The organism is Gillisia xinjiangensis (assembly GCF_046298265.1).
Taxonomy (GTDB): domain Bacteria; phylum Bacteroidota; class Bacteroidia; order Flavobacteriales; family Flavobacteriaceae; genus Gillisia; species Gillisia xinjiangensis.
This window is the reverse complement of record NZ_JBKAHK010000003.1, coordinates 461,372-559,223: the sequence shown is the minus strand read 5'-3', so window position 1 is coordinate 559,223 and position 97,852 is coordinate 461,372. Positions and strand designations below refer to the sequence as shown.

Annotated in this window: 88 protein-coding genes, 2 tRNA genes and 2 pseudogenes (1 of these 92 only partly in view); 63 read left to right on the top strand and 29 right to left on the bottom strand. The window is 39.0% G+C overall.

The features are described from left to right. The first annotated feature begins 367 nt into the window (after positions 1 to 367). Complete coding sequence (locus ACKGJN_RS07565; RefSeq protein WP_409538849.1) at positions 368 to 994, top strand: DUF4403 family protein; 627 nt, start codon at positions 368 to 370, stop codon at positions 992 to 994. Positions 995 to 1,233: 239 nt separating this feature from the next. After that, the gene (locus ACKGJN_RS07560) at positions 1,234 to 5,148 is read left to right on the top strand and encodes a two-component regulator propeller domain-containing protein (protein ID WP_409538848.1); all 3,915 of its coding nucleotides are present in this window, start codon (positions 1,234 to 1,236) and stop codon (positions 5,146 to 5,148) included. On the opposite strand, the gene ACKGJN_RS07555 is transcribed toward ACKGJN_RS07560, so the two are convergent. Both ACKGJN_RS07555 and ACKGJN_RS07550 read right to left on the bottom strand, forming a co-directional pair. Next, positions 5,149 to 5,610 (bottom strand): c-type cytochrome, encoded by a 462-nt coding sequence (locus ACKGJN_RS07555; RefSeq protein ID WP_409538860.1) that lies wholly within the window; start codon positions 5,608 to 5,610, stop codon positions 5,149 to 5,151. 332 nt (positions 5,611 to 5,942) lie between these two features. Continuing rightward, complete coding sequence (locus tag ACKGJN_RS07550; RefSeq protein WP_409538847.1) at positions 5,943 to 6,398, bottom strand: OsmC family protein; 456 nt, start codon at positions 6,396 to 6,398, stop codon at positions 5,943 to 5,945. Between the two features lie 278 nt (positions 6,399 to 6,676). On the opposite strand from ACKGJN_RS07550, the gene ACKGJN_RS07545 reads away from it, so the two are divergent. Both ACKGJN_RS07545 and ACKGJN_RS07540 read left to right on the top strand, forming a co-directional pair. Then, the gene (locus ACKGJN_RS07545; RefSeq protein ID WP_409538846.1) at positions 6,677 to 8,629 is read left to right on the top strand and encodes a M1 family metallopeptidase; all 1,953 of its coding nucleotides are present in this window, start codon (positions 6,677 to 6,679) and stop codon (positions 8,627 to 8,629) included. Positions 8,630 to 8,643: 14 nt separating this feature from the next. Then, entirely contained in the window at positions 8,644 to 8,967 is a 324-nt protein-coding gene (locus ACKGJN_RS07540; protein WP_409538845.1) for a TraR/DksA family transcriptional regulator, read from the top strand. A gap of 253 nt (positions 8,968 to 9,220) precedes the next feature. On the opposite strand, the gene ACKGJN_RS07535 is transcribed toward ACKGJN_RS07540, so the two are convergent. After that, the gene (locus tag ACKGJN_RS07535) at positions 9,221 to 10,660 is read right to left on the bottom strand and encodes a TonB-dependent receptor (RefSeq protein WP_409538844.1); all 1,440 of its coding nucleotides are present in this window, start codon (positions 10,658 to 10,660) and stop codon (positions 9,221 to 9,223) included. 238 nt (positions 10,661 to 10,898) lie between these two features. On the opposite strand from ACKGJN_RS07535, the gene era reads away from it, so the two are divergent. Further along, positions 10,899 to 11,780: a GTPase Era gene (era, locus tag ACKGJN_RS07530; RefSeq protein WP_409538843.1), complete on the top strand. Its 882-nt coding sequence runs from the start codon at positions 10,899 to 10,901 to the stop codon at positions 11,778 to 11,780. A 372-nt stretch (positions 11,781 to 12,152) separates the two neighbouring features. Here era and ccsA read toward each other — a convergent pair whose 3' ends face one another. The 5 genes from ccsA to ACKGJN_RS07505 form a co-directional block, all read right to left on the bottom strand. Then, the gene (gene ccsA, locus ACKGJN_RS07525) at positions 12,153 to 15,389 is read right to left on the bottom strand and encodes a cytochrome c biogenesis protein (protein ID WP_409538842.1); all 3,237 of its coding nucleotides are present in this window, start codon (positions 15,387 to 15,389) and stop codon (positions 12,153 to 12,155) included. A 39-nt stretch (positions 15,390 to 15,428) separates the two neighbouring features. After that, complete coding sequence (locus ACKGJN_RS07520; RefSeq protein WP_409538841.1) at positions 15,429 to 16,739, bottom strand: alginate export family protein; 1,311 nt, start codon at positions 16,737 to 16,739, stop codon at positions 15,429 to 15,431. 57 nt (positions 16,740 to 16,796) lie between these two features. After that, positions 16,797 to 18,293, bottom strand: coding sequence for an ammonia-forming cytochrome c nitrite reductase (nrfA, locus tag ACKGJN_RS07515; protein WP_409538840.1), 1,497 nt, complete (start codon positions 18,291 to 18,293; stop codon positions 16,797 to 16,799). 45 nt (positions 18,294 to 18,338) lie between these two features. Continuing rightward, positions 18,339 to 18,986 (bottom strand): cytochrome c nitrite reductase small subunit, encoded by a 648-nt coding sequence (gene nrfH / locus ACKGJN_RS07510; RefSeq protein WP_409538839.1) that lies wholly within the window; start codon positions 18,984 to 18,986, stop codon positions 18,339 to 18,341. Between the two features lie 269 nt (positions 18,987 to 19,255). Then, complete coding sequence (locus ACKGJN_RS07505; protein WP_409538838.1) at positions 19,256 to 20,767, bottom strand: GH3 auxin-responsive promoter family protein; 1,512 nt, start codon at positions 20,765 to 20,767, stop codon at positions 19,256 to 19,258. A 118-nt stretch (positions 20,768 to 20,885) separates the two neighbouring features. Between ACKGJN_RS07505 and ACKGJN_RS07500 the strand changes: the two genes are divergently transcribed. Continuing rightward, entirely contained in the window at positions 20,886 to 21,680 is a 795-nt protein-coding gene (locus ACKGJN_RS07500) for a DUF2797 domain-containing protein (RefSeq protein ID WP_409538837.1), read from the top strand. Between the two features lie 100 nt (positions 21,681 to 21,780). After that, positions 21,781 to 24,243 carry a zinc-dependent metalloprotease gene (locus tag ACKGJN_RS07495; RefSeq protein WP_409538836.1) on the top strand — a complete coding sequence of 821 codons (2,463 nt, stop codon included), beginning with the start codon at positions 21,781 to 21,783 and terminating at the stop codon, positions 24,241 to 24,243. Positions 24,244 to 24,302: 59 nt separating this feature from the next. Here the strand turns inward: ACKGJN_RS07495 and ACKGJN_RS07490 are convergent, their stop codons facing one another. From ACKGJN_RS07490 to ACKGJN_RS07470, 5 genes are all read right to left on the bottom strand, one after another. Then, complete coding sequence (locus ACKGJN_RS07490) at positions 24,303 to 24,980, bottom strand: M15 family metallopeptidase (RefSeq protein ID WP_409538835.1); 678 nt, start codon at positions 24,978 to 24,980, stop codon at positions 24,303 to 24,305. 191 nt (positions 24,981 to 25,171) lie between these two features. Beyond that, positions 25,172 to 25,405: a hypothetical protein gene (locus ACKGJN_RS07485; RefSeq protein WP_409538834.1), complete on the bottom strand. Its 234-nt coding sequence runs from the start codon at positions 25,403 to 25,405 to the stop codon at positions 25,172 to 25,174. Between the two features lie 88 nt (positions 25,406 to 25,493). Beyond that, positions 25,494 to 25,730 carry a hypothetical protein gene (locus tag ACKGJN_RS07480; RefSeq protein ID WP_409538833.1) on the bottom strand — a complete coding sequence of 79 codons (237 nt, stop codon included), beginning with the start codon at positions 25,728 to 25,730 and terminating at the stop codon, positions 25,494 to 25,496. A gap of 221 nt (positions 25,731 to 25,951) precedes the next feature. Next, positions 25,952 to 28,621: an AsmA-like C-terminal region-containing protein gene (locus tag ACKGJN_RS07475; RefSeq protein ID WP_409538832.1), complete on the bottom strand. Its 2,670-nt coding sequence runs from the start codon at positions 28,619 to 28,621 to the stop codon at positions 25,952 to 25,954. 15 nt (positions 28,622 to 28,636) lie between these two features. Beyond that, complete coding sequence (locus ACKGJN_RS07470; RefSeq protein WP_409538831.1) at positions 28,637 to 29,383, bottom strand: queuosine precursor transporter; 747 nt, start codon at positions 29,381 to 29,383, stop codon at positions 28,637 to 28,639. Positions 29,384 to 29,518: 135 nt separating this feature from the next. Between ACKGJN_RS07470 and folK the strand changes: the two genes are divergently transcribed. Further along, on the top strand, positions 29,519 to 30,655 hold the full coding sequence (gene folK, locus ACKGJN_RS07465; protein ID WP_409538830.1) for a 2-amino-4-hydroxy-6-hydroxymethyldihydropteridine diphosphokinase: 1,137 nt from the start codon (positions 29,519 to 29,521) through the stop codon (positions 30,653 to 30,655). Here folK and ACKGJN_RS07460 read toward each other — a convergent pair. Beyond that, the gene (locus tag ACKGJN_RS07460) at positions 30,617 to 31,171 is read right to left on the bottom strand and encodes an RNA methyltransferase (RefSeq protein WP_409538859.1); all 555 of its coding nucleotides are present in this window, start codon (positions 31,169 to 31,171) and stop codon (positions 30,617 to 30,619) included. The genes folK and ACKGJN_RS07460 overlap by 39 nt on opposite strands. Before the next feature lie 163 nt (positions 31,172 to 31,334). Here ACKGJN_RS07460 and ACKGJN_RS07455 point away from each other — a divergent pair, with 163 nt between their 5' ends. The 10 genes from ACKGJN_RS07455 to ACKGJN_RS07410 all read left to right on the top strand — a co-directional run bounded on the left by ACKGJN_RS07455 (position 31,335) and on the right by ACKGJN_RS07410 (position 40,171). Then, positions 31,335 to 31,673, top strand: a complete 339-nt coding sequence (locus ACKGJN_RS07455; protein WP_409538829.1) for a DUF4377 domain-containing protein — start codon at positions 31,335 to 31,337, stop codon at positions 31,671 to 31,673. A gap of 93 nt (positions 31,674 to 31,766) precedes the next feature. Beyond that, a complete protein-coding gene (locus tag ACKGJN_RS07450) occupies positions 31,767 to 33,599 on the top strand; it encodes an ABC transporter ATP-binding protein (protein ID WP_409538828.1) in 1,833 nt (610 codons plus the stop codon). 303 nt (positions 33,600 to 33,902) lie between these two features. Next, the gene (locus ACKGJN_RS07445; RefSeq protein ID WP_409538827.1) at positions 33,903 to 34,319 is read left to right on the top strand and encodes a hypothetical protein; all 417 of its coding nucleotides are present in this window, start codon (positions 33,903 to 33,905) and stop codon (positions 34,317 to 34,319) included. Between the two features lie 176 nt (positions 34,320 to 34,495). Next, a complete protein-coding gene (gene mutS, locus ACKGJN_RS07440) occupies positions 34,496 to 37,084 on the top strand; it encodes a DNA mismatch repair protein MutS (protein ID WP_409538858.1) in 2,589 nt (862 codons plus the stop codon). A gap of 341 nt (positions 37,085 to 37,425) precedes the next feature. Continuing rightward, positions 37,426 to 37,498 (top strand) — tRNA-Gly (locus ACKGJN_RS07435). Positions 37,499 to 37,575: 77 nt separating this feature from the next. Further along, positions 37,576 to 37,661 (top strand) — tRNA-Leu (locus ACKGJN_RS07430). 161 nt (positions 37,662 to 37,822) lie between these two features. After that, positions 37,823 to 38,047 (top strand): hypothetical protein, encoded by a 225-nt coding sequence (locus ACKGJN_RS07425; protein WP_409538826.1) that lies wholly within the window; start codon positions 37,823 to 37,825, stop codon positions 38,045 to 38,047. Between the two features lie 421 nt (positions 38,048 to 38,468). Next, positions 38,469 to 38,780: a hypothetical protein gene (locus tag ACKGJN_RS07420; protein WP_409538825.1), complete on the top strand. Its 312-nt coding sequence runs from the start codon at positions 38,469 to 38,471 to the stop codon at positions 38,778 to 38,780. Between the two features lie 103 nt (positions 38,781 to 38,883). Next, positions 38,884 to 39,570, top strand: coding sequence for a hypothetical protein (locus tag ACKGJN_RS07415; RefSeq protein WP_409538824.1), 687 nt, complete (start codon positions 38,884 to 38,886; stop codon positions 39,568 to 39,570). Next, complete coding sequence (locus ACKGJN_RS07410) at positions 39,554 to 40,171, top strand: class I SAM-dependent methyltransferase (RefSeq protein ID WP_409538823.1); 618 nt, start codon at positions 39,554 to 39,556, stop codon at positions 40,169 to 40,171. Before ACKGJN_RS07415 ends, ACKGJN_RS07410 begins: the two co-directional genes overlap by 17 nt. A gap of 8 nt (positions 40,172 to 40,179) precedes the next feature. On the opposite strand, the gene ACKGJN_RS07405 is transcribed toward ACKGJN_RS07410, so the two are convergent. The 6 genes from ACKGJN_RS07405 to ACKGJN_RS07380 form a co-directional block, all read right to left on the bottom strand. Then, the gene (locus tag ACKGJN_RS07405) at positions 40,180 to 42,147 is read right to left on the bottom strand and encodes a DUF2779 domain-containing protein (RefSeq protein ID WP_409538822.1); all 1,968 of its coding nucleotides are present in this window, start codon (positions 42,145 to 42,147) and stop codon (positions 40,180 to 40,182) included. A gap of 184 nt (positions 42,148 to 42,331) precedes the next feature. Beyond that, positions 42,332 to 43,438, bottom strand: a complete 1,107-nt coding sequence (locus ACKGJN_RS07400) for a Fic family protein (RefSeq protein WP_409538821.1) — start codon at positions 43,436 to 43,438, stop codon at positions 42,332 to 42,334. Between the two features lie 173 nt (positions 43,439 to 43,611). Then, positions 43,612 to 44,457: a hypothetical protein gene (locus tag ACKGJN_RS07395; RefSeq protein ID WP_409538820.1), complete on the bottom strand. Its 846-nt coding sequence runs from the start codon at positions 44,455 to 44,457 to the stop codon at positions 43,612 to 43,614. A gap of 613 nt (positions 44,458 to 45,070) precedes the next feature. After that, positions 45,071 to 45,571 carry a hypothetical protein gene (locus ACKGJN_RS07390; RefSeq protein ID WP_409538819.1) on the bottom strand — a complete coding sequence of 167 codons (501 nt, stop codon included), beginning with the start codon at positions 45,569 to 45,571 and terminating at the stop codon, positions 45,071 to 45,073. Positions 45,572 to 45,598: 27 nt separating this feature from the next. Beyond that, the gene (locus ACKGJN_RS07385; RefSeq protein WP_409538817.1) at positions 45,599 to 45,841 is read right to left on the bottom strand and encodes a hypothetical protein; all 243 of its coding nucleotides are present in this window, start codon (positions 45,839 to 45,841) and stop codon (positions 45,599 to 45,601) included. Beyond that, positions 45,832 to 46,326 carry an alpha/beta fold hydrolase gene (locus ACKGJN_RS07380; RefSeq protein ID WP_409538816.1) on the bottom strand — a complete coding sequence of 165 codons (495 nt, stop codon included), beginning with the start codon at positions 46,324 to 46,326 and terminating at the stop codon, positions 45,832 to 45,834. The genes ACKGJN_RS07385 and ACKGJN_RS07380 overlap by 10 nt, the downstream gene beginning before the upstream one ends. 878 nt (positions 46,327 to 47,204) lie before the next feature. On the opposite strand from ACKGJN_RS07380, the gene ACKGJN_RS07375 reads away from it, so the two are divergent. The 16 genes from ACKGJN_RS07375 (at position 47,205) to ACKGJN_RS07300 (ending at position 59,253) form a co-directional block, all read left to right on the top strand. Next, the gene (locus tag ACKGJN_RS07375; RefSeq protein ID WP_409538815.1) at positions 47,205 to 49,013 is read left to right on the top strand and encodes a cbb3-type cytochrome c oxidase subunit I; all 1,809 of its coding nucleotides are present in this window, start codon (positions 47,205 to 47,207) and stop codon (positions 49,011 to 49,013) included. Between the two features lie 12 nt (positions 49,014 to 49,025). Further along, complete coding sequence (locus ACKGJN_RS07370; protein ID WP_409538814.1) at positions 49,026 to 50,027, top strand: cbb3-type cytochrome c oxidase subunit II; 1,002 nt, start codon at positions 49,026 to 49,028, stop codon at positions 50,025 to 50,027. A 2-nt stretch (positions 50,028 to 50,029) separates the two neighbouring features. Further along, positions 50,030 to 50,296, top strand: a complete 267-nt coding sequence (locus tag ACKGJN_RS07365; protein ID WP_409538813.1) for a hypothetical protein — start codon at positions 50,030 to 50,032, stop codon at positions 50,294 to 50,296. Then, positions 50,283 to 50,723 (top strand): cytochrome C, encoded by a 441-nt coding sequence (locus tag ACKGJN_RS07360; RefSeq protein WP_409538812.1) that lies wholly within the window; start codon positions 50,283 to 50,285, stop codon positions 50,721 to 50,723. Before ACKGJN_RS07365 ends, ACKGJN_RS07360 begins: the two co-directional genes overlap by 14 nt. A gap of 3 nt (positions 50,724 to 50,726) precedes the next feature. Further along, on the top strand, positions 50,727 to 51,116 hold the full coding sequence (locus tag ACKGJN_RS07355) for a group III truncated hemoglobin (RefSeq protein WP_409538811.1): 390 nt from the start codon (positions 50,727 to 50,729) through the stop codon (positions 51,114 to 51,116). A 64-nt stretch (positions 51,117 to 51,180) separates the two neighbouring features. Continuing rightward, complete coding sequence (gene ric, locus ACKGJN_RS07350) at positions 51,181 to 51,903, top strand: iron-sulfur cluster repair di-iron protein (protein WP_409538810.1); 723 nt, start codon at positions 51,181 to 51,183, stop codon at positions 51,901 to 51,903. Between the two features lie 95 nt (positions 51,904 to 51,998). Next, positions 51,999 to 54,308 carry a nitric-oxide reductase large subunit gene (locus ACKGJN_RS07345; RefSeq protein ID WP_409538809.1) on the top strand — a complete coding sequence of 770 codons (2,310 nt, stop codon included), beginning with the start codon at positions 51,999 to 52,001 and terminating at the stop codon, positions 54,306 to 54,308. Between the two features lie 345 nt (positions 54,309 to 54,653). After that, positions 54,654 to 55,085, top strand: a complete 432-nt coding sequence (locus tag ACKGJN_RS07340) for an RrF2 family transcriptional regulator (RefSeq protein WP_409538808.1) — start codon at positions 54,654 to 54,656, stop codon at positions 55,083 to 55,085. A 208-nt stretch (positions 55,086 to 55,293) separates the two neighbouring features. Then, positions 55,294 to 55,905 (top strand): DUF6448 family protein, encoded by a 612-nt coding sequence (locus ACKGJN_RS07335; protein WP_409538807.1) that lies wholly within the window; start codon positions 55,294 to 55,296, stop codon positions 55,903 to 55,905. 94 nt (positions 55,906 to 55,999) lie between these two features. Next, positions 56,000 to 56,452: a carboxymuconolactone decarboxylase family protein gene (locus ACKGJN_RS07330; protein WP_409538806.1), complete on the top strand. Its 453-nt coding sequence runs from the start codon at positions 56,000 to 56,002 to the stop codon at positions 56,450 to 56,452. 12 nt (positions 56,453 to 56,464) lie between these two features. Next, entirely contained in the window at positions 56,465 to 56,770 is a 306-nt protein-coding gene (locus ACKGJN_RS07325) for an FAD-dependent oxidoreductase (protein WP_409538805.1), read from the top strand. A 108-nt stretch (positions 56,771 to 56,878) separates the two neighbouring features. Then, on the top strand, positions 56,879 to 57,355 hold the full coding sequence (gene azu / locus ACKGJN_RS07320; RefSeq protein WP_409538804.1) for an azurin: 477 nt from the start codon (positions 56,879 to 56,881) through the stop codon (positions 57,353 to 57,355). Between the two features lie 98 nt (positions 57,356 to 57,453). Continuing rightward, on the top strand, positions 57,454 to 57,918 hold the full coding sequence (locus ACKGJN_RS07315) for a hemerythrin domain-containing protein (RefSeq protein ID WP_409538803.1): 465 nt from the start codon (positions 57,454 to 57,456) through the stop codon (positions 57,916 to 57,918). Further along, positions 57,875 to 58,285 (top strand): carboxymuconolactone decarboxylase family protein, encoded by a 411-nt coding sequence (locus ACKGJN_RS07310; RefSeq protein ID WP_409538802.1) that lies wholly within the window; start codon positions 57,875 to 57,877, stop codon positions 58,283 to 58,285. Before ACKGJN_RS07315 ends, ACKGJN_RS07310 begins: the two co-directional genes overlap by 44 nt. Positions 58,286 to 58,299: 14 nt before the next feature. Then, positions 58,300 to 59,001: an SDR family oxidoreductase gene (locus ACKGJN_RS07305; protein WP_409538801.1), complete on the top strand. Its 702-nt coding sequence runs from the start codon at positions 58,300 to 58,302 to the stop codon at positions 58,999 to 59,001. A gap of 102 nt (positions 59,002 to 59,103) precedes the next feature. Then, the gene (locus ACKGJN_RS07300) at positions 59,104 to 59,253 is read left to right on the top strand and encodes a hypothetical protein (protein ID WP_409538800.1); all 150 of its coding nucleotides are present in this window, start codon (positions 59,104 to 59,106) and stop codon (positions 59,251 to 59,253) included. A 184-nt stretch (positions 59,254 to 59,437) separates the two neighbouring features. Here the strand turns inward: ACKGJN_RS07300 and ACKGJN_RS07295 are convergent, their stop codons facing one another. After that, the gene (locus ACKGJN_RS07295) at positions 59,438 to 59,629 is read right to left on the bottom strand and encodes a hypothetical protein (RefSeq protein ID WP_409538799.1); all 192 of its coding nucleotides are present in this window, start codon (positions 59,627 to 59,629) and stop codon (positions 59,438 to 59,440) included. 225 nt (positions 59,630 to 59,854) lie between these two features. Between ACKGJN_RS07295 and ACKGJN_RS07290 the strand changes: the two genes are divergently transcribed. Together ACKGJN_RS07290 and ACKGJN_RS07285 are read left to right on the top strand one after the other, a co-directional pair. Further along, positions 59,855 to 60,664, top strand: a complete 810-nt coding sequence (locus tag ACKGJN_RS07290; protein ID WP_409538797.1) for a universal stress protein — start codon at positions 59,855 to 59,857, stop codon at positions 60,662 to 60,664. 169 nt (positions 60,665 to 60,833) lie between these two features. Beyond that, positions 60,834 to 61,463 carry a class I SAM-dependent methyltransferase gene (locus tag ACKGJN_RS07285; RefSeq protein ID WP_409538796.1) on the top strand — a complete coding sequence of 210 codons (630 nt, stop codon included), beginning with the start codon at positions 60,834 to 60,836 and terminating at the stop codon, positions 61,461 to 61,463. 384 nt (positions 61,464 to 61,847) lie between these two features. Here the strand turns inward: ACKGJN_RS07285 and ACKGJN_RS07280 are convergent, their stop codons facing one another. Continuing rightward, a complete protein-coding gene (locus ACKGJN_RS07280) occupies positions 61,848 to 62,813 on the bottom strand; it encodes a DUF438 domain-containing protein (protein ID WP_409538795.1) in 966 nt (321 codons plus the stop codon). A gap of 418 nt (positions 62,814 to 63,231) precedes the next feature. Between ACKGJN_RS07280 and ACKGJN_RS07275 the strand changes: the two genes are divergently transcribed. From ACKGJN_RS07275 to ACKGJN_RS07175, 21 genes and pseudogenes are all read left to right on the top strand, one after another. After that, complete coding sequence (locus ACKGJN_RS07275; protein ID WP_409538794.1) at positions 63,232 to 63,675, top strand: hypothetical protein; 444 nt, start codon at positions 63,232 to 63,234, stop codon at positions 63,673 to 63,675. A 139-nt stretch (positions 63,676 to 63,814) separates the two neighbouring features. After that, a complete protein-coding gene (locus ACKGJN_RS07270) occupies positions 63,815 to 65,308 on the top strand; it encodes an MFS transporter (protein WP_409538793.1) in 1,494 nt (497 codons plus the stop codon). 21 nt (positions 65,309 to 65,329) lie between these two features. Further along, on the top strand, positions 65,330 to 66,925 hold the full coding sequence (locus ACKGJN_RS07265; protein WP_409538792.1) for an MFS transporter: 1,596 nt from the start codon (positions 65,330 to 65,332) through the stop codon (positions 66,923 to 66,925). 639 nt (positions 66,926 to 67,564) lie between these two features. Then, a complete protein-coding gene (locus ACKGJN_RS07260) occupies positions 67,565 to 68,620 on the top strand; it encodes an MFS transporter (protein ID WP_409538791.1) in 1,056 nt (351 codons plus the stop codon). 20 nt (positions 68,621 to 68,640) lie between these two features. Continuing rightward, complete coding sequence (locus ACKGJN_RS07255) at positions 68,641 to 70,860, top strand: molybdopterin oxidoreductase family protein (protein WP_409538790.1); 2,220 nt, start codon at positions 68,641 to 68,643, stop codon at positions 70,858 to 70,860. A gap of 62 nt (positions 70,861 to 70,922) precedes the next feature. Next, positions 70,923 to 71,492 (top strand): 4Fe-4S dicluster domain-containing protein, encoded by a 570-nt coding sequence (locus ACKGJN_RS07250; protein ID WP_409538788.1) that lies wholly within the window; start codon positions 70,923 to 70,925, stop codon positions 71,490 to 71,492. A 16-nt stretch (positions 71,493 to 71,508) separates the two neighbouring features. Then, on the top strand, positions 71,509 to 72,021 hold the full coding sequence (locus ACKGJN_RS07245; protein ID WP_409538787.1) for a QcrA and Rieske domain-containing protein: 513 nt from the start codon (positions 71,509 to 71,511) through the stop codon (positions 72,019 to 72,021). A 2-nt stretch (positions 72,022 to 72,023) separates the two neighbouring features. Then, positions 72,024 to 72,308: a DUF6755 family protein gene (locus ACKGJN_RS07240; protein ID WP_409538786.1), complete on the top strand. Its 285-nt coding sequence runs from the start codon at positions 72,024 to 72,026 to the stop codon at positions 72,306 to 72,308. Then, complete coding sequence (gene moaA / locus ACKGJN_RS07235) at positions 72,289 to 73,269, top strand: GTP 3',8-cyclase MoaA (RefSeq protein WP_409538785.1); 981 nt, start codon at positions 72,289 to 72,291, stop codon at positions 73,267 to 73,269. The genes ACKGJN_RS07240 and moaA overlap by 20 nt, the downstream gene beginning before the upstream one ends. Continuing rightward, positions 73,266 to 74,447, top strand: coding sequence for a molybdopterin molybdotransferase MoeA (locus ACKGJN_RS07230; RefSeq protein ID WP_409538784.1), 1,182 nt, complete (start codon positions 73,266 to 73,268; stop codon positions 74,445 to 74,447). Before moaA ends, ACKGJN_RS07230 begins: the two co-directional genes overlap by 4 nt. A gap of 162 nt (positions 74,448 to 74,609) precedes the next feature. Beyond that, the gene (gene mobA, locus ACKGJN_RS07225; protein ID WP_409538783.1) at positions 74,610 to 75,200 is read left to right on the top strand and encodes a molybdenum cofactor guanylyltransferase; all 591 of its coding nucleotides are present in this window, start codon (positions 74,610 to 74,612) and stop codon (positions 75,198 to 75,200) included. After that, positions 75,182 to 75,418 (top strand): MoaD/ThiS family protein, encoded by a 237-nt coding sequence (locus ACKGJN_RS07220; protein WP_409538782.1) that lies wholly within the window; start codon positions 75,182 to 75,184, stop codon positions 75,416 to 75,418. Before mobA ends, ACKGJN_RS07220 begins: the two co-directional genes overlap by 19 nt. After that, the gene (locus ACKGJN_RS07215) at positions 75,415 to 76,515 is read left to right on the top strand and encodes a ThiF family adenylyltransferase (RefSeq protein WP_409538781.1); all 1,101 of its coding nucleotides are present in this window, start codon (positions 75,415 to 75,417) and stop codon (positions 76,513 to 76,515) included. The genes ACKGJN_RS07220 and ACKGJN_RS07215 overlap by 4 nt, the downstream gene beginning before the upstream one ends. Further along, on the top strand, positions 76,505 to 76,945 hold the full coding sequence (locus ACKGJN_RS07210; protein ID WP_409538780.1) for a molybdenum cofactor biosynthesis protein MoaE: 441 nt from the start codon (positions 76,505 to 76,507) through the stop codon (positions 76,943 to 76,945). Before ACKGJN_RS07215 ends, ACKGJN_RS07210 begins: the two co-directional genes overlap by 11 nt. An 18-nt stretch (positions 76,946 to 76,963) precedes the next feature. Further along, a complete protein-coding gene (gene moaCB, locus ACKGJN_RS07205; protein WP_409538779.1) occupies positions 76,964 to 77,878 on the top strand; it encodes a bifunctional molybdenum cofactor biosynthesis protein MoaC/MoaB in 915 nt (304 codons plus the stop codon). Positions 77,879 to 78,063: 185 nt separating this feature from the next. After that, on the top strand, positions 78,064 to 79,005 hold the full coding sequence (nadA, locus tag ACKGJN_RS07200; protein WP_409538778.1) for a quinolinate synthase NadA: 942 nt from the start codon (positions 78,064 to 78,066) through the stop codon (positions 79,003 to 79,005). 3 nt (positions 79,006 to 79,008) lie between these two features. Further along, positions 79,009 to 80,550 carry an L-aspartate oxidase gene (gene nadB, locus ACKGJN_RS07195; protein ID WP_409538777.1) on the top strand — a complete coding sequence of 514 codons (1,542 nt, stop codon included), beginning with the start codon at positions 79,009 to 79,011 and terminating at the stop codon, positions 80,548 to 80,550. Positions 80,551 to 80,608: 58 nt separating this feature from the next. Beyond that, positions 80,609 to 80,754, top strand: a pseudogene (locus tag ACKGJN_RS07190) (oxygen-independent coproporphyrinogen III oxidase); the annotation flags it as partial. 246 nt (positions 80,755 to 81,000) lie between these two features. After that, positions 81,001 to 82,038 (top strand): lipoate--protein ligase, encoded by a 1,038-nt coding sequence (locus ACKGJN_RS07185; protein WP_409538776.1) that lies wholly within the window; start codon positions 81,001 to 81,003, stop codon positions 82,036 to 82,038. Positions 82,039 to 82,376: 338 nt separating this feature from the next. Then, positions 82,377 to 82,601, top strand: coding sequence for a hypothetical protein (locus tag ACKGJN_RS07180; protein WP_409538775.1), 225 nt, complete (start codon positions 82,377 to 82,379; stop codon positions 82,599 to 82,601). Further along, positions 82,601 to 82,873 (top strand): type II toxin-antitoxin system YafQ family toxin, encoded by a 273-nt coding sequence (locus tag ACKGJN_RS07175; protein ID WP_409538774.1) that lies wholly within the window; start codon positions 82,601 to 82,603, stop codon positions 82,871 to 82,873. Before ACKGJN_RS07180 ends, ACKGJN_RS07175 begins: the two co-directional genes overlap by 1 nt. 659 nt (positions 82,874 to 83,532) lie before the next feature. Here the strand turns inward: ACKGJN_RS07175 and ACKGJN_RS07170 are convergent. From ACKGJN_RS07170 to ACKGJN_RS07155, 4 genes and pseudogenes are all read right to left on the bottom strand, one after another. Next, positions 83,533 to 84,531 (bottom strand): N-acetylneuraminate synthase family protein, encoded by a 999-nt coding sequence (locus ACKGJN_RS07170; protein ID WP_409538773.1) that lies wholly within the window; start codon positions 84,529 to 84,531, stop codon positions 83,533 to 83,535. A 615-nt stretch (positions 84,532 to 85,146) separates the two neighbouring features. Beyond that, positions 85,147 to 85,353, bottom strand: a pseudogene (locus tag ACKGJN_RS07165) (type II toxin-antitoxin system RelE/ParE family toxin); the annotation flags it as partial. A gap of 79 nt (positions 85,354 to 85,432) precedes the next feature. Further along, positions 85,433 to 85,657 (bottom strand): addiction module protein, encoded by a 225-nt coding sequence (locus ACKGJN_RS07160; RefSeq protein WP_409538772.1) that lies wholly within the window; start codon positions 85,655 to 85,657, stop codon positions 85,433 to 85,435. A 935-nt stretch (positions 85,658 to 86,592) separates the two neighbouring features. Further along, positions 86,593 to 86,781 carry a hypothetical protein gene (locus tag ACKGJN_RS07155; RefSeq protein WP_409538771.1) on the bottom strand — a complete coding sequence of 63 codons (189 nt, stop codon included), beginning with the start codon at positions 86,779 to 86,781 and terminating at the stop codon, positions 86,593 to 86,595. Positions 86,782 to 87,444: 663 nt separating this feature from the next. Between ACKGJN_RS07155 and ACKGJN_RS07150 the strand changes: the two genes are divergently transcribed. Continuing rightward, entirely contained in the window at positions 87,445 to 88,194 is a 750-nt protein-coding gene (locus ACKGJN_RS07150) for a hypothetical protein (protein ID WP_409538770.1), read from the top strand. Between the two features lie 1,268 nt (positions 88,195 to 89,462). Here the strand turns inward: ACKGJN_RS07150 and ACKGJN_RS07145 are convergent. Continuing rightward, positions 89,463 to 90,617 (bottom strand): glycosyltransferase family 4 protein, encoded by a 1,155-nt coding sequence (locus ACKGJN_RS07145; RefSeq protein WP_409538769.1) that lies wholly within the window; start codon positions 90,615 to 90,617, stop codon positions 89,463 to 89,465. Next, the gene (locus ACKGJN_RS07140; RefSeq protein ID WP_409538768.1) at positions 90,608 to 92,011 is read right to left on the bottom strand and encodes a UDP-glycosyltransferase; all 1,404 of its coding nucleotides are present in this window, start codon (positions 92,009 to 92,011) and stop codon (positions 90,608 to 90,610) included. The genes ACKGJN_RS07145 and ACKGJN_RS07140 overlap by 10 nt, the downstream gene beginning before the upstream one ends. A gap of 264 nt (positions 92,012 to 92,275) precedes the next feature. Between ACKGJN_RS07140 and ACKGJN_RS07135 the strand changes: the two genes are divergently transcribed. Beyond that, a complete protein-coding gene (locus ACKGJN_RS07135) occupies positions 92,276 to 93,655 on the top strand; it encodes an ArnT family glycosyltransferase (RefSeq protein ID WP_409538767.1) in 1,380 nt (459 codons plus the stop codon). Here the strand turns inward: ACKGJN_RS07135 and ACKGJN_RS07130 are convergent. Continuing rightward, positions 93,642 to 94,358 carry a glycosyltransferase family 2 protein gene (locus tag ACKGJN_RS07130; protein ID WP_409538766.1) on the bottom strand — a complete coding sequence of 239 codons (717 nt, stop codon included), beginning with the start codon at positions 94,356 to 94,358 and terminating at the stop codon, positions 93,642 to 93,644. The two genes, ACKGJN_RS07135 and ACKGJN_RS07130, sit on opposite strands and share 14 nt — an antisense overlap. A gap of 342 nt (positions 94,359 to 94,700) precedes the next feature. On the opposite strand from ACKGJN_RS07130, the gene ACKGJN_RS07125 reads away from it, so the two are divergent. The 4 genes from ACKGJN_RS07125 to ACKGJN_RS07110 all read left to right on the top strand — a co-directional run. Continuing rightward, a complete protein-coding gene (locus ACKGJN_RS07125; RefSeq protein WP_409538765.1) occupies positions 94,701 to 95,300 on the top strand; it encodes an acyltransferase in 600 nt (199 codons plus the stop codon). 16 nt (positions 95,301 to 95,316) lie between these two features. Further along, a complete protein-coding gene (locus ACKGJN_RS07120) occupies positions 95,317 to 96,141 on the top strand; it encodes a polysaccharide pyruvyl transferase family protein (RefSeq protein ID WP_409538764.1) in 825 nt (274 codons plus the stop codon). Between the two features lie 166 nt (positions 96,142 to 96,307). After that, the gene (locus tag ACKGJN_RS07115; RefSeq protein WP_409538763.1) at positions 96,308 to 97,159 is read left to right on the top strand and encodes a class I SAM-dependent methyltransferase; all 852 of its coding nucleotides are present in this window, start codon (positions 96,308 to 96,310) and stop codon (positions 97,157 to 97,159) included. A gap of 64 nt (positions 97,160 to 97,223) precedes the next feature. Beyond that, positions 97,224 to 97,852, top strand: partial view of an FkbM family methyltransferase gene (locus tag ACKGJN_RS07110; RefSeq protein ID WP_409538762.1) — the 5' portion only. Its footprint extends 103 nt past the window's final position; 629 of the gene's 732 nt are visible here — the first part of the coding sequence; it begins with the start codon at positions 97,224 to 97,226; the stop codon falls past the right edge of the window.

Genomic DNA, 97,852 nt, shown 5'->3' with positions numbered 1-97,852 from the left:
TTATAGTACTCTATAAGCACGTATCGAAAGATAGGTGCTTTTTTTATGCAATAAAGTCAAGGACTTCGATGCGGATTGCAAATCCGGGCCATCTGCGTCATAAACCCCGCTATTAAACGAAATCCCTTCTTTGTAAAATAAGATAGCTCGCATTTGTAATCCGAGCTTTCCATTAAATAATTAATTATAATTTGAATTATTTGAAATGTGTTTTTGAAATGTAATCCTTGATCAGATCTAAAAACTTTCTTAAAAAGATCCTTAAATTAACTGGAAATACCTTAATTTATCCATTATAGCCATGCGTCATCAACAAAACGTTAGCTGCATCATCATTATCATTCAAAAAGAATAAAATAAAAGAGATATGGAACAAACCGGAAATCCGTCACAAGTATTAAATTTTTTAAGACTTCCAGTCAAAATTGATTATAAAGTGATAGAAACCTATCTTCAGAAAAAATTTAAAGGCGAGTATATCTCCAAAACAGATAAGGATGGGAAGGTTTCTAATTATGCCGAAATCCAATCTATTGCTCTTGAAAAAAGCTACAAGGATGGGTATGATATAGCAGTGCAGGTGAAATTTAAAACCCTCACCACTATTTTTAAAAATAAAGAGGGCGTAATTGAATTCTATGCTGCCCTGGAATTAGATAAAGCCAAACAGCAAGTTCGGGTAATTGATTTTACATTGAATGGAACCTCAAATAACTGGCTCTTTAATAATGCTATAGAATCTATTGCAAATACCTTTATGCACGATAAAATTAAAAATAAAATGCAGTTTGATTTGAGGCCGGAAATTGAAAAAAAGCTTCCTTCAATAAATGAGAAAATGGAGCATCCAATGGAGGTTTCCAATGGTATTTATGTTTCTGGCAATTTGCGATCTTTTTTAGTAGAAAATATACAATTTATCGAGAGCCATATGTTAATTTTTGTTGATTTCGAGGGAGGGATCGGCTTAGATATCAAAAAATTAGATTTTTAAACAGTACGATTTATTCCCCATTCACTATATCCAAAACCCGAGATTTTCAATCTAAGGGCATTTGCCTTTTACGACAGGTTAGTAAGAGATCAATTATTTCATTAAAAATCACTTCAATTAATCATAAATCTTAAGAAACCTATGGTTGATAACCTTTTGATAAATCATTTTTAATTCCTTTTTATACAGCGGTTTATATCAGTAAATTGTTAATATTATTTTAATTAAATTTTAAAATTTTGAGGTATTTTAAATTAAAATTGGTCTTTTTAGTATTGCTGATAACACCGGGGTTAGGTATTGCGCAGGAAATTCCGAAAATTGAAAAGCTTTCTGAAATAAACGGGGATTTTCAGAAGATAAATGCGATACAGAGGGATAGTTTGGGGAATTTATGGATCGCTTCAGATACTCACATAGAGCGATATAATTCCTATCAATCTCAATTTTTTAATTTTTTCAAAGGCCTGCCGGAAGGTACCGGAAAAATAAATACCGTTTATTTAGATGCAAAAAATCAAATATGGGTTGGTGCTCAAAGCGGATTACTTAAATACAACAGGCTAAAAGGGTATTTTGAAGCAATACCATCTGAAAGACCATCTACACAAGCCAATGTTCAACAAATTACCGAAGACGAAACAGGAACATTGTGGCTTGGTTGCAATAATGGAATTTGGAATTATTCAGGAAAAAAACTGGCGCTTATTTCAATCTTTCCCGCGGAACAATCCGTAAATCATATTATGTATGCCAATCAAAATGTTATGTTTGGTACCTCTAAGGGGGTTTTCAGCTTAAAAAAGAATAGCATTGAATATAAAAAGATCAATTTACCAGGGAATAAAAACTGGAACATTCAAAGTCTGTTATTTACAGGAGAATTTTATTTGATTGGAACTCAGGAGGACGGTCTTTATAAAACCAATACTGATTTCTCAATCACCGAAAAGATATATAGTTTACCGTATTCCTCTCAGAAAATTCCTATTTCAGGACTTTCCAAGGACGCTTTGGGTAATTTATATATAGCTACCCAAGGTGATGGTTTACTCATCCTGGATAAAGATCTTAGATTGGTTTCCCATTTTCGACAACAGGAAAACAATTTATTTTCTCTTTCTGATAATAATTTAAATGGCTTGTTTCTGGATAAACAAAATACCCTTTGGGTTTCTACAACAACCGGACAAATCAATTCCATAAACATAAGGGAGAACAACTTTGAATTCATACGGCATGATCCCAATAAATACAGCAGCCTGGCCGATAATTTTACTACAGCCATAGAAAAAGATAAAAATGGGAAGGTTTGGTTTGGAACCAGGCAGGGACTTAGTATTTGGAATACCAAAAATAATTCCTGGCAACATTTAAAGAATTTGTCCTTTACCAAAGCCAGCAACATTCCAGATGATATTAAGGATTTACACGCAGACGATATCCATATGTGGGTGGCGACTTTTAACGATGGAGTTTTTAAGGTTAATATTAATACTTTTTTAAGGGCGCAATATTCGATAGATTCTAAAGTGAAAATTGAGCTTCAAAAAGTAAATGCCCTGTTGGTAGATTCAAATAAAAATGTTTGGGCCGGTGGGGAGGAAGGTGATCTAACTAAAATAAAACCAAATGGAGATATCAAGAGTTTTTCCCTAAAAGGTATAACTGCCATACTGGAACTGGCTTCAGGAGATATTCTTGCTGCCGGAAAAAATGGTGTTTTTAAGATTAAGAGAAATAAGAGTGAAGTTATACCTATTGAGAAACTTCAGCCAAACGCAAAAAACCTTCCTTATTTCACGATAAATTCCATAGGTGAAACCAATTCGGGAAAAATAATTCTTGCTACAGAGGGCGCCGGGATTGTGATTTATGATGCTGCCAGAGATTCCTTTAAAATAATTAATAAGATAACTGGATTACCATCAAACAGAATTCAGGGACTTATTATTTATGGGAAAAATGAAATTTGGGCCGGAACTTCCAAAGGTCTGGTCAATTTTAAACTGGAAGAAAATCCCGAAATTCGGGTTTTCAATAAAGAAGATGGTTTATTAAGTGAGGTGTTTACTCGTGGTAGTTTTGCACAATTAGATGATAGACTCGCTTTTGGAACTTTCAAGGGGGTTAGTATTTTTAATCCGGAGAAATTAAAAAATATACCTGAAACTACCCCAAATATGGTAATAGGTTCTGTGGGAATATATTCCAGCGAGCATGGATTACAGCAGCTAAATTTGGTAAATTCAGAAAAGGAATTGAGTTTAACACATGACAGGAATTCTGTCTCCTTCAATTTTTTCGCCATACAACCTGGAAATCAGGCACAACTCAATTATTCATGGAAACTGGATGGCTTTGATAAAGAATGGTCTAACCCGGCTAACCAAAATAAGGTGAATTATGCCAATTTGGCTCCCGGGAATTATGCCTTCCAGGTAAAGGCAAGAAGCTCCAATGGAAAATGGAGTCCGGTAGAGAAAATCTCCCTGAACATAAAATCGCCCTGGTGGTTCACAACAAATGCTTACATAGGTTATTCTCTGGCTCTTATACTTCTGCTTTTAATCCCATTTTTCGTTTCCCAAATTATTAAAAAGCGAAGAATAAAAGCTACCCAAAATTCAGTTTATAATAATTTGAACCAGGAAATAGGAACGCCGTTAACAATTTTGTTGGCCTCTTTAGAGCAGCTTTCCGACGATGCTTCTTCTGAAAGCAATTATCGTTTAAAAAATATCGTGTACAGGTTAAGGATGCTACTGGAGCCGGTTTTAAATTTCCATGCCTCCGGTTTTAATAAAAATAAACAGCAAGCCAGGATTACAAAAATTTCTGTTAAGGATTATATGGAGGGATTGGTGAAGGATCTCTCACCAATTCTTAGCCAAAAAAAGATGGAAATTATAGTGAACAATCAGTGGAATCAGGAATTCTTCCATTATGATTTGGATTATTTGAACAGAATTTTCTTCAATATTATGTCAAATTCAATCCGGTACTCTTTTGAAGAAGGTAAGATAATTATCAATTTAATTCCAACCAACCGTGGTGACTTAAAAGTGCAAATAGCCGATAATGGATTGGGATTGCCTGTTGAAGATCAAAAGGTAATAAATGAATATTACCAAAATTCAAAGGGCAGTATGCCGAAAACAAATTCAGGTCAGATGGATCTTTTATATGTGAAGGATTTCATCGATAAAATTGGCGGAAGTATCGTTTTTGAAAGTAGTAAGAATCAGGGCACAACATTTACAATCATTCTTAAGAATCAAAAAAAGCCTGAGATTTTCGTGGAAACTTCAGAAAAATTTAAAGATGAAAAAATTTCGGAGGTGGAAGAAACCATGCTACCGGAAATAAAAAATCCTGTTTCGATCCCTTCGGAATCAATAAAAATTTTGATTGCTGAAAACAACGATGAATTAAGAAAAATATTTCTGGAATCCTTTAAAAAGTTAGGGGAAGTTTATGGGGCTAAAAATGGAATTCAAGCCTATGAAATCGCTGCCAGGATACATCCGGATATACTTATTACCGATTTTGATATGCCGGGAATGAATGGTTTGGCTCTTAGAGAAGCCCTTAAAAATAATACGAATTTAATGGGAATGCCTGTTTATTTAATGTATTCTGAATCCAATGAAGCTCAGATGCCTCAAAACATCGAAGATAGTAGGCTAAGCCTTATTAAAAAACCGGTCAATCTGGATTCGCTTTTTCAGTTAATTGCAGCTAAATTAAAAATTCAGGTTTTCCTGCCTTTTGTAAATACAAGTTTAAGTGAACGTAACAGCAACCTCCTAAAAAGTGATTTTGATGATGTGTTTATCACCAGAATAGAGCAGTTGGTGGAAAAAAACATCTCCAACAATTCTTTTTCTGTGGAAGATTTGAGTGAAGCGATGGGAATTTCCAGCAAGGCTCTTTATTTGAAACTCAAGACCATTCAGGGAATAACCCCCTTGGACTTTATAGTTAAAACAAGGTTGATTTTTGCCAAAAACCTAATCGATCTTGGGAATTCAGATCTTTCTGAAGTTGCCCGGAACTCTGGTTTTCAAAATAAGGATATGTTCTTTTCGGCTTACAAAAAGCATTTTGGCTTCATGCCTGGAACAATGATAAATAAGAAAGGATCTGAATAACTAAAGCTCCAAATTTGATATTTCTGCAAAGGGTATTGGATTAGGTACCACATTATTTACGGGATTGGTGCTTTGTAGATAGGTGTAGATGGCCTTTAGGTCTTTATTTGTCAAATTGGCGAAATTCTGCCAAGGCATTGGAGGTAAAAGATCCCTTCCATTTTCCATTCCTTTGAATCTTCCTTTAATAAGTGCGATTTTAAATTGTTCCAGGCTCCAGTTTCCTATTCCAGTATCATCGGAAGTAATATTGGAAGCAAATGAAACGCCCCATGGACCAACGGCAGCGGTTAGATCCGGGTTCATAAGCATCCAACCATTATTGAGGTTTGACGTATCAATTTTGGAGAATTCCCGTTTTGAAGGATATCCTGATAGGTGAAGCTCAGCAATTACTTCCGGGCCTTTCTCTCCCATTTTCTTAGGAGAATGGCAATCCATGCACCCTATACTCTTTACCAGATATTCCCCGCGTTGTTGAAAGTCTTTTTCAGAAAGTTCTTTTTCTTCAGGAATTTGATCATAACCCTTGTCTTTACATCCGGTGAAAATTAAAAAAAAACAGCGATCAGAATAGTGGATATAGATATTGAGTTTTTTGAAGTGAGATTTTGTTTCATAATAGCGTTAGTTACTGACTATGAGTTTTATAGTTCACTTTTAAAAATAACACTTTTCTACATTTTCATATACTGGTGTTTTCCCCCTTTTTCATCCCTCGATGAGGGATTAAATTCTGAATTCGGATAATTCCATCAAACCCTTCCGGGGTAAATTTTTCAGCTTTTAAAATTTTATACAGACGATGTTCTTTTTTCTACAATTATTTTGGGTTCTAAAATAATATTGGATTTAATAGAATTGGAGATCAGGCAGTGCTGTTCACTTTTTTCAATGATTCGGAGTGCTCTTTCTTCGTTTGTTCCTTCGGGAATAATTAATTCCGGTTTAAGGGTGATCTCAGATACCTGAAATTTTCCATCGACTTTATCCAGAACCCCAACAGATTTACAAGAGAAACTGATAAATTCAAGTTTAGAATTTTCTGCAATGGCCAAAAATGTGGTCATTAAGCAGGTGTTTACAGCAGCTACAAATAAATGTTCCGGGGACCAGATACCAGGCATTCCTCCTGGAAAATCAACTGGAGTGGCAACTTCAATGGTGGTAGGCAATTCCGGAGAGCTTACCTCCCCTTTGCGATCGCTTTTCCACTCAAGGTTTACAGTATATTGGTGTACTTCAGACATAGGCTAATTTTATAAAAATGAATAATTCCGAAGGCGGTAATCGATTCGCCCTGAATGTTTTTGAAAAGCTAAATTTACAGGGAACGCCTTTGTTTAATTATGACTAAAATCAGTTTGTTAGGAATTCGTAAAGGAATTGTGGGAGAAATTTCTGATCATGAAATTTTTCGGTTTGTATTATTTTCAGCGGTTCAAAATAAAAACCTTATTTGATGCTGCATTTAAGACCGATGTTTTTAAGAGATTTTTTAAATTAGCGAAAACAAAATTTAAAATCGATGAATTATTTTTCAAAAGTTGCATTTGTACTCGCCTTGGCGGGTATGGGTTTATCTCAAATTCAGGCTCAGGAAGTAACCACAAATAATCAGGATGATTTTAATGAAATTACGTATCGTCAGGGATCTGTTTTTCGATCGGCAACCGGTAAACCTGGAATGGAATACTTTCAGAATCAAGCCGATTATAATATTGAAGCAACCTTAAATGATGTAGATCATACTATTACAGGAAAAATTACCGTCACCTATACCAATAATAGCCCGGAGAACCTCGATTTTATTTGGATGTATCTTGAGCAAAACAGGTTTACAGAGAATTCCCGTGGGACTTTAACAACTCCAGTTCAGGGAAACCGATATGTTGGAGACACAGATGGTGGTTATGAAATATCAAATTTGCAGGCAAAGGTTAAAAGGAGTGTTTCTACAAAACACCTTATAGATGATACCCGTATGCAGGTGTTTTTTGATGAACCTATCGCTGCAGATGGTGGAACGGCAACCGTTTCAATGAATTTTAAATATAAAATTCCAGTGGAAGGAATGGACAGAATGGGCCGGCTTGCAGTAGAGGACGGTACAATTTACGCTATGGCCCAATGGTTTCCTCAGGTTGCTGTCCTGGATGATGTGGTAGGATGGAATGTAGAGCCGTATTTAGGGGCAGGCGAATTTTACTATGATTACGGAACATTTGATTATAAAATCACAGTACCTTATAATCATATTGTAGTAGGTTCCGGGGAATTACAAAATCCCAGGGAGGTACTTTCTTCTGTGGTAAGAGAACGAATGGAGGAAGCTTCCAAAAGCGACACAAGAGTATATTTGATAAGACCAGATGAAGTAAATGATCCTTCTTTGCTCGCAAAAAAGCAGGGAACCCAAACCTGGCATTTTAAAATTGAAAATTCCAGGGATGTGGCTTTCGCTTCTTCCAAAGCATTTATATGGGATGCGGCAAAAATAGACCTGCCAAGTGGCAAAAAAGCGATGGCACAATCTGCCTATCCAAAGGAAAGCGACGGAGTAGGAGCCTGGGGAAGATCTACCGAATATTCTAAAGCCTCCATCGAACATTATTCTGAAAAATGGTATGAGTATCCCTGGCCTGTGGCCGTAAATGTTGCAGCTGAAATTGGAGGTATGGAATATCCGGGCCTTAATTTTTGTGGATGGCAAAGTAAAGGAGCTTCCCTTTGGGGAGTTACAGACCACGAATTTGGTCATAACTGGTTTCCTATGATTGTAGGAACCAATGAACGCCGGTATGCGTGGATGGATGAAGGTTTTAATACATTTATCAATCATTACAGCACTCTGGAGTTTAATGATGGAGAATATCCTTCCAGATTAAACAGAATGCGAAATATGACCGGTTGGTTTATAAATCCAAACCGCGAAGGAATCGATACCTATCCCGATGTTGCCAATCTTCAGAACCTTGGAATGATCGCATACTATAAACCTGCGATGGGCTTGTATTTATTGAGAGAATATATTTTGGGAGAAGAGCGTTTTGATAATGCTTTTAGATCCTATATAAAAACCTGGGCGTTCAAGCACCCGCAGCCAAATGATTTCTTTAATCATATGGAAAATGTTTCCGGTGAGAATCTTTCCTGGTTCTGGAAGGGCTGGTTTTATGGAACTGGGAATATTGACCTTGCCTTAAATGGGGTGCAAGCTTATCAGGGAAATTATATTATAAGCTTATCCAATAAGGGGGAAATTCCAATGCCGGTAGAATTGCTTGTAACCTTTAAGGACGGAAGCACAAAAGAAATTAAGCTTCCCGTAGAGATTTGGCAAAGGGGCGATTCCTGGAACCATCTTTTAAAAACCGATCAAGAAGTAGAAAGCGTAGAGCTCGATCCTGAAAAGATCCTTCCGGATGTTAATTTCTCCAATGACGCATGGCCGGCTAATTTCTATGAATCCAGAAATTAAATTAAAGAATTGCCATGGAAAATAATGAAGTACTTCAAAAAATTAAAGAAGAAATAAAAAAAACGGAAGCGCAAATTATTGAATATAGGGAACTCACCAAACCTATTTCTCCGGAAAATGCGATTGGCAGGGTTTCAAGAATGGATGCTATTAACAATAAAAGTATAAATGAGGCGGCTTTAAGGCAAGTGGAACAAAAACTGAAAGATTTACAACGGGTTCTGGAAAAGGCCGGCAGTAAGGACTTTGGAATTTGTTTGCGCTGTAAAAAGCCAATTCCCATAGGTAGATTAATGATTCGGCCGGAGAGCCTGTACTGTGTTCCCTGTTCACAATAATTTTCTGTCTATTTTAATTAAAAACACCATATAGAGTTGAAAGAAACCCTTATTTGGATTGCATAAAATAACTTATGATCCTGATTTATAAAAATAAAAAGAGGCTGTCCGAAAAGTCATTAAATTCGTCATCCTGAATTTATTTCAGGATATAACTTGTTGAAAATTACACCATTTTAGAGGCTGAACCAAGTTCAGCCTGACGGAAGTCAGACTTTTTAAACAGCCACTTTAGATTAAGAATCTTTAAAAGTTACTGTTTAAAAGGATTTTGAAACATATTGTTTTCTTTGATCATAATGGTAGTTTCTTCCGGCAGCATATCTTCCCACCCGGATTTTCCTTCAGAGATCATTTGAAAGACTTCCCTGGAGTAGATGTCTAAAATTTCAGGGTCATAATCGGTGATATCAATAACACGACCGTTGTCTTTAAAATATTTAAATAGTTTTTGCATTCGGGGATGAACTTTTAAGTTTTCACTTGTAGTGATCGCTCCGGTTTCACGGTCCTTTAAAGGATAGAGATAAACCTTAAGATTTTTAAAGAATAATTTACCAAATGCTTCCAAAATACCGCCGCTTAAATGCCGGTAGTATTTCTCGTCAAAAATATCCATGAAGGTATTTACACCCATGGTCAATCCCATTCTTTCCGAAGTGAATTGTGAAAAATATTCTACTACTTTATAATATTCCTGGAAATTGGAGATCATGACCGTTTGCCCCAGTGCGCAAAGCAGTTTGGCCCTATCCATAAAATCTTTTTCATCAATTTCACCTTCCGCTTTAAGGTTGGAGAGCGTGATCTCGAAAATGACTACAGTTTTATCTTTATCCACCTTTCTTTCATTTAAAAAAAGCTCCAAAGATTTTTCAAGCATACTCATATTTACCCTTGTCACCGGCCGAAAACTACCTCTTAGAGTAAGGATATTTTTTTTGTAAAGCACATTGGCCGGCAAGATATTCTGGCCTTTTGGAGAAAACATTACGGCATCTGTCATGCCGTTCTTTACAAGTTCTAAACTCATCAACCTATTATCTACTTCCTCAAATACAGGGCCTGTAAAATTGATGGTGTCAATTTCTATTTGATCCTTGTGTAAATGATCAAAAAGATATTTTAATAATTTTTTAGGTTTATCGTGCTGATAATAAGCTCCATAAATTAAGTTAACTCCCATGGTTCCCAATGTGATTTGTTGTAAAGCGGCATTGGTTTCATGAAACTGAACATGAATTATTATTTCACTATAGGCTTCCTCAGGATGTGTTTGAAAACGGATTCCCAGCCATCCATGGCCTTTATATTTCTTGGCAAAATCTATAGTGGTAACCGTATTGGCATAAGTAAAAAAAAGTTTATCAGGATATTTCTCCCGGGTAATCCTTTCCTCCATCAATTCGGTCTCATATGCCAACATTCTTTTAAGCCGGGTCTCCGTAACATATCTTCCCTGAGGTTCAACCCCATATATCGCATCGCTAAAATCCTTAGAATAGGCACTCAGGGTTTTAGCAACGGTACCGGAGGCATCCCCAACCCGAAAAAAGTTACGAACAGTTTCCTGCCCGGCACCAATTTCGGCAAAAGCTCCGTAAATGTTTTCATTAAGGTTGATTCGTAATACCTTATTTCTTATCGAATAGGTGTTATCAAGCTCTTTGTCTCCTTTTATGGTAATGGCCATAGGTCGTATTTTATCGTTGCCATAAATTTAAGAATTTTAAAGTTCATCTGGCGCCAATTTATAGGCAGGATCTTCTAAATAGTTATTTCAATAACCTGCATCTGAATGAGCCAGTAATCTTCGGTAGGTCTGAATAAATGTTTTAAATGAATTTTAAAAATGAAAATAGTTTTGATTTAAGCTGTACAGAAATGTATTGAATTTTTTTATAAGTACCTTTGTAAAAAATTTAAATATTATGGCTCATAAGGCTGGTTTTGTAAATATTATAGGAAATCCCAATGTTGGGAAATCCACATTGATGAATGCTTTTGTTGGCGAGAAATTATCTATTATCACTTCAAAGGCACAAACCACCCGGCATCGTATTTTGGGAATTGTGAATGGAGAAGATTTCCAGGTAATTTTAAGTGATACTCCCGGAATTATTAAGCCCGCGTATGATTTGCAGCAGTCCATGATGGATTTTGTGAAATCAGCCTTCGAAGATGCCGATATTTTGATCTTTATGGTCGAGATTGGGGAGCAGGCCCTTAAAGATGAAGCCTTTTTTAATAAGATCGTAAATTCTAAAATCCCTGTTTTATTACTTCTGAATAAAATTGATACCTCAAACCAGGAACAACTGGAAGAACAAGTTCAGCTTTGGACAGAAAAAGTTCCCAATGCCGAAATCTATCCTATTTCTGCCTTGCAGGGATTTAATGTGAGCGAGGTTTTTAACCGAATTGTGGAATTACTGCCGGAATCTCCTGCTTTTTATCCCAAAGATCAATTAACCGATAAACCTGAACGTTTTTTTGTAAATGAGATCATTCGTGAAAAGATCCTGATGCATTATAAAAAGGAAATTCCCTACAGCGTTGAGATCGATACCGAAGAATTTTTTGAGGAAGAAGAAATCATCAGGATGCGGAGCATTATTATGGTGGAACGCGAAACCCAAAAAGGAATTATCATTGGTCATAAAGGAGCGGCCTTAAAAAGGATAGGAGTAGAAGCACGAAAAGATCTGGAAAAATTCTTCGGAAAACAGGTGCACCTTGAACTCTATGTCAAGGTTAACAAAAACTGGCGAAATGATGCCCGGCAGTTAAGACGTTTTGGGTATAATAAATAGGGGATATTGATTGGTGATGAGTGATTAGAATTTATGGTTTAGGGTGCAGCTGATTTCGTTAATTAATTTATTACTGCCCCATTCTGCTCCATTCTGCCCCATTCTGCTCTTTCCATTATCCACTTTTTTAATCCAAAATCCACATCCCGGATTGGAAATTATAAGCCCCAAATACCAAACTTTAAAAACCGTTTTACGAATTCCGGGCCCAGAAACCTGCACTTCAAATTAGAAATGCCAAATTGCATTAACAGTTTTACGAATCCCGAATCCCGATATAAGGTTCTCGATCATATATGGTCTACCCTCTTGAAACCTCCCATTGGACTAAGAAAACTCCCCCTCGGGGGCTGGGGGCTTTCCACACCGTTATTATACCGCCAGTAAATTCTTTCGCTCTTTTTTAGATAATTTTCGGTACCGAAATATAGCGAGCAGCGTAATCACCAGCAGCGCTGCTACCAGCCAGTAGATCCAACCTGGAATAGGCACAGGGTCACCCGAAGCGTAGGAATGCAGGCCGGAGAGGTAATAGTTAACTCCGAAAGAGGTCATAATGATGGACGAAAAAGCCCATAAACTTGCAATATTGAGCACCAGGGAGTTTTTTAATTTTGGGATGAGCCTAAGGTGCAGTACAAAAGCATAAACCATAATAGAGATCAAAGCCCAGGTTTCTTTTGGATCCCATGCCCAATATCTTCCCCAGCTTTCATTTGCCCAAACCCCTCCCAAAAAGGTGCCTATGGCAAGCAGAAATAAACCAATGGTTATCGACATCTCATTAACCATACTTAATTCCTGCATACTTTTCCACCACTTTGAAGATGGGGTTACCGGTTTGAAAATAAGCAACAGCAAGCTGAGCAGTGCCAGCAATGCGGCGAGGGCGAGAGGCGCGTATCCGCTTACTATTATGGCTACGTGAATTTTCAACCAATATGAATGCAGTACCGGCATAAGGTTGGTGATCTCCGGGTTAAGCCAGTCGAGGAACGCGACGAACAACAGGGTTCCTGAGAAGATGATTCCGAGCGGTACCGTGAAATGCGATTTATTTTCGAATAATAATCCGAATAATAAGATACACCAGGCAACAAATACCAGCATTTCAAATCCATCACTCCAGGGAGCGCGGCCTGCGATATACCAGCGTAGTCCCAGATGAAAGGTAAACAGCACCAGTCCCAGCCAGGCAAAAACCAGCCCGGTATTCCAGGAGATGTTCACCCATTTGTGTTGTTTAAAAAGTTTGATAATTGCCAGTATAAGCATAATGGCACCAAGGATCCAGAAAAAGCCAAAAAGCCGGTTTCCTAAATTAAGCTCATTATAAAATAACTCTGCAGCCAATAATTTATCGTCGGGATACACCGCCGCCCCTGCCTTTTCCTGAAAAAGCCGAATATAAGAAAGTACCTCATAAGCTTCATTGTAATTGCCCGAAACAAAGCCTTTACCAAGGGCCGAGAGGTACAATGGGGTAATGTTTTTTACGAATTGGGCATCTTCTTCATTGAATTTATTATGTTGATTTGCCGCAAACCAGGTATTATTAGTGTCCTCCTTGTGGGGAAACATCTTAAGGAAATCGCCACGAAGAATGGCATAAAAAATATTGAACCGTTCATCTACCTTCAAAAGTTCCTTATGAGCTTCGTTCCTTTCCGCAGGTTTAAGTCGGTTAGCTTCTTCAACAATGTCCTGCAATAAATACCGTCCGTCAGCATCCAGCAATTCTTTAAAGCTTAGCTTATTTACTGGATCCCGTTCCAAAGTTTTGAATATCATTCCAGCTTTTTCAGGATCTACTTTTATAAGGGGCAGCGAACTGTAAGCAGCAGGATCCAGTTGCATTGCCAGAAGGAATTGTTCCGCAGTCAATTCAAAATCGCCTTCCTTTTGTATAACAGATATGGAGGACCGGCCACTAAGTTTTCTGGTGATCTCATTTGCCAGGGTGTTTAAAGGCTTCATTCTCCCATCAAGATCCTGTACCACCAGGCTGCCATAGGTTTCCGCGTGTTCCAGGGGTACCACCGTATGCCTCACATCTGGGAGTTGTTCCTGGGAATAAGCCTTTATTCCGAAGAATAAAAAAAGAACGATGAGCAATAAGGTAAAGATTGTTGTTTTAGGTATGAGAGTTCCTGATTTTCTTTTTTCTGAATCGGCCACCGGGGTTTTTTTATTTTCTGCAGCCGCCTTTAAAGGTTTTCTGGTATTTCCTTCTGACTGAGTTTTTAAACGCCTGTTTAATATGCTGAAACGACTGCCTTTGACGAAGAAGGTAAAAAACATACCAATAGTGAGAAGGGTATAGGAAAAATAGGTGATATAGGTTCCGGGCCGATCCTGGCTTACGGAAAGAATAGTACCCTTTTCATCTGTGTCATAGGAAGCCTGGTAAAAACGGTAACCTTTGTGATCCAATACATTGTTCATAAAAATCCTGTATGGGAAACTGCCATCATGGTCTATAACCTGTACCTCGCTCGCATAACTTGCAGGGCTTTCACTCCCCGGGTAACGTTCCAGCTCGAAAGCCCGTAATTGAAGTGCAAATGGCAACATTTCTTCCCGGGGCCCGTAGGAAAGAATATACTTTGATTCGTTTACGAAAAATACATGCTTTTGAGGTTCCCTGCTTACAAGAGGATTATAGGTTTTCAATAACTCCTTCCCTTCAGCATCGGTCACCTTTATTTTTATAACATCAATTTGATCCGCGCCCATCCCCCCGTGGTCATCGGCATGGTATACTATTTGTTTTCCTTCATGAATTGCTTTTATAAGGAATGCGACAGAGTCTACCTGGTAAAGGCTTCTCATTTGTAGGGGGACAGTTTGACCTGCCCTGAGCATTCCCATTCTTTGGGTGCTCATTTCCACAATCTGCATGTCTTTACTGCTTTGCACCATCCAAAGGCTATCTTCTTTAAAAATCTTAATATCTCCCTTTCCGTGCCTGGTGGTGGAGAGCGCGAGGTTCCCCATTGGCAAATCCTCTCCTCTGGTAATAAGATGGTCTTCCCTTTCTCCGCCAAATGCTAATGCCAGGTCAATAAGCGTATCCTTTCCCTGTAAATATTCTTTATGGGCTCCTTGTATGAATTCTTCAATGGAAATGTTAAAGGTTCTGTCCCCCATGTTGGCAACCACGGTCTTTGGTTCAAACTTATACGAACTCAGTTCCATTGGCTTTTCAAAACGCAGTTTTTTATCCTTACCAGCTTCGGTTATTTGAAGAAAATGACCTGCCGAAAAATAGGAATGTTTTACCTCGCCTTCTTTTATATGTATAACTCCTTCCTCTCCAAAATACCGTGTTACCCCGGCACCGATGATCATGATCACAAAGGCGATATGGAATGCACCAAGTGGCCAGCGCTTGGCGCTAAAAAGCTTATACTTTTTAATGTGTGAGAGAAAATTCACTGCAAGCCATATCAATACTACTTCAAACCACCAGGCTTCATAAACCGCCTCACGCGCCACAGCGGTGCCGAAATCATTTTCAATAAAAGTGGCGGCACCCATAGCAACGGCAAAGACCATGATAAGAAGAAAAGAAACTTTTGTAGACAACAGCAACTTCAGTAATTTCATAAAAAACTTAATTAAATATTAAATAAATTATTTTGTGCATTAGAACAGCAAACCGATGAACCTGTTTTTCAAGGTAGGCCTGTATATCACCATTAGATATCCCCAGTTTTGCCTCCCTGCCGGATTCTGTACATTCTGCAAATTTTCAAGTTGGTCACTCTGAAAGAAATGACTGTATCCCGCCTGCAGGGAAACAGATCTGTTCAAAAGATAACCCAGGGCAAGATCTGTTTCATAGCCCAGGTGTTCATCTTCATTTTCCGAATAAGGGGTAAAGCTGTTAAAGGAATGGATGTTAAGAGACAAAAACAACTTCGGGTTTATATCATATCTCATTCTTAGAAACATGTCCCTTAATCCTACAGAATTCTCGTGTCGTCCACCCACATAGAACATGTCCATATACCCATTATGAGCGTGGTTGGTTCCGTAGAGAGGAGAGAAGGAATTATTTTCAGCGGCATTATCGACCGGATCTGTACCGGTGAGCAATTCGATTCCCAGGGTAAGCCGGAAGTTGCTTCCCTGGGTAGTATCTATTGGGAAATTTTGTGAGATCTGGGCGCTTGCATCATATGCTTTCACATCCCGGCCCTGTATATCTTTCCCAACCTGATGATAATAAAATCCTGCAAAGCCAGTATTGCCTAATTGATATTTAAGAGATGGAAGGCCAAAAGTTTGGCGGTAATGAATTCCGGTCTTTATTATTTCCCCGGCATTATCAACTTCTGAATATTGTAATCCATTATTCCAGAAAAGAAGTGAGAAATTAAATTTCCCGGCAATATTCTCATATCTAAGGAAATGGGCTACCTTATATTGATTGGGAGTGCTGAAAAAATTACCGTTTAAGCTTTGATTATCCTGATTGTAACCCCCGCCTGCGTGAAATTTAAGTGCTCCTTTTTCATACTTTAAAAGGGCAAAGTCGTGTGCTCTTCCCTGTAAAGCCCAATCCAGGTTCCCAAGGAACCGAAAATTATCATAATTAAGCTCCTGCCGTCCCAGTTTTATACTGAAATTATCTGAAAGGAAAGTTTCAGCCCAGGCCTCGTGCAGGGAAAGGTAAGGATCTGTGAGTTTTACCTGAGGGGTGTTTCCCCAGGTGCGCACATCCTGTACACTTACATAGAATTTAAAGCTTTCCAATTCATATTGCACATTTAAACGTGCCCGGTGGGCGATGAACGCAGCAGGCTCTTCGTTTTCTTCAATAAGTTTTCCGAAACCGTGACGGTATTCAGCTCTTTGCACAATTTGCCCGTCTACATTAAATTGAGCATGCGCAGCTGGAATTAGGGCAATGGAAAGTATAATGGTTAGGCTAATAGCCCCAATTATTTTCATCGATGGAAATTTTTTATTAGTATTATTAAAATAGAATATCATTTATATCCCCGGTACTTATCTTTCCGAAACTTTTTTGCCGGGCAAAGTCGTTCTTTCCCTTTCTTTACCTTCTTTCAGCCATAAGGGAACTACTTCTTCGATAAACCGCTGTTTATCCTGCACCTCCGAAGGCATGTCCAGGCCTATATATTTCTGTAGAAATTCTTTACTCTCAAAATTGGGCATTTCCACCGGCTCATTATGACCAAGGGAAGCCAGAAGTCGTACTAATTCAATACGTGCTTCCTGTATTTTTCCTGTGCCCGTTGTTACGATCCTACTTGTTTCCAGCGGAGCATGGAAGGCTGCACCGTGAGAGGCAACAGAGAAATCCCAGCGCCATTGCGCATGCCTTATCCCTGTAAGTATATCTGCCATCTGGGCCTCTGTAGCGCCTAGATCCCACGCTTTTTTAGCCTCTATATGTGCTTTGGCGATCTCTTTTTGTAAATATCCAGTTCCTTCCTTTATTTTTCGTTGACGCTCATACACATCAGATACCAGATCCTCCTTTTTCTCCCTGTGACAAACAAAGCAGGAATTTTCAACATTAGACAAAGGTGAACCTATGTGGTGATCGGTAAATTTTTGTCCGCCTTCAGTTTTGTACGGCATATGGCAATCTGCACAGGAGACACCTCTTTTGGCATGTACCCCCATAGAAAAAATTTCATAATCCGGGTGCTGGGCCTTTATCATCCGGGTTCTGCTCAAGGGGTGTACCCAGTCGGCAAAATCGATGTTATCATAATATGCTTCCATATTCTCCACCGTCAAACCATCCTTCCATGGAAAAGTGAGATAAGCTGCATCTTCTTTTCCCGGTTTGGTTTTATCAAAATAGTATTCCACGTGACATTGCGCACATACAAGGGATCGCATTTCCTGGTGAGAGGCGTCGCCTATTACCTTACCCATTGCTTCAAAAGCCTCAACAAGAGCTGGGCGGGTAATAGTCAGGTTCATTGTTTTAGGGTCGTGACAATCTGCACAACCAATAGGATTTATAACCTCACTTCCAAAATCAGAAAACTTTTGACTGTAGAATTCAGTCACCCCAAGTTCGCTCATAAGCCTTGGAACATCTGGGCTCTTACAAGTCCAGCAGGTACTTGGCATAGGGCCTTCACCTTTTATCATTGGGGAACCTACCCGCGCGGTTCGCTGTATATCTGTTATCGCGTGAGAGTGCCCGCGAGGCTGATTATAATCTTTACTGAAGCCATATCCTGCCCAAAGGATTACAAGTTCTGGTTGATCATCCAGCACATCTGCAAATCCGCTTGTGCTGTAAAGTCCTTTGAAGGTAGTATCTTCGGTTTTTCGGTATGATTGATATTGCCTTGGAAAGTTTAGGCCCCAAATGGAATCCCGGGGTTCTATTCCTTCAATTTCAACCTGAGGCTGATAGGCAAAGCGGGCTTCTGCCTTTCGGTCAATTATTGAATTGGCAAGCAATGCCAGCAGAAATACTGCTATGATAGTTAAGATTAAAATTATCCAGTTTTTCATTGGTATAAAGGTTAGTGTAATGGTTAGTGCAAATAGTGTTAGATTTTATGGTGATGGCTGGCTTATAGTATCGCCCTTTTGGTTGATGTAAGTGCGCAGCCAGGACGGTATGATATCTCTCTTTTCAGGTATATGTGCGGGTATTGGTTCAATTTGATGACCTACAGAAGAAAGACTTTTCACCCTGCCGTGAGGAACTTCTCTGTGACATTCCCAACAGGTGCGGTCTGTCCTGTGGACTTCATGATTCTCTACAGTTGTCAGTAATTTGGCATCTGTGATACGGGTGTCATGGCATCGAATACAGTTATTCTGAATAACTTCTGCTGAACCTTCCCTGGCTACAATTACCTCAGGTTCTGCCCTAAATGTGAAAACAGCGGAATGATATAGTCCGTCCATCGCCTTGAAATAATACTGATTGAAAACATTGTCCTGAGGCACATGGCAGTCATTACAACTGGCGACCTCCCTGTGAGAACTTTTGTTCCAGGTAAGATATTGAGGTGTCATTACATGACAATTTAAACAGGCTTTGGGATCATCAGATAAATATGATGCGGCATTGCTGAGTTTTAAGATATAAAATCCAAGTCCAAAAAATGCTCCTGCGATTAGGGTAGCTGTCATTCTCCATTTGCGAGGAGGGAGCAATCGTTGAAAAAAGTTTTTCTTTTTTACAGATTCGGCCATATTTCTGTTTTATTTCCAGTAAAAATAAAACTTCAAATTTCTCCAAAATATGATTTTCGTCGTATTTTGATAATTTATATAAATTGTTTTCAGCAAATTTTTAGATGATCAGGAATATCTAAATTATAAAAAAATCATTAATGATTGGTAAAGAATCGAGATCGTTCCGCCTTCAGCGTAACTGTTAGAATCAAAAACCAAGACTTGTTTTAAAAAAAAAACTTATTGGAATGCCTACTGGAGATGTGGTTTTAGCCGTAACACAACTTTTACCCCATCGCCAATAACTCCTCCACGTAGGTCCTCTTATTGGACAAACGCGGAATTTTATGCTGTCCTCCCAGTTTCCCATGTTTTTTAAGCCAGTCATAAAAAAGATGCTCTCTTGCCGGATGTACTGTTGGAATATTCAGGGTCATATTATTAAAGCGTTTTGCTTCGTAATCGCTGTTAACTTCCTGTAACGCCAGGTCCAGTACTTTTATAAAAACATCCAGATCTTGAGGCGGTGTTTTGAACTCGATAATCCATTCGTGAGAACCTTTTTCTTTTCCTTCCATAAAAATGGGAGCAGCTGTATAATCCACTATTTCACAACCCGTTAGTTGGGAGGCTTTTTTTAATGCCGAATCACTATTCTCAATGATCAATTCCTCTCCAAAAACATTGATATGATGCTTTGTTCTTCCCGAAACTTTTATTCTGTAAGGGCTGGTTGAAGTAAAACGAACTGTATCCCCAATCTTATAGCGCCATAAACCTGCATTTGTAGTGATTATTACAGCATAATTGGTTTCGGTTTGTACCTCTGCTAAAGGGATGATTTTTTGGTCAAGACTGCCGTAAGTGTCCATAGGTATGAATTCATAAAAGATCCCGTAATCCAGCATTAGCAATAATCCTTCGGAATTATTTAAGTCCTGACAGGCAAGAAAACCTTCAGAAGCATTATAGATCTCATAAAACCTGAAAGTATCGCTGGGTAATATTTTTTGGTATTGAGGGGCATAAGGGTCAAAATTCACTCCGCCGTGAAAATAAACTTCCAGGCTTGGCCATACCTCCAACAGACTTTCTTTTCCTGTTGTTTCCAATACGTTGTTCAGCAAGACAAGCATCCAGGATGGAACTCCTGCAAGACTGGTAACTTTTTCCTTGATAGTTTCATTGACAATCGCCTGCATTTTGACCTCCCAGTTGCTCATCAGGGAAACTTCATTGCTTGGTGTACTGCTATATTCTGCCCAAAATGGCATGTTGTCTATTAAAATTGCCGATAAATCTCCATAAGAAGTCCCGTTATTGCGGTAAATCTCTTTGCTGCCGCCAAGGCGTAAACTTTTCCCCGTAAATAACTGGGAATTGGGATTGTTGTTTAAATACATACACAACAGATCTTTCCCGGCTGCATAATGACAGTTTTCCAGGGAATCATCGCTTACCGGAATAAATTTGCTTTTTGCATTTGTGGTGCCGCTGGATTTCGCAAACCACTTAATGGGTGTAGGCCAAAAAATGTTGTTCTCTCCCTGCCTGCATCGCTCAATTTCGGGTTCATATTCCTCATAGGTATGAATAGGGATATTTCTGGCGAAACTTTCATAATTGCGTATCCCGGCAAAATCATATTTTTTCCCGAATTCTGTATTTTTTGCTTTGGAAATAAGATGTCTTAAGAGTTCCTGCTGAACTTCATTGGGGTATTTCATGAATAACTCCATTTGATGGATTCGCTTCTTTAAAAACCAGGAAGCAACAGAGTTTACTAATGGAATTGGCATTATTCTTTATATATTTATCCGCAAATTATGGTAAAAGCGGCAGATTGGCCGGATAAAATTAAGCTAATCTTTGAAGCCTGCAAAAAAAATCATTTTCGTTACAATTAAACAAAAAAATATGAGATATGAAGGGGTTCTAACTAAAATGAGTACGGAGCTAACAGATACTGTTCAATATTACCTCATTTTTGAAGCCGATTTTTTAAATGTAAATCAAATCCTGGATAAAAAGATTAGTATAAATTTCCTGAGATTTCAGTGTCTTCATTGCGGTTTACAGAAGAAGGTTTTTCGCCAGGGGTATTGTTATGATTGTTTTAGTTCCATTCCGCAGGCAGGAAACTGGATCATGAAACCGGAATTAAGCACTGCGCATTTGGATGAGGAAGACAGGGACCTGGAATTCGAAAAAAGTGTGCAGCTCAAACCTCATATTGTATACCTGGCAAACTCCAGCGATGTAAAAGTGGGAGTTACCCGCAAAACTCAAATCCCTACAAGGTGGATTGATCAGGGCGCTCACGAGGCTATCGAAATTGTGGAAGTTCCCAATCGCTATCTTGCGGGGATTACCGAGGTTGCCTTAAAGAACCACGTTGGTGATAAAACCAACTGGAGAAAAATGTTAACCAACGATGTGAAAGATCTTGATCTGGTAGAGGTTCGCGAAATGTTGAAACAGTTTATTCCCGCAGCGGCTATGGAATATTTTCTGGCGAATAACAAAGAAACCGAGATCCATTTTCCCGTGCTGGAATATCCCAAAAAAGTGAAAACCCTGAATCTTGCTAAATCGCCTTTTTATGAAGGGATTCTAAAAGGAATTAAGGGACAGTATTTGATTTTTCAGGATGGAACGGTTTTCAACGTGCGTGGACACGAGGGTTTCGTGGTGGAACTGGAAATAGATTGATTTTTCTTCCATTGAAATAGATTGTAAGCCTTCTCCGAGATTTTTTAGCGATTCTCTTTTTGAGCTTGTTTTCTTATCTTGTGGCAAAAAATAAAAAACTATGTTAAAAAGAGTATCGGTCATAGGTTTACTGGCGGTTGTAAGCCTGGGGTGTCAAAGCCAGGGACAAATTTCCGGAAACCAAAATAAAAGTCAGGGGGCGGAGATTTCAAATGCTAAAAAATCAAGTGGAGATTTAAAATCGTATAATGAAGTAATTACTTCGGAAGCAAAAAGTGATGAAGGCTTGTTTACTACCCATTTTGTAGGCGATAAGCTGTATTTTGAAATTCCGCTGAATTTGCTGGAGAAAGACATGCTTTTGGTAAGTCGCATAGCCAAAGTGCCATCAGGTTTTGGCGGAGGTTATGTGAACGCCGGATCTAAGGTAAATGAACAGGTGGTTCGATGGGTTAAAAGAGGACAAAACGTGGATATGAAAATTATCAGTTTTGAAAACCAAAGCGATGAGGAATCTCCTATCTACCAATCGGTCGTTGCCAATAACTTTTTCCCCATCCTGTACAGCACAAAAATTTCAGCATATAATAACGATTCTACGGCTGTGGTAGTTGATGTAAATTCTTTATTTGAAAATGATATTGATGCAATAAATGGAATTTCCCCCGCTTTAAAGAAGCGCTATAAAGTGAAAAAGCTGGATTCCAATCGTTCCTTTATAGAATCTGCTCAATCTTTTCCTGAAAATGTAGAGGTTAAGCACGTCATGACCTACGAAGCAGAAGAGCCACCTGAAAGAGGGCAGGCAGGAACAATCTCGCTTTTGATGAATCAATCTATGGTGCTTCTTCCGGATGATATGATGCAGCCAAGGTTGGCCGATTACAGGGTAGGTTGGTTCACCACCAAAAAATATGATTATGATTCTGAAGAGCTTAAGGCGGATGATTATGAGATAATAAGGCGATGGAGACTGGAGCCTAAGAATGTTGAGGCATACAAAAGAGGAGAATTGGTGGAGCCGGTAAAACCTATCGTGTATTACCTGGATCCCGCCACGCCTGAGAAATGGAGGCCTTATTTCAAACAAGGGATCGAAGACTGGAATGTAGCCTTTGAAAAGGCGGGTTTTAAAAATGCCATCATTGCAAAAGATGCGCCTTCCAAAGAGGAAGATCCGGAATTTAGCCCCGAAGATGTTCGGTATTCTATGGTAAGATACGTTGCAAGTACAACCCGGAATGCTACAGGACCTTCGGTTACCGATCCGCGGACTGGTGAAATTATAGGAAGCAGTATCATCTGGTATCACAATCATTTAAGATCTTACCGAAACCGGTTTATGATAGAAGCCGGAGCCCAAAACCCGGCCGCCAGAACTTTGAATACCCCCGAGGCAGAAATAGGTGAAATGATGCGTATGGTGATCGCTCATGAGGTTGGACATGCTTTAGGTTTACCGCATAATATGAAAGCCAGCGCAGCATATCCCACAGATTCCCTTCGCTCTGCAGCATTCACACAAAAATATGGACTTACTCCTTCTATAATGGATTATGCCCGCGTGAACTATGTGGCACAGCCTGAAGATAAAAATGTTCGGTTTATAAGGATGATGGGGCCCTATGATCTTTATGCCATTAACTGGGGTTACCGGTTTTTACCAGAGGCCAGTACCATGAAAGATGAAAAGAAAACCCTTGATAAATGGATTGCTGAAAAGGCAGGTGACCCAATATATGAGTTTGGCGGAGGGTATGATGGCGTAGATCCACAATCACAAAGGGAAAGCCTTGGAGATGACCAGGTAAAGGCCGGGGAATATGGATTGGCCAATTTAAAGAAAGTCGTTCCTAATTTGATGGAGTGGACCGCAAAAGATGGATTTGGATATAAGGATCTCAATGAAGTTTACGGAGAGCTCACCAATTTATGGAGAGGATATATAACCCATGTGATCACCAATGTAGGAGGTGTATATGAAACCAGAAAAACATCAGACCAGGAAGGGGTGATATATACCAATGTTCCAAAAAGCACTCAGAAAGGTGCTGTTGATTTTCTGAACACTCATGCGTTTACCACCCCGGAGTGGTTGCTTAACCGGGATCTTCTGGATCGAATAGAATCCGGTGGAGCAATAGAGCGGGTGCAAAATCTGCAAACAAGGTCACTTAATGCGTTGCTTGATGAGAACCGCCTTAAACGTATGGTGAGTAATGAGCAGGTCAATGCCAAAAAGGCCTATACTGCACTGGAAATGATGGAAGACCTTAGAAAAGGGATCTTTAGTGAATTATATACCGGACGTACTGCTGATGCCTATCGCAGAAATTTACAGCGCTCTTATGTAGATGCCGCAGCCGGGTATGTAAAGAAGGTAAAAGAAGGTGGTAATGATGCAGTGTTAAAAAGTGATATCATCGCCCTTATGCGCGGAGAAATGGAGCGGTTAAAAAGAGATATCAACAGGCAAAAGAACAAGGTAAATGACGATTTAACCAGATATCACTGGAATGATCTTGTGGCCAGAATTGATGCCGGACTTAATTTGGATTCTTAATCCTTATTACTATAAAAGTCAAAGGCTCCGTAGAATTTCTGCGGAGCTTTTTCATTTTTTTACTTTATTACAAAATCAAAATATGTGTCGGGATAAGGTTCCATTCTTAAGGTGTAATGCCACCATTCCTGAGGATAGGCGCGGAAACCATATTTGCTCATCACTCGTTTCAAAAATCCCCGCTTTTCTTTTTGTTCTGAAGTGATTAGTGAGGTATCATGATGTGAGATTTCTCCGAAGAAATCATAGGTACCTCCCATATTTAGTTCTTCCCCGGTGTTTGCATCAATAAGAGTGAGATCTACCGTGCTTCCCCTGGAATGACCAGATCTCGTGGAAATATAACCCAGACTGAAAAGATCCTTTTTTTTAATTCCGGGATAGAATGGTGCTTTCATTATTGTATCCTCCGGATTTCGCGCCCAGACTATAAAATGATTTACAGCCCGTTGAGGCCGGTAGGCATCGAAAATTTTTAAACAATACCCCTGATTTTCCAATTCAATCTGCACTTTTTTTAAAGCTTCTGCAGCAGTGGTGGTAAGAATGGCTTTTGGTTGTTGATATCCGTCTATGGGTTTTCCTATAAAATTATGGGTGCCGGAATAACGCATTTCCAAAACGATATCCGGGATTATTTCTTTTACATACTCAAATCCGGATGGAAGATGTTTTTCCTGTCCAAAACAAAAATTAAGAGGAAGAGTAAAAATGATTAAAAACAGATAACGCTTCATTTCGGTGCCTGATTTAGCCCGAAAGTTAGTCAAATTTTATTTTTCCTGATTTTTTAATCCAATGGTGATTGAGTTTTGCTACTTCAGGATTTCTCACTCGCCCAAAAGCTCATTTCGAAATGACTCTTATCAATTGAAATTAAAAAATCACCCGACAGGGTGATTTTGGAAATATAAATGAATTTTGATTCTTAATTATCGTCCTGGGTTGATTTATCTTTTGTCTTATCAATACCCTCCTTCACGTCTGATTTCACCTTTTTAGCGCCTTCTTCAATTTTTTCTGCGGCTTTTTTAGTGTTGGATTCAATATCTTCCCCAATTGCTTCAACAGCATCCTGAGTTTTTTTCTGAGTGGTTTCCCTGCAGGAATAAAAAGATGAGGCCATCCCGGCCAACATCAGCATTAAAATTAATTTTTTCATAATGTGCATATTTATAGATTTAATTTGGAACTAAAAAAGCCACCGCAAATTAAATTTGGATGGCTCTTAAAAAGATTAGTGCGATATCCTATTGCATATCGTCATCAGCATTCATATCATCCGTACCGTCAATTTCTTCTTCAATTTCAGTTTCTGCACTGTCTGCAGCTTCTTCGATTTCCTGACCAGCTTCTTCAGCAGTATTTTCGATATCGTTTCCAATTTCTTCTACTGCATCTTCTGTTTTCTCTTCTGTAGTTTCTCTACAAGAATAGATTGATAAAGAAAATACTGCGGCCAATAATAATAAAGATAATTTTTTCATTTTTAAAAATTTGATTAGTTGAACAGACAAATTTAAACTATTTTTTAAATATGCAATCAAGTCTTTTCCGTAAAATATTTCTATTTTTTTTTATTGGCTGCAAATATAATTTATGTTTTTTTTAAGATAAGCTTCGAAACTCCTATGTTGATTTATATTTTGCATGATCGGGTTTCATAAAACCAGCTTTTTTATTTTTTGAATTTTTTTTGGAAGAAAGCTTAATTTACTTTCGTGGTATCCTTTGGTTTCTTCTTTCCGCCCAAAAGTCCGCCTAAAATATCTCTGGCGGCATCTTTAACCTGCTGCTCCTGAGTATTTTTTATAGAGTCCTTTTTTACTACTTCCGGGGTAGCGGTACTATCGGGAGTTTTTGGCTGTGTTCTTCCGCCAATAATGTTTCCAAGTGCGTCAATCCCTTTTTTTGTGAGTGCTGCTTTTTGTTGAGCAACAATTTTTTGGGTAAGGTTGCTTACTGCCTGCTCCATATTTAAATTAATGTTAGGATTTTGAAAGGTTCCTGTAAGTCCTATAGGCAAAGCAACGGTCATACTTTGAAGATCCTGTACGCTTAGTTTTGAAAGTGCTGTTCCCAGTTCACTTCCTAAGAATCTGGCAGGTACATCCAGGGTAACATTATAATTCATATTCATATCGAATCCGTGACTTCCGGCAACCTGAACATTGATCCCTTTCACATTAAAATCAAAAGGTTCAATTTCCACAAAACCATTATTAAATGTGAGTCTGCTTTTTAAGTTATCAAGGTTGATATCCTTAAAATCTATAAATTTAAGCTGTTCATCAAGTCTGCCCAGCAATGCAAGTTTTTCCGGTTGTACTTCTGCGGTTAACAGTTGTGCCAGTGCTTCTCCCGCCAGGCTCGTTAACTGCGGGGTAAAATCATCATTTAAATTCCCGGCAAGATTGATCCTGGTTTGCAATTTCCCTTCCAGGGCAGCAGCAATAGGGGTAAGACCCTGCAAAAGTTTTAACCCGTTAAAGGATTTTGCTATATCCAGGGAATTGAGGTCCAGATTCATTTTAAAAGTTGGAACATCCGCTTTAGTAGACACATTTCCGTTAAGGGCGATGGTTCCATCAAAAATATTGGAGGTTACATTTTGAAGTGTTGCAGTTTCATCTTTGAGATAGAGCGTACCTTTTGCGTTGTTTAAAACCAAATTATCATAGAGCACTTTATTAGCTGAAAAATCCACTTTAGCGTCCAGAAATGATGGGATCTTTATAGCTTCCTCTCCTGTAGGAACTTCTTTTTTAGTTTCTATGGTAACTCCATCAGGAGTTTTTACAACTTCTTCAGTGGTTGCGGCGATCATAAAATCGTTGATGGAAAAGGTATTTGAATTTACCTGAAAATCTCCTTTCAGCTTTTGATCGGTGAAGAGGAATCCCATCAGATTCTGGATATTCCCGGAAGCAGAAATATCGGTTTGCCCGGTAGTCATGTTCAGTTGTGGAACCCGGACATCACCCTGGTTGAGATTGAAATTCGCTGTAGAAATCCTGATTTCATTCGGGATTTCGGGGGAAGTATACCTAAAATCTGTGATACGGGCATTTCCATTGCTGTTCACATTTTGATATTGTTCTTTTTCTATGGAATTCATATCAAAAGAAGTTTTTGCATCAATGGTTAAAATTCCATTCAGATCCTGTTCCAGGTCCAGCGGATACGCTTTTTTTATATTGGCCAGATTTACAGTTCCTTTTAAAGCCATATTCACCAACATGTTTTCGGTTAGATTCCTGATGTTTCCATTGGCAGCAAATACATCCTGATCTATTCTGAAAGTAACATTGTCAAAAGTGAGATAAGTATCGTTCAGCAATCCTGTTTCATTCAGGATAGCCAAATCTATGTTTATATCCTGAACACTTTTTGGCAAATCCGGATATTTAAAAGAAGCATTGTTGGAGGTAACCTTAATATCCATTTTAGGAATATATGTGTCATCAATAATTCCATGCATTCTTCCGTTTACTATAAAGTCCCCGGTGTTTTGTACGTTTTCTATATTCTTCGCGTAGATTTCAGGCATAACCGCCAGAAAGTTTTTAAAGTCGGATGAAAGGGTTTTAAAGGAAATGTCTATTTCATTGTTGTTTTCATTCACATCTACAAAACCTTCAAAAGTAAGCGGTAACTGGTTAACGGTAGCCTCATTTTCAAGGAAGGTGTATTTCAGTTCTTCCAGATCCATCTGGATCACAGCTTCAAGTCCTACCCTGTTTTTGTTTAAATAATTCACGCCGTCATAATCCATCGTTACAAAAGCAGAGGTGCTGGTTTCAAGTTCCGATTGTTCCAGGGAGAAATCCCCTGTTCCCTTGTGGTTTAAATCTTCCAGATAAAGTAATAACTTTTGACCCTTATCCACATATTTCAATCTGGAATTATTGATCTCATAATGTTTGAGATCCAGCCTGAAAGGCGTTGAAACTGTATCTCCTTCGGCAGCTAAATCTTCTATGCTAATGTCATAATTATTATTGCCAAGGGAATCCACCTGGATATTTATAAAAGCATTATCCAACTTTAATTTATCAATTTTTTTAGGTTTATCGCTGCCTTTAAAGAGTTCTTTAATCGACATTTCCAGTAAAAGTTCCCCGCCAAAAGCAAGTGTATCACCTTTAAAGGGCTCTTTATTTATCACGCTAACATCTTTTAAAACCAAAGTCGCCTGAGGGAAGCTTCGGAATAAAGTAAGATCCAGATCGCTGAATTCTACTTCGGCATTTACATTCTTATTGATGGATTTTTTCATCATATCCGTCAATTGGGCTTCAAAAATAAATGGGGCTGCAATTAACAGGGCAACGATTACCACCAGAAGGATTCCGGTAATTTTAAATACTTTTTTCATTACTATTATATTTTATCACTTCTTATTTTCAGCAAAAACAGGATTCATCGCTTCTGTTGAGGAAACCTCTTTCTGAGTTTCATAATTTACTTGTTCAAATTTCAATTCGTCATTGGCTCCAAGGTCAAATCTTTTTCTCATCCAGAACACTGTAATGTATAAAAACGGAGTGTCTAAAAGTGCGATTAACACTTTAAACAAAAATCCGCTTAACAGCAGGGTTCCAAAAAGCTCCCATTCAATTTTATTAAAGCTGCAAAGCAAAAACAGGACCGCAAATGTATCCACGAATTGCGACATGAAGGTAGAAAAGTTATTCCGAAGCCACAAGTGTTGGCCATTGGTTAATTTTTTCCAGAAATGAAACAATTGGATGTCTACATATTGTGCCAGTAAATAGGCCATCATGGAAGCAAAAACGGCTATTCCGGTAGCTCCAAAAACCTTTGTGAATAAATTATCTCCTATTGGAGACCAGGTTGTGGCAGGCACAAAATCTGCAGCATAGATAATGATTAAAGAAAAAAGAGAAGCGAAAATTCCGGCTGTTACCACCTGGTTGGCTTTTTGTTTTCCGTAAACTTCGCTAATAATATCGGTGATTAAAAAGGTGATGGGATAAGGTAATATTCCTACGGAAATTTCAAAGGTATACATCCCGAAAAAATCCCAGGAAAAGAATTTCTGAAAGATCAAATTGGAAACGACCAGGGAAGTGATAAACAGCGCAGCAAGAGCGAGGTAAATTCTTTGCGCCAGCAACAGGTCTTTTATCGATTTCAGCTTAAAATTATTTTTTTAGAACTCTTACCAACAAAATTAAGCCTATGTTGGTTTGTTTTATTTAATTTGCCGTGAAATTACTAAATCTTCACTAAAACATTTCTTAAAGAAATCTTGAAGTCTCCAAAAACATTTTACATCGCGCTGGGAAGCAATAAGGGAAATAGGCTAAAGTTCATGCAGCTGGCTTTGGATAAAATGTATCTGGAAATTGGAGATATCCTAGAAATTTCAGCCGTGTATGAAACTCCTGCCTGGGGATTTGAAGGTGACTCTTTTTTAAACGCCTGTGTTGCAGTGGGCAGCCGGTTTTCTTCGGAAGAAGTGCTGGATAAGTTGCTGAAAATTGAAACTTCCCTTGGTCGTTCCCGTACCAATGTTACTACGTATGAAAATAGAAGCATTGATCTTGATATTTTGCTTTTGGGAGCGGAGATTATAGATTCTGAATTGCTGAAAATTCCTCATCCTCAAATGCAACACAGGAAGTTTGTTTTATTGCCGCTTGCAGACATCGCTTCAAAAGAAATTCATCCCGTGCTAAACAAGTCAATTTCCAACCTTTTAGTTGAAACCGGAGATGTATCACCAATTGATCGAATTTCAGAAAAACTCATAAATCCAAGGAAATCCCGCGGTTTTCAGAATTGTAATTACATAGCGATTGAAGGAAATATCGGGGCGGGGAAAACAAGCCTGGCTACCATGATCTCTCAGGATTTTAACGCCAAACTAATATTGGAACGCTTTAAGGATAATCCGTTTTTACCGAAATTTTATGAAGATCGGCATCGGTATGCTTTTCCGCTGGAAATGTCCTTTTTAGCCGACAGGTATCAGCAACTTTCAGATGATCTGGCTCAATATGATCTTTTCACCGATTTTGTAGTCTCCGATTATGATGTATTCAAATCCCTGATCTTTGCAAAGATCACCCTTCAGGAGGATGAATTTTCCTTGTACAATAAGCTTTTCAGTATAATTTATAAGGAATTGCTGAAACCCGATCTCTATGTGTATCTCTACCAAAACACCGACAGGTTGCTGGAGAATATCAAAACCCGTGGGCGGGATTATGAACAGAATATCCAGCCGGAATATTTGATGGATATCAATAAAAGTTACCTGTCGTACATAAAATCACAAACAGGTATCAACATCAAGGTCATCGACATTACCGGGAAGGATTTCATAAATAACAGGGAAGATTATTTATCTATTCTGGAGGAAATCGCCCCTTTTCGAAAATAAATCCCAAATTACAATCCCCGCACTTACCGCTATATTCAGCGAATGTTTGCTCCCTAATTGCGGGATCTCGATAACGCCGTCACTTGCAGATACAACTTCCTGTTGTACGCCTTTCACCTCATTACCAAAGATCACAGCACAGGTTAGCTCTTTTTCAGGATAAAAATCATTCAGCATAATGGCATTTTCCGCCTGTTCAATGGAATAGACTTTTATGTTCTCACTTTGCAGTTTTTTTACCAGCTCAAGCGTATTTTCAGCATACTCCCATTCCACCGTTTCTGTGGCGCCCAATGCGGTTTTATGAATATCTTTATGCGGAGGTTGTGCGGTAATGCCACATAAATATATTTTTTGGATCAAAAAGGCGTCACAGCTTCGAAAAACCGAGCCTATATTGTTTAAACTTCGTATGTTGTCAAGGATTACAATAATCGGCGATTTTTGAGCTTCTTTATATTCTTCTACACTTTTGCGATCGAGTTCGCTGTTTTCTAGTTTTCTGCTTGTGGTCATTGGGCAAAAATAGGAAGATTTGGAGTTTTTAACTCCATAAAAATTAAGATTTAGGGAGCACATCAATACGATTTGATTGATTTTACATCCGGAATTTTTTAAAAATATTCTGGGTTTTCAAATGAAATTGCTTTAACTTTAATAGACATCCTATTCCAATATCATGAAAAAACACATTATCCTTTCAGTTTTTGCTTTAGTTTTTAGCTGTAATATCAATACCGATATTGCTGCAGAAGTGACCGATCTTAGGGTGAATAGCTATACGGTGGAATGTTATGGAGAAATGGAAGGGAACTGCCTTTTGGTACAGGAAGGAGATAAAATAGGTACAAAAGACTGGGAGTATTTCTATTATGAAGATAGCATCGTGGGGTTTGATTATGAACCGGGTTATATGTATGATCTCATCGTTCGAAAAATCCGGGTTGAAGATCCGCCGCAGGATGGTTCTTCCATTCGGTATGAACTTATCCGGGTTGTTTCCAAAGAGCGCGTTTAAAGAAATAAAAGCATCTTCAACAACTCATAATTTTGGTAGGCTGGTTCTGGATTTCAAATTCCATTGTTACCTTGCAACTAAAATAGCTATTCCTTGCCCAGACTAAAAACATCCTTAGAACCAAATAAGATAAATTTCAGGGAGAGCTTCGCCTCCCTGAAATTCGTGCCTCGTTTTTTTAAAGAGATACGAAAAGTAAATCCTTTGCTTTTTTACGTAAATATCCTTTGCAGAATCGTGAATGCCATCTTACCGGTTTTGATGCTTTGGGTAGGTAAACTCATTATTGATGAAGTGGTTTTGCAAATGGCTGCCGATGCGAAAGACCTGGATTTATTATGGATTTTGGTGGCTGCAGAATTTGGACTTGCCGTACTTTCCGATCTTTTAAGCAGGGGGATTAGCTTAACCGATGCCTTGCTGGGCGATCAATATTCCATAGATACTTCGGTTAAGATCATTAAAAAAACTTCAGAATTAAACCTGGATCAGTTGGAGGATTCAGAGTTTTATGACAAACTGGAAAGGGCCCGCCAGCAAACTACCGGTCGCGTGGGTTTAATGTCCAATATTCTTACCCAGGGAGAAGATGTGATCGTGATCCTATCCTTGCTGGTTGGGGTTGTAACCTTTGAACCCTGGCTTATTATTTTGCTGGTGGTTTCTATTATTCCCACGATTATCAATGAGATTAAATTTAGCGGCACGAGTTATTCCCTGGCGCGCAGCTGGACGCAGGAACGGCGGGAGCTGGATTATTTGCGTTATGCCGGCGCAAGCGATGTTACCGCCAAGGAAGTCAAACTCTTCGGACTTTCAGATTACCTGGCAGCAAGATTTAAGGGCCTTTCAGATAAATATTACATACAGAGTAAAAAACTGGCAAAACAGCGTGCAGGTTGGGGTTCGTTCTTCAATGTGATTGGAACTACCGCGTATTACGGAGCCTATGTTTTTATAATTTTTAGAACGGTAGCCGGGATATTCACGCTTGGGGATCTAACTTTTCTTTCGGGATCCTTCAACCGGTTGCGAACCAAGTTACAGGGGTTTTTCACCCGGTTTACGGCTATTACAGAAAGCGCCTTGTACCTGCAGGATTATTTTGAATTCCTGGATTTGAAATATTCTGAGGATGTTTCTGAAGAAAAATTACCGCTGCCTGAGAAAATTCAAAAAGGCTTCGAATTTAAAAATGTAGGTTTTAAATACCCTAAATCTGAAAAATGGGTGGTTAGGCATATCAACTTTGAACTTAAAGCAGGCGAAAAGCTCGCTTTTGTGGGCGAGAATGGCGCAGGGAAAACAACGCTTATAAAATTGCTGCTTCGGTTTTATGAACCTTCGGAAGGAGAAATTCTTTTGGACGGCATTCCGGTAAAGGAATACAACCAAACCCAATATCAGCAATATTTTGGAGTGATCTTTCAGGATTTTGTGAAGTTTGAATTAACGCTTCGGGAGAATATTGCGATGGGGGAAATTGGTCAAATCGAAAACCAACCCAGAATAGATAGTGCAGCAGAAAAAAGCCTGGCAGATGAGGTGATTTCTGAAATGCCGGGAGGATATGATCAGCAACTTGGGAAACGTTTTAAACAAGGTAAGGATCTCTCTGGTGGGCAATGGCAAAAAATCGCTATTGCGAGAGCGTATATGAAAGATGCTGAGGTTTTGATCCTGGACGAGCCAACATCGGCCCTGGATGCCCGGGCAGAGACCGAAGCTTTCAACCGGTTTATAAAACTCACCGAAGGGAAAACAGCCGTGATAATTTCGCACCGCTTTAGCACAGTTCGAATAGCCGACCGAATCATGGTTCTTAAGGATGGTGCCGTCCTGGAAATTGGCACTCATGAAGAATTGATGCAAAATGATAAATTGTATGCAGAATTGTTTAATCTTCAGGCAGCGGGTTATCAGTAAAAAATTTTATTTTAATTGAATAATGTTTCAGGCTTTCAGCCTGAAGCTTTTTTGGGAGGGGATTTCTTGGCAATTCTTGGGGCTTTTTTGGGGGATTTCTTAGGGCGATGCTCCAAGGTTTAATCTTGCAGGCCTTCAGCCTGAAAATTTTAGGGCGGAAATTTTTGGAACGGTGCCCCAAGATATGATCTCGCAGGTCTTCAGCCTGATAGGGATGGGAAAAGAGACTGAAGGGCTCAGACATCACAACTTGAGGCATCGTCTCAAGCAGCCTGAAGGGCTGAAAACATAAAAAACAACTTCATGGATTTACTTATTCTGCGTTTGTTATTTGATTTTGGACTGGTAGTACTTATATGGATAGTGCAATTGGTGATCTATCCGGGATTGTGTTACTACAGCCAAACCGATCTGGTAAAATGGCATAAATTATATACTACCAGAATCGCTTATGTGGTTGGGCCACTTATGATTGGACAATTCTTAATTGCGGCTTTTCAGCTTTGGAAAGAAGTATCCCTGTACACAATTTCCGGAATTCTTATAATTGCTGCGTTGTGGATACTTACATTTTCGATCTTTGTTCCACTTCACAATGCGGTTATGCCCGGTAAGAATTGTGAAACTATCACAAGCGAGCTGGTGAAAAAAAACTGGATACGAACCGGGCTGTGGTCCCTGGTGTTTTTGTTGAGCCTGCTGCAGTATGTTTGGAGCTAAAAAGACTGCAACTATTTGGGCTCCTGAATTTCCTGTTTTTCCATGATAACCTATATTGAAAATCACGGATAAAACTGTATCTTAAATTTTGAATAAATTCTGAAATAAGTACTTTAGCAGGAATTAAAATCCCCGATATTTTGGCAGCGAAGAAATCAAAAGAAACCACACCTTTAATGAAGCAGTACAATGCGATCAAGGATAAATATCCAGATGCTTTGTTGTTGTTTCGGGTGGGCGATTTTTATGAAACTTTTGGAGAGGATGCCGTAAGAACTGCCAGAATTCTAAACATTGTGCTTACTAAAAGGGGAAATGGGAGCGAAGTGGAAACAGCCCTTGCCGGATTTCCGCATCATGCCTTGAATACCTATTTGCCAAAACTGGTAAAAGCAGGCTTACGGGTAGCCATATGCGATCAGCTGGAAGATCCCAAGATGACCAAAACCATCGTGAAACGCGGTGTGACCGAATTGGTGACTCCCGGGGTTTCTATGAACGATGAGGTTTTAAACAGCACATCCAATAATTTTTTATGCGCCATTCACTTCGGAAAAAAGAACCTTGGTGTATCTTTTCTGGATGTTTCTACCGGGGAATTTCTTACCGCCCAGGGGTCTTCGGAATATATAGATAAACTACTGCAAAATTTCAGCCCAAGCGAGGTCCTTATTCAGAAGAATTTTAAAAAGGATTTTTCAAAAACTTTTGGCGATGCGTATCATTGTTTTTACCTAGAGGACTGGATCTTTAAACATGATTATGCCTACGAGTCTTTAAACGCACATTTTAATACCAAATCCTTAAAGGGTTTTGGGGTAGATCACCTGGCGGAAGGGATCATTTCTTCCGGAGCGATCTTATATTATCTTGGAGAAACCCAGCACCACAGGCTTCAGCATATCGCATCAATAAACCGTATTGCTGAAGAAGAGTACGTATGGATGGACAGGTTCACCATCAGGAACCTGGAACTATACCAATCTAATGCGCAAAATGCGGTGACGCTGCTGGATGTGATAGATCAAACGATCTCTCCAATGGGAGGCAGGATGCTAAAACGCTGGCTTGCCCTTCCGCTTAAAAATGCTGAAAAGATAAGGAACCGGCACAAAGTGGTTGGACATTTTATAGAAAACCGTTCTGACCTGGATAAAATTCAGCAGCAAATAAAAAAGATCAGTGATCTGGAGCGTTTAATATCCAAGGTTGCTACCGGAAAAATTTGCCCGCGGGAGGTGCTGCATCTCAACAATTCTCTTGAAGCTATAGTTCCAATAAAGTCGTTGGCCATGAATTCTTCCGAAGAAGCGCTAAAGGTAATTGGTGATAAATTGCAAAATTGTGAGGTATTAAGAAGTAAAATAAAGGAAACCTTGCATGAAGATGCCCCGGTAAATATTTTAAAGGGAAATGCCATTGCAAAAGGCTTTCATCCTGAACTCGATGAATTAAGAGCATTGGCATTTTCGGGAAAGGAATACCTGGATGGAATGCTGCAGCGTGAAACCAAAAGTACAGGGATTTCTTCCCTTAAAATAGGGAGCAATAACGTGTATGGCTATTATATTGAAGTGCGAAATTCCCATAAAGATAAGGTTCCGCAAGAATGGATTCGTAAGCAAACCCTTGTTAATGCGGAAAGATATATCACTGAAGAATTAAAGGAATATGAAGGGAAGATCCTGGGAGCCGAAGAAAAGATACAGCAGCTGGAGCAGGCAATTTTTGGGAAGCTGGTAGATTGGCTGGGAGATTACATTGCGCCAGTACAGCAAAACGCAAGATTGGTGGCGCAGCTGGATTGTTTATGCTCTTTTGCCTGTCACGCAATCGCTGAAAATTACACCGAACCTTTAATCGATGATTCCCTGGAACTGGAGATCAAAGACGGGCGTCATCCCGTGATTGAAAAACAATTGCCAATGGGCGAAAGTTATGTTACCAATGACCTTTTTCTGGACAGGGAAACCCAACAGATTATTATGATAACCGGTCCCAATATGAGTGGTAAGTCGGCGATATTAAGGCAAACGGCTCTTATTGTGCTATTAGCCCAAATGGGAAGTTTTGTACCGGCAAAAGCCGCCAGGATAGGTCTTATTGACAAGATCTTTACGCGGGTTGGGGCGAGCGACAATATTTCTATGGGGGAATCCACCTTTATGGTAGAGATGAATGAAACCGCAAGTATCCTTAATAATATTTCGAATCGCAGTTTGGTGCTTCTAGATGAAATTGGCCGTGGAACGAGCACCTATGACGGGATTTCCATTGCCTGGGCGATTACCGAATATCTTCATGAACATCCTGCCAAACCAAAAACCCTTTTCGCTACCCATTATCATGAGCTTAATGATATGGGGGAAACCTTTAAAAGGATAAAGAATTACAATGTTTCCGTAAAGGAATTAAAGGGCACGGTCTTGTTTCTTCGGAAGCTGGTGGCCGGTGGGAGTGAACATAGTTTTGGAATTCATGTAGCCAAGATGGCCGGAATGCCACAAATGGTGATCAACCGCGCGAATAAAATCTTAAAGAAGCTTGAAAAATCGCATCAAATGGAAAACTCCGGCGAAATTCTGAGGAATTCTGCCGAAAAGGATATGCAGCTTAGTTTTTTCAACCTGGACGATCCCTTATTGCAGGAATTAAAGGAGGAATTGCTGCATATAGACATCGACACGCTTACACCGGTAGAGGCTTTGATGAAGTTAAACGAGATAAAACGAATGTTGTCAAGCAAACAAAAGGCAAAGGTGTAACGGGTTCAAAGTTTGAAAGTTGAAAAGTTCAAAAGCTTGAAAATTTATTTGGTAGATTTAGTTTTAAGTTTCAAATTTCCGTTGGAAGGAAAACCTAAATGGGATATTTAGGTTTTTAATTTGTGGGACATTGGGTATTGATAGAAAAATTGTGAAGAATAAATTTTTTGGAAGCTGGAAAACAAGGGGTTAAGGGTTCTTTGTTTTTGTCCCAAAAAACAGTAAAGAAAAGCGGTCACTTTTTTGTAGAAAAACCTTTGCTATTATAAGAATTGTATTAAATTTGCAACCGCAATAAACAGTTGCGCATCGCCTTTAAGGCGTGAAAGTTCTTAAAATTTGCGAAAATAGCTCAGTTGGTAGAGCGCCACCTTGCCAAGGTGGAGGTCGCGGGTTCGAATCCCGTTTTTCGCTCGGCGAAGTGAAATTCTCCGCAGTCGCGGGTTCCCCCGATAGCTATCGGGGTGTTTTTCGCTCAGTATAAAATCCACGCTCGGATGGTGGAATTGGTAGACACGTTGGACTTAAAATCCAATGATCAGCAACGGTCGTGCGGGTTCAAGTCCCGCTCCGAGTACTTTAAACCCTGTTAATCGATTGATTATCAGGGTTTTTTGTTTTAAAAAGGGTTTGTTTTCCCACCACTTTCCCCGCAATTTTGTTTTAGATTAATAAATTAGTTTAGGTGACACTATTTGTCGCCATCTCTGTTTATTCTTGTATTGAAATTAATTCGATATGAGAAAACTTGAAATTACTTTAACTGAAGAACAGTATCAGCACATACAAGAGGAAACTAGATATGTTAACAGGACACACCTTTCAGAAGGTGTTTTTGGCGGATACGAATTGTGCCTTCATGTGGGGGTGCCAGATGTTTTTGGTTGTACGCTCGAGTTGAAAACAAATAACTCAATAGACCTGGGAGAGGTGGAGTGGAAGTTTACTAATCAAGAATCCTGAGATGAGCCGATCCAGAAGAAAAAACAAAATCCGAGGCAACACTTCTGCAGCTTCGGAAAAGCAGTCCAAATTGAAAGCAAACAGAAAACTCCGGCGGCTGACAAAAGAAACTTTAAAAAAACGTAAAGAAGTGTTGCCTTTACTTCGGGAAATTTCGGATACATGGAATTTTGAAAAAGATGGTAAAAAATATGTTTCTAACCTACCTGAAAAGGAGCTTAGAAAATGACAATGTACTTTAATTTTTCATTTACAAATAAACCTATATCGCAGCCCCCTAGATCGCGGATATTAATATCGACAAAACTACACACTTAATAAATACCACTATCGACATACTTTTAAATAGAGTATTTTTTACCACGTCATCCTTTGGCGCCATCTAACCTTAAATTGTAGTATAATTCAAAACAAACAAACCATGGAACCATACCGCGAAAAAATCCTCCTCACTTACAAATTCCTCCTCAAAACACGCGAAGAACTCCTCACCCGTACCATCAACGTTGGAATGTTGGGTGAGCTGTCTGAAGTCAATAAAGTTTTCGCCGTGGGCGATACCTATAATTTTGATATAGAACAGTTCAAAGGCACCCCGGACACCAATCTCAATATGCTGATTGACTTTTATGATGAGCTGGAAAACCTGATGAATTCCCTGGCGAATATCAATGAGATTACGGAGGAGGAATTGGAGGATTTTGAAGAAGATGATGACAAGGAGGATATATAAAAGTTACTTTGTAACAAAGAAATTATGCTGATAAACTGGGTAATTGTGGTTTATAGTTTTATTTAAAAAAGATGTTTTTTACTTTTGGATTTAATTGCACATTATGATCAGATTTCTACTTTTAAGCATTTTTATACTTTTTCCGGCCCTCCTCTCAGCGCAACTGGTGAATATTGAATCCAAACGCATGCAGACCGATTCAGTGAGATTTGCACTAAACGGAGATTTCTCTTTCAACCACACCAATAATGACGGGAAACAGGTGAACCAGATAGATGGCGCCATTACCACGCAACTGAAATCAAAGGACCTTCAAAAGATCTATTTCCTTCTGGGAAATTACAGGCTTATAGATACCGGAGAAGAAAATCTGCAGAATGCCTGGTTTCTTCACGGCAGGTTTAACTACAAGTTTAATCAGTTAGCATTATTGAGATTTGAAAGTTTTATTCAGGGACAATACAACCAACTACTGGTGGTAGAACAGCGTAACCTTATTGGTGCAGGGCTAAGGGTGAAATGGATGGATAAAGGACATTTCACGGGATATGCCGGCAACAGCTATATGTATGAAGTTGAATATAGTGAGCGGGCAGGAACCACTAATTATAACCACCGCAACAGTACCTACCTTACTTTATCATATTCTGCAGAATCGTTGAAATTTTCTGTTGCCAATACAGTTTATTATCAACCGCTGTACAAGGATTTGAGCGATTACAGGATCCTCGAACAATTCAGGCTGGACATTCCCCTGGCCAACCAAAGATGTCATGGCTCAGATCTATGAAAAAAACTTGTGGGGTGGTAACAAATCTGAGTTTTACTCTGGTTTAGGCTCACATAATTCTGAAACAGTAAATCCGTATATAGCTGTAGTATCCGCTTTTCTAAAAGATTTTGAAGCTCCACCGGTAGTTTGTGATCTTGGTTGCGGGGATTTTAATATTGGTAAAGAACTGGTAAAGTACTCCAAAAAATATATCGCTACAGACATAGTCCCAGCGCTCATAGCACATAATAAAAAGGAATTTCAGGCAGATAATTTAGAATTTTATGCTTTAGATATTGCAAAAGATGTTCTGCCTTCGGGAGATTGCGCGATTCTAAGGCAGGTGTTGCAACATTTATCGAATGCGGAAATTAAAGATGTGGTAGAAAAATTATACGATTTTAAATATGTTATTCTAACCGAGCATATACCGGAAGATGATTTTGAACCCAATAAAGATATTATTTCCGGACAGGGAATCAGACTAAAGAAGCAGAGTGGTGTAAACCTTTCAGCGTCACCGTTTAATTTTAAGGTCAAAGAAGTAAAACATTTATTCTCTGTTGGATTCCGCGAATTGAAAGGAGTTTTAGTAACTACGTTGTACGAGGTATATTAAAGCAGAATTTAATCACACACTTGCCGAAAATATTCATAGATCATCACCATCGCCAAAGTATCCAATTCGCAATATTTTAGCAAGGATTGTTTGATGGCAAGCCGCTCTTCTTCCTGCATATCTGTATACTGAAGTTTTCCGTAGGCAGTTAATGCCGCACCACCATCGGCAATGTCTTCCATTCCTGAAACAGTGGCATCGAGTTGTTCGTCGGTCCAGTCTTCAAATAGTGGAGGAAGCATTTTGTAAGGACTTAGAACTTTGTTATTTTCATTGACAAGCCAGATGTGAGCCGGATTAAAGTTTTTAGAGCTAAGCCCAATTTCAGTGATGGATCGGGAATATTTCAGCTGAAGATATTCAGAAGAATTCAGGATGGCCGGCAAAACGGCTTTAATCGAGTTGGAACCTCCCATCAATGAATTATAATAATAATTTTTAACCACTATACACAAATCGATCATCTTTCTTTCCCCGTTCCAGGAATCGGGGCTGGATTTTGTGGACCTGCTTATCTTCTGGATAAATCCCTGAAGTTCTTTTTTATCCGGTTCATCGCTGTCTTTTAACTGCTGAAAAACAGCATTCAGGATGGTATTTTCGTGGGGAGCGTACATAAAAATACTGCCGGTGTTTTTCGAAAGCGCCTTTTTAAGTTCCCGTACAAATTCAAAATTGGGGAAAACGCCGGGTTCAAAGTTGATGTACTCGCTTTCGTGTTTCACCACACCTTGTTCATCTACCGTGTGATGGGAGAACTGAAACGCAACCTGCTCATAGGGCCGCCGACCTTTATTGAAGGGCAGGGCAGTGGCACTGGTTTCAAAATCGATGAAATTCAGCGGAAACTTCCAGCTGTTCATTTCCTGTTTCAATTCCTCTTTGAGGATAAATGGCTCCGGATCACTACTCCGAATTTTTTCTACCTGTATCCATTGGCGTTCAGAAGAAGAGATCTTCCCGACTTCCGGTTTAACGCCTATATCATCTTCATCCAGGTCTTGCAGAAAGAATTTGCCTTCTTCAAAAAGTTTGTTTCCCCTTCTGAAATTCCAGATACCAAAACTGTTGGCAGTGGTAAACTCTTTTTCAGAATATCCCATTTGGCCACTCCAGCATTCTTTATAACCTGACTTTTTTCCTTCAGCCTCCTCTTCGGTTGTGGCGTGAAATTCACAGCCTTTGCAATTCCAGGAAACAGGCGCATTAAAGAATTTATCGGCCACATAATATTCTGAAAAAACCTTGATGCTCTCTAAAAAGCTGAGGTTGTCATAGCAGGCGTATTTTCCGGATTCGATATCGTTCAGGATATCATCTACAGCAACTCTACCCAGCACGCTTTTTCCTCCAATTTCTTCCAGGCTGTCAATAGTCCTGCTGATCCCGGTGCGGTTGTCAGCATTTTTTCGGATGCGGAACATCTGGTTTAAACCTTCCACGGGAGAAGTTGCCGATTTATCTGCAAGCATTAAATACGATTTTATTTTCCACCCAGGGTGGCATTGCTGAATAACATAACGTTGAAAAGCCACATCAAACAAATAAGGTTTCCAGCCACTTACCAAGCCACCTCTGCTTCCAACCAGCAGGTTTTCATCTGCAGGATCAAAAGACTTTGCTTTTACTTCAATTAGCTGAATTTGATCTCCACGCTTCACCAGGATATCGGTACGAATAAACAGGCTTTCAAATTTAAAAGCCGCTTCAAAGATCACGACGTTCTCCTTTTGCAGCAACTCCTGTGTTTGCACTGCCAGCGAGTCATAGTTCCAGTCATTCCCTTCAATCAAGATCCCATTGGGATATTCCATCCGGGCCAGTTCCTCAACCTGAAATCCTCCCTGCGCCAATGCCTGCAGGAAAGGATCTTCCAGCTGCGTGTTGGAATATTCTTTCTTTTTGGTATAAAAGAGCTTGTTTGGGCAATCCATTGCGATCTTGAAACGGGATTTGGTGAGGAGGCGTTGGGACATGATTTTTGAATTTTATTATTTTCTGTGTCAGGTAAATTTAAAAAAGGAATACGCCAATATATGTCGGCAGACGATTAAACTTTAGGCTTTTAATCCCTCATTGAGGGTTTAATTCCCAGAGGCCTGCCCGAAATGAATTTCATTCAGGCGGGCTTGCCCCGAGGTTTTGATTATTCCGGATCATTTACTGAAGGTTTAGAATATATGCAGTACTTCTGCCTTGTCCTTTTTTGGAAATAATTTTCTTTTCCTGCAGATCCTGCAAATCCCTGGTGGCCGTTGCTTTTGAAGTTTTAGTAATACCTATATATTTTTTTGCATTTATACCTCCTTCAAAACCTTCGGGCCCTTCTTTTAATACCCTGCGTATCACCTTCATTTGTCTGTCATTCAATTCATTCCTGAATCTGTCGAAAAATCTGGTTTTATACAGGCTGAATTCTATAAGTTTTTCCGCAGCGATCTGTGCTTCAAGGGTAGTCCTTACAAAATAGTTGATCCATGGACTTATTTCGTTAGACCTTTGTGCCAGCTTTAAAGCGGTATAATAATCGTTTTTTTTCTTCTCAATAGCCTGGGAAAGGCTTAACAGTATTGGCCTTTTAACAGTTTGAGATAATGCCTTTTCAGCTACTGCGCGTCCTATACGGCCATTTCCGTCTTCAAAAGGATGGATGGTTTCAAAATACAGGTGTGCAATTGCAGCACGTATAACAGGTTTTTTTATTTCATTTTTCCCATTTTTTCCGGTACGGTTAAACCAGGAAATAAATTCCTCCATTTCCTTTGGGACTTTTGAAGAGGGCGGTGCTTCATAATGTACGATTTCTTTTCCCATAGCCCCGGAAATTACCTGCATAGGCTCAGTATGTGTTCGCCATTTTCCGGCCTGCACATATAAATTTCCCTTCATCAGCATTTTGTGCCAGGCAAGGATTTTTTCAGCACTTAGAGGCTCTTTATAACTTTTTTGAGCATCGGTCATAAGCTCTGCTATTCCTTCAGCCCTTTTATCGTTGACCCTCTCAACAGGAGGTAATAATCCCAGGTTCTTTTTTATGGAAGATATTACATCCTTTCTGCTTAGATATTCCCCTTCAATCTCAGAGGTCTTTATTGCTTCTTCCACCAACAAATTAATTACAGTCTCTACCCTGGAATCCTCAGGCAGGCCTTCCATGAGGCCGTTGATCTTCCCGGCCCTTTCTGAAAATTCGTAGAGTTGGGCTTCTATGTCTTCTGTAGAATACGAAAAATTGGGCCAGTCCTTTTGTTGCCAGTTGTATTTCATGAGCCGATTAATAAATTGTTACGGCTCAAATATAAGTAAATTTTGAGTTGATTAAATATTTTATCGGCTCATATTTATCCAATAAAATGAGGGAAGGGGAAATTACAATCTATTTTAAAAAGAAGAAGGAAGTCTATTGACTTCCTCTTTCTTTTCTTTTTCTTTATGGAAAACTAATGTTTTCTGGAATCATTATTTCCTTTTTCATATCGCAAAAAGAACTTATCGGAAGCTACTTCTTCGAAGAATTTAGTTTTTACTGTACTTTTTTCTCCACAGAACTCTTCATATTCTTCTACTGTAATTTCTTTTTCAGGATAATTAGCAATTTCTGAAACGTAAAATTTATTTTCGAGCATAATTAACTCCGGATTTCGCCCTATTGAATAAGTAATCCTGTTGCTGAAATCCAGCGGTGTATCTGTAGCCGAATATCTTTGTGTTTGGATTTCTTTTCTTTTCGGATAAAGGATCAAATTACAATTCCTAAGAACTGTATCTGTGATGTCGTGCTCCATAATAATTTTGGAAGTTCCGGCGGGAATTACTATAATTTCTTCTTCCTGGTAAGAGATTGATTTCCCAGAGGAGGCTGATGCACCTGCAGCTTTGCCAGTTCCTACCTGATTAGTTTGTAATAGGTTTAAGAAATTTAATCCCGTAATTTTTCCTGAAGAATATGAGTTTTCGGAAGCTGAAACTTTTGAACTATTAGAATAGGTCGTAACTCGGTTAAGATAGTAATCGTGAGCTACTTCATTAAGTATAAAGAAACTTTTGTTAAGATGAAGGGAAATAGGCTCATCAGTCTTATTATAGAATTGAAACCCAATATTACCACCCTCTTTCCATAAATTGTATAAGATTCTCGAATTATCATCTTCATAGATAAGGGCATTTTCTCTCTGTTCCATTGCACCGGTAGCCTCGGCTTTGTATACCTGGTAATAAACGTCAGATGCACAGGAAGAAAGAAATCCTAAAGCAAGAAATGCATAAAAAGTAAATTTAATTTTCATTTTTTAATATTTAATGGTTGATTAGTGCCGTGAAGGTAGGAATTATATAGTGTCTTAGATTACGGGTTTCCGTAGTAAAACCGCATATTTTTTAATTCTAAAATCTATTTTGGAATTTTACAGAGCAGCAAGAATGCCATTTGATAATGAACAGGAACTTATCAAACTGGGTCAGGAAATCTTAAAAACCAAAATAAAAATTTCCTTCTGGAGTAACTCAGAAAGGGAATTATGGGTTTTTAAACCTTTAAATATTTAAGGAACAGAGGTTTGTTTAGCTGATTAAATATTAAAATTTTCTTAAAAAAATTAATGCCTGAGAAATTTATCAATTCTTTAGATCCTAACTGGGGCAAGCAAGACAGAATCTCGCATAAAACATTTTTATGACGCCAGATAAAAGGGTTCTTGTGAAGCCACTTTTATGGTTTTCTAAATACTAATAATTGCGTTAGCATTTCCGACAAACCAGGTTATAAATGGAAATACTGATTATCAAAAATATCCGATTAATAAATTATTGAAGCAAGGTCTATTTGTTTGAGGAACAATTTGGTTTGGTCAACAGTAAAAACAGGTTCGGGTGTTTTAAAGATCATAGTAGTGATATATTTCAGGCGTAATTTTGTTGAACAAATTTTAAAATATATTTAAAATTCGGATAAATAGTGATCATATAGATTCCGCATAAAACCGCGAGGCCACCAAGCACATACAGCGCTCTTTTTTTTTCCACTTTATACCAGAGCAGTGGAACATATAATACCGCCGGAACCAGCACACATAGGTAAACAGACATCGCTATGTAATTGGAATCGAATGTCTCTGCAGATTGGTTGAGGAATTCTACGCACAGATCGAAAAATTTTATCGATAATGCTTCAAAATCGGGGATGAGGAAGAACAGGAAAGATACCGGGATGAAAAGAAATCCTTTCCATCCTTTAATCAATAAGGCAAAGGATAGTGGAAACAAAACGAAATAGCAATAGATATTGATAGCTTTATAGGATACCGAAAATAAGAAGGCTAACCCATATAGCATTCCCATAACGATCATAAAGATCTGATGGAGGAAGGAATCGGCGTGGAGAATCCAGTAATCGATGTTCATAATTGCTATTATTTGCGAAATTTGTAATCACTTTTTCCATTTATTGGAATAGTACATAAATGCATAAAATACATCGTAGATCGTAGCTATATTTTTAATGTCCCGCTGGAATGTTCGTTGGGAGGTTAGAAGGTCTTCTTCTATCGAGCTATGATCCTGGGTTATTTCCCTTTGAATTTCATCATAACTCATGGGTCTCCTTCTAAGGATAGAAATGATACTAATATAACGCTTAATAATTTGATGTACAGCCATAGTGATTAATAACATAGTTTAGAAAAGAAATGAGAAACCTGCTCTTCAAAAAGGTCAAGTGGGATCCGGTGACCGAGCCCGGGATATATTTTCAGCTCAAGTTCATCTTCCTGCAGGTGATTACTTAAAAAAGCTAAAGTTTCCTTTGGATCCACCACTTCATCTTTTCCCCCTAAAAGAATTTGTTTTGAGGAATTTATCCTAGTGAACTTTTCTTTGGGAAGGTCTATATTTTTTGGATGTTTGGATAGGGGAGGATTAAACAAAAGAGCAGGACGACCAATCCAGTTAGAAATGATATAGCCATTTAGAGCACCCATACTGCTGCCAATGATCACATTAATCTCTAGATCAGGATAATTTTGAAGGATATGCAGAGGTTGAATATGCTCTTTTGAGTAATCAATGTCGGGGGCGATTACATTTCCGTAATTCTCCAGGATACTGCGTTTTTCTTCTTTCAATTTGCTTTTTAAGCCGTGCAGGTAAAGTATGTTCATAATTGCTTCTCTTGATTGGTGAAATAAAGAAACGAAGAGAAGGCGCCAAAACAGGTCGCGAGAAAAAATGATTTTGATGTTGCTACTGTTAACGCTCATTCATTGGGTATTCCAATGGTATTTTGAAGTAACAAACCTTACTTTCTGAATTTTTCAATTATATCGATAATAAAGTGTTTTTGAAAAAACAGAAATCATGACTAAATGTTTATCAGTTAATTAAAGGCAAGTCTTTTTTCTTTGTTCTTGCAGTTACGCCGAAGGCGGAACGATCCTGGCTCTTTACCGGACATTAATTTTTTATGATATATAATGTTTGTTTACATTTTCCAAAAACTCTTTTTTATTATTTCGGATATTTTTGTCCTAATTATGAATAACAAGACCTATATTTGCACCATATCTAAAAAAAATTGTTTTCAATTGTCTGTGAATACGGAACTAGATCAACAATTTATATAGCGTTGACTCTTTGGAAGAAAATCGCAGAAACCTTATGGGAGTAGCGGTCGCAATTGATTCTCCGGAAGTATTTATCGGAAAAATATTGAAACAACCCGTCAAAACGATAATGGATCTTTGAAAGGCTTGAATTGAGGTTCAGATGGAAAAAAAAGAACTGAATCTATCAAATTAACCCAGATCGTTCCGGCCATAGACGAAGATAAAATTTTTAAAGTATGAGCCTTGAGATTAAATGAGTGCAATGAAGGCCTGAGGCTGTTCATTTAAATTCAAGGAAATAAGTGATAATCCGGAACAGATGACCAAAGAAACCAGTATTTACGAATTGACAAAAGATCTTGAGGCTGGGCTCACCTTCTTAAACCGATTAATTTTAAAATTTAAATAGGACAATTTATCCTAATTCTTTATAAATGAGCAAAAATAAAATAATTCCTGTTCTAACAACAGTTTTACCCCTGGTTACTTTTGCACAGGGATCATCAACAATTACAACCGATAATTGGGAAACAAGCCCCGGTATAATTGGCACCTTTGTTTTAATCACTATTGTATTGGTGGTGGCCATTATAATTTTGTTAGCGAGGTTCAATTCGTATTTATCGTCGTTTAAAGACAAGCGCAGCAAACAACTACACACTGCTTTTAGTGAAGAAATAATTGGGCTGAATGAAGATGAAATTGACGAAATTCTTATCCGCAGGAAAGAAGGATTAAAATATAAACTCTCAGGGAAGGAACTTGGCAGTGATTATGTGGCAATAGATGAAAAAGGAAGGATTGAGGAGGTGACCAATAATCCTGACAGTCCCTTTTTTGATGAAAAGAAGAAATCCAAATTTTTTGTCGAAACTCCAGAAAAACTAAAAGAAGTTGTAATATATTATTTGGGAGCTTCTGTTTTTTGGTTAATTTTTGGAACTCTGGTTGGACAATATCTTGGCATGAAATTTATTTGGCCGGAAATGGATACAATTTCCTGGTTATCTTTTGGCCGGTTGAGGCCTGTTCACACAAATACAGTTTTCTGGGGCTGGGCTTCTTTAGCGATGATTGGCCTGGCATATTTTGTAATTGCCCGTACTTCCAACACTGCTATTCACAGTTATAAATGGGCGAAAATTGCCTGGTGGTTCCTCAATATTTCGGTTGTAATTGGAAATATTTTCTTGATGAGCGGCATCAATAATGGTGGTGGGGAATACAGGGAATATATTTGGCCGGTAATGTTGTTGTTTGCCATAGGACTTATAATCACTTTTTTTAATTTTTATAAAACTGTAGCTAAGCGCAAGATTTCTGAAATCTATATCTCCAACTGGTTTATTCTCGCCTCATTAATCTGGACGATTGTTCTGGTAATTATTGGATATTTCCCCACTTTTCAGGATGGATTGGGGGAAACAATTATCCAGGGCTATTATATGCACCAGGGCGTTGGAATGTGGTTTATGGCATTTACCCTTGGTTTAATTTATTATTATCTACCCTCTGCGCTCAACAAACCCATTTATTCCTATTCGCTTGGAGTTTTGGCGTTCTGGACCCAGATGGTTTTTTATACACTTATTGGAACACACCACTTCGTTTTTAGTCCGTTACCCTGGTGGCTACAAACAGTCGCAATTGTTTTTAGCGCCGGTATGTTGATTCCGGTTATTGCAGGAACCACAAATTTCCTGATGACCATGAAGGGAAGCTGGAGCCATATTTCCAAAAGCTATGTGCTGCCATTCTTTTTGGTGGGTGTAATTTTCTACTTTGTAGGTTCTGGACAGGGAACTTTCCAGGCATTCAGGTTTACAAATTATGTATGGCATTTCACCGATTTTAATGTGGCCCACTCGCATATGACGATGTATGGCATTATCACATTTGTTTTGTGGGCCTGTATATATTCTATTTTGCCAAAACTGACCGGAAAAGAACCACCGCAGGTTTTGGTTGGAGCTCATTTCTGGATGGCATTTATAGGTTTATTCGCTTATATGATTTCCCTGATGGCCGGTGGAACTATGAAAGGATTGAGCTGGATAGATGGAAATCCATTTATTGAATCGGTTATTTTAATGAAAGAATATTGGGTATGGCGTGCCGTTGGTGGTTCACTGATGTTTTTATCCCACCTGGTTTTTGCGTATAATTTTTATTATATGATAAAAAAAGACAAACCAGTTAGCCTTCAATCACAGGAAAAAGAATTAGAAACTACAACTATTTAAATTTACAAATCAATGTTGAATTTTCATAAAGACCATAAAAAATTAGTTCTTACTGCGCTGATAGCTTTTGTAATTCTCAGCCTTGTGATTGCCGTGCTTCCTGCCTCACAGATGCAGGATGTACAGCCACTCCCGGACCAGAAAGACCTTACAATATCTGAAAGGGAAGGTTTGCACGTCTACGTTTCCGAAAATTGCATGGCCTGCCATACCCAGCAAGTACGAAGTATAGAAATGGACAATGTATGGGGCGAACGACCATCCATTCCTTCCGACTATTATTACAGCAAAGAACGTATGGATGTTTGGCGCCAATCCCCTTCCTTGTTGGGTAGTGAACGAACTGGGCCGGATTTAACCAATGTTGGAAAACGTCAACCTGGAAAAGAGTGGCATTTACTTCATTTATATAACCCGAGAATTGTGGTAAAAGAATCGGTGATGCCCGGTTACCCCTGGTTATTTGAAGAAAAACACAGCACAAGAATAACTGCTGAAGATATCGTTGTTCCGCTTCCTGCAGAATACATCAGTAAAAAAGGGAATAAAATGATAGCTACAGAAAAAGCCATGTTCCTGGTATCCTATCTTCAATCCTTATCACAAGCGCCAATGCCTGGAATTTCCCCCGATTTCATTCCTTCAATTTACAAAGATGAAGCAGAAACAAGTGGCGTCGGAAAAAATTCACTGGACGGGGAGAAGTTATATGCCCAAACCTGTGCCGCGTGCCACCAGGCAACCGGTTTAGGACTCGCCGGTGCATTCCCTCCCCTTGCCGGAAGTGCTATGGTGCAGGATGAAGACTATGAATTGTTCATAAAAGTCATTCTTCAAGGCTATGATGCCCGAAGTGAATACGGACAGATGCCGGGTTTTGCGGCACAACTCAGCGATGAGGAAATCGCAGCTATCGCCACTCATGAACGCAGAAGCTGGGGCAACGATGCATCTGAGATTTTAGCAGAAGATGTTAAAAAAATAAGGGATTATGTAATGGAATTAAATCAATAAAAATGAAGAAAACAACACTTGTAACCTTTATCATGTTGGTGGCATATCAAATTACGTTCGCCTGCGAGGTTTGTAAAAACAATCAACCAAAAGGATTAGAAAACATTACTCACGGAGCCGGACCAACCGGTACCCTGGACTATATCATTACCTGGACTGCCGTTGTTATTGTAAGTGTAACTCTTTTTTACAGCGTTAAATACCTGGTAAAACCAAAAGAAAACAATCCCGATCACATTAAAAACAGCATACTAAATGACGAGATCTAAACCAGTGGAAGACAATAGGATCATAAAAGTGTTTCTGGATGACGAAATCAGGCCTTTTGCCGAGTTTGAATCCCCTGTTAAATTTGTTTTGGACACCACTAAAATCCCGGACGGGAAACATGTGCTTAAAATAATCGCAAAAACTTCTTCCGGGGTAGAGGGTGTAAGAACTATTCCTTTTGAAGTTCAAAATGGTCCTAAGATTTCCGTAATAGGTCTTTCAAAAAATGAAAAGGTAGATACCCAGGTTTCTATAACCATCAATGCGTACGGCAGTGAAACCAATGACGAATTCGTTATAAAGGGTTCTGAAACCCCAAAATCGATCCCGGCCTGGGTTTGGGCACTTCTAATTTTGTTTTTTGCTTTTGCCCTGTTCTATGTGATTATGTACTGGAGCCCTGAATTTTATAAATCATCTTTTTAAAAAATGAAGAACGAAATTCTAAGCATAACCGACGTTAAACAATTAGTGGATACTTTTTATGAAAAGGTAAGGAAAGATGAGCTTTTAAGTCCAATTTTCAATAATGTGATCAAAGAAAACTGGCCTGAACACCTCGAAAAGCTGTACCGTTTTTGGCAAACAATTTTACTGAAGGAACATACCTATTTTGGCAGTCCTTTTGTTCCCCACGTCAACCTTCCGGTTGAGAAGGAACATTTTGACCGCTGGCTTCAGTTGTTTTTCAGCAATATAGACGATCAATTTAAAGGGGAAAAAGCGGAAGAAGCGAAATGGCGGGCCCAAAAAATGGCTGAGATGTTTCAAATGAAAATTGAAATGTATAAAAACAGTAATTCGAATCCATTGAAGTGAAGCGTGGATCGTTTAAAATAAGAATTCAAAAACCAATAATAAAATTCATTTCAAATAAGAGAAAATGATTATTACAAAAGATAAATTTATCGGAAAAATTGTTACGGAAGATTACCGTACCGCGCAAATATTTAAAAATCACAAGATCGATTTTTGTTGCCAGGGTAACAGAAGTATTGAAACTGTGTGCGAGAAAAAAAGCTTTACCAGTGAAGATTTGATTGGGGAAATTGAAGCGCTGCAGCAAAAACAGGAAACTTCCAACGATTACAAATCCTGGCCGCTTGATCTTTTAGCCGATTACATCGAGAAAAAACACCATCGCTATGTGGTAGAAGGTTTTAAGGTGTTGATCCCTTATTTGAATAAGCTGTGCAAAGTACACGGAGAAAATCATCCTGAATTATTTGAGATCACCAAGGAATTTAAAGAATCGGCTGCAGAATTGGGTTCACATATGGAAAAAGAGGAACAAGTTCTGTTTCCATTTATCCGAACTCTGGTTCAGGCAAAACAGGAAAATTCTGAAATTGAGAAGCCTCATTTTGGAACGGTAGAAAATCCGGTAGAAATGATGATGCAGGATCACGAAGCTGAAGGGGCACGCTTCCGAAAAATTGCCGATTTAACCAATAATTACACCCCGCCAGAAGACGCCTGCAATACCTACAGGGTGAGTTTTGCCCTGTTGAACGAATTTGAACAGGATCTACATCTTCATATTCACCTTGAAAACAATATTTTATTTCCAAAAGCAATCGCCCTGGAGAAAGAATTAAACGGGTAAAGTTTTAACTATCAAACCATTCAGATTAATGTCCGGTATATAAATATTGCCGGACATTGATTTGTTTAAAAATTGAATAAATTTTTATAATAACTATGAAATCAGAAAAAAAACTTTGGATTGCATTTGGTCTTGTAATGAGTATTTCATTTGCGGTATTACTTTATTACGGATATGAAATTTATCAACAGGCACCACCAATTCCCGAAAATGTTGTAACCACTGAAGGTGAGGTATTATTTTCCGGACAGGACATCAAAGACGGCCAGAATGTATGGCAAAGCATGGGTGGCCAGGAAGTTGGCACCATTTGGGGACATGGCGCATACGTAGCTCCGGATTGGACAGCAGATTGGCTACACCGGGAAGCTGTTTTTATATTAAATAAATTTGCCCAGGCCGATTTTAATAAAGACTATGAAGCTGTTTCAGAAGAACAACAGGCTTCCCTCAAGATCCGTTTGCAAAAAGATCTAAGGACCAATACCTATAATTCCACAACCGGGGAGATAACAATTTCACAAAACCGGGCCGAAGCCGTTGCTCATTTGAGCAATTATTATAAAAGCTTGTTTACAGACGATCCCGCTTTTGATAAATTGCGTTCAGATTATGCGATCCCTAAAAACGCCATAAAAGGCGATGCCAGAATGGATCAAATGAGTGCATTTTTCTTCTGGGCAACCTGGGCTACCGTTACCGAGCGTCCATTTAGCAATGTATCCTATACCCATAACTGGCCATCAGATGAACTTGTTGGCAATGTTCCAACAACAGACCTGATGGTTTGGTCTGGTGTAAGTATTATTCTGCTTATTCTATGTATCGGAATTTTAGTATTCTATCACGTTAAATCCGGGGAAGACGAAAGTATTCCTGCTCCTACCGAGGATCCTTTACTAAAAGAAGGGATGACACCCTCTATGCATCTCATCAAAAAATACTTTTGGGTCGTGACCTTGCTTATGGTATTGCAAATGGTACTGGGGATTATAACCGCGCATTACGGTGTGGAAGGAAATGGTTTTTATGGTTTTCCCTTAGACGAATACCTGCCATATGCAGTAACACGAACCTGGCATACACAACTAGCCATTTTCTGGATAGCCACTGCCTGGTTGGCCACAGGACTTTATATAGCGCCAGCTGTTTCGGGAAAAGACCCCAAATTCCAGTCATTTGGTGTAAACTTTCTGTTTTTCGCACTTTTGATTATTGTAGTAGGATCTATGATCGGACAATGGTTTGGTGTTATGCAAAAAATGGATCTGGTAAGCAATTTCTGGTTCGGACATCAGGGTTATGAATACGTGGATCTTGGTCGCTTCTGGCAGATATTCCTGTTAGTAGGACTGATATTGTGGCTGGCATTGATGGTTCGCCCGTTGCTTCCAATTTTAAAACGAAAAACTGAGGAGAAAAACCTTATCATCATGTTCCTGATTTCCTGTACGGCGATTGCTTTGTTTTACGGAGCCGGCCTTATGTGGGGAAGACAAACCAATTTGGCTATTGCCGAATATTGGAGATGGTGGGTAGTTCACCTTTGGGTTGAAGGCTTCTTTGAAGTTTTTGCTACTGTGGTTATCGCATTTCTTTTTGTGCGCTTAGGCCTTTTAAAAACCAAAACAGCTACTTTAAATGTGCTTTTGGCAACCATTATATTTATGTCTGGTGGGATTTTGGGAACCTTTCACCATTTATATTTCTCGGGAACTCCAAAAGCAATTATGGCCATAGGCGCAACCTTCAGTGCATTGGAAGTGGTTCCATTGACATTAATAGGGTATGAAGCCTATCATAATTATAAATTATCCAAAGCCACCAAATGGATCAAAGACTACAAGTGGCCTATCTATTTTATGATCGCTGTGGCTTTTTGGAATTTCCTTGGCGCCGGTATCTTCGGATTTATTATCAATCCACCAATAGCCTTGTATTATGTTCAAGGACTGAATACAACGCCACTCCACTCTCATACTGCGCTATTTGGAGTATACGGAATGCTGGGAATTGGTTTGATGCTTTTTGTATTGAGAAGTTTATACCGAAATGTTTCCTGGAATGAAAAACTATTAAAAATCACATTTTGGTCACTTAACATCGGATTATTGGCAATGGCCTTATTAAGCCTGCTGCCAATGGGGATCTGGCAGGCAATTGCAAGTATAGAACATGGAATGTGGTATGCCCGTTCTTCTGAATTGATGCAGGACCCGGATATGATCACCTTAAAATGGCTGCGTACCATAGGGGATGTTATTTTCGCGGTAGGAATGCTTACCCTTTGCTGGTTTGTATTTGATTTGACACTGAAAAATAAAAACAAGCAACCCAACACATCAAAAATTAATAAGGGAATTTCAAAAGAAAAACTAGAAATAAAAGAACCGGTTGAAGTATAACATTTGAACAGGAAAAATTTTGCAAAGAATTTTTCCTGTTCATTTTTAATTAGAATTTATGTATCTCACGAAAACCACATCCGGAAAATTATTTGATTCGATTATTTTTAGGAGCAACCTTTTGTTTTAAATCTTTGGCATAACTATGCCTGAAAATATCGCTGCCTCCATTTTTATCAATATTCCAAATTGATGCTATTACCTTCTTAATCCTTGTTGGTTTTATTTGTAAGCAAAAACAGAATCAGAAATCAGTTTACAAATTTAAACATCAAAAAAGATGCCTATATCCTTTTTGAATTATTCTTATATTTGAAAAATAATTAAGACTTTGAACAGGATCATATGATAAGTAAAAGCTGTAAATACGCCATAAGAGCAGCTGTTTTTATCGCTGCCCAGGCCGCGAAGAATGTTAAACCGGGCGTTAAGGAAATCGCTGAAGAAATAGAAGCTCCTCAGGCTTTTACAGCTAAAATCCTGCAAAGTCTCAGTAAATATAAGATCGTTACTTCCCTTAAAGGTCCATACGGTGGATTTTATTGTGAAGATTACCAACTCGATCTCCCTGTAATTGACATTGTAAACGCAATAGACGGAGTAGCTGTTTTTAAAGAATGCGTGATGGGCTTGCATAACTGTACAGATGAACATCCCTGCCCAATGCACTTCAAATATGCCGAAGACAGGAACAACTTATTGCTGTCCTTTCAACATACTACCCTCGGGAATCTTGCCCGGGATCTTTCCGCAGGGAATGTCTATCTGAAAAATTAAAATCGAATTTGAAGAATGGGGAATTATGTTTTGGCAGATTTTTAAATCGAGATTCTATTTCTGCCTAAATCAAGGAGTTCAACTGCAACTATTCTCTAAGTTTTCCTGAACACTTAAACCTATACTGCTATTAATTGTTTTATATCGGATAAACTTGTCCGTTATAGTTTTTATTGCCTATCTTTGTGATATTCTAAAATTAAACAATATGCAAACTAAAAATTTAAAATCGAAGACAGGAAAAAGGGGGTTGTTAATTACTCTATTAGCCCTGGGATTATGGATGCTTCCGCAGAGCGCTTTTGCCCATTGCGATTCTTATGATGGCCCTGTGGTCAAGGATGCGTTAAAAGCACTGGAAAATAATGATCCGGATTTGGTAATGAAATGGATAGACACAAAACACGAAAAAGAGATCACAGATTTATTTTCTAAAACAATAAAATATAAATCTGCTGATAAAGAGGTTTATGATCTTTTGGAAAAACATTTTCTTGAAACTCTTGTCAGAGTTCACAGGGAAGGGGAAGGGGAGCCATACACGGGATTAAAACCTGCGGGAACCACCAAGCGAATAATCCAACTCACCGATATTGCTCTGGAAGAGGATGATTTTGAAGGATTTCTCTTAAAATTCAATGGACATGTAGAAAAAATCCTTAAAGAGAAATACGATAAAGTGGCACAACTTAAAAAAGTGAAAGACCAATCTGTTCAAAAAGGAAGGGAGTATGTTGCAGCGTATGTTGCTTACACTCATACCATAGAAAAAATGCACGATATCCTGGTACATACCGGCGATGCACATGATGCACATTAAATAGGAATTAAATTAATTTTTTTAAATATTTTCATTTTTCCGAATTCCTGGTATGCAGCAGATGTTTAAGGATTTTTGAAGTAGGAATAAAATTATGGAACACAGGATAAATTATTCGAAAATAGGGTTAAAGGCAATTAAGGGTTTGCAGGAACTTGACAATTATGTGGAAAGTTCAGGCCTGGAGAAGTCGCTTATTGAATTGATAAGACTGCGTACCTCGCAGATCAATGCTTGTAATTATTGTGTGAGCTTACAGACGGAAGAGGCCATGCAATCTGGAGAAAACCGGGACCGTATTGATAATGTGAGCTCCTGGAGGAAGAAAGATATCTACAGTGATAGAGAAAAAGCCGCCCTGGCCTGGACTGAAGCTCTTACCCTGATAGCTCAGAATGAGATTTCAGATGAATTCTACGGGGAGGTGCGCGGATATTTTGATGAACAGGAGCTAATAACCTTAACGATTGCCATCAATGGGATTAACAGCTGGAACAGGCTGGCCATAAGTTTCAGGACTCTTGAAAAGGCAAAAGAACAATTTTAATAAAAAACTTTGATGGAACCTGAAAAAAAAAGAAAAGTCGTTGTGATAGGTGGAGGTTTTGCTGGGCTTGCCACGGTAAATGCTATGAAGGGCGCCAATGTGGAAATTACCGTTATAGATAAAAGCAACCACCATTTATTTCAGCCATTATTATACCAGGTAGCCACTGCTGCGTTATCTCCGGGAGATATTGCAGCTCCTATCCGGGCCATTTTTGGAAAAAATAAAAAGATAAGGGTAATCCTTGGAGAGGTAAATAAAATCGATACTGAAGCAAAGAAACTTTACCTGGTTAACGAAATAACCAATTATTCCTGATACACCCATAAAGGCTGGTAGCCCGAAAATATATACTATCAATTAATAATAACATTTTAAGAGAAAAACAGAATCTTTTTACGCATTTAACCCTAAAATTTTTTAAACATGAATACACACATTTTAACAGTAACAATGGTTTTTATAATGTCCCTAACAGGGATTAATTTTACAGAAACAGAAATTATAAGCCCCGTAGATCTTGAAGTTACCGCACCGGTGAGAACAATTACTCTTAATTCAAATGATCAGATGAAATTTGATAAAACAGAGATAAGGGTAAAAGCAGGAGAAAAGATAAAACTAACTCTAAATCATACCGGTAAGTTTGCCAAAAACGTAATGGGGCATAATTTTGTACTTTTAGAAAAAGGAACAGATGTTGCAAAATTTGCAACGGCAGCTATGAATAATAAAGCTACTGAATACATTCCTGCAAACGGAGTATTGGCACACACAAAACTAATTGGAGGAGGAGAATCTACCACAGTTGAATTCACAGTGCCGGCAAAAGGTACTTATGACTTTATTTGCAGTTTTCCCGGGCATTATGCCATGATGAAAGGGAAATTTATAGTAGAATAAGATCTCTCTTATAGTATTAATTACCCCAGGCGGTAGCTATTGTTTCTGGTTTTCTGGTAAAACCCAAATATAAGATTCAGAATAGAAAATTGAAAATCATGGAAAAACCAAAACCTATTAAACGCAGTAAAAGTATTCAGCCTCTAAGCAGGGATCATCACCATAGTTTATTACTATGCTGGAAGATTAGAAAAGGATTTCTCAAAGGTGTGGCTCCGGAAAGGATGAAGAAATATACCGACTGGTTTTTTGAAGATCATGTACTTCCTCATTTTGAAATTGAGGAGAAATATCTTTATCCTGTTTTGGGTGAGGAAAATGAATTGGTCCAAAAAGCACTGGCAGAACACAGGCGCTTAAAGCGATTATTTGAAGATAAGAAGGACCTGGTAAAATCTCTCGGTTTAATAGAAGAAGAGTTAGAGCTTCATATAAGATTTGAAGAAAGAGAATTGTTCAACGAAATTCAAAAGAAAGCAACCGAAGAGGAATTGGCTGTAATTGCTGGAAAACATAAAGATGAAAAATTCCAGGAGAATACAGAAGATGAATTTTGGAAGTGAATTGAATGTTAATTTATTGATTATAATTATGGAAACCGAAAAAGAACTTTATCCACCAGCCACCCCCGAAATGTCTAAAAAGCGCGCAGACCTTGCGCCAGAGATCGCAGAAGCTTTCAGGAACTTTAGCAGGACAGTTTTTAAGGCAGGAGTTCTGGATGAGAAAACCAAACAATTGATCGCTGTGGCAGTTGCACATGTTACCCAGTGTCCTTATTGTATTAAAAGTCACACCCAGGTTGCTTTGAAAAAAGGAGCCACAAATGAAGAGCTTATGGAAGCGATATGGGTAGCTTCTGAAATGCGTGCGGGTGCGGCATATGCCCACTCTGCAATAGCCATTCAGGAAATGGAGATAACAGAATAACATTAAATCTAAATATGGAATTAACATCTAAAACAGCAATTGTAACAGGTGCAAGTCGGGGTCTTGGAAAAGCAGTCGCGAGTGCCCTTGTGGAGAAGGGGGCAACCGTTTATGGCATCGCCCGCGACAAACGGAGCCTGGAAAGTTTGCAAGAGGATCTTGGGAGAAACTTTTTTCCTGTGGCACTTGATATTACCTCAGAAAATGACGTTTCTGAATGGATTACCCATAATTTTTCTAAAGAGAAAATTCCTGATATTTTAATAAATAATGCTGGAGCAGGATATTTCGAAAAAATTGAATACCTGCCTTCCGAGAAATGGCATCAAATGATCAATACTAATCTTAATGCTGTGTTTTACTTTACCACCGGTATTGTTCCTTTTATGAAATCCTCTAAAAACAGCAGTCACATCATCAATATAGGATCCATTCTGGGTAAAACCAGTTCCCCTGCAAAGCATGCTTACAGTGCGACTAAATATGCGCTACAGGGATTTAGTGAGAGTTTGTTCAAAGAACTTCGAGGAGATAATATTAAAGTAAGCCTTGTAAATCCCGGATCTATAAACACAGATTTTTTCGAAGAATCCGGAATAGAAGGTAATGATAAAATGTTGAGCCCGGAAGACCTGGCTTCAACCATAATCCATATTCTGGAAACGCCTGATAATATACTTATAGATGAAATAACCATTAGGCCGTTGAATTCCTAGTAAGTTGTAGTACTATCCAGTGTGGAATAAAAAACAAGAATCATAAGTTATAGTTAACCAGGCCAATTGGTGTAGGGGCTATGGTTATATTTCGATATCCGAATGAATTCGAAAGTTTGTTTAGATATAAAAAGTCCTACAGAGGTTCATGGAAAATTCAGCAAAAATGATTTACTGAATATCCCGGGAGACACCGGGCCTGTTACAAACTACATTTCTACCGATGAAAATGGTTGGCAAAACTCCCACTAGTACCAAACAGATGTCATAGTAGTAGCCTAAGGTAATTGGGCTATACGTAAGCCTTACCACATTTTGCTTAAAACAGAATTCCCGGAAAACGGATTCCCATCCATTTATTACTGCTTGGCACGGAAATTAACATTGCCCGGACACCTGGAATTTCAATAAAAGAAGAACATCATTTTTTTGAACCCTAAAGGACATTTGTATTTATCCCGGTTATTGATATTTTAAATTGTTCCAGTTCAGCTAGTAGTTCATTTCTACCGTTTTTAAAAACATCCTTTTTTTCTGTGAACAAATGCTGGTAATAAGTTATCCCTTCCAAAAGATTGGATTTGAATTTTTCCAGTTTTTTCTTCTGTGGAGCAGAAGGTTCTTCCAAAAAATCCTCAATTTGATTTTGAAAATAAGCGGGAATAGATCCTTAATTTTTCAGGAATAAAAAAATGAACAATCAATGATCAAACAGGATAGTTAGTAGATTTCCGAATATAGATCCCTTTAAAAATTAAGTTTAATGAGTAATTTACTGATTTTGGTCATTTTTTGCAGATGATAGATCAAATAGCTTCGCAAAAATCTTAATCCTTGCTAATTTATTGAGCTGATGAATGTCCTGATCCTCACAGATTTTTCGGAAGTTGCCGAAAATGCCGGCAATTACGCCTTGCAGTTCCTTAAAGAGGTTCCTGTGAATTTTTACCTGCTCAACATTGAATTGTTCAATTCAGGTGGCCGGGCACAAGTTGGCGTAACGGGAGGAAAAGAATTGGCATTGGAAAAACTGAAAACAAGGGTTGAGGAACTTCAAAAATCAACGACTAATAAGGAACATAATTTTGCTTTTTTTTATTCAGAAAATAACCTTGTTGATGCCACCCGGAAATTTGCCGAAGAAAAGAAGGTTGATCTTATCGTAATGGGAGCTGTTCGCAGTAGCTGCTCAGAAAATACAATGCTGGGCAATCACACTTACGAGATAATCAAAAAAGTGAAATGCAATCTTCTGGCAGTACCTGAAAACAGCCAATATAAGGAACCGGAAAAGATATTGATCCCTATAGATCGTACGGCTTCTCTGGACGGCGGAATGTTTCGGTTCCTGGATCATCCCGGAATGGTTAAAAATGCAAGTGTTTCGGTTATGGAAATCGTGGACAGCCTAAATTCTTCAAATTCTGTGCTGGAGCCGGGAAAAGGTCTTTTAAGTCAGCTTAATAACGTGTGTGTAGAGGTAGTCCAGGTAAAAAATTCTGATATTTACAAAAAAGACCTGTTAAAGAAGATGCAGAAAAAATTTGATATTATTGTGATATTAGGAAAAAATATTAGGGTGTGCGACCTGCTCTTACATACAGAACAGGGGATTTATACCAGTATTAGCAATAAGCTTCCCATCCTGATGCTCCATAAATAATTCGCCCTTTTCAATTTTCAATTTTTATTCCGAAGTTCTTTTTGAACCTGTCAAATCGCCTTTTTTCAGGTTGAATGTATTTTTCTTATTTTTCCCTAATCCGAAACACCCGAATGGATAAGAATAAAAATTACTGTCATTACAGAAAATGAAAATAACCAATTTAAAAATGGAAAAATTCAACCGCAAAAAGCATTGGGAGGATATTTACCACACCAAAGAATTTAAAGATGTTAGCTGGTTTCAATCTACACCTGAAACTTCCCTTAATTTTTTCAAAGAATTTAAGGTGCCTCCAACAGCCAAAATAATTGACGTTGGCGGTGGTGATAGTTTTTTAGTAGATCATTTACTCGATCTGGGCTATGAAGATATTACGGTCCTTGATGTTTCAGAGGCAGCAATTGAAAGAGCAAAGCAACGGCTTGGTGGCCGGGCCGGGAACGTGAAATGGATATTAGCCGACGCGGCAAAATTCAAACCTGATGAAAAATATGATTTCTGGCATGATCGTGCAGCTTTTCATTTTTTAACAGAAGAACAGGAAATCAAAAGTTATATGGAGACAGTTAAACAAAATCTTACCCTGAACGGTATTTTAGTCATCGGAACATTTTCTGAAGAAGGACCTGAAAAATGTAGCGGAATAAAGATCAAACAATATTCGGAAACGACTCTGACTGAATTGGTCGAGCCGATTTTGGAGAAAATTAAATGTATTACAACAGATCACAAAACCCCACTAGGTACAGTTCAGAATTTTGTTTTTTGCAGTTTCCAAAAATCGAAAAAAACCTGATCAAACCGATGCACGTATCTGTCTTTCCAGGTTTTTTCCTTTAAATCTTTATAATGCCAACAAAGATAAAATTCCAATTTAAATGGATCACCTTTGTATAGCTCCTGTTATCGCCCAAGAATTTTTCTTATCACTATTTCTTACAGTCAGGTTAAAATTAATTTCAATGTCATCTTTGATTATAATCAACCCAAAAGTTTTTGAATGGGCTGAGATTAAAATCGGTGATATTAAGTTTTCCTATAAGATGCTGATACCCATTTTTTGTGGTTTACCAGTCCCGGTAACCGTTTGAGATCTCTGCTATAAGATCCTGCCCTCGGCAATGGCAGAATTGGCGTTGATCAGGTTCAGCTTTTTCAGCTCCAGTTCAATTTCAGGGAATTAATCCCAATCCAGTAGCCGTTTTTCGCCTTCTATGTTTTTGATATCAGTAATATCCTGGGACATTTCAATTACCCCTTTATAATTTTTTTGATCATCCCGGACGGCAAAATACCTGATGTAAATAAGGCGCCCTTTAAAATTAATCCAGAATGATGATTCACTTTTGTTTCCTTTTCTAAATTCCTCCAGGATCTTTAATACCGTACCAACACTTTTTGGAGGATGGCAGAATTTTACTTCCCGGCCAATGATACCTGCACTTCTGGGGAATACCCGTTCCTCTCCGCGATTGTAAAATATCACTTTGTCATTTTCATCTACATACGTGATGTCCAACGGCATGGTTTTGAGAAGCAAATTCACCTGTTCCACAGTCATATAACCTTCATCATAGTGAGCCGTATTCTCAAGGGAAAAGGAAAGTTCTCTCTTGGTAAAATCCTGACTGGGATGGATATATTCCTCTTTGGGAAACGCCGGTGGATTCTGCGGTAGCATCCAGCCTATTTCCTCTTCCCCCGCACGTACTTTTATCCAGTCTTCTTCTGTAAGTATTTTTAGAGCGTTTGGAAACAGGGTAGTTTCTTCAGCTAGTAATAATCGAAAAATGCCACTGATGAGATAGTGCATATCCTGTTCAACTTCTTCAAATTCCCTTGCTTCTATTTTCTTTCGCAACATTCTAAATTGCTCTCTTAAAGTATCGTGAAAGGACCACATACCCTGAGACGGACCATTCCAACCCCTTTTTTCCAAAAAAGGGAATAGTTGATTTTCCTTTCGCTCAAAACGTCTTTCAACAGATTGCAGCTGATTGAAAACATTGTAGAATTTCTGGTATTCAGCTTTGGGATCTGTAGCTTTTAATTCCTCTAGGAGTGAAGTAATTATTGTTTTTTCCTGAAAATATATGCTTACCGGATGTCCTTCAGGAAGGGTGGAAGGATCAATTGTTTCATTCATTTTAATAATCTTTGATTTTTGCAAAGAAAGATTTCTGAATCAATAAATTATATGATCGGGATCACATAATAGGGTTTCATTTAAAAAACTTCAACAGTTATTTTTGATAGAAAATGTTATAATTGCAGGCAATCCAGATTTTATTATTTTGCCGATATTTAGCTTTTGCGTGGTTTTCTAAATTTGATTTTTTGATTGATCCTATTTTCAATCTGTATCACAATTATGAGGAAGATAATATTCCGCTCATCCAGCAGTATAGGTCCAGGGCATTACAGGTGTCAGTTTTCGTTTATAAATTCAATTTAAATAAACCAAATACTGATATTCATCATTTCCATGTTCAAACTTACCCCTGAATTTTGCAGCAGTAATTTTTTTACAACCCCATTGGCGTTTTACTAAAACTTTGATTTCAATGTCGAAAATTCCTTTATACAATTTCCTTCGTAAGTTGATGAGGCTTTTGATATGGCTGTTATTTTTTTCCCCTCTTTTTATTGTAGCCCAAAATTCTTTTGACCTTAATGGTCAGTTGATGCAGCAGGACGAACGCAATGGATACGGCAAATTAATCGCAGAAGATCATCACGCCGCTTTTTGCATTGGGCAAAGCGGGCATATCAATGCAGCATATAATTACAAGGGCATGAAATTTCATTTTAGTGCGCGGGATATTCGTATTTTGGGTAGTGCTTCCCAGCTTAAATTTAGGAATAATTTCTTATCTGGGAACGAAGTTTATTTTGAGTCAAGCCTTATCAATAAATGGACGGTACCGGCCTTTAGCATTAATGATGCGCTATCCTTTCAATGCGGCTATTCTCAGGTTTTGTTTTCTGATGGATTAAAAATTATTTGAAATGTGGATAATGTTAAATTTGTTGAGAACTGGACATAAGTAATTTTGTGTTTTCGCCCCGGCCATATCAATTGATTTGTTAATCTGAATTTTTTAAAATAGAAATATAAAGTATAACTTTAACAAGAATTTTCAAAATATGAACTCACCGTCCTTTGCCGCTCATAAAATGCTTTTCCTGAATACCCTTGCATTTACCATTTGTTTTGCAGTTTGGATGTTCAATGGGGTTACGGTAACCTTTCTTGTAGATAACGGGGTTTACGACTGGAGTTCAGTTCAAATTGGATGGCTTTTGGGAATCCCGGTTCTTACCGGGTCTATATTCAGATTGCCTCTGGGGATAATGACAGATAAATATGGAGGCAAATGGATGTTTGGAGGATTACTGCTGGTAAGTGCCATTCCTATGTTCATGTTGCAATATGTAGATTCTTTCCTTGGTTTTGCTTTATGTAGTTTTGGGTATGGCCTTACTGGTGCAGGGTTTGCGGTTGGGATTGCCTATACCTCTGTTTGGTATGAGAAAGACTGGCAGGGCCGGGCACTGGGTATTTTTGGTGCAGGGAATGCCGGAGCTGCCATTACAACGCTTGTGGCACCTACATTATTAATAAATCTTACTAATAACGGGGCAGATATTGAAAACTGGAGAATACTTCCTGTTATCTATTCTGCTGCCCTGGTAATCATGGCGATCATTTTTGTTGTCTTCGCAACAAATAAGAAACCGGCAACACAGCGTACCCTTAAGAAATTAATGCAGCCTCTTAAAAGTATGAGAGTGTGGCGCTTTGGTCTTTATTACTTTCTGGTATTCGGTTGTTTTGTGGCTTTCTCACAATGGCTGGTTCCTTACTATGTTAACGTATATTATCTCCCTTTGGTAACTGCTGGTTTACTGGCAGCAGCCTTTAGTTTTCCTTCCGGGGTAATAAGGGCTCTTGGTGGTTGGATGTCAGATAAATGGGGTGCGCGTAAGGTAATGTATTGGGTTTTGGGAACTTCTGTAGCAATTAGCTTTTTATTGATCTTTCCAAAAATGGAAATCTACTCCCCCGGAAACGGTATCATGGCTAAACAGGCCGGAGAGGTTACAGAAGTGAGTGAAACCAAAATCGTTGCAGCAGGAATTGAATACGATGTAATCCCCAGGGATGGAACAGATTATAATACCCTTGAAGGGGAGTTTGTATTTCCCAAAAAAGAAACCTGGCAGGAAGTCGTAGTGCAGGAGGGCCAAAGGGTGGAGAAGAAAGAATTACTGGCCAGCGGAGAGACAAAGATCTTTTTTCAGGCCAATGTATGGGTGTTTACCTTCCTGGTTGTGATTCTGGGTAGTATTTGGGGAATTGGTAAAGCTGCGGTCTACAAACATATTCCGGAGTATTTTCCAGATGAAGTTGGGGTAGTTGGGGGCATGGTGGGAGTCATAGGTGGACTGGGAGGTTTTGTATGCCCAATCCTTTTTGGATATTTACTGGATGGCTCGGGGCTGTGGACCAGTGCGTGGATGTTTACCCTGGTAATATCTGGTATTTGCCTGTGGTGGATGCATAGAACTATTCAAAAAATGATGCACAGGGAACAGCCAAAACTAATGCGCCAAATTGAATCGAAACAAGAAATATAAAATTGATTAAACCCTGATATTATGAAGACCAACCTGGAAGAATGGAATGTGGAAGATCCTGTATTTTGGGAGCAAAAAGGTAAAAAGATAGCTTACAGAAATTTGTGGCTTTCAATTCCTGCCCTGTTACTTTCCTTTGCCGTGTGGATGATGTGGAGCATTATTACCACCAAAATGAAAGAATTCAATTTCCATTTTGGAATGATCACTCCGGATATGTCTGAAGAAATGGTCAATAATCAGCTGGCAATAATCAACAACTTGTATTATACATTACCGGCTATTGCCGGGCTTGCTGGTGCCACCCTTAGAATTCCCAATTCTTTTCTTATTGCCCTGGGAGGAGGCCGGAATGTTGTTTTTACTACTACTGTTCTATTGCTTATACCTGCCTTTGGTGTTGGTTTTGCCCTGGCCGATCAAAGTACTCCATATTTTACATTTGCTATCCTGGCCCTGTTGTCTGGGTTTGGAGGAGGAAATTTCGCGTCTTCTATGAGCAACATCAGTTACTTTTTTCCTAAGAGAATGCAGGGAACTTCCCTTGGCCTCAACGCGGGGATAGGAAATCTTGGGGTAGGAATTATGCAAAAGATGATTCCGTTTGCTATAGGGATCTTTCTTTTCTCAGCAGTAGGCAGCGGGGGTGAAATAATAGAAGATCAACCCCTTGCAGGTCTGCAAAATGCGGGGTGGATATGGATCCCTATAGTATTTGCAGCTATAGCGGCTTTTTTTGGAATGAACAATGTTATAACGGGAACTCCTAAACTCCCCACTACATTTCAGGGTATAACCAAAACTCTCTTTATGGTGGGTATAGGGCTTGTTACTGCAGCTGTTGGATCCTATTTGCTGGTAGGACTTGAGGTAAATATGTGGATAGTATTGCCTGTGGTGGTAATACTTACCATTCTCCTAATGAAATATCTAAGCCCGGGTGATATTAAGCAGAGCCTCAACAAGCAGTTTTCTATACTTTCAGATAAGCATAACTGGATCATGACGATCATCTATACCATGACCTTTGGTTCCTTTATAGGATTTTCTGCGGCATTCCCAAAACTTTGCCAGGATATTTTTGTTTATTCAGATCCGTCAAATCCACAATATGTAAATCCCAACGCGCCAGATTTTCTTACCTGGGTATTCATAGGTCCTATGTTGGGGGCATTGGTTAGACCCATAGGAGGTTGGCTAAGTGATAAAGTAAACAGCGGCTCCCGGGTTACCACCTATAGTACAATAGTTACGGTTTTGGCAACCATAGCAGTAGCTTATTTTGTGGTGCAGGCCAGGGAAAGTGCAAGTCCCGAAATTTACTGGTGGCCATTCTTTGCCTGTTTTATGGTATTGTTTGTTACAACAGGAATCGGGAATGGCTCTACCTTTAGAAGTATACCTTATATCTTCAGCAAAGAGAAAGCCGGGCCGGTTTTGGGCTGGACCTCGGCAATTGCAGCCTATGGAGCATTCATAATTCCGCAGGTATTTGGTGACCAAATTCAAATGGGTACTCCGGAATTTGCATTATATGGCTTTGGAATTTATTACATTATTTGCCTGGGGCTTAACTGGTGGTATTATGACAGGCCTAATTCTGGTATTGAATGTTAACACTGGCTTTTCTTATTGAATACGAAAACCACTTCCGCTGTTTTCTAAGAGGTTCTTGTTTTTATTGTAGAGTGGAGGGTATCTAATTCTGATTTTTATTTATAACAATTCTAAATATACTATAAAGTTACAAACCTGACTAAGATCATATTTTCCCAATTTGGCATTGATCATTTTTGTCTCCGGAAAAATACAGTAACCAGAGCGTGTTTATAGGGGTTGTACCAGTCGATAGGTGTTGTACTAAATGAGTTTTAAAGGCTATTGTTCAGACTTCTTTTATATTGAAAGGTTTAGATAAAAATAAACTTTAATAAAACTCAGTAAATACTTATATTTAGACCTTAGTGTTCATTAATTTTTTTAAATGTTCTTTTAAATTACTGATAATCTATACTTTCCAAGCCCCAAAGGCACGTGACGATTCGAATTGATTATGTTTAGCCTCCACCTACGAAATATTATAGGTCTTGGGCATCTCATCAATAGAAAACCCCTACAAATAAGCTATTTATAACTATAGATTACAATAATGTCAAAGAACCTGATTATAGCCAAATGTCGCTCAGTCTATTTTAACTGGACGGTTATGATATTTAGAATTCCTCGTTTTTCGAACTGATTAAAGATCAAGTAATTATGTACAGACTCTTCCAAACTTTAAATCGGCTGGCCTTAATCAAGGCGATTATCGCGGCTGTACTTGCGATAATTTTAGTGCTTATTGGTTCCAGGAATTTACAAAATTTTGACCCTGCACTCATCGCATACCTTATTGGAACTGTGTTTGCTGTTTTTGGGATTGCTTACAGGTATTCGGTATGGATACAACGGCCGCCTACAAAACTTTACTGGCGCAGGAGTATGCAATTTCTATTCAGCAGGTACTTTTTTCCCTACCTCTGGCGTTCAATAAAATTATTTTTCAGGAATATTTTATTCCAAAGATTCATTGCCTATAGAAGCAGGACCCGATGGATAGGTCACTTTTTACTGGCAACGGGTTGTTTAATAGCTTTCGCCATCACAGTTCCCTTAACCTTTGGCTGGATTCATTTTGTTCTTAAACCAGGTGATGATGTTACATATTATGCTTTGTTGTTTGGATTTGAAGCCGGATCTTTTAGCCTGGGCTCCCCGGTCGCCTTCATTGCTTTTCACGGTTTGGTATGGTGTTCGGTTCTGGTGACTATTGGGGCTATAATGATGATGAAACGAAGATTTACAGATGGAGGATTAATAGCCACTCAAAGTTTTGAAAATGATTGGTTGCCATTGATCCTGTTAATTGCAATTTCTGTTACCGGCCTTGGGATAACCTATGATTATACTTTCCTGGAAGGAAAGACCTATCAATTTATGGCAGTAACCCATGCAATAACGGTGATACTATTCCTGGTATGGCTGCCCTTCGGAAAGTTTTTTCACATCTTCCAGCGGCTAGCTCAATTAGGTGCAAACCTTTATAAAACTGAAGGGAAACGAAGAGGTATGGCAACCTGCCCACACACCGGGGAAGAGTTTGCAACCCAAACACATTTAGAAGACCTTAAGAATGTATCTAAAGAACTTGGTTTTAATTATGATAAGCAGGATGGATCAAATCATATGGAACTTAGCCCGGAGGGGAAACGTTCAGCTTTGGCCATGGCTCATTTGAAAGCAAGAAATGAAGCCGGAAAGCTATTCGGTTAAAACAGAAAAAGAAAAAGAAAATGGCAAAACTTCCCGTTTCAGTAGACAAAATAATAGAGAAATACGGTCCTCATAAGGCCTATGCTCCAAAGGTAGGTTTTCAAGGAAACAAGGAACCGGACAAGCTGGTGAAAACCCACTGCTGCTATTGCGGTATGCAATGCGGAATCAAATTAAAAGTAAAGGACAATCAAATTGCCGGTTTTGAACCCTGGGAAGAATTTCCTTTCAACGAGGGGCGCCTATGCCCAAAAGGGGTAATGCGGTATATGCAGAACAATCATCCAGACAGGTTAATGGATCCTATTGAGCGGGTGGAAGGTAAAGGCTTCAAGCCTGTAAGCTGGGAGCATGCCATGAGCAGGACCGTGAATGAAATTAAAAGGATACAGGAGAAATACGGGAAAGATGCTTTCGCAATGCTCTCTGGCGTGTCCCTCACCAATGAGAAAAGTTATATGATAGGGAAGTTTGCCCGGGTGGCGCTTAAAACTGCCAATTTGGACTATAACGGCAGGCTTTGTATGGTGAGCGCGGGGGGAGGCAATAAAAAGGCCTTTGGATTGGACAGATCTTCCAACAGCTGGGCAGATCTTAAACATGCAGAAGTTATTCTTGTAGCAGGAGCCAATATTAGTGAAACCTTTCCTACTCTCACGCATTATATCTGGCAGGCCAGGGATAACGGTGCTAAATTAATTGTGGTTGATCCAAGAATGATCCCATTGGCACGAACTGCAGATCTTCATTTGCCTGTAAGACCGGGTGGTGATTCTGCGCTTTTTGGTGCAATCCTGAAGATCATGGTAGATAATGACTGGCTTGATCACGACTTTATTGATAATTATACCTCGGGATTTCAGGAAACTATTGATGCCGTAAAAGACTATGACCTTGATTGGGCTGAGGAGCATTCAGGAATTTCAAAAGAATTGATCTACCAGGCGGCAGAAATGTGGGGGAAAGCAAATACCAGCTTTTTGCTGCATGCGCGTGGAATTGAACACCATACCAAAGGAGTTGATAATGTTTTAAGCTGTATTAATATCGTGCTGGCCTCGGGAAGGATAGGAAAGCCATACTGCGGCTACGGAACTATTACAGGGCAGGGTAACGGCCAGGGAGGCCGGGAGCACGGGCATAAATGTGATCAATTACCGGGAAACCGGGACATTACAAATCCTGAACATCGTAAATATATCTCAGAGGTTTGGGGCATTGATGAAAAGGATATGCCGGGAAAAGGTTTAACTGCGTATGAACAAATTGAGGCAATTCACCGTGGCGAGATCAAGGGAATGATCTCTATATGTTTTAATCCGCTGGTTTCCCTTCCCAACAATAATTTTGTGCGGGAAGCTCTTGAAAAACTTGAATATTATATATGTATAGATACTTTCTTAAGTGAAACTGCACGGCACGCAGATATTGTTATGGCCGGGTCACTTCATGAGGAGGAGGAAGGAACAGTAACGACGGCTGAAGGCAGGGTGGTGAAAATCAATGAGGCAATTACACCTCCGGAAAACACAAGAAGGGATGGGGAGATTATCATGGAATTGGCAGCCCGTCTTGGTGAAAAAGATAAGTTTGATTATCCTACCAGTGAGGATATTTTTAACGAATTAAGGGTGGCTTCCAAAGGAGGAACGGCAGATTATTACGGGATTACCTATCAAAAAATCGTTGATAATATGGGGATTTTCTGGCCCTGTAAAACCCTTGACCATCCCGGAACCCCAAGATTGTGGGAAGATAAAAAATTTGAAACACCAGATAAAAAAGCACATTTTAACCCTGTGAAATATCGCCCTGCTTCAGAAATGCCGAATAAAGAATATCCTGTGGTATTAACTACGGGAAGGGTGGTGTCCCAATATTTAAGCGGTACATCAACCCGAAGGATTGGTAAGCTAGTAGATCAATATCCTGAACCACTATTGGAAATTCATCCAAAACTGGCATTCCAGTACGGTATAGAAGACCACGATCTAATTAGGGTTAAAACCAGAAGGGGAGTAGCAGAATTCCCGGCCCATGTGGTTGAGACTATTCGCGAGGATACGGTTTTTATACCATACCATTGGGGAGGAAAACATTCTGCCAATCAATTGACTATAGATAACCTGGATCCTGTCTCCAAAATCCCGGAATATAAGGTTTGTGCCTGCCAGTTGGAAAAAACGGGTAAAAAAGGATCACAGCACCTTACTGACACTGCATATCAAAGTTCATCATAAAATACGAATCAGACAGAAAGTAGAAAAAGAATCAATAGCTAAATCAACAAAAAAAAACAATTATGCCGGAAACCAATTATGATCAGGAAATGGCTTTTTTCGTAGACATGCAACGCTGTATTGGTTGTCAGGCCTGTGTGATGGCCTGCGCTGAATGCGAAACGAATGGGCAGGAAAGTATGATTCACGTGAATTATGTGGACAGGAAGACAAGTCCGCAAACTACCGTACAGGTGTGCATGCACTGTGAAGATCCTACCTGTGCAAATGTTTGTCCGGCAGATGCCATACATCAGGATGAGTTTGGAGTGGTGCATTCTGCCAACACCTCAAGATGTATAGGTTGTTCAAATTGTGTGCTGGCTTGCCCATTTGGTGTTCCAAAGAAAATGGAAGAGGCAGAATTGATGATGAAATGCAATTTGTGTTATGACAGGACCAGCGTAGGTAAAAAACCAATGTGCGCTACTGTATGTCCCAGTCAGGCCTTGTTTTACGGAACTAGAGCAGAAATTGAAAAAATGCGACCAGACAGTGAACCGGTAAACTCTTTTCTTTTTGGCCAGCAGGAAGTGAATACTAAGGTGAATATTATGATGCCTAAAGGCACAAATCAGTTAATTATCCCATAATTAAAATACTATGTCAATGGAAGATTCTGAAAGAGAACCCAGCTGGAAAAGTGATTTTCCAATTGAATCAAAGCGTGGAACACACGTTAGCCGAAGGGAATTTGCAAAATTCCTGGGCTTACTGTCTGGGGCCTTTGCCCTAAGCAATGGCTTTATTGTTATAAAGGCAGTCGCCTTTCCTGCAGAAAAAATGGAAGGTGAACATTTTGTGGTAAATGCAAACGAAGTTGCCATAGGGGAGATGTTTCAGTTTGAGATCCATGGAGATAAACATATCCCGTATATTCTTATTCATTTGGAGGAGAATGAGTGGCGGGCTTTTGAACAAAAGTGTACCCACCTTACCTGTGCGGTAAGATATGAGAAGGAAGTCAACCAAATTCAATGCCCCTGTCACAACGGTTGGTTTAGTGCAGATACCGGAGCGGTATTACAGGGTCCGCCTCCAAGACCGTTGCCCCAACTTGATGTAGTGTTGAGGGATGGAAAAATCTATGTAAGAGAACAAACTGAGGATCAAAATACATAAAGATGAGTGATTTTAGAACATCCCAAAACCAGGCACATCCCAATAAGACCAATAGTATCATGACTGTGATAATCGTGTTACAAATCCTTTTTGTGAGTATACAAATTTGGTTTTTATTTGGTGCTTTAAACAATGCACTTGAAGGAAATTTGTACTTTGCATTCACTACTTTTATTGGTTCCACTATAATGGCCATAGCCTCCTTTTGGGTGTTGCGTTATTTGCCGGAACCATTGAAGAAGAAACAAGACAAAAGACCCAGAGTGAATGTTAATAGACAACCATAAAAGGATCCACGATTACTTAAGAATTTCGCTCACCGATAGCTGCAATTTTAGGTGCCAGTACTGTATGCCCGATGAGAATATACAGTGTTTGCCCAATAAGCATCTTATGCAGGTTGATGAAATTGAGCATATCGCCAGGAAATTTGTAGACCTTGGGGTGAATAAAATCAGATTAACGGGAGGGGAGCCTATGGTGCGAAAGGAATTTCCTGAGATCCTGTCCAGGATATCGAAACTACCCGTGGAATTAAGCCTTACTACCAATGCCGTTCTTGCCCATAAATATATAGAAAATCTAAAGACAGCAGGGGTGCGCTCGCTCAACATAAGTCTTGATACCCTGAATGCCGAAACTTTTAAAAAGATCACCAAAAGAGATCAATTCCAGAGAGTTTGGGATAACATCCTGCTTATGCTTAATGAGGGGTTCAGGGTGAAGATCAATGTAGTTGGTATTGAAGGAGTGATAGAAAAGGAAATACTGGACTTTGTAGCTATTACCAAAGATCTCCCATTGCACGTACGCATTATAGAATTCATGCCTTTTGAAGGAAATCACTGGGACAGTAAGAAAGTGGTGACCGCTGAACAAATGCTGAATTGGGTTGAGCAGGAGTATGATATGGTAAAACTTAAAGATGAACCACACGCTACCGCAAAAAAGTATAAGGCTATTGGCCACGAAGGCACATTTGCTTTTATCACTACTATGACCCAGCATTTTTGCGGTGATTGTAACAGGATGAGGATTACTGCAGACGGGAAGATGAAAAACTGTCTCTTCGGAAGCGAGGAAATGGACCTTCTGGGAACACTTAGAAAAGGAGAAGATATTGAACCCCTTATAAGAACATCGGTTCTTCGGAAGTTTAAAGTCATGGGTGGGCAGTTTGCTCAGTCTTACACCGGTGCTGAAGCTTCAAAGCTTAAGAATCGCAGTATGATCAAAATAGGAGGATGATCTCAGTAACCCAGGCAAGGAAAATACTTTCAGAAAATACTGAAAGAGCAGGCGTGAAAATTATTTCCCTGGAAGAAAGTCTTGATCTTCACCTTGCAAAAGATATATACTCCCCCATTGATGTCCCTTCTTTTGATAATTCAGCTATGGATGGATATACCATGGAATATGATGGCAGCAGGAAGGAGTGGGATTTGGGAGAAATAATTCAGGCCGGAGATACCTCACGGCAGAAAGTTGTGGCAGGCACTGCTGCCCGTATTTTCACCGGGGCTAAAATGCCGGAGGGTACCAATACTGTTATTCCACAGGAACTGATTCAACGGGATGAACATTTGGGGAAGATTTATTACGATCTGGATCAAATTAAGCCCGGCAGCAATGTACGTTTAAAAGGCTCCCAGTGCAGAGAGGGGGAGTTAATTCTTGCCAAAGGAACCGTTATTACACCTGGAGTTATAGGGTTGCTGGCCTCTGTGGGAATTGTTGAGGTAGAAATATATGCCCCTCCCACAGTAGGATATATTATTACAGGAGATGAATTAAAGGAAGTAGGCACTAAGCTTATAGAGGGAGAGATCTATAATTCCAATGGGCCAATGCTAACTGCTCTGCTCAAAAAAGCGGGGATCAGGGTGATTTCAGGTTATAAAGCTTCAGATGATAAAGAGAAGCTTCAGCAAATTATAAACGAAGCCCTGGAAACCCGGAATGTGGTTATTCTAAGCGGCGGAATTTCTGTAGGTGATTATGATTTTGTAAAAGAATGCCTTGAAAATGCCGGAGTAAATGAGCTGTTCTATAAGATTAAACAACGGCCCGGAAAACCCATGTTTGCAGGCAAAAAGGGCGAGAAATTTATATTTGCACTGCCGGGAAATCCTGCTTCGGTTTTAAGTTGTTTTAATATGTATGTTAAACCCTGTCTACAATATATGCAGGGACTTGAGAATGTTTGGAAACCGAATAAAATTCTTCCCCTTCCGCTTGAACAAAAGAAAAAGCCCGGCTTTACATTCTTTTTAAAAGCCAGAAGAGAGGGTGAAAAGATAAGCATCCTGGGAGGCCAGCAGTCCTTTAACTTGCAGGCGTTTAGCACTGCCAATTGCCTGGTGGAGCTGGAGGAGGAAAAAGATCTTATAGAAGAAGGAACTTTGGTAAATGTTTATGACCTTTAAGAGCGACGCCAACAAAATTAATTTTATATCCACTTCTCCTCCTGCCTGTGGCAGCTTTTTTCTATGCCTCTGCAGGATCGTAGGTTTTGATATTGCTTATGACAGGTGTCTTTGGATCTTTATTCCACCTGCTGGTAATGCCGGAATTAAATTTAAATTATCATGAAATCCGAAGTTGAAATAGAGGCTTATGTGCTTGCTGGTGGTAAAAGCAGCAGGATGGGAAAGGATAAAGGACTCGTTCTTTTTAACGGCCAGCCAATGATTTCTTATGTGCTGAAAGCGCTTGCTGAAACAGGAATTTCGGTTAAAATTATTGCGAATAATGAGGGATATGAGAAATTTGGGCATCCGGTTGTTGCCGATTTAGTTGAGGAAAAAGGACCAATGGGAGGCCTCTTCACAGCTTTTTCATACACAAATTCTAAGGCCGTTTTGTTGATGAGTTGTGACATGCCTTTGGTTACTTCTGAAGCTATAAAACAACTATTAGATAAGGCAGAAATTAACCTAATCATAGCCCCTACGGAGGAAGGGAGGGTGAATCCGCTATTTGCCTTATATCCGCTTTCTCTAAAGCAGGAGATTGAAAGAAGAATAACAAACGGCAGGTTAAAAATGACCGATTTAATTTTAGAAAACAAGCATACTTTAGTACCTTCCATCGTGCGCGAAAACCCGGGCATATTCAGGAATGTGAACAATGAAGAGGAACTTAAAATGACAGAAAAGCAATGGAACAATTTAAAATAAAAGCATTCGGGATACTGGCAGAAAAACTGCCTGCTTCAGAATTTGATTTTCCGTATTATGAGGATTCCGAAAAACTGGTGAATAAACTGAAAGAAGAATTTCCTGAGCTTAAAAATTTGAAGTTTTCACTTGCGGTAGATAAGCAGCTTATTCAGCATAAACACCATTTGAACGGCAACGAGGAAATAGCTTTGTTGCCACCATTTTCAGGAGGATGAGCAGATTTGAAAGACAACATATACTACCCGGCTTTGGCCGGGAAGGGCAGGAAAAACTTTCACAGGCCAGGGTTCTTGTGGTTGGGGCCGGAGGGCTGGGATGCCCGGCTTTACTGCACCTCGCGGCAGCCGGGGTGGGAACTATAGGCATTGCAGATGGGGACAGCGTAAGCGAATCCAACCTTAACCGGCAAACCCTTTTCGGCCAGAATGATATAGGGAAACCAAAAGCGGAAACTGCAGCCAATGGTTTAAAACAGAAATATCCGGATATTCAGTTCGATATTTTTCCAAATTATCTTACCACTGAAAATGCATTTGAAATTATAAAACATTACGATTTGGTACTGGACGGGTCAGATAATTTTGGAACCCGGTACATGATCAATGATGCCTGTGTGCTACTGAAGAAACCTTTAATTATGGGGGCAATTTACCAGTACGAAGGTCAGGTGGCTGTATTTAATTACGGGGAGGCTCCAATTAACTACAGGGATATTTATCCTGTGCCGCCCCGGGACAATGAAATCCCGAATTGCAGTGAAACCGGAGTACTTGGCGTACTGCCGGGGATTATTGGAACCCTGCAGGCCGCAGAAACTATAAAACTGATCTCCGGTCTTGGAAAGAGCCTCACAAACAAGATCCTGTTTTACAATTTGAAAAGCTGCAGCTTTTATGAGGTGGAGGTGAAGCCAAATCCTGTATCGGGAAAAAATATCCCTGAAAATGAAGAAACTTTCAGAAAAACCAATTATAACCTAACTTGCGGCCTGGCTGAAAATATAAGCTGGGAAAAAGCATTAGATTGGTTCCGGAATTTGGAAAGTTCGATGCTTATTGATATTCGGGAGCTTAATGAGGAGCCTGGCTTTGGTTTAAAGGGTATTAAAAAAATACCAATGGATAAATTAGCTGAGAATCCCGGGCACCTGGAGCAGGTAGAACATGTGTTATTGTTCTGTAAATCTGGACAGCGCAGCCTGAAGCTGGCAGAGCAGCTCAAGCAAAAATTTCCGGAAAAGAAAATATTTTCTGTTGAGGGCGGGATCTTGCATCCTTCCTCTCCGTTAAAAACTGAAAACCATGGAACGTAAACCAAAGAATATATTTGTACAGGGGCCAATTTCAAGTGAGAAGATTGCCCAATCCATTCAAAATCACAGCACCAAAACCAATATTGGCGCACATTCAATTTTCCTGGGGCAGGTGCGTGCAGATGAGAAACAGGGTAGTACTGTCACCGCCATAGAATACACGGCTTATGAAGAAATGGCCCTGCAAAAGGCTTTTGAAATACGGGAGGCTGTTTTTGAAAAATATGAGCTTAGCTGTATGCATATTTACCATAGCCTGGGAGCGGTGAAAACGGGAGAAATATGCCTGTTTGTATTCACCTCTTCCAGGCATAGAAAAATGGCAATAGATGCCTGTGAAGAACTTGTAGAAAGAATTAAACAAGAGCTGCCGGTTTGGGGTAAGGAGCTTTTAGAAAGCAATGGCGAAAGCTGGAAGGTGAACACTTAAAATACAGATTAGACTAAAATGGTAAATATCACTCATAAAAGTAATACGCTTCGTAAAGCAATAGCACAGGCGGTGGTGCGGGTAAGCAGTCCCGAAACTATAAAAGCGGTGGAAGGGAAAAAAGTCCCGAAGGGAGACGTTTTTGAAATGGCCAAAACCGCAGGCCTTTTCGCTGCTAAGCGCACCAGTGATATGATCCCCGATTGTCATCCCTTACCCATTGAATTTACCGAAATAAAATTCCGCATAGAAGGCCTGGAAATCTTTGTAAGCGTTGAGGTTCATACTATCTACAAAACAGGAGTTGAGGTGGAAGCCATGCACGCTGCCTCTGTGGTGGCTATCACCATGTATGATATGCTAAAGCCCATTGACAAAGGCATAAGTATTGAAAATATTAAACTCCTGGAAAAAAAGGGAGGGAAGACAGATTACCGCAAGGTGGTGGAAGAGAATCACATTTCTGCCACTGTTATTGTGTGTTCAGATTCCATTTCGGCCGGGGAAAAAGAAGACCGGGCAGGGAAGGTGATCATTGAAAAACTGGAGGCACACCAGGTAGCTGTTGAAGATTATGTTATTATCCCTGATGAAAAGGAACGAATTCAGGAGCTGGTGAAAAAGAAATGTAACGCCGGGGTGAGCCTTATAATCCTTACAGGCGGAACAGGCCTCTCTCCCAGGGATGTAACCCCAGAGGCTATAATTCCGCTTCTGGAAAGGCCGGTTCCGGGCATAGAAGAAGCCATAAGGGCTTACGGACAGCAAAGAACACCATATTCCATGTTATCACGCTCCGTTTCCGGGTTGATAGGAAATACTCTGGTACTTGCCCTGCCGGGATCTACAAAAGGGGCAGAGGAATCTATGGACGCGGTGTTTCCCGCAGTGATGCACATCTTCAGAGTACTGGCAGCTTTTAAACACGATTAATCAACTTTTAAATATTCTTTCTCAATCTCACTTTGCTAAGGTTAAAATAGCTTTTTCCTGATCAAGATCATATAATACTGACAGCTAAACTTTTACTTTTGTTCTCAAAATCAAGGTGCCGGAATTTTTTTCGGTACAATATGATATTTATTGAATTTCAGAATTAATCACAGATCCAGTAGAAAATGAGCATAGTACAAGAGGAACTTAGCTTGAAAGATCGGGTGCTTCAGCTAAAAGAAGAAAAAAACGCCGTTATCCTGGCTCATTATTACCAGGAACCGGAAATCCAGGAGGTAGCCGATTTCGTTGGGGACAGTTTGGAGTTGGCGAAGAAAGCCGCTGCAACCACTGCTGATATCATTGTTTTTGCCGGCGTGCATTTTATGGCGGAAACCGCCAAGATCCTCAATCCTTCCAAAAAGGTTCTTTTACCCGATCTAAAGGCAGGATGTTCCTTAGCGGACAGCTGTCCTCCGGAAGCTTTTCAGAAATTTATAGATCAATACCCTGACCATGTCGTGGTAACGTATATCAATTGCTCTGCTGAAGTTAAAGCGATGAGTGATCTTGTTTGTACCTCTTCCAATGCAGAGCGGGTGATCAATTCTATCCCTGCAGACAAAAAGATCATTTTTGCCCCCGATAAAAACCTGGGGAAATACCTTATTGGTTTAACCGGCAGGGAAATGTTGCTTTGGGATGGCGCCTGTATCGTACATGAAGCTTTTTCACTTGATAAACTTATAGATCTTTCTATAGAATATCCAAAAGCAAAAATCATTGCCCACCCGGAATCTGAAAGTCATATCCTTCAGGTAGCCAACTATATTGGATCCACATCGGGGATGCTTAATTATGTGAAGACCAGTGATTATGATTTTTTTATTGTAGCTACAGAGGCTGGGATCCTGCATCAAATGCAAATGGATGTTCCGCATAAAACTTTAATTCCCGCTCCGGCAAAAGAAGATAACACCTGTGCCTGCAGTGAATGTGCGTTTATGAAAATGAATACGATGCAGAAATTATACGACTGCCTGGAAAAAGAAACCCCCGAAATAATTCTCGATGAAAACCTGATAAAAAAGGCTCATCGGCCTATTAAACGAATGATGGAATTATAATTTATGAAAACAGACGTGCTTGTTATTGGATCGGGAATTGCCGGTTTATCATTTGCTATTAAAGTCGCAACTGCTAAACCGGAAGCATCTATTCTGGTGCTGACAAAGAGCAATAATGATGTATGCAACACAGCTCATGCACAGGGCGGAATCGCAGTAGTTCTGGATAAAGTAAGGGACAGTTTTGAACAACATATAGAGGATACTATGAAAGCCGGAAAAGGGCTGAGTGATCCAAATGTGGTGAAGTTGGTAATTTCCCAGGCCCCGGATAGGTTGAATGAGCTTATTAACTGGGGGACCAGCTTTGATGCAAATGAGCTGGGGGAACTGGAACTGGGACTGGAAGGAGGACATTCGCAAAAACGCATTGTCCATCACCGCGATCTTACCGGGAAAGAAATGGAAACAAAACTGCTTCAAAAAGCAGGATCTTATTCTAATATTATTTTTCACGATCATTATTTCGTCACCGATTTGCTTTTGAAAAAAGATAGATCAGCTATTTCCTGTACAGGAGTAATGGCGATAGACAGGCAAAAGGATGAACTTGTAAGCATAAGCTCGGGAATAACATTTCTGGCTACCGGGGGTAGTGGGAGGATCTTTCAAAATACCACCAATCCTTCCGTAGCAACGGCTGATGGGGTAGCCATGGCACATCGTGCGGGAGCCAGGATTTCAAATATGAATTTCATCCAGTTTCATCCCACCGCACTTTATACAAAAAACAAACATTCTTTGTTCCTGATATCTGAAGCCGTTAGAGGTTTTGGGGCGTACATGGTGGACCAAACCGGGAATAGGTTCCTTTTTAAATATGATCTTAAAGGGGAACTGGCAACGCGGGATATAGTTTCTGAAGCGATCATGAATGAACTTCAAAGTTCGGGTGAGGAATCGGTATTTCTGGATTGCCGGCATCTTGATCCTGAAGCTTTCCGGAGCCATTTTCCAACTATTGTAGAACATTGTTTGTCCAAAGGCATTAATTTTGAAAAGGATCTTATCCCTATTGTGCCTGCCGCCCATTATCAATGCGGCGGAATTCAGGTGGATCATTTCGCCAGGACCAGCGTAAATAATCTTTATGCTTCCGGAGAGTGCGCACATACAGGTTTGCACGGGGCGAACAGGCTTGCTTCCAATTCCCTGTTGGAAGCCCTTGTATTCTCTCACCAGGCCGCCGGTATTGTTGTGAAAGAATTAGATTCAATCCCTGCTCAGGAACTTCAGGAGGAAAAAGTATATCAGCTCAAACAAACCGGGAACAAAGAAATTCCGAAGAATTTTGAAAAAGAGCTCAACCAGATCATGACCTATAACCTGCTTTATACTTCCGAAGAAAGCGAAAAGAAAAATGCAATCCTAAAATTGCGGGTTCTGGAAGAAAACCTTAAAAAATTATCCGGCAAAATTGATCCGGAATTTTTTGAGCTAAAGAATATGATCCAAACGGCTATTTTGATCGTTGAACAGGCAATTGAAAACAGGTTTTTTGAAAAAAAGGAATGTGCTATAAAACCAGGTAATCCTAAATTCTGAATTTGACAATTTTCCTATCTAACCTGATTATATTATTGGAGTTGATGGTTCGTTATTCGCTTTTCACAGCTATGTCCATGTACCCTGGATAAAAGGAAACGGCCAACGCGGTTTAATGAAAAGAATCTACCCACTGCCGATGTAAAACGCAACATGTATGAGACCGGAAAACGTTTGCTGGCAGAGGTAGGTTATGTGGAAATTAGATAATAGGATTTCCCCAATATGTTTTAGTATAAACTATTCTTCAAAGCAACTTTAGGCTTTAAATATGACTCTGATCATTCTTCATCCTTTTTACTAGCAGTTACTTTGTAAGGATTTTAGAATAAAATCGGTATTTGTCTGGATCAGTCTATGGGAATAATGCTATTTATCGCAAATGGGCACAAAAAACATGTCTCAATTGAAGGATAGTATCTTTGGCAAATAAATCAAAAAATTTGAAAAATGGTTTTTATAGACAACGAAGGAATTAACGATCCGAGAATTAATTTGGCACTCGAGGAATATGCGCTGCGAAATTTCAACCCCGGCAAAGATTATTTACTCTTTTACATTAACGAACCTTCAATAATCATTGGCCGAAACCAGATTACCTTAGAGGAAATCAATTTTGAGTATGTCGGGGAAAACGCATTGCACGTAGTTCGAAGAATATCTGGCGGGGGAGCGGTATATCATGATTTTGGAAATCTGAATTTTAGCTTCATCACAAAACACGATGTAAAAAGCTTAAATAACTTTGCGAAATTTACCGAGCCAGTCATAAAAATTCTCAAAAAGATGGGAGTTCCTGCCGAATTAAAAGGACGAAATGATGTGCTGGCAAATGATAAAAAGATTTCCGGGAACGCCCAATTCTCTACAGGAAAAAGAATGTTACATCACGGCACATTGCTCCTGGACAGTGATTTGGATGAGGTGGTGAAAGCACTTAATGTGAAAATGACCAAAATTCAATCCAAGGGCCACAAATCCATCCGAAGCAGAGTGGCTAACATCAGTGAATTCCTCAAAGAAAAAATGGATATAGAAGATTTTAGATCTTTAATTCTGAAGGGGCTTTATAAAGAACGTGAAGATTTTGAAACATACCTTCTTTCTAAAGAAGAATGGCAGGCGGTTCATCGATTGAAAGATGAGAAATACGGGACCTGGGATTGGAACTACGGCAATTCCCCCAAATTCAATATTCAGCGCAGCAAACGTTTTTCTATTGGCGAAATTGACCTAAGGATTTTCGTGGAAAAAGGGAAGATCAGCAATTTTAAGATCTATGGTGATTTCTTCGGAAAGGAACCGGTTCAGGATCTGGAAAGGTTAATGGTGGGGGCAAGATATGACCGACAGGAAATCAATAAGCTATTAGAACCAATACTGATGGAAGATTATTTTGGAGCGCTGTCAAAGGTTGATTATTTGGAGCTGATCTATGGAAACGATGAAATTGAACCTTCATTAATTACCGGTCAACCATCTGTTTAAAGAAATGTGAATTTAAGGATATAAATTAGTAATGTGCGATAAAGAGACAAGATCCTTCCGCCTTTGGTTTAACTGCAGGTAATAAATGACTATCCCAGTCCTTATCGTGATAAACTCAGGTCTTTTTAAAATATGGAAGGCCATTATAACATTTGTATAACACATTGTTAAGGCTTATCTTTGAGGAAGGTATCAATAATAAACTAGAAAAATCTAAATATCAAATAAGTATAACGGAAACACAATACAAACACCTATGAACCCGCCTGCAATCGGGCAGGGATAAGCGAATTACTCCCGATAGCTCGGGAGACCAATAAAAAACAAATAAAACACATATGAAAGTGCAAACAGCATTTCGATTGGAAAAGGAACTGGTCGATGAATTAAAGCAACAGGCAAAAAATAACAAAAGAAGCCTGAACAATTATGTGGAGTTAATCCTCTCTAAGGTAGTTGAAAAGCAACTTAATGATGAAACTATCGCGGCGTTGGAAGAAGCAGTAAACAGTAAGGAATTAGAGCCTATTACAGATATTGATAAATTTCTGGATTCCATTTAATGTATCTCCTTATTCCAACTACGAGATTTAAAAAAGACCTAAAAAAATTTAAGGGGAATTTGGAGGAGATTCGAAAAGTTCTGAAAATTCTGGAAGCCGAAGGCGTGAAGGGCATTCCTGATACTATGAAACCTCATCTTTTAAAAGGAAAATATAAAAACAATTGGGAATGCCATATAAAACCCGATAGACTTATAATCTGGATACAAATAGAAGAACCCGGAGAAATAAAATTAGTGAGGGTAGGATCTCATTCAGACCTGTTTAAATAAGAATTTCCGGAGCTATCCGGAAATTTAATCCCTCATTGAGGGTTTAAGCCGAGGCTTGCCCCGATGTCTTTGATTTAAAAATGTTGTTTTTTCGGCAGATTTCTTTTCCCGATACAAAAGCCGTTCATTTTCTCAAATTAAATATCACGATTAACTGGAAACCTGATTTCAAAACCCTTTTTCCGAGAATATGTGGGGAAAACCCCGAGATTCAGGAGGGCCGATTTTTTCAATCGGTTCTCCGCGGGGTTTTATCCCACGGTTTTTGGCTTTTTCGCCAAAAAATTCCTAGAAAAAGGGCGCCTTTTTCTTTGCTTCGTTTCTTTTGGGCGGACAAAAGAAATGAAGGTCAGGTACTAAATGAGTTTTTCGGTTTATCAGTGCCTGGCAAAAAATGATAACTCAGCTGTCATTTCGAGCGGGCGGTTTTTAATTTGAAACTGGTTTGCTTGAGGGATTAAGTTTTATTAGAATTTAAAGAACAAAGCGAGGAGAAATCTCATGTTTGTGGGTAGGAGGTTTCAAGGGGGATTTCTCAATCGGAAACCCATACCCGGAGGGGAGCGACCGAAAACCCATAACCCCTTATGGTCTGTTTACAACGTCACAACGTCACAGCATCACAACGTTACCTTGTCACATCATCACTCCGTCACAACCTACAATCCCAAATCCTCTTCCTTTAGAAAATCCCATTTCCCAAGATTTCTCTTCAGCTTTTTACCAATTACTTCCTGAAAATTAGCAGCAGAAATACCATATCCCTTTGGTTTTTTGGATTCCAGGTCTTCAAAGCTGAGTACCTGGCCGGCAGAGAGTGGTTTGTTTACTGCAAGGGATTTTTCAAAGATGCTTTTTAGTTCGCTAAAAGCGGAATTATCGTTTTTATCTGTAGGATGTTGTTGTGCCTGATGTATATTTTTTACTGCGGAAACCAGTTGCCTTATTTCCTCAATTTCCAAAGAGGAACTTGTATCGGGGCCGAACATTTTTCTGCTAAACACCGCATGGAACTCCAGGATTTCTGCTCCCAGGGCAGTGGCGGCAATGCAGGTTTCAATTTTGGCGGAATGATCTGAATAGCCCACCGGAACCTGATATCTTTTCTTCAATTCCTCAATAACATTCAGGCCGTAATTTTGCGGCTGAGTAGGGTAGGCAGTGGTGCATTGCAAAATGGAATACTCCGTATTTCTCTTTTTGAGGAAATCTACCGTTTTGTCCAGCTCTTCAAAAGAACTCATTCCGGAAGAAAGGATTATAGGTTTCCCGGTCTGGGCGATCTTTTCCAGCATCAAAAAGTTGCTCACTTCCCCCGATCCTATTTTATAACGCTTCACCTCCAGTTTTTCCAGAAGATCTACCGCTGCATTGCTGAAGGGAGAGGCCATAAACTCCAAGCCGACTTCCTCGCAATGCGCTTTTAATTCCTGCCATTGTTCCAGGGAGAATTCCATTCGTTTCCAGTAATCAAACCGGGTTTTATCCTGGGTTGAGAATTTTATTCTAAAGGGTTCAAATTCACTGCTTTCAGCCGCTGCAATATGCACCTGGAATTTCACGGCATCTACTCCGGTTTTAGCCAGAGCATCTATGTAGGAGTGAGCAATTCCCAAACTCCCCTCGTGGGCTTGTCCTACTTCTGCTATTATAAACATAGTTTTCTGTTTTCTGCTGGCCTTCGGCCGTTTAGCGTTTTCTGTTATGACCGAAAATCCACTGAGAACCGAGTTTCTTTTCTTCTGAGCTAAAGTAGGAAATTTGGTTGAATGAGGTTATATCCATGGAGTCAAGCCACCGAGTTAGAATCTTATGATGTTGTGATGCTGTGACGAAGTGACGGAGTGAAGGAGTGACGAAGTGAAGGAGTGATGCTGTAAGAAAAGCCGGAGGTTGTAACATGTTTGGGGGTTAGCCGCCCAAAAATTGAAATCGCAAACAACTAAGAAGTCATTTCGAGCGAGCGGTGTTTAATATGAAACCGGGTTGCTTGAGAAATTAAGTTTAATCAGGATTTTTTCAGAATTAAGAGAATAAAGCGACGAGAAATCTCATGTTTTAGGGCAGGAGTTTAAAGGGGGGGGATGAGTTAACGACCTTGAGATTTCTCAATCGCCAGATTGCTTCTCCCGATCCAAAAATCGGGATCGCAATGACGGGCTCATTTCGAAATGATTGCGTCAGATTTCTAAATAGGTTTTATACATTGGAAAAAGGAGTTTAAACTGAGGTTTTATCTTCCTAACCAGGTTGAGCATATAAAAGTGACAGATTTAGGTTCTTTCAGTTCCTGATTTTGGATCTCTTTTGGTATGCAGTACGGCATGAACAAAAACAAGATTGTTTTCTATTGTATAATAAATGCCAAAAGGAAAATTTTTAGTAAAAAGAACCTTAACTTCATTGTACCTTTTTTGATATTGTTCAGGATTATCTTGGAGTAATTTCATGGCCTTGTCAATTTCCTCTAAAAATCGTCTGGTAAGATGGGTGTCTTGTGTGTAGTACTAATTTGCAGCTTCAGTTATATCCTGTTCTGCCAGTCTTTTTAAAATGAGTTTATAGCCCATATTGTTTTTTCAAGGCAGTTTGTATTTCTTCCCAGCTCTTTCCTTCTTTTAAATTTTCCTGATGGTCTTTCAAGCGCTCGTCCAAAACTTCTTTATGGGATTCTGACAATTCATTCACATCAGTTTCTATAATAGCATTAATAATTTTCAACATACGCTCATCAGCATGCTCAATATAGTTTCGGATTCGGTTTTTAATTTCTATTGTAACCATTTTAGTACTGCTTTCTTTCAAAAATACAAAATATCGACCTGTTATTTAGGTTGTTTCCATTTATACCAGAATAAATACTCGTTTTGAGCATAATTGATGAACCTGCCGGGATTCAGTAAGACCAGGTTTTGCGATTTTTAACATGATTTAGTCATGTTTCCGGGAGACGAAAGCTTTTTAAGCGTTCTTGTTTAGGACCGTCATTGCGAAGGAGGTTTTGGCCGACTGAAGCAATCTCATGTAAGCCGAAGGATCTAACATGTTTGGGGGTTCCTTACATGAGATTGCCGCGCTTCGCTCGCAATGACGTTTGCCCACGATTTAGTCTTTGCCGCGTTTCGCTCGAAATACATTCGCCGCGCTCCGCATGTCGCGTCATTGAGGTGCCTTTATGTGAGGGAGCATTTTCAAGGGCCTTGTTTAGGAACGTCATTGCGAAGGAGGCTTTGGCCGACTGAAGCAATCTCATGTAGGCGGGAGGTTCTAACATGTTGGGGGTTCTTACAGGGGTTTGCCGCGCTTCGCTCGCAATGACGTTTTCCCACGATTCGGTCTATGCCGCGCTTAGCCAGCAATACTTTCGCTGCGGTCCGTTTGTCGCACCATTGAGTTGCCTTTATAGTGAAGGAGTATTCTCAACTACCTTGTTTAAAACCGTCATTGCGAAGGAGGCCGTAGGCCGACTGAAGCAATCTTATGTAGGGAGGTTTTAACATGATTAAGATTCTTAATTGAGTTTGCCGCGCTGCTCTTGCAAAGACGTGTTTTCTGTTTATAGCATTTCAAAACATGATCCGTCCAATGAGTATGGGGGATTCTTCACTGCGTTCAGAAGGACAGGCCGGCGGAAGATTTATAAATTGGAAAATCGAAGTGCATGGCACACTATCAAGTGAAGGTGGGAGTTTGTATAAGGGAAGGAACGGAAAGAGAATTTATTTAATTCCTGCATAGACTGTTTCAGGAAGCAGTCCCGTATATTTACAAAACTCTTCGACAGAAACAAACTGATGTTTGTCTTTGTTATAGCTCTTTTTAATATTCCGGATAATTTTCCGGCTATAGTTTTTACTTCTGCCGGTTATAATTTCAACATCCTGGGGGTAAATGCATAATCTTCTCATTTTCTAAAAACTTTTGATTAAAAAAGTATAGTTATCTCATAGTTAGTCTTTTATAAAGATGTTGATTTTAATTAAAAGCAAGGTACATCAATATTTTGAAAAATAAATTTGAGGTATAAATATTTTATTAACACTAATTTTCAACATTACAGAGGTAAATTGTTGATAACCAGTTAATTGAAATATGTTAAAAACAATTAATTGTTAATAAATATCATAGCTGTGAAAATTGCGCCAATTAGGTGTTTTTGGTTTAATATAAAAAGTGTATATAATGCACAGGTTTTCTGAGGCAATACCGGGGGTTCCATAGGGTATCCATAGGGTATCTATATGGGAGGGCCAGTAAAATAAAGGGTTGGCTTCAAAAAATGCTGTTCCTGAACGCACTAAAACGCCCTAAACACACCCAAAAGAACCTAAACGCAATCAAACCACACGGTTATAAGGAAAAGGTTCAAAATAGTTGGGAATGATATAAAAAGGCTACTAACGGTTCGGAATAATGAAAACCATCCTTAATAACTTTTTCTGTATTAAAAGGTTGAATTTAAAACTACTTCGCATCTTTTAACACTAAATCCACCTAAACAAAAGCCTGCTATTTTATTGACTAACAAATAGTTATATGTTTGATTATTATTAATTTTAAATCCATATAACATGGCAAAAAATGATGGGATCTTAAAGATCCAGGGAACGTTAGGGAACCTAACTTTCTACAAAACGCAGGACGGATCATTGGTTCGTACCAAAGGAGGAGTTTCCAAAAAGAGGATCATGAAAGATCCTGCTTTTGCGAGGACCCGAGAAAACCTAAGTGAATTTGCAGGCAGCGCCCATGCGGGGAAAGCGATGCGAATGTCGGTAAACGAGTTGATGCAAACAGCCAAAGACAACCGGGTTACAAGCAGGCTGACCCAAGTGATGAGCCAGATCCAGAAGATGGACACGGTGAATGTTCGGGGAAAGCGGCAGGTGTCGGTTGGGCTTGAGAGTGCAGAAGGAAAGACTGTTCTTACCAGTTTTGACTTTAACAACAGGGCTCCCCTGGGATCTGTCTTGCTTGCACCTTACAACGTAGACGGGGTAACGGGAGAGGTGAGCATTTCGGATTTTGTTCCGGGAATCCAACTGTACGCGCCACAGGGGAGCACGCATGTGAGTTTACGCTCGTCCTTTATTAAAGTCGATTTTGAAACCGGTATTTATTCCGGGGGCAGCAGTCCGGTTCAGAGTTTGCCTCTGGATATGACAAGTTCCAACATCAGCTTAATTCCTGCCGAGGTGCCGGGCGGATTGGGAATCAGCTTTATTTTGCTGTTGGTGGAATTTTTCCAGGAAGTGAACACGGTACAGTATCCGCTTCGCAACGGGGCTCATAATTCCCTTAGTATTCTGGAGGTGTTGTAATTAAAACCGGTTTTAATTTGAAAAACCTCGTGCTTTATGAGTGCGGGTTTTTTTTTGTTGCGTTGTGAGATGTTTGGTGTTGAACATGAGTTTGCTTCGCTTCGCTCGCAATGACAGTTTGCCACGTTTTGCTCGCAATGACATTTGCCACGTTTTGCTCGCAATGACGTTTGGCCGCGCTTCATTTGTCGCACCGTTGAGGTGAAGGAGCATTTTCAACGATTTTGGTTAGGACCGTCATTGCGAAGGAGGCTTTAGCCGACTGAAGCAATCTCATGTAAGCCGGAGGTTCTAACATGTTTGGGGGTTTCTTTAGCGAGGTGGTATAAGGATTCAGCTTAATCAGTATGTTTTGTTCATTTTTTTGCGTGCATTCCTCTCACTGCGTTCGTCGGATGCAAGAAAAACGAACCAAAAAAAGGACACTTTTTTTGTAGGTGTTTTTCCGGTGTTGCTTCCTGCACCACCAAAAAACCGAAAACCTTCTGCTAAATTTTCTCCAAGGCTTCGAAAATTTTTAACGCAGAAAATTTTCTACACTGGCAAAAAAAGAACTGGTTAAGATTGAGATTTGGCTTCACGACCTTGAGATTTCTCCATCGCCAGATTGCTGCTCCCGATCAAAAATCGGGATCGCAATGACGGGCTCATTTCGAAATGACTCCGGGAATTATTTGATGTTGTGATGAAGTGATGCTGTGATGAAGTGATGCTGTGATGAAGTGATGCTGTGATGATGTGATGCTGTGATGATGTGATGCTGTGATGAAGTGACGCTGTGAAGGAGCTTTTTCTACGATTTTATTTGGGACTGTCATTGCGAAGGAGCTTTTTCAGCGACTGAAGCAATCTCAAGTAGGCCGAAGGTTGCGCCAGGTTTGGTGCGTCCAATGAGTGCGCAGGATTCTTCACTTCGTTCAGGATGACATTTCGGGTTGTTTGTTATACTGAACGGGCTTTTGGGCGACATTGTTTAGAACGTCATTGCGAAGGAGGCATTAGCCGACTGAAGCAATCTCATGTAGACCTGGAGGTACTAACATGTTTAAGGTTTCTTAGTTTGCCACGCTCCGCTCGCAATGACATTTGCCACCCCCGAACCAAAACTCGGGATCGCAAAGACGTTTTCCAAACTTTTTTCTTTTTGCTTTTCCCTTTTCAGAAAACGATATCCCATTGACAGGCTCATTTGAAAATGACTACAACCTTCCTATTCCAAATTCCTAATCCGCGTAATTCGTTTTAATCCGTGCAATCTACGTTTTCCCCTAATCCGCGTAATTCGTTTTAATTCGTATTTTCTCATAATACCCAATATTCCTCTCCACCACAACCTCCGTAGAAAACTTCGCTAATACCCGCTCCCGTGCTGCTTTTCCCATTTTCTTAGCTAAGGCAGGATCATAAATAAGCTGAAGAATTCTCTCTGCATATAATTGATGATCCTTAGGATCTACCGTAAAGCCTGTCACGCCGTCTATCATCACTTCTTTTGCCCAGCCGATATTGGAAGTTACCAATGCTTTTTCCATCGCCATAGCTTCTATCCAGGTCATGGGGAGGGCTTCGGCGAAGGAGGGGAGTACGACCACATGTGCTTTTGCGATTTGTTCCAGGATCTCTTCATACGGCAGGTTATCCAGCCAAACCAGTTGCTTGGTGGCAACAGGAGAGAATTTTTCGAGCATAAGTTCCTTGGTTGATCTTCCGGTTTTGATATCCATGACATCCCTGCCCGCAAATAAAAGCCGTGCCTGTGGCATCTCTTTTACCAGCCTGTTAAAGATCTCCGGCAACTCGAGCACGCCTTTTTTCCGGATTAAAGTTCCAAAATAAAGGATATTGCCCGGTTCAAGCTTTTCCGGCTGCGGAATAAAACGAGCTACATCCACAGAATTTGGTATAACTGTTACCTGTTTTTTTAAGCCAAAGATCTCCGCTGTTTTATCTGCGGTGAATTGACTTACCGAAAGCAGGTGATTTGCTCCCTCCAAAGCTTTTTTCTCAAACCAGAAATTCTTTTTCTTCTGCTGCCGGTTTTCCAGCTGACAGAAATAAGCATCACTGCCGTGAAATCTAATTACCAGCGGACATCTGAGTTTCATAAAAGCGGTAATTCCCGTCCAGTCCGGGGCTTCCAGGACATCTATTTTGTCCTGTGTAAAAGCTTTGTTGAGGTACTTCTCAAGGTATTTCCGGTGCAGGTACCAGCCCAGGAATTTATAGTTTCGCTGTTTTATCAAATGGAATCTTATGCCGTTTTCGGTAAATATTTTATCCTGTCTCTGGCCGTAAATAAACACAGTTACTTTAATCCCTTTTTCTGACAGGGTATTAACCATATTTTTGATGCTGGTTCCTAATCCACCGGAGGAAGTGGAGAGTGGGTGAGGGTATTCGGGGGTGAGAAAGGCTAAGTGCATTTTTCTGTTATTTTATCTATGGCTTCCCATATCCTTTCAGAAGCCTTTTCCGCCGGGGATAGATTTATTTTTTCAAACCAGTCATTCGCTGCCGCTACAGTTTTTTCGGAATTTTCAAGTGCATTTTCAAGTTTAGTTCCTATTTCCTCCTTTGATTCTAACCAGAAAACCTCTTTTCCGGTGGGCATAGAGCGGAAATGCACAAAATCATACACCTTTTTTGGGTTCCAGCTTTCATCTTGCTTATTGGCAACATTATAATTAAGGAATAGGCAGGGTTTATCAAAAATGGCAAAATCAAAAACCATGGAAGATCCAAGGTTAATTACAGCTTTAGTATGAAGGATGGTGTTAATTTGTAATCCTAAATCTTCCTGTTTTGGAAGCACAGAATTCCAATTCCCTCCAACCTGTTCCCATTTGGGAGCCACCGGAACTATAAGCTCTTTATATTTTTCCAGCACGGTATCATACCTGTCAGAAAAATCTACCGGACAGCGCCGGAAAAGGATCCCGAGCTTAGTTTCCCTTTTTTTATTCAGGCTTTCAATCGCTTCCGCAACATCTTCTAAATAATGAGCATCATCGGGGCAGGTGGTTTTATCGTCCCCACTAAAGCAGATGTATTCCTTGTTGAGATCCAGGTTATTTTCTTTAAAAAAATCTTCTCTGGACTTTCTTAATTTCAGGTTGAAATGTGGTTCAAACTGCGGACTTCCGGTAATAAAAATGCTGTCTCCAGCTATAAAAGGATAATAATTCAGTAATTCCTCTTTCATATATTCACTCCACACAAAGTGAAAATCCGGTTCAACTACCATGGTTGCTTTGGGCAGATTGTCCCAGGAAAAAATAAAAGTACTTGTGGGAATGCCAAGATCCTGAGCTGCGGTTAATGGCGCGATGGCATTTACCGGCCGTTGATTTGTACAAAATATAAGATCCGGTTGTTCCCTTTCCAGAATTTCCCGGCAATTTTGATAAAAAGGCGATTTTCTTTCTGAAGTTTTCAGTTTTTCACGCAACTTTTGCAGCCCTATTTCTCCCCGGTAGGTTTTGGTGAGTTGCGTGACTACAGCGTTTTTGACCTTTGACTTTAAACCTTTTTTGGAAGAAGGAAACTTATAGGTTTGGTAAACCTTGTCATTAAATTTTTCTTCAAAATAATCCAGTTCTGAACTTATTTTTGCACGCTTTACAAGATCAGTAAAAGCCCTTGGTTTTCCTGAGAGTTTTATTTCTTTATACCCCAGTTCTGTGAGATCGAAAAAGGTCTGATTCCAGAATACCACTTCCCATCCCATTTGTTCACCTATCTCCACAAAAGATGTAAAAGCAAAATTTCGAAGGCCAACACCGTCGGGGAGGAGAATGAAGATTTTTTTTTGTTTCAAATGGGGGTTTGGTTTTGGCTTATTCAAATATAGGGGAATTATTTTATGGCGTTTTCATATAGATGTCGTTTAGATCCGCAAACATTTAAAAATAAATATAAAAAAAACAATTCTTATTTCTAATTTGGAGGCTTAAATCAAACTTGAAAATTATATTATAATTTGGCGAAATCCGGTATTTATTTTCACTTATTGGCATTTTGTGCCGCCATACTTTTATTTTTTATTATCCAACCTAATCAGCTTGGTTTTAGCCCTGATTCTATGGCTTATTTGGAGGTTGCTAAAAATATTGAAGCAGGGAATGGTGTAACCAATGCAAACAAGGAAATCGTGTATCATTGGCCGCCATTATTTTCGTTATTACTGGCGTTAATTTCTAAAATAACAATTTCCGGGGTATTTGATGCAGGTATTATCCTTCAGGTGAGTCTTTTTTATTGTTTTGTTCTTGTTGTTTTGATGCTTCTGAGAGAGTTGAAAATTAATTTTAAGCTAATAATTTTTTCTGGAGTTTTACTGATCGTTTCACAAGTTTCAATCAATTTTATATACTATCTGTCAGAAGGTTTATTTTTGGTTTTACTGCTTCTTAGTTTTTATTTATTTTTAAAATGGTTAAACACTGAAAAATTAGAATATCTTTTTTTCTCTGCATTTTTCTGTGGATTGGTGTTTCTAACCAGATATGCCGGAATAGCATTTATAGGATGCTTTATGTTTTTCCTTTTATTTCTTCAAAGAGATAAACCAGCTCTTAGAATTAAAAATTTTCTGTTATTTCTTAGCGTTTTTGCGATAGTGATTGCTCCTTGGTTCTTCTACCAAAGTACATTCGAGGAAAATAGTGTTGCAAGGAAATTTGCCGTACATATTATTCCATTTTCTAAATTATTAGATCTTTTAATAACTTTCGCCTATTGGTTTTTAGGGAGTACATTAGCTATGGTGCTTTTTGCTGGTCTGGTACTTTTGTATGTATTCCATTTCCAAAAGTTACGGGCTGGATTGAAACCTTTGCTAAGAAAAAGTTTTGAAAAATATAAAAATGTGCTTTTGCTTTCGCTTCTTTTCATAACTATTTATCCTCTTTTTCTAATTGTTTCTATTTCCTTTTACGACGCCTATACGCCTTTGGATAATAGAATACTCTCCCCATTATTTCCCTTTATTCTTTTATTGATCACTTTGTTTCTTCAAATTTTGAAGGAGCAAAGACAGAAGCTGGTTCTATACAGTTCGATGCTTTTTTTATTCCTTAGCTTTTCATCTTCTGTTTTTCCATTCTATAAGAATCATTACGAAAATGGCAGTGGATATACAAAAGTAAAATGGACACAATCTGAAGTTGTAAAATATCTTAAAGATAAAAATTTTGATATTATCACGTATTCTAATGGAATTGAAATCGGCGAATTACATATTCAAAAGGGTTTCCGACTATTGCCCCGATTATCTGAAAATTCAAAACTTGAGATATTGAAAGAAGAAGTATATAGCGGAGAAGCACAAATCATTTTTTTTAAAGAAGTCAACTGGAGAAATTATGTGGTTTCGGAACAAAATTTAATGGAAATATTTGAAGCTGAAGATTTCTTAAGGTTTGAAGATGGCTTTGTAATCCGTAAATTCACCTCTGAATAATATTATATTTAAAAACGCACCACAAAGCCCTTACTCCGTCCTTCCAGTTTATCTTTTTACCCTCTTCATACGTTCTCCCATAATAAGAGATGCCCACTTCATAGATCCTTATCTTAGGTATCCTGCAGATTTTGGCTGTTACTTCTGGTTCAAAACCGAATCTCTTTTCTTTAAGGTCCAATGACTTTAAAACATCCGCCCTAAAAAGTTTATAGCAGGTCTCCATATCTGTAAGGTTGAGGTTGGTGAAAGCATTGCTAAGGGAGGTAAGGAATTTATTGCCTATGGAATGCCAGAAAAACAAAATTCTGTGTGGATTTCCTCCCATAAATCTGGAACCGTAAACAACGTCTGCTTTGCCATTCATCATTGGCTTTAGCAATATATTATATTCATTTGGGTCATATTCCAGGTCGGCATCCTGAATGATGATAAGTTCCCCGGTAGCCATTTCAATTGCCTTGTGAAGGGCAGCTCCTTTTCCTTGGTTGAATTCCTGATTATGAAGCAACATAGATAAATCAGGATTGGATTTTATAAAATCTTCTATTAATACCTTTGTTGAATCTGTAGAAAAATCATTTATTATTATCACTTCTTTTTCCAGGAAATACTCCAGTTTGAGATCTTTTAAAACTTCTAAAATCGAAGTGATAGTTTGCTCCTCATTATATGCCGCGATTAGAATCGATAATTTTTTCAAAGGAATAGGGTGTTTAGAAAACAAATATATCTTTTTACGGAAATAAAACCACTTCCCATGCTATTTTCTCTCCTATTTCGACAAAATATGTAAATGCAAAATTCCGAATGTCAACACCTTCGGGAGGAGAATCAATATTTTTTTTGGTTTCAAATATTTTTTGTTAGTAATTCACAGATTATCTTTTATCCAAGTTGGTTATTTAAAAATTATCTGAACCTTTGAATTTTAGAAATTGATAAGTTATCAATTGAAAAGGTTTAGAAAATTGAAAACGATTTATTTATAAATGATTGATTCCCTGCCAAAAATTTAAGTTTTTAAATATTCAATAATAAAAGAGTGAAAAAACCATTAATAGCAAAAATCATTAAAAGAATTCCTTCTAATGTCTTAAGAGTTTTTTTTTATAGGCGGTTATTGAATTACAATATTGGACATAATGTAAAGATTGGAAGAAGTTTAATAAATTGTAATACTGTAATTGTAGGGGATAATGTGATTATTAGGCACAATAACAGCATTTCATGCGATTTATTTTCTGTTGGTAGCAATACCAAAATTCATAGTGGAAATACTATTGTTGGAAAATCATCATTTTCCATTGGAGAAAACTCAAGAATTATAAACGATCATTTTATAGATCTTTGGAATAATGTCACTATTGGTAATAATACATGGATTGCTGGGAGGGGTAGTCAATTTTGGACACACGGATCGATCCATACTAAAAAGGAGACTAAGGATTTAGGAATTAATATAAAGAACAATGTTTATATTGGTTCCAATACTTGCATATCTCCAGGTGTCACTTTAGAGAGTGATAATTTGGTTGGATTAGGAAGTGTAATCAATAAGTCTATAATGACAAAAAAAAATATTATTGCAGGAAATCCGGCAATGGTTGTCAAACAAAACGTTGATTGGAGAGAGAACTGGTAAGACAGAAAAGAAATTTATGCAAAAAAAAATCCCCCTTTTTTACTGGAGCGAGATAGAATTCATCTTTAAGAAAAAGGAGAACTATGGAGACCTGCTTTCAAAATACCTGGTGGAGAAAATTTCAGGGAAAGAAGTGAAATGGGTTCATCCAAAAAAGCAGCCCTGGTATAAATGGGATAAAACAAATTATGTGACTATTGGCAGTATTATTCATCATGCTTCAAAAGACAGTATTGTGTGGGGTAGCGGGATTATTGATAAGGAACAACTAATTACCAATGCAGATTTTAGAGCCGTTCGCGGACCTCAAACAAGGAAATTTTTATTGGAGCTTGGTTATGAATGTCCCGAAGTTTACGGGGATCCTGCTTTGTTGTTACTAAAATTCTATTATCCTGAAGTCGAAAAAAAATACAAAGTTGGGATCATTCCGCATTATCACGATTTTAAATCCGTCTTTGAAGATTATAAAAACGAACCTGAAATTTTGGTGATCGACCTTATGACCCTGGATGTGGAAGAGGTTACCCGGGAAATACTGAGTTGTGAAAAAACAATTTCTTCTTCATTACACGGAGTAATAGTTTCTCATGCCTACGGAATCCCGAGTGTTTGGGTCGAGTTTTCAGACAAGATCTTTGGTGATGGAATTAAATACCGGGATTACCTGGAATCTGTCGAGATTCCTTTTTACCAGGCTGAATTCATTAATGGAAAAATGGAACTGGAAGAAATTGAAGGTTTGTTTGAAAAATATTCCGGTTTACCAATGGAGGGAAAGATTGAGAAGTTGTGTAAGGGGTTGATGAGGGTTTGTCCCATAAAGGCAGTAACCTTGTGACGAAGTGACACTGTGATGAAAGAATAAATTGAAAATGTAATGAACTGAATAAAGGTGCGGGGTTTGATTTGAATTAGAAAATTGGAGATAAGTATCCCAATCCTAAATATGAATTTTCCCCAGTTAGATGATCAATAATTTATAAATTGCGCACACAAGGAATTTTATGAGTCATACAGACCAAAATCAGGAAAAGAATAAAGAACATTTCGAAAAGCTATATGCCAATTACAATATCAGCAATATTCTACATTGGTTAAATCACCTGGATTCTTTTCTGGACTCTGCAACGACTACAGAAACAAGCTGGTTTGCTTTATACCAGGGGAATTTTCGAAATAGATTAAAGGGGAAAAAAGTGCTGGAAATGGGTTGTGGAGACTGCACCAACGTCGCTGTAATGGCTGCTTTGGGAGCCGAGGTTTATGCCAATGATATAGCTTCAGCAAGTGGTGAGATTGTAAGAAAATTGAACGAAAATTATGCTTTTAAGCATCCCATCATTTTTGTAGAAGGGGATTTTTTAAATAACGAATTAGCAGCCCAAAGTTTTGATTTTATTGTGGGAAAAGCTTTTCTTCATCATTTGGAAATTCCCTTAGAAAGAGAATTCCTGAGAGAAACAGCCAGGCTTCTAAAACCAGATGGAGAAGCACGTTTCTTTGAACCGGCCGTAAACTCCAGGATCCTGGATGAAATACGATGGCATATTCCTATAGGGGGAAGGCCTTCAAAATTTGATAAAGCAGCTTTCGCTAAATGGAAAGAGAGTGATCCTCACCCGGACCGCAGTTTTAGCTCCAAACACTGGAAAAAAGCAGGGGCAGCATTTTTTAATGATGTGAGAATTATTCCCGTGGGAACCCTGGAAAGATTTAGCCGCTTATTTGGGTGGGGGGAAAGAAGAAATAAATTTAAACGCTGGGCTTTAAAAAATGAAAAACGCTTGCCGTGGGCGTTGAATAGTTTCTTTACAAGAAGTCAGTTGATTGTTTATAAGGGAGTAATTATAAAATGAGAATATATTGGAAATGGCAAATTTGCGATAAGATCACCTTTAAAATAGTTAGTATAAAAAAGGAATGAAGTATTTAAAAAATAAAATATTAATTCTTGTCATTCAAATTTCAAATAAATTTGGACGAGGCTTTGAGTTGAGAAAGAAAATATTTTCAAGCCAAAAAATTTTGGAAAGGAATTTCCCCAAGAAAGGGAAATTTAGTTTTATTCAGGTTGGAGCAAACGATGGAATAAGTTTTGACTTTTTATATGAATTCGCGATATCCCGACAATCTTCAGGGTTAGTAATTGAGCCGGTTATAGATTATTTTAATGAGTTGGTTATTAATTATAAAGACTACCCAGAAATTAAAAAAATTAATAAAGCTGTTCACTGTTTTGAAAAATCGATAAAGATTTATAAGATAATGGAATCCAGAAAGCAAAAATATCCTGATTGGGTAAAGGGAATGGCCTCATTTGACGAAAATCACCACAAAAGGCAAAATATTTCAAAAGAGGATATGGAAGTAGAATATGTTTCAGCTGATACACTGATGAGCATTATTTCAGATTCCTATTTAAATAAAAAAATAGATTATTTACAAATTGATACAGAGGGATATGATTTGGAAATTCTCAAAATGTTGGATTTTTCTAAAGTGAAACCACCAATTATAAAGTATGAACATGTTAATTTGGGGAAAGCAGA

Excerpts from the sequence above, each read along its gene's own strand:
- ACKGJN_RS07565 (WP_409538849.1), top strand. The coding sequence starts at position 368 with ATGGAACAAACCGGAAATCCGTCACAAGTATTAAATTTTTTAAGACTT.
- ACKGJN_RS07550 (WP_409538847.1), bottom strand. The coding sequence starts at position 6,398 with ATGTCTGAAGTACACCAATATACTGTAAACCTTGAGTGGAAAAGCGAT.
- ACKGJN_RS07545 (WP_409538846.1), top strand. The coding sequence starts at position 6,677 with ATGAATTATTTTTCAAAAGTTGCATTTGTACTCGCCTTGGCGGGTATG.
- ACKGJN_RS07540 (WP_409538845.1), top strand. The coding sequence starts at position 8,644 with ATGGAAAATAATGAAGTACTTCAAAAAATTAAAGAAGAAATAAAAAAA.
- ACKGJN_RS07535 (WP_409538844.1), bottom strand. The coding sequence starts at position 10,660 with ATGGCCATTACCATAAAAGGAGACAAAGAGCTTGATAACACCTATTCG.
- era (WP_409538843.1), top strand. The coding sequence starts at position 10,899 with ATGGCTCATAAGGCTGGTTTTGTAAATATTATAGGAAATCCCAATGTT.
- ccsA (WP_409538842.1), bottom strand. The coding sequence starts at position 15,389 with ATGAAATTACTGAAGTTGCTGTTGTCTACAAAAGTTTCTTTTCTTCTT.
- ACKGJN_RS07520 (WP_409538841.1), bottom strand. The coding sequence starts at position 16,739 with ATGAAAATAATTGGGGCTATTAGCCTAACCATTATACTTTCCATTGCC.
- nrfA (WP_409538840.1), bottom strand. The coding sequence starts at position 18,293 with ATGAAAAACTGGATAATTTTAATCTTAACTATCATAGCAGTATTTCTG.
- nrfH (WP_409538839.1), bottom strand. The coding sequence starts at position 18,986 with ATGGCCGAATCTGTAAAAAAGAAAAACTTTTTTCAACGATTGCTCCCT.
- ACKGJN_RS07505 (WP_409538838.1), bottom strand. The coding sequence starts at position 20,767 with ATGCCAATTCCATTAGTAAACTCTGTTGCTTCCTGGTTTTTAAAGAAG.
- ACKGJN_RS07500 (WP_409538837.1), top strand. The coding sequence starts at position 20,886 with ATGAGATATGAAGGGGTTCTAACTAAAATGAGTACGGAGCTAACAGAT.
- ACKGJN_RS07495 (WP_409538836.1), top strand. The coding sequence starts at position 21,781 with ATGTTAAAAAGAGTATCGGTCATAGGTTTACTGGCGGTTGTAAGCCTG.
- ACKGJN_RS07490 (WP_409538835.1), bottom strand. The coding sequence starts at position 24,980 with ATGAAGCGTTATCTGTTTTTAATCATTTTTACTCTTCCTCTTAATTTT.
- ACKGJN_RS07485 (WP_409538834.1), bottom strand. The coding sequence starts at position 25,405 with ATGAAAAAATTAATTTTAATGCTGATGTTGGCCGGGATGGCCTCATCT.
- ACKGJN_RS07480 (WP_409538833.1), bottom strand. The coding sequence starts at position 25,730 with ATGAAAAAATTATCTTTATTATTATTGGCCGCAGTATTTTCTTTATCA.
- ACKGJN_RS07475 (WP_409538832.1), bottom strand. The coding sequence starts at position 28,621 with ATGAAAAAAGTATTTAAAATTACCGGAATCCTTCTGGTGGTAATCGTT.
- ACKGJN_RS07460 (WP_409538859.1), bottom strand. The coding sequence starts at position 31,171 with ATGACCACAAGCAGAAAACTAGAAAACAGCGAACTCGATCGCAAAAGT.
- ACKGJN_RS07455 (WP_409538829.1), top strand. The coding sequence starts at position 31,335 with ATGAAAAAACACATTATCCTTTCAGTTTTTGCTTTAGTTTTTAGCTGT.
- ACKGJN_RS07445 (WP_409538827.1), top strand. The coding sequence starts at position 33,903 with ATGGATTTACTTATTCTGCGTTTGTTATTTGATTTTGGACTGGTAGTA.
- mutS (WP_409538858.1), top strand. The coding sequence starts at position 34,496 with ATGAAGCAGTACAATGCGATCAAGGATAAATATCCAGATGCTTTGTTG.
- ACKGJN_RS07425 (WP_409538826.1), top strand. The coding sequence starts at position 37,823 with ATGAGAAAACTTGAAATTACTTTAACTGAAGAACAGTATCAGCACATA.
- ACKGJN_RS07420 (WP_409538825.1), top strand. The coding sequence starts at position 38,469 with ATGGAACCATACCGCGAAAAAATCCTCCTCACTTACAAATTCCTCCTC.
- ACKGJN_RS07415 (WP_409538824.1), top strand. The coding sequence starts at position 38,884 with ATGATCAGATTTCTACTTTTAAGCATTTTTATACTTTTTCCGGCCCTC.
- ACKGJN_RS07410 (WP_409538823.1), top strand. The coding sequence starts at position 39,554 with ATGGCTCAGATCTATGAAAAAAACTTGTGGGGTGGTAACAAATCTGAG.
- ACKGJN_RS07405 (WP_409538822.1), bottom strand. The coding sequence starts at position 42,147 with ATGTCCCAACGCCTCCTCACCAAATCCCGTTTCAAGATCGCAATGGAT.
- ACKGJN_RS07400 (WP_409538821.1), bottom strand. The coding sequence starts at position 43,438 with ATGAAATACAACTGGCAACAAAAGGACTGGCCCAATTTTTCGTATTCT.
- ACKGJN_RS07395 (WP_409538820.1), bottom strand. The coding sequence starts at position 44,457 with ATGAAAATTAAATTTACTTTTTATGCATTTCTTGCTTTAGGATTTCTT.
- ACKGJN_RS07390 (WP_409538819.1), bottom strand. The coding sequence starts at position 45,571 with ATGAACATCGATTACTGGATTCTCCACGCCGATTCCTTCCTCCATCAG.
- ACKGJN_RS07385 (WP_409538817.1), bottom strand. The coding sequence starts at position 45,841 with ATGTTATTAATCACTATGGCTGTACATCAAATTATTAAGCGTTATATT.
- ACKGJN_RS07380 (WP_409538816.1), bottom strand. The coding sequence starts at position 46,326 with ATGAACATACTTTACCTGCACGGCTTAAAAAGCAAATTGAAAGAAGAA.
- ACKGJN_RS07375 (WP_409538815.1), top strand. The coding sequence starts at position 47,205 with ATGAGCAAAAATAAAATAATTCCTGTTCTAACAACAGTTTTACCCCTG.
- ACKGJN_RS07370 (WP_409538814.1), top strand. The coding sequence starts at position 49,026 with ATGTTGAATTTTCATAAAGACCATAAAAAATTAGTTCTTACTGCGCTG.
- ACKGJN_RS07365 (WP_409538813.1), top strand. The coding sequence starts at position 50,030 with ATGAAGAAAACAACACTTGTAACCTTTATCATGTTGGTGGCATATCAA.
- ACKGJN_RS07360 (WP_409538812.1), top strand. The coding sequence starts at position 50,283 with ATGACGAGATCTAAACCAGTGGAAGACAATAGGATCATAAAAGTGTTT.
- ACKGJN_RS07355 (WP_409538811.1), top strand. The coding sequence starts at position 50,727 with ATGAAGAACGAAATTCTAAGCATAACCGACGTTAAACAATTAGTGGAT.
- ric (WP_409538810.1), top strand. The coding sequence starts at position 51,181 with ATGATTATTACAAAAGATAAATTTATCGGAAAAATTGTTACGGAAGAT.
- ACKGJN_RS07345 (WP_409538809.1), top strand. The coding sequence starts at position 51,999 with ATGAAATCAGAAAAAAAACTTTGGATTGCATTTGGTCTTGTAATGAGT.
- ACKGJN_RS07340 (WP_409538808.1), top strand. The coding sequence starts at position 54,654 with ATGATAAGTAAAAGCTGTAAATACGCCATAAGAGCAGCTGTTTTTATC.
- ACKGJN_RS07335 (WP_409538807.1), top strand. The coding sequence starts at position 55,294 with ATGCAAACTAAAAATTTAAAATCGAAGACAGGAAAAAGGGGGTTGTTA.
- ACKGJN_RS07330 (WP_409538806.1), top strand. The coding sequence starts at position 56,000 with ATGGAACACAGGATAAATTATTCGAAAATAGGGTTAAAGGCAATTAAG.
- ACKGJN_RS07325 (WP_409538805.1), top strand. The coding sequence starts at position 56,465 with ATGGAACCTGAAAAAAAAAGAAAAGTCGTTGTGATAGGTGGAGGTTTT.
- azu (WP_409538804.1), top strand. The coding sequence starts at position 56,879 with ATGAATACACACATTTTAACAGTAACAATGGTTTTTATAATGTCCCTA.
- ACKGJN_RS07315 (WP_409538803.1), top strand. The coding sequence starts at position 57,454 with ATGGAAAAACCAAAACCTATTAAACGCAGTAAAAGTATTCAGCCTCTA.
- ACKGJN_RS07310 (WP_409538802.1), top strand. The coding sequence starts at position 57,875 with ATGAAAAATTCCAGGAGAATACAGAAGATGAATTTTGGAAGTGAATTG.
- ACKGJN_RS07305 (WP_409538801.1), top strand. The coding sequence starts at position 58,300 with ATGGAATTAACATCTAAAACAGCAATTGTAACAGGTGCAAGTCGGGGT.
- ACKGJN_RS07300 (WP_409538800.1), top strand. The coding sequence starts at position 59,104 with ATGAATTCGAAAGTTTGTTTAGATATAAAAAGTCCTACAGAGGTTCAT.
- ACKGJN_RS07290 (WP_409538797.1), top strand. The coding sequence starts at position 59,855 with ATGAATGTCCTGATCCTCACAGATTTTTCGGAAGTTGCCGAAAATGCC.
- ACKGJN_RS07285 (WP_409538796.1), top strand. The coding sequence starts at position 60,834 with ATGGAAAAATTCAACCGCAAAAAGCATTGGGAGGATATTTACCACACC.
- ACKGJN_RS07280 (WP_409538795.1), bottom strand. The coding sequence starts at position 62,813 with ATGAATGAAACAATTGATCCTTCCACCCTTCCTGAAGGACATCCGGTA.
- ACKGJN_RS07275 (WP_409538794.1), top strand. The coding sequence starts at position 63,232 with ATGTCGAAAATTCCTTTATACAATTTCCTTCGTAAGTTGATGAGGCTT.
- ACKGJN_RS07270 (WP_409538793.1), top strand. The coding sequence starts at position 63,815 with ATGAACTCACCGTCCTTTGCCGCTCATAAAATGCTTTTCCTGAATACC.
- ACKGJN_RS07265 (WP_409538792.1), top strand. The coding sequence starts at position 65,330 with ATGAAGACCAACCTGGAAGAATGGAATGTGGAAGATCCTGTATTTTGG.
- ACKGJN_RS07260 (WP_409538791.1), top strand. The coding sequence starts at position 67,565 with ATGTACAGACTCTTCCAAACTTTAAATCGGCTGGCCTTAATCAAGGCG.
- ACKGJN_RS07255 (WP_409538790.1), top strand. The coding sequence starts at position 68,641 with ATGGCAAAACTTCCCGTTTCAGTAGACAAAATAATAGAGAAATACGGT.
- ACKGJN_RS07250 (WP_409538788.1), top strand. The coding sequence starts at position 70,923 with ATGCCGGAAACCAATTATGATCAGGAAATGGCTTTTTTCGTAGACATG.
- ACKGJN_RS07245 (WP_409538787.1), top strand. The coding sequence starts at position 71,509 with ATGGAAGATTCTGAAAGAGAACCCAGCTGGAAAAGTGATTTTCCAATT.
- ACKGJN_RS07240 (WP_409538786.1), top strand. The coding sequence starts at position 72,024 with ATGAGTGATTTTAGAACATCCCAAAACCAGGCACATCCCAATAAGACC.
- moaA (WP_409538785.1), top strand. The coding sequence starts at position 72,289 with ATGTTAATAGACAACCATAAAAGGATCCACGATTACTTAAGAATTTCG.
- ACKGJN_RS07230 (WP_409538784.1), top strand. The coding sequence starts at position 73,266 with ATGATCTCAGTAACCCAGGCAAGGAAAATACTTTCAGAAAATACTGAA.
- mobA (WP_409538783.1), top strand. The coding sequence starts at position 74,610 with ATGAAATCCGAAGTTGAAATAGAGGCTTATGTGCTTGCTGGTGGTAAA.
- ACKGJN_RS07220 (WP_409538782.1), top strand. The coding sequence starts at position 75,182 with ATGGAACAATTTAAAATAAAAGCATTCGGGATACTGGCAGAAAAACTG.
- ACKGJN_RS07215 (WP_409538781.1), top strand. The coding sequence starts at position 75,415 with ATGAGCAGATTTGAAAGACAACATATACTACCCGGCTTTGGCCGGGAA.
- ACKGJN_RS07210 (WP_409538780.1), top strand. The coding sequence starts at position 76,505 with ATGGAACGTAAACCAAAGAATATATTTGTACAGGGGCCAATTTCAAGT.
- moaCB (WP_409538779.1), top strand. The coding sequence starts at position 76,964 with ATGGTAAATATCACTCATAAAAGTAATACGCTTCGTAAAGCAATAGCA.
- nadA (WP_409538778.1), top strand. The coding sequence starts at position 78,064 with ATGAGCATAGTACAAGAGGAACTTAGCTTGAAAGATCGGGTGCTTCAG.
- nadB (WP_409538777.1), top strand. The coding sequence starts at position 79,009 with ATGAAAACAGACGTGCTTGTTATTGGATCGGGAATTGCCGGTTTATCA.
- ACKGJN_RS07185 (WP_409538776.1), top strand. The coding sequence starts at position 81,001 with ATGGTTTTTATAGACAACGAAGGAATTAACGATCCGAGAATTAATTTG.
- ACKGJN_RS07180 (WP_409538775.1), top strand. The coding sequence starts at position 82,377 with ATGAAAGTGCAAACAGCATTTCGATTGGAAAAGGAACTGGTCGATGAA.
- ACKGJN_RS07175 (WP_409538774.1), top strand. The coding sequence starts at position 82,601 with ATGTATCTCCTTATTCCAACTACGAGATTTAAAAAAGACCTAAAAAAA.
- ACKGJN_RS07170 (WP_409538773.1), bottom strand. The coding sequence starts at position 84,531 with ATGTTTATAATAGCAGAAGTAGGACAAGCCCACGAGGGGAGTTTGGGA.
- ACKGJN_RS07160 (WP_409538772.1), bottom strand. The coding sequence starts at position 85,657 with ATGGTTACAATAGAAATTAAAAACCGAATCCGAAACTATATTGAGCAT.
- ACKGJN_RS07155 (WP_409538771.1), bottom strand. The coding sequence starts at position 86,781 with ATGAGAAGATTATGCATTTACCCCCAGGATGTTGAAATTATAACCGGC.
- ACKGJN_RS07150 (WP_409538770.1), top strand. The coding sequence starts at position 87,445 with ATGGCAAAAAATGATGGGATCTTAAAGATCCAGGGAACGTTAGGGAAC.
- ACKGJN_RS07145 (WP_409538769.1), bottom strand. The coding sequence starts at position 90,617 with ATGCACTTAGCCTTTCTCACCCCCGAATACCCTCACCCACTCTCCACT.
- ACKGJN_RS07135 (WP_409538767.1), top strand. The coding sequence starts at position 92,276 with ATGGCTTATTTGGAGGTTGCTAAAAATATTGAAGCAGGGAATGGTGTA.
- ACKGJN_RS07120 (WP_409538764.1), top strand. The coding sequence starts at position 95,317 with ATGCAAAAAAAAATCCCCCTTTTTTACTGGAGCGAGATAGAATTCATC.
- ACKGJN_RS07115 (WP_409538763.1), top strand. The coding sequence starts at position 96,308 with ATGAGTCATACAGACCAAAATCAGGAAAAGAATAAAGAACATTTCGAA.